Raw genomic sequence first — 94477 nt, forward strand, 5'->3', positions numbered from 1 at the left:
ACTCATAAACAAAAACACAAAATAATAACTGCAGTAGTCTACAACGGCTATGAAGAGCCTTCGGCCATTCAGCAGCAGTCGATCCCGATCATCCTCGCCGGTCACGATATGATTGGCCAGGCGCAAACCGGTACCGGTAAGACCGCTGCCTTTGCCCTGCCTATCCTGCACCGCATCGATCCGTCCAAGCGCGAGCCGCAAGCTCTGATCCTGGCCCCAACCCGCGAGTTGGCGCTGCAAGTTGCAACCGCTTTCGAAACCTACGCCAAGCAAATGCCGGGCGTGACTGTTGTGGCCGTCTACGGCGGTGCGCCGATGGGCCCGCAACTGAAAGCAATCCGGAACGGCGCACAGATCGTTGTCGCCACCCCGGGCCGTCTGTGCGACCACCTGCGTCGCGACGAAAAAGTCCTCGCCACCGTGAACCACCTGGTTCTCGACGAAGCGGACGAAATGCTCAAGCTGGGCTTCATGGACGACCTCGAAGTCATCTTCAAGGCCATGCCTGAATCCCGTCAGACCGTACTGTTCTCGGCCACCTTGCCGCAGTCGATCCGTGCGATCGCCGAGCGTCACCTCAAGGATCCGAAGCACGTCAAGATCCAGAGCAAGACCCAGACCGTCACCGCGATCGAGCAGGCCCACCTGCTGGTTCACGCCGACCAGAAGACTTCCGCCGTTCTCAGCTTGCTGGAAGTGGAAGACTTCGACGCCCTGATCATGTTCGTGCGCACCAAGCAAGCGACCCTGGATCTGGCCAGCGCCCTCGACGCCAAAGGCTACAAGGCCGCGGCGCTGAACGGCGACATCGCCCAGAACCAGCGTGAGCGCGTGATCGACTCGCTCAAGGACGGCCGCCTGGACATCGTCGTCGCCACCGACGTCGCGGCCCGTGGTCTGGACGTGCCGCGCATCACCCACGTGTTCAACGTGGACATGCCGTACGATCCGGAATCCTACGTGCACCGTATCGGCCGTACCGGCCGTGCCGGTCGCGAAGGCCGCGCGCTGCTGCTGGTGACGCCGCGCGAGCGCCGCATGCTGCAGGTGATCGAGCGTGTGACCGGTCAGAAGGTGGCCGAAGTGCGCCTGCCGGACGCCCCGGCGATTCTCGATGCCCGCATCAAGAAGCTGACCAACAGCCTGGCGCCGCTGGTGGCCGATGCCGAAGCGACTCACGGCGATCTGCTGGATCGTCTGACCGCCGACATCGGTTGCAGCCCGCGTGCCCTCGCTGCCGCCCTGCTGCGCAAGGCCACCAACGGTCAGGCGCTGAACCTGGCGGCCATCGAGAAGGAGCGTCCGCTGGTGCCGAACAGCGCACCGCGCGGCGAGCGCCCTGACCGTGGCGAGCGTCCGGACCGCGGTGACCGCGAGCGCCGTGCGCCGATGCCGCTGGGCGAAGGCCGTGCCCGTTGCCGTACCGCGCTGGGCGCGCGTGACGGTATCGCGGCCAAGAACCTGCTGGGCGCCATCCTCAACGAAGGTGGCCTGGCTCGTGACGCCATCGGTCGCATCCAGGTGCGTGACAGCTTCAGCCTCGTCGAGCTGCCGGAAGAAGGCCTGGATCGTCTCCTGGCCAAGCTGAAGGACACTCGCGTGGCGGGCAAGCAGCTGAAACTGCGTCGCTACCGCGAAGATTGATCGGCCTGCCGGCTGATTGATCGAACGAAAAAATCCCCGACCGGTTCGGGGATTTTTTTTGCCTGCGGTTCGGGTCTGCATGCGCCCCGACCCTCTGTGGGAGCGAGCCTGCTCGCGAAGGCCGCGGTGCGCTCCTGCGGTCAGCCGAAGCGGTAGATGTCCATGCCCAGTGCGCCCATGGTGAAGCCCTGATGGGCAACGCCGAACTTGCCGCCGGCGCCGCGGGCGAAGTACAGCGGCAGCAGGTGTTCGTCGCTGGGATGGCTGCGCACGGCGTTCGGCGCTTGCCGGCGGTAATCGTGCAGCGCGGCCTCATCGTCCGCCGCCAGTCGGTCGATCATCCAGTCGCGGAAATCCCTGGCCCAAGGCTCGACGCTTTCCGGGCCGGCATGCCAGTCCAGCTCTCGCAGGTTGTGGGTGATGCTGCCGGAGCCGATCAGCAGGATGCCTTCTGCGCGCAGCCCGGCCAGCGCCTGGCCGACCCGGGTCTGCAGCGCCGGGCCGCCGCGGGTGGGCAACGACACCTGCACGATCGGGATGTCTGCCTGCGGATACATCAGCGACAGCGGCACCCACACGCCATGGTCGAACGGACGTTGCGGGTCGAGGCGGGCGGGCAGGCCGCTGGCGGTCAGCCGTTCGGCGACTTCACCAGCCAGTTGCGGGTGCCCCGGTGCCGGGTACTGCACCTCGAACAGGGCGCGGGGGAAGCCGCCGAAGTCATGCCAGGTCTCTGGCTGCGGGTGGCTGCTGACCAGCAGCTCATGGCTTTCCCAATGGGCGGAGACGATGACGATGGCGTCGGGCCGAGGCAAGTCGGCGGCCAGTCGCGCCAGGGCGGGGCCGCTGGCGCCGGGTTCGAGCGCCAGCATGGGCGAACCGTGCGAGATAAACAGGCTTGGAAACATGAAGGGGTTCCTGAGCGTTAAGATGGGCTCATCTTCATTCAGATCATTGATCTAAATCTAATATAAGTTTTAACGTGTTCTTATCGAATTTTTGGGAGTGATCCATGCGGCCCGAGTTTTGGCACAAGAAATGGGAATCCAATCAGATCGGGTTTCATCTGCCGCAGGTGAACCCGTACCTGCAACGGCACTGGCCGGATTTGCCTGTGCCGCAGCAGGCACGCGTGCTGGTGCCTTTGTGCGGCAAGAGCCTTGATTTGCTGTGGCTGGCCGGGCGTGGCCATCGGGTCTTGGGCGTGGAGTTGTCGCAGAGGGCCGTCGAGGACTTTTTCAGCGAGCAACGGTTGCAGCCCCAGGTCAGCGAGGAGGGCGCCTTCAGGGTTTACCGGGCCGGTGCGATTGAGTTGATGTGCGGCGACTTCTTTGCCTTGACGGCACAGGATGTGGCGGACTGCGCCGCGCTGTATGACCGGGCGGCGCTGATCGCCTTGCCTGAGCCGATGCGTGAACGCTATGCGGCGCATCTGCAGGCCATTCTGCCGGCGGGGCTGCAAGGGTTGCTGATCACGCTGGATTACGACCAGGCGCAGATGCCGGGGCCGCCGTTTGCGGTGGTGGACGCTGAAGTGCAACGCCTTTTGGGTGGCGCATGGCAAGTGCGGATGCTGGAAGAGCAGGATGTGCTGGGGGATAGCTGGAAGTTTGTGCAGGCCGGCGTGACGCGGCTTGATGAGCGGGTGTATCGGGTTTCCGGTCGGTAGGGGAGTGTGGCCTGATCCGACGAAGGGGCACTCCAGCCGCAACGAAGAATCGGATCAAAAAAAGGCCCGCATCGCTGCGGGCCTCTTTGTTGGTGCGTGGAAATCAACCGCGGCGACGCAGGGCGTCGATGCGCTCTTCCAGCGGCGGGTGGCTCATGAACATGCGGGCCAGGCCCTGCTTGATGCCGCCGTTGATGCCGAAGGCGTTCAGGGTGTCGGGCATGTGCACCGGCAGGCCCTGTTCGGCGCGCAGCCGTTGCAGGGCGCCGATCATGGCGCTGGTGCCGGCCAGGCGGGCGCCGGCTTCGTCGGCGCGGTATTCGCGCTTGCGCGAGAACCACATCACGATCGCGCTGGCCAGGATGCCCAGCACCAGTTCGGCGAAGATGGTCGCCACGTAGTAGGCGGTGCCCTGGCCTTCTTCGTTCTTGAAGATGACCTTGTCGACGAAGTTGCCGATGATCCGCGCAAAGAACATCACGAAGGTGTTCACAACGCCCTGGATCAGCGCCAGCGTGACCATGTCGCCGTTGGCGACGTGACCGATCTCGTGGGCCAGCACGGCCTTCACTTCATCGGGCGTAAAGCGCTCCAGCAGGCCCTGGCTGACGGCCACCAGCGCATCGTTCTTGTTCCAGCCGGTGGCGAAGGCGTTGGCCTCGTAGGCCGGGAAGATCCCGACTTCGGGCATCTTGATCCCGGCTTCGCGGGACAGTTGCTCGACGGTTTGCAGCAGCCATTGCTCGTGCCGGGTGCGCGGCTGGCTGATGATCTGGGTGCCGGTGCTCATCTTCGCCATCCACTTGGAGATGAACAGCGAGAACAGGGAGCCGGCGAAACCAAAGACGGCACAGAAGACCAGCAGCTGATTGAGGTTGAGGTCAACCCCGTTGGCCGCCATGAACCCGTTGAAGCCGAAAAGGCTCAGGGTGATGCTGGCTATCAGCACGACCGCCAGGTTAGTGGCCAAGAACAGCAGGATGCGCATCATGGTTGTAGAAATCTCCTCAAGCTAAAGATGTAGCGTACTGCGGGGTATATAAGGCGCGGCACGGGGTGATTCAACCGAGTGACTATTTCAAACTGTGTCCTACAGCGGGATCCGTGGCTCTGCGGACATTTCCTGCAATCCGCTGCGACAGGGACGACAGACAGCGGCCGGCCGTCGCCATGGTGCCGGCCGGTTCAGGGCGGTACGCATCGCTAGTCTAGAAGGTGTGAGGGGGAGGGTGACGCAGAAGTGTTGCTGAATCCGTCAGTGCGCAACGCTCGGGTCGTTGCGCACCGGTTTGCCGGTTACTGGCGGTAGGATTTGAGGAAGTTGCCGATCCGGCCGATCGCCATGTCGAGGTCGTCGACCCGCGGCAGGGTGACGACGCGGAAGTGGTCCGGCCACGGCCAGTTGAACGCCGTGCCTTGCACCACCAGCAGCTTTTCGGACAGCAGCAGGTCGAGGACGAACTTCTCGTCGTTGTGGATCGGGCAGACTTTCGGGTCGATCTTGGGGAATGCGTACAAGGCGCCCATCGGCTTGACGCAGCTCACGCCCGGAATGTCGTTGAGCAACTCCCAGGTGCGGTTGCGCTGCTCCAGCAGGCGGCCTTGCGGCAGCACCAGGTCGTTGATGCTCTGGTAGCCGCCCAGGGCGGTCTGGATGGCATGCTGGCTCGGCACGTTGGCGCACAGGCGCATGTTGGCCAGCATGTCGATGCCTTCGATGTAGCTCTGGGCGTGGTGCTTGGGCCCGGAGATCGCGATCCAGCCGGAGCGGAAACCGGCCACGCGGTACGACTTGGACAGGCCGTTGAAGGTCAGGCACAAAAGGTCCGGCGCCAGCGAGGCGGTGCAGATGTGCACGGCGTCGTCGTAGAGGATCTTGTCGTAGATTTCGTCGGAGAACACCACCAGGTTGTGCTGGCGCGCCAGCTCCAGCATGCCCAGCAGCACTTCCTTGGAATACACCGCGCCGGTCGGGTTGTTCGGGTTGATGATCACCATCGCCTTGGTGTTCGGGGTGATCTTGGCCTTGATGTCGGCCAAGTCCGGGAACCAGTCGGCGCCCTCGTCGCACAGGTAATGCACCGCGTTACCGCCGGCCAGGCTCACGGCGGCGGTCCACAGCGGGTAGTCCGGGGCCGGCACCAGCACTTCGTCGCCGTTGTTGAGCAGCGCCTGCAGCGACATCACGATCAGCTCGGACACGCCGTTGCCCAGGTAGATGTCCTCGATGCCGACACCTTCGACCTGCTTCTGCTGGTAGTACTGCATCACGGCCTTGCGCGCGCTGAACAGGCCTTTGGAGTCGCTGTAGCCCTGGGCGGTCGGCAGGTTGCGGATCACATCCTGGAGGATTTCGTCCGGCGCCTCGAAACCAAAGGGCGCCGGGTTGCCGATGTTCAGCTTGAGGATGCGGTGGCCTTCCTCTTCCAGGCGTTTGGCGTGCTTGAGCACCGGGCCGCGAATGTCGTAGCAGACGTTGGCGAGCTTGTTCGATTTGCTGAACTGCATGGCGATGTGATCCCGAAAATGAACGATCCAGGCGGCGGGTGGACAACCGGGCTGGGATTCCTGCGTCTTCGCACAGGACGGCATCCTGGGCGGCGGTTTCCGGATTTCGTTTGAATGCGCAGGAACCCGCTGCCAGACTGGCGTGTGACGAGGCGCAATCATACGTGCCGCCCGATCCGTGGAAAAGGTACAGATCGGGCTTTTTCAGCCGCTGAGGTGTGATGATGGAAAAGATCGAAAAAACCCTGGAGGAATGGCGTGCGATGCTCGATCCCGAGCAGTTCAACGTGTGCCGGCTGAGCGCCACCGAGCGCCCGTTCTCCGGCAAGTACAACGCCACCAAGACCGATGGCGTCTACCATTGCGTGTGCTGCAACGAGCCGCTGTTCGATTCGCAGACCAAGTTCGACTCCGGTTGCGGCTGGCCGAGTTTCTACGCGCCGATCGGCGAAAGCGCCATGGTCGAGATCCGCGACACGAGCCACGGCATGATCCGCACCGAAGTGAAGTGCGCGCGCTGCGATGCGCACCTGGGCCATGTCTTCCCGGATGGTCCGCCGCCCACCGGACTGCGCTACTGCATCAACTCGGTGTGCCTGAACCTGGTGCCGCGCGGGTAGGTGCCGCTGGCGATCCTCGGGTCGCCGTTCGGATAATTAAATTGCACGCAATTCAATTGCTCGCTATTTTCAATGCCTCACAACTTCTCGAGAGTGCGCACCATGAGCGACAACCTGCTGAACATTCCGTGCACCACCATCAAGGGCGAGCAAAAGACCCTCGCCGATTTCGCCGGCAAGGCGGTGCTGGTGGTGAACACCGCCAGCAAGTGCGGGTTCACCCCGCAGTACAAGGGCCTTGAAGAGCTGTGGCAGACCTACAGGGACCGCGGCCTGGTGGTGCTCGGTTTCCCGTGCAACCAGTTCGGCAAGCAGGAACCGGGCAACGAAGGCGCGATCAGCGAGTTCTGTGAACTGAACTACGGTGTCAGCTTCCCGCTGTTCAAGAAGATCGACGTCAACGGTGCCGCCGCCCACCCGCTGTTCGTGCAACTGAAGAAACGTGCGCCGGGCGTGTTGGGCTCCCAAGGCATCAAATGGAACTTCACCAAGTTCCTGATCGGTGAGGACGGCCGGTTGGTCAAGCGTTTCGCTCCGGCCACCAAGCCGCAGGACCTGAGCCGTGAGATCGAAGCCCTGCTCAAATGAAGACCGTGTCCGTCGATTCGCTCAAGCTCGACAGCCAGCTGTGCTTCAAGCTGTATGCCGCCTCCCGTGCGGTGATCCGCGCCTACAAGCCGATGCTCGACCGGCTCGGCCTGACCTACCCGCAGTATCTGGCGATGCTGGTGCTGTGGGAGTGGCAGGACGCGGCGCCCGAACAGCCGACCGTCAAGGCGCTGGGTGAGCGCCTGGCGCTGGACTCCGGGACGCTGACGCCGTTGCTCAAGCGCCTGGAGCAGTTGCAGTTGGTGCAGCGCCAACGTTCGGCGCGGGACGAGCGCGAGGTGCACCTGAGCCTCACGTCTTGCGGACAGGCGCTGCGCGAACAGGTCGGGCCGCTCAAGGCCCGGCTGCTGTGCGACAGCGGAGTGGATCTGGATCGGCTCGACGAACTGCGCAACGGTCTCGATCATCTGCTGGGGCAGATCAAAGCGCTGACGTGACCGGTATCCACTGATCCAGCAATGCCGCCAGCTCTTCGCGGCGGAAGGGTTTGGCCAGGTAGTCGCTCATGCCCGCCGCCCGGCAGCGTTCGCGTTCCTCGGACATGGCGTTGGCGGTCAGGGCCACGATCGGCAGGTCGGGCCAGCGCCCGCTGTGGCGGATCTGCCGGCTCGCCTCGTAGCCGTCCATCACCGGCATGTTGCAGTCCATCAGCACCAGGTCGAACGCGTCGTTCTCCAGCTGGTCCAACGCTTCGGCGCCATGGGCGGCGACCACGACGTCGCAGCCGAGCTTGCCGAGCATGCCTTTGGCCACCAATTGGTTGACCGGGTTGTCCTCGACCAGCAGGACGCGCCCGCGCCGCTGGGGCGGCAGGGCTTCCAGGCGGGTCTCGTCGATGGTGGCGACGTTCGGTTGCAGGATGCGGCGCAAGGTCTGGTACAGCGCATTGCGGGCCAATGGCCGGCCCTGCTGCTGCAGCGGGGCGAGGGCCGCGGCCTCCTCGGAGGGCATGAAGCTGCCATACGCGGTCACCAGCAGGACCGGGGCGCTGAGGGTCGGACGCAGGCCGAACAGGCACTCGGGGCAATCGGTGATCAGCACGTCGGGCGACAGCCCCAGCAAGGAATCTTCGATCGAGCGCTGTTCGTACTCCAGGCCCCAGGCCGGCAGCAGGTTGTTGAGCAGTTCCGCCAGGCCGCTGCTGGCGGCCGTGATGGCGAGTACCTTGCCGTGCAGCGGCGCCGGCGCCACCGCACGGGTGTGGCAGGGCAGCGGCAGTTCGGCGCAGAACTGGCTGCCGAAGCCGACTTCGGAACTGATCGTCAGGCGGCCCTGCATGGCTTCGCACAGGTTGTGCGTCAGCGCCAGGCCCAGCCCGGTGCCGCCGAACTGACGGGTAATGCCGGCGCCGGCCTGGGTGAACGGCTGGAAGATCTTCACCTGGGCCTCCCGGGCAATGCCGATGCCGGTGTCGCAGACCTCGATGCGCACGCCCTCCTTGCGGGTGGACAGGCGCACGTCGACCCGGCCGAAACGGGTGAACTTCAGTGCGTTGGACAGCAGGTTGCTGACGATCTGCCTGACCCGGGTCGGATCCCCCAGCACCAGAGCGGGGAAGTGCGGGTCGATCAGGCACGTCAGCTCGACGCTCGGCGCCGCGTTCTGCGACAGCAGGTTGGCGGTGTCCTCGATCAGGGCGCCGAGGTCGAACGGGATGTTTTCCAGCTCCAGCTGACCGGCGTCGAATTTCGACAGGTCGAGGATGTCGTTGAGCAGCTCCACCAGCACCTTGCCCGAGTCATGGGCGATCGACAGCTGTTGCTGCTGCTCGGCGTTCAGCGGGCCGTCCAGGGAGAGGGCGATCATGCCCAGCAGGCCGTTGAGCGGTGTGCGGATCTCATGGCTCATGTTGGCGAGGAACGCCGAACGGGCTTCGGCCATGTCCAGCGCCGTGCTGCGGGCCACCTCCAGCTCCTGGTTGGACTGGCTGAGCCGGGCGTTGATCGCCTTGAGTTCGGCGGTGCGGGCCGAGACGATGTCTTCAAGCTGGGCAAGGTAGTCGGTCAGGCGGTTTTCCGCGTTGCGCCGCTGCTGGATCTCCGTGGCGATGTTCTCGAACTGCTGGTTGGCGACCTTGACCAGCACGCCGATCTCGTCGTTGCCGTGCCCGGTCGGGCATTCGAGCGACGTGGGTTCGACGCTGCGCGGGTCGCGGCCGCTGAGTTCGCGGATCACCCGCACCAGCGGTTTGGTCAGCATCACGTAGAACAGCGCCAGCAGGATGCCGGTCAGGATCAGGCTGCGGGCAAAGCCGTTGAGCAGGGTGACTTCGGCCCGGCGCAGGAAGCGGCTGCCGAACGCGTAGGTGTCCACTTCCAGGCTCAGGGTGCCGAGGGACTCGTTGGGCAGGTGATCGAGATAGAGGCGGTCCTCGAACTGGCGCTTGGCGCCGAACAGGAAGTCGCTGACCATCCGGTAGCCGCTCTGGAACTCCGGGCGCTTGACGCTGGCCAGCACGGTCGCGTTGTTGTCGGTCAGCTGCGCGGAAATGATGGCCGGCGAGCGCAGCAGCCCGAGGGTGAGCTCCTGGGCGAGTTCGGCGTCGATGTTGTAGGCGATGCGTGACGCCGGGTTATGGCTGATTTCCAGCAGGGAAAGGATTTCACGGTTGATGGAGGCGTCTTCGCTGGCATAATCGATGCCGATCTGCAGCAGGCTCAGCAGCGTGCCCAGAATGAACCCGACCAGCACGGTGAGCCTGGCTTGCTTGTACGACAGCCGGTGGGTGAATTTGATATCCATGGGGTGTTGAACCACTTCCGTTTCCCTTCGCTGCTCAAGCATAGTCGATCATGTATGGATACCGGGGTTCCCGAATCGCCTTGTAACAAGGCCTGGGGCGGGTGTCGAAGGTTGCTGCGCCGCTCATCGCTGTATCGCCATCATCTCTGTGAACGAGCCTGAGGAAAAGACGTGGATTCCCGATTGAATGCCTTTCTTGAGCGTGCCGAGTCGGTTTTGGCGCGGATCGAGCCATTGTTGCCGGCGCCGCGCCCCGTCATCGACTGGAACGCGTGCCTGGCCGCACGCTGGCAACGCGACGGCCGCAGCGGTTTCCTGTCGCCGCTGCAGGTCAGCCTCGACATGCGCCTGTCCGACCTGATCGGGGTCGACCGGCAACTGGAGCAACTGGGGCGCAACACCCGCCAGTTCCTCGACGGCATGCCCGCCAACCACGCGCTGCTCTGGGGTTCGCGCGGCACCGGCAAGTCGTCCCTGGTGCGGGCGCTGCTGGCCGAGCATGCCGGGGCCGGGCTGCGGCTGATCGAGATCGAGCGCGATCACTTGGCGGACCTGCCGCGGGTGGTGGAGCAGATCGCCAAATTGCCGCAGCGTTTCGTGCTGTTCTGCGATGATTTGTCGTTCGAGTCCGGCGAGGGCGATTACCGGGTGCTCAAGAGCGTGCTGGACGGCTCGCTGGAGCAGGCGCCGGACAACGTGCTGCTGTACGCCACCTCCAACCGCCGCCATCTGGTGCCGGAGAAGGAAAGCGACAACGAAAACTGGAAGCGCGTCGAGGGCGAGCTGCACCCGAGCGAAGCGGTGGAGGACAAGATCGCCCTGTCGGACCGTTTCGGCCTGTGGCTGTCGTTCTATCCGTTCACCCAGGAGCATTTCCTCAACGTCGTCGAGCACTGGATCGGCCAGTTGGCCGCCAAGGCCGGGCTGACGTGGCAGCGCGACGAGGCGCTGGACATTCTCGCCGTGCGCTGGGCCACCGGCCGCGGCAACCGCAACGGACGTTGCGCGTACCAATTCGCCCGTTACTGGGTGGGACTGAAATTGTTGGAGCACAAGGCATGATTGATTTGCAACAGAGCGGCCAGGGCCTCGAAGGCTACGGTTTGCTGGCCGCGCAACTGGAGTCGCTGCTGGCGGACGAACGCGATTTCATCGCCAACGCCGCGCAGTTCTCGGCGTTCCTGTTCACCCAGATCGACGACCTGAACTGGGCCGGCTTCTACCTCAACCGCGACGAAGAGCTGGTGCTCGGGCCGTTCCAGGGGCAGATCGCCTGTGTGCGGATTCCGTTCGGCCGGGGCGTGTGCGGCGCGGCGGCGGCCAGCCGGCAGACGCAACGGGTGGAGGACGTTCACGCGTTCCCCGGCCATATCGCCTGCGACAGCGCGTCCAACAGCGAGCTGGTGATTCCGTTGGTCAAGGACGGGCGCCTGATCGGCGTGCTGGACCTGGACAGCCCGAAGCTTTCGCGCTTCGGCGTCGCGGATCAGGAAGGCATCGAGCGTCTGGCCGCCATCTTCCTGCGCCTGACCGACTGCTGATCAGCCCGCCAGGCCGGCCTTGCGCAGCAGGCCGGCGGGATCCACCGCATCGATCTGCCGGGGATCGAGGAAGCGCCGGGCGTATTGCAGGTAAATGCCTTCGCCGACGAACAGGCCGAACAGTTCGGCGTCGATATGGGCTTCCCGGCACATGGTGGCCATGATGCCCAGCGCCTCGCTGAGGCTTTTGGCTTTCTTGTAGGGCCGGTCGGCGGCGGTCAGCGCCTCGAAGATGTCGGCGATCGCCATCATCCGGGCCGGCAGGCTCATCTCCTCGCGCCTGAGGCGTTTCGGATAGCCGGTGCCGTCCATTTTCTCGTGGTGGCCGCCGGCGATCTCCGCGACGTTGCTAAGGTGTCCGGGGAAGGGCAGATGGCTGAGCATCAGGATGGTCTGCACCATGTGGTGATTGATGACGTAGCGTTCCTCGCGGGTCAGGGTGCCGCGGGCGATGCTCAGGTTGTAGAGTTCGCCGCGGTTGTACTTGTAGCGCGGCACGTCCAGTTTGAACCCCCATGGGTTGTCTTCGGGAATGAGCTCGCTCTGCGCGCGCTCGAGCAGGTGCTCGGGCTTGTCCGCCAGCAGCGGCTCGCTGACCGGCAACGTGGGCGCCGGTGTGCGGGCCTGGCGGCGGTTTTCCTCCCAGGAGACGCCCAGGCGGTCATCCAGCGTGCGCGTCCAGGTCCGTCGGGCGATCCCCGCAAGGCGTTGCAGGTCGTCTTCGGCCATGGCCTCGGCGCCGAGGTTGCAGCGGGCGACAAACGCGAAGTCGTCGTCCAGCCCGGCGAGCGCGGCGTCGCGCAGCCCTGCCAGCTGCGCCTCGTCGCCTCCTTGGGCGAGGGCTTGCCAGTAAGCGATCCAGGCATCGCGCTTGAGCACCTCGAAACGGGTGCGGATCTCGTGGATGCGATCGTTCAGGGTTTCCAGCTTGGTGGCCTTGTCCACCACATATTCAGGTGTGGTCACCTTGCCGCAATCGTGCAGCCAGGCGGCGATGTGCAGCGCTTCCCACTCGTCCTCGGTCGGCCGGTAGTCGCTGAACGCCGGTGCCTGACTGGCCGCGGCGGCGTGGGCGAGCATCAGGGTCAGTTCCGGCACGCGCTGGCAGTGTCCGCCGGTGTAGGGGCTCTTGGCGTCGATCGCACCGGCCAGCAACTGGATGAAGGCGTCGAGCAGTTGCTTCTGCCGCGCCTGCAGGCGCTGGCTCTCGATGCACACGGCGGCCGCGCCGGACACTGCCTGCAGGAAGGCGATGCGGTCGGGCTGCAGCTTTTCCCGGTCGGCCGCGGTGCCGCTGTCGTTCACCAGCAGAACCAGCAGGCCGACCGTCTCGTTGTGCCGGTTGCGCAGGCGGATGCCGATCAGGTGCACCCGCGGCGCATTCATGGCCAGCAGCAGCTTCTGCAGGTCCTCGGCCTGTTCGAAGCCGAGGTTGCTCACCACATTGTCGGCCTTGGCCAGTTGCCCGAACCATTCGGGGTTGCGTGTGCCGTCGAGGCTGCGGTCGCGGATGTCGAACGCTTCCAGCGCCTGGGCGGTTCCGTCGATCACCAGCCCGCAGGGCTCCATCTGGTTGCCGTCGTTCTCGCGCAGGTAAATCAGGCCGGCCTGGGCCTGGGCGATCTGTACCGTCTCGAACAGCACCCGCTGCAGCAGCGGGGCAAAGCGTGTCTCGGCGGTCAGGCTGTCGGTGATGCGAAAGAAGCTGGCCAGCGTGTCTTTCATGCGTGCCATCGACAGGCTCAATTGGTCGACCTCAAGCACCGGAGAGCGGCGGGTCAGCGGAAAACCGAAGTTGAAGCTGCGGATCGCGTCGGCTTCCCTGACCAGCGCATGCAGGGGCTTGACCAGGATCCGTGACGTCAGCCAGCCCAGCGGCAAGCACAGCAGCAAGGTGGCGAGCGTGATCAGCGCGCCTTGCCAACGCAGGCGGTAGGCATCGGCCAGCAGTTCATCCTCCGGCACCAGCAGCGCCATCTGCAGGCCGTTCGGCCCGCCTTCGTCCAACGTGCTGCGGGCGACGATCCATTGGCGCCCGTCGACCTCAAGGCGGTTGCCTCGCTGCCTGCCATCCAGCAGCGCGTGCAGGGCCGGGCTGAGGTCGGCCGCCTTGGCCAGGCGGACGCTGCGGTCGTCGACGATCAGGCGGCCGCTGTCCGGGTAGGCCACGGCATTGCCGGCGCCGTCGAACAGGGCGACCTGGGTGGCGGGCGTCACCACATGCTTGATCAGGGTCGCCGAGAGCGCGGCCAGCGTGAGGTCGGCGGCGATCACCGCGCCGTCACCGCTGCGCCTTGCCAGGGTGGTGCCGACCTGACGGGTGGAGAAGAACGCATAGGGCTCGGTGGTGATCTGCCCGGTCTGTTGCCGGGCGCTGACGTACCAGGCCCGTTCGCGGGGGTCGTAGGGATCGTCGGGATTGTCCAGGCGGCCGACCGGGGTCAGCGCCTGATCGAAGAACAGCGATTGCGAGCGGGCCTTGCCGTCGCTGCCGTGCTCGATGCTCCAGACCTGATAGGCGGCGGTTTCCGGGGCCTTGAGCAAGGCCTTCAGTTCGGCGGTGCGCAGGGGGCGCACCATGAAGAAATCGCCGTTGCCGTAACCCAGGTAAATCGAGGCCAGATCGGGGTTGTCCGTCAGCGACTGGCTGAACGGCCTGAGCAGCCTCATGCGCGATTCGAGGCCGGAGGCCTGGGTGGCCGGGTTTTCCGCCAGCAGGCTGAGCAGATGGCGGATCGGCTCATAGGTGTTCTGCAGGTCCAGGCGCACATCCTGCTCGATCCGGCCAAACAGCTTTTCGCTGCTCGACAGGATGATCTGGGTGGTCTGGCGGTAGTTGAACAGACCGAGCACCACGCCCGTGAGCAACAGCAGAAAAGTGAACATGACACTGATATGCACGTGCAGCGGAAACCGGCGTTGTTCCGGGCGCAGTGGGCTGGGCATTGCGGTCGCTCCGTGATGGAAAACACACTGCTCAGCGCTCAAGCATAGTTAAGGCTCGGCCATTCTGCTGTGCTCGAACCGCTCCAGTTGCTGTTGCAGCGCTTGCTCCAGTTCGAGCAGGGCGAGGTCGGTCTCCTTGCAGCGAAGGCTGATCTGCGGTGACGGCATCGCGTGTGCGCATGCCTGTTCCAACGCCTCGCAGCAGGCGATCAGGCGGGTGGCCTGGACGATGCGCGCGGCCCCTTTGATCTTGTGGGCGAGTACGGCCAACGCTTCAGGGGCGGCGGTTTCGGACACGCTCAGCAGTTCCTTGCGGTCCAGGCGATTGCTGTTCACCAGCTCGGCCAGCAAGCGTCGCGTCTGGGAGGGGCTGCCGCCGGTCAGCGACTTCAGGCCTTGAAGGCTGAAGGCCGGTGCCGGTGTCGCCGCCGGGGAAGGTACGGTGGCCGGCACACCATTCACCCATTGGCTCAGGACGCTCAGGCTCAGGGGCTTGAACAGGCAGTCGTCCATGCCCGCCAGCCGGCAGCGCTGCAGTTCCTCGGGCTGGGCGTTGGCGGTGAACCCCAGGACCGTGCAGGGCGGGCGTTGGGTCTGGCGTTCGTGCTGACGAATGGCCCGGGTCAGTTCGTAGCCGTTCATCACCGGCATGTTGCAGTCGGCGATCACCAGATCGAAGCGGCCCTCTTTCCATTTCTCCAGTGCGCTGCGGCCCTCCTCGGCCACGCTGAAGGTGTGGCCGAGGAACTCCAGTTGCTGGCACATGAGCAAGCGGTTGGCGGGATGGTCGTCCACCACCAGCACGTTCAGGGCGGTGTGCGAAACCCGGATCGGCTCGGCGGCCTTTTGGGTGCCGGTGCAGCCCGCACGCACGTCCAGCGGCAGGGAAATGCTGACTTGCGTGCCGATGCCGGGCTGGCTGCTCAGGTGCAGCTGGCCATCCATCATTTCGCACAGGCTGCGGCTGATCACCAGCCCCAGCCCGGCGCCGCTGCGGCTCTGCTGTCCATGATCGGCCTGGGCGAAAGGCGCGAACAGGCGCTGCTGGTCTTCGGCGCTGATGCCCACGCCGCTGTCCTGAACGGTCAACCGCATGAGCGGGCGCTCGGGGCGTTCGGCGCCGGGCAGTTCGAGGGTGACCTGGATCTGCCCGGCTTCGGTGAACTTGATGGCATTGCTGATCAGGTTGGACAGAATCTGCTTGAAGCGCAGCGGATCCAGATGCACGTCGACCGCCAGTCCGGGCGGATTGACGGTCAGGTTCAGGGAGAGCTTTTTCTGGCGGGCCAGTCCGTCGAAGATTCTCATCACCGAACTGACGGTCTCCACCAGGCCGACCCACTCGGGGCTCAGGCTCAGCCGTCCGGACTCGATCCTGGCGATATCGAGTATGTCGCCGATCAGGCCCAGAAGATCCTTGGCCGAATGGTAGGCGGTCTCGATGGACGGCCGGTCCGGATGGTGGCGGTCCAGGCGTTTGAGCGTCAGTTCGAGCATGCCGATCACTGCGTTCATCGGGGTGCGGATTTCGTGGCTCATGGTCGCCAGAAAGGTGCTTTTGGCCCGGTTGGCGTCATCGGCCTGCTCCTTGGCCGTGCGCAGTTCGTCGAGCAGGCGCCGCCGTTCGCTGATGTCGATCCAGCCGCCGATGATGCCCTGGACATCGCCGCTGGAGTCCCGGTAGGGCAGGATCCAGTGATAGATGGTCAGGCGCAGCCCGCCGATGTGCAGCGGACGGTCCTGCACCAGAGGCTTGCCTTCGGCCAGCACCCGCCGGTAGTCGGCCTGGTAGGTCTGGGCCTCGAAGGTGTTGCCGAGGGCGCCTTGCATGACGGTCTTGCCGATCACGTCTTCGCGTCTGGCGTTGAATGCCTTGAGGTAGCTGTCGTTGCAGCTTTGCAGCAGGCCGTTGCGGTCGCGCACGTAGATCGGATGGGGGGTGCCGTTGACCAGCGAGCGCATGAACTCGAACTGATCGTTGAGGGCCCGTTCGGCGGCCTGGCGCTGTTTGATCTGGCGGCGCATGTAGGCGTTCCAGGCCAGGGACAGCAGCAGGAGCAGGCAAGCCCCGGTCGCGACCTGGTAGAACAGCCGCCGGTAGTCGCGCCACGCACCCTGCGAGGCCTCCGAGTAGCCGCGCCAGCGACCGTTGATGATGCCGAGCTCCTCGGGTGTGATGCTCAGCAAGGCCTTGTCGAGGATCGCCGTCAGCTCCGGGTTGGCATGGGTGGTCGCCAGGGAGAACGCCGCCTGGCGGGTGCCGAGCGTCGTGGTGATCTGCAGCCGGTGTTCGAATATCCGCGATGAAATGAAATAGTTGGCGATCACCAGTGAGGTCACCGCCCCGTCGACCTGTCCCCCGGCAAGCATTGCCACGGCGCTGAAGGTGTCCGGAGTCTCCACCTGGTTGATGCGCGGGAACTCGCGGCGCAGGTAATCGATCATCGGATTGCCCTGGGCGATCGCCAGCGACCGGCCCTTGAGCTGGCCCGGATGGGTGGGGCTGTCGGCGGACTTGCGCGTCAGCAGGACGTGGGAGTTCTCCAGGTAGGGACGGCTGAAGCTCAAGTGCTTCTCGCGTTTTGCGCTGGGCAGCAGCGCGGCGATCAGGTCGGCCTGATCGCTTTCGAGCTGGTCGATCATTTCGCTGTCGCTGCGGCCGCGGCGGATTTCGAAACGCAGGCCGGTGCGCAGGCGGATCAGTTCGAGCAGGTCGGCGGAGATCCCCCGCAGGTTGCCGTCGCTGTCGAAGAAGGTCAGCGGGGCGAAGGCTTCGTTGACGACCACGCGCACCACCGGATGGCGCTTGAGCCAGTCCTCCTCGCGTTCGGTCAGCTGCAGCTTGCGGTCGGTCAGCAGGATGTCGCTGCCGGCGCTCCAGCGTTTGGCGATGCTCGCCCGCTCGCTGCCGGGAACGCCTTTGAGTACCGTATCGACGATGCTCAGCAACTGCGGGTTGTTGCGGTTGACGGCAAAGCTGAAGCCGTGGGCTTCGTGCTTGCCGAAGTTGGCCATGCGGATGTTGTTCAGGTAGCCCTTGTTGATCATGTAGTGGGTGGAGATCGTGTCGCCGAGAAACACGTCGGCCTGATCGAACGCCACGGCGTTCAGGGCGTTCTGGTAGGACGGATAGACGGTGAGGATGGCCTTGGGGTAGAGCGCCTTGACCTCCTCGAGCGGCAGGTAGTGGTAGACCATGCTCAGTCTGAGGCCGGCGAGGCCATCGGTCAGCGACCGGGGTTCGCCTTCGCGGGTGACCAGCACGGGCTGGTCGATGGCATAGGGGGTGGAGAGCACAATCTCGGCGTTGTTGGCTTCGAATCCGTTGGCCGTGCCGAGCAGATCGATGTCGCCGTCGACCAGCGCCTGCACCGCCGCGTCCCGCGAGGAGAAGTGCCGGATCCGGATCGGCAGGCCCGTGGCCTGGCCCAGCAGGCCCGCGTAGTCGGCGGTGAGCCCCTCGTAGTCGCGGCCGCTGACGGTCATGTCGAACGGCGGGTAATCCGGGGTGGAGGTGCCCAGAACCAGTGCCTTGCGGGTCTGCAGCCATTGCCGTTGCATGACGTCCAGCGAGATCGGCGGCGAAATGTCCGCCGCACGGCTGAGCAGGCCGTAGCGCTGCGGCGCGGCGGACACGGCGCATGCTAGCGCGCCCAGGCACAGGGCCGTGCACCAGGTGGTCAGTAGGTAAATGAGTCGGCTGGGCATTCTGGCTCTCACACTAGTGCGTTGCGTTTGGCCATCTCGATAAGTTCCACCAGGGACCGGGCCTTGAGTTTCTGCATCAGGCGTTTCTTATAAGTGCTGACGGTCTTGTTGCTCAGGAACATGCCCTTGGCGATTTCCTTGTTTGTTCGTCCTTGGGCAAACAATTGCAGCACCATCAGTTCCCGGTCGTTGACGGTCTTGAACAGTTCCAGTTCGGCATAACGGACATCGTCGTTGCGAACCGGGTTGAGGGCCTGGCTGGGAAAATAGTTGTAACCGGACAGTACGGCCTTGATGGCGCTGACCAGTTCGCTCAAGTCTTCCTGTTTGCAGACATAGCCCGATGCTCCGGACTGCATGCAGCGAATGCCGAACAGGGTCGGGCATTGGGCCGTCAGCACCAGTGTCTTGAGCGGAGACCCCATGGCGTTGAAGCGTGCGAGAACTTCCAGTCCGTCCAGTTTGGGAATGCTGATGTCGAGAATGATCAGATCGGGCATGCATTCACGGACCATCTGCATGGCATCGACCCCGTTATCGGTTTCACCTACGACCTTGTAGCCTTCATGTTCCAGCAGCATGCGAACGGCAAGACGGATGACCGGGTGATCGTCGACAATAAAAACGGAGTTCATAATCAAGTCCCATACAAGCACTAATAAAGCGCGCACCTTAGCTCAGATAAATAAGCACTCGGAGGGACTGACTTGGCTCTAACGGCAATATAGGACTATTCCTACATTTAAAAAGGAAACTGACTACGATGGGGCTGGGTATGAAGTAGGGAAGAGTGAATGTTCATTTTAATGGTGGGTTGATGTTTCTATTCAGTGCGACTGTTTGTCCTGACGGTCTTGGCTGGGGCATCCAGCCGGTTTCCCGGTCGGGGCGGTTGTTTAAAATGTGCCCCAGCGCCATGCCTCGCCAGTCATGGCGCTGACCCGCCCGAACGATCGGCCGCCCCGACCGTTCAGGCACACGGATCACGGGCTGGAGCGCCCCGTCATTTCCAGCGCCATGTCGCTGGCGTAGCTGTCGGTCATGCCGGCGATGAAGTCGATCATGCGCAGGAACGAAGTGTGCAGCGGGCCCCGCGGATCCGGCGCGTTGTTGCCCAGCAGGTCGAGGATGCGCCGGCTCTTGAAGGAAGGGGTGCGGCCGTTGTGCTGTTCCAGCGCCGCCCCGCAGAACGCATTGAGCAGAATCTCCAGCGTCGTGTAGGCGCCGATCTCGTGCAGGGTCTTGCGCTTGTCCTGGAAGATTTTCTTGCGGGCGATGTCCTTGGCGTTCAGCACGCAGCGTTTGGCCGGGCCGTGCATGTGCTCCACCAGATCCCCGTGCAGGGTGCCGGCGAGCAGGGCGTCCTGCTGTTCGACGAAGGCCCTGGCCGCCGCGTTGGTCAGGTGTTCGATGGCCTTGCCGCGCAGGATCGCGAGCTTGCGCCGGCGCGAATCCTGGGGGCCGAGCAGTCGGTAGGTTTCCGGCAGGTCGTCGCCCACCAGGCCCAGCAGCAGGGACTCGACTTCGGCGTAGTCCAGCAAATCCATCTCCAGGCCGTCTTCCAGATCGATCAGCGCATAGCAGATGTCGTCCGCGGCCTCCATCAGGTAGACCAGCGGGTGGCGGGCCCAGCGCTGTTCCTCCAGCTGCGGCAGGCCGAGCTTGTGGGCGATCTGTTCCAGCAGCGGCAGTTCGCTCTGGTAGCAGCCGAACTTGTGCTTCTTGTAGCCGAGGGAGTCGGCGTGCCGGGCGGTCCACGGGTACTTCAGGTAGGTGCCGAGGGTGGCGTACGTCAGGCGGGTGCCGCCGTCGAACTGGTGGTACTCCAGTTGCGTCAGTACGCGAAAGCCCTGGGCGTTGCCTTCGAAGTTGAGGAAGTCCGCCCGTTCGGCGTCGCTCATCGCGTCGAGCCAGCCGCGGCCGGCGGCCTGCTGGAACCAGTGGCGGATGGCGTCTTCGCCGGAATGGCCGAACGGCGGGTTGCCGATGTCGTGGGCCAGGCAAGCCGATTGCACCACCATGCCCAGGTCGCTCGGTTCGCACCATTCGGGCAGGGCGCCGCGCAGGGTTTCGCCCACGCGCATGCCCAGCGAGCGCCCGACGCAACTGACTTCCAGCGAATGGGTCAGGCGCGTGTGGATATGGTCGTTGCTCGACACCGGGTGCACTTGCGTCTTGCGCCCCAGGCGGCGGAAGGCACCGGAGAAGATGATGCGGTCGTGATCCTTGTGGAACGGGCTGCGGCCCAGTTCCTGGGGGCTGTGCAGCGGTTTGCCGAGGCGTTCGCGGTTGAGCAGGGTCTGCCAATCCAAGGCGGGGCTCTCCATCGGATGAGTGATGGCCTAGCTTCCCGGTTCGGGCAGGCGCGCGCAAGCCTGGCTAGAGCCCGGCCGCGTCGATGTCGATCAGCAGCAGGCGTTCGCCGTTGTCGAAAAACTGTCCGGCGGTCAGGCAGTACTGGTTGCTGGTGGCATCGCGGTAGGTGCTGGACAGGGTCAGGCGCCGTTCCTCCCAGCCCTCCGCCAGCAAATGATAGAAGTACGGCCGCCACGACCAGTTGTGGCCCAGGTAGCGGTCGTCGGCGATCCAGGCGCCATGGCGCCATTCCAGGTTCGGCGTCAGTTGCGTGCCGTGGCGGTCGCATTGGTAGAACCGCAGCAGCCAGGGGAAGGCATCCGGTTTCGGCAAGGCGCTGAGCGGTGCGCGGGCCTGGGCCCAGGCTTGCAGGATTGCCATCAGCTCGGCCAGTTGCTGGCGCATCGTCAACAACCGGCTTCGCTCGTCCAGCTTCTGTCGCACGTAACGCTGGCGCAGCGCCGCGAAACGCTGGACGAAGGCATCCGCCGGGAAGAAACGTTCCTGCGCCCGTGCGAACAGGTAACCCTGCACATAGCGTGAGCCGCACTCCAGCGCGTAGTTGAGCTGGGCCTCGGTCTCCACCCCTTCGGCGATGATCCGGCAACCGGTCTTCTCGGCCATCTGGGCCAGGGCCTTGACCACATCGCTGCTGGGCCCGCCGAGCGCAGCGGCCTGGAACAGGCGCATGTCGAGCTTGAGGATGTCCGGCTGCAGGGCCAGCACCCGGTCGAGCTGCGAGTGGCCGGCGCCGAAATCGTCGATGGCGATGCGTGCCCCGGCGTCGCGATAACGGGCGACGACCTGCGCCAGGCGCTGGCTGTTGCCGCCCAGTTCCGTGATTTCGAAGACGATCCGTTGCGCGTCGACGCCATGCCGGGCCAGTTGCTTGAGGCTGGGCAAGGCTTGGTCCGGACGCAGGCGGCTGATCCAGCGCGGGGACATGTTCAGGCTCAGGAACCAGTCCGCCGGCGCTTCGTGCAGGCGGCCCAGGGCGTCGTCGCGGATCTGCCGGTCGAGGCGCCGCAGGGCGATGGCGGGTGTGCGCGGGTCGGCGAACAGCGGCCCGACCGAGGTCAGCTGGCCGTCGGCCTGACGCAGGCGCCCCAAGGCCTCGACGCCTGCAATGCGTCCGGTGGCGGTATCGATGAAAGGCTGAAAGCAGGCGAGCGGTTGCCCGTCGATCACGGGGCCTCCTTAGTCATTCTTGTTCTGGTTCGGTTGCCCGCCGGGCAGGCGGGCAGGGCCGGAGCTCCTGGCTGCGGAGTCCGGTCCCGGCGCCGTTGCAAGAATGCAGCCAGCCAGACCGCTCAGCGCTTGTTGGCGTTCTGCATGACCAGCCGGATCAGCGGCCCGAGCGCGGTGCCCAGGCGGATCAAGCGGCTCAATCCACCGACGCCGCCGCCCTTGGCGCCTTTGCCGGTGAGAAAGCCGAGCAGCGTGACGGCGGCGATGCCCCAAAGCGGGGCGTGCTTGATGCCGAAACCGTCCTGCAGGTTTTGCGTCATCCCGCGCATGCGCCGCAGCGGCTGCAGCACCTGGCCGGCTTCATGGCGGATCTCCTGGCGATGCATCTCCATGCGCAGGCGGATCAGGGCCTTGCGCATTTCCTGGCGCGAGCTGTTGCGGGGCAGTTCAGGCAAGCTCATGGCAACAGGCGCTCCCGGTCGTTGGCCAGTTCTTCCAGGGTGCCGTGGAAGGGCGAGGATTCATCGAAGACCGCAGCCTTGAGGCGCAAGGCGCAGAAGATCGCCGCCAACGCATAGAACACGCACAGGCCGATGATCGCGGCGAGGCGATAGGTGTCCCAGAGGACGATCAGCACCAGCGCCGACAGCCCAACCAGCAACAGCAGCGCGAACACCAGGGCAAGCCCGGCGAACAGCAGCAGGCTGACGGTGCGTGCCTTCTGCTCCTGCAGTTCGATGCCGAACAGTTCGACGTGGCTGTGCAGCAGGCCGAGGAAGGCGGCGCCCAGACGCCGCGTCGAGGAGCTTGTTCCCGTAGAGGACGGGTCGGATTCACCGATCGACATGATCAGCGCCGGGTGGCCAGCAGGCCAAGCAGGAAGCCTACGCCGGCGGCGATGCCCACCGATTGCCAAGGGTTGGCCGACACGTAGTCTTCGGTGGCGGCGACCGCTGCCTGACCGCGCTCGCGCAGGGTGTCTTCGGTGAGTTTCAGGGTCTCCCGGGCACGCAGCAGGCTTTCATGGATCTGTGCACGCAGCTCGTCGGCCTGGTCGCCGGCCAGGGTCGCGGTGTGTTCGAGCAAGCGTTCGGTGTCGCTGACCAGGGTCTGAAAATCGTCCATCAGGATTTCTTGAGCGGTCTTTGCCTTGGTGCCGGCCATGGGGAATCTCCGTTAGTGGCGTTCTGAAGCGTTCGAGTATGGGCCTTGCGCGAAGGTTCAGCGCAATCGGCTGGTACAACTTTTGCTGTGTCGTGGTGCGTCGTCCGGCTGCTGTGCGCTGTTGCCGGGCGCGCAGCCGGGAAAATCCCGGCCCGGATGATAACGGTTTGTGTCAGGGCATCGGCAAGGTGCGCCAAAGCGGTTCACCGAACCCAGGGTTCGTGGGGCGGCTGGCCGCAACTTGGTGCAAGAAATGCCCGCATGAACCGCTTTGGTGCCATTTTCAGCCTCGGGTCTGCCTCCTCATGGAAAATCTGCAAAGCGCTGTGGACACGTTGGTTCACAGCTCCAATACGTTGTTCATTCTGATCGGCGCGGTCATGGTGCTGGCCATGCACGCGGGGTTTGCGTTTCTGGAGGTCGGCACGGTACGCCAGAAGAACCAGGTCAACGCACTGTCGAAGATCCTCAGCGACTTTGCGGTCTCGACCCTGGCCTATTTCTTTATAGGCTATTGGATTTCCTACGGCGTGACCTTTCTCCAGCCGGCGGCGGTGCTCAGCGCCGACCACGGCTACGGGCTGGTCAAGTTCTTCTTCCTGCTGACGTTCGCGGCGGCCATCCCGGCGATCATTTCCGGCGGCATCGCCGAGCGTGCGCGGTTCGTGCCGCAACTGTGCGCGACGGCGCTGATCACGGCGTTCATCTACCCGTTCTTCGAGGGCATGGTCTGGAACGGCAACTATGGCGTGCAGGCCTGGCTGGCCGCGACGTTCGGCGCAGGTTTCCATGACTTCGCCGGTTCCGTGGTGGTGCATGCCGTGGGCGGCTGGCTGGCGCTGGCCGCGGTGCTGCTGCTCGGGCCGCGCAACGGACGCTACCGCGACGGCCGCCTGGTGGCGTTCGCGCCTTCGAGCATTCCGTTCCTGGCGCTGGGCTCGTGGATCCTGATCGTCGGCTGGTTCGGCTTCAACGTGATGAGCGCGCAGACCCTGCAAGGCGTCAGCGGTCTGGTGGCGGTCAACTCGCTGATGGCGATGGTCGGCGGCACCGTGGCGGCGTTGATCGTCGGGCGCAATGACCCGGGCTTCCTGCACAACGGCCCCCTGGCCGGGCTGGTGGCGGTGTGCGCCGGCTCCGATCTGATGCATCCGGTCGGCGCCTTGGCGACCGGTGCGGTCGCCGGGGCCCTGTTCGTCTGGTGCTTCACCGCCGCACAGGTCAAATGGCGGATCGATGACGTGCTTGGCGTCTGGCCCCTGCACGGGTTGTGCGGCGTATGGGGCGGCGTGGCCTGCGGGATTTTCGGCCAGACTGCGCTGGGCGGGCTCGGCGGCGTCAGCCTCGCCAGCCAACTGATCGGCACGGCGCTGGGCGTGGTCGTTGCGCTGGCCGGCGGTTTCGCCGTCTATGGGGCGATCCGCGGGCTGTACGGCCTGCGCCTGACCCAGGAACAGGAGTACTACGGCGCGGACCTGTCGCTGCACAAGATCGGTGCGGTCAGTCAGGACTAGGTCTCTTCGTCTTCGCTGCCGGGGTAGAACCCGTGCAGCAGGCGATAGCGGTCGATGCGCACCTGATCGATCTGCTCCTGCACCTTGTGTGCGGGCAGCCCCAGCAGGACCAACGCGTGCGAGGCGAGCATCAGGCTCGACTCCAGCAGTTCCGGCACCACTTCGCTGGCGCCGGCGGCTTTCAGTTCCGCCCACTGGCTGTCGTCGCGGGTGCGCACCAGGATCGGCACCTTGGTGTTGAGGCGCCGGGCCTCCTTGAGCACCTGCAGCGCGACATCGCTCTGGTCCACGGCGATCACCAGCAGCCGGGCGCGCAGCAATCCGACGGCGGTCAGCAGATCGCCGCGCGCGGAGTCGCCGTAATGCACGTCCCGTTCGGTGGCGGCGGCCTCCTGAACGCGCACCGGGTCGTTGTCCAGCGCGACGTAGGGTTGCCCGGCATTGCGCATGAAACGGCCGATGGATTGGCCGACTCGCCCGTAGCCGCAAATCACCACATGCCGGTCGAGCCCGGCGTTGAGGGCGCTGATCTCCTCGATCTGCGCCGTCTGGTTGGGTTTGCGGTGCAGGCGGGCCGCAAGGCGCGGCGCGGCACGCAGAAGCAGCGGGGTCAGCAGCATCGAGCAGAAGGTCGCGGCGAGCAGCAGGGCGCCGAGCCCCTCGGGCAGCAGGCTGTGCTGTTGCATCTGGGCCATCAGGGCGAAGCAGAACTCGCCGCCCTGGGCCAGCGCCAGGCCGCTGCGCCAGGCGGTTTCGCTGTCGCTGCCGCGCCATTTCACCAGCGCCGCCACCACCGTGCCTTTGATCAGCAGCAGGCCCAAGGTCAGGCCGACGATCGCCAGGCTGTGGCTGGCGAACAGCTGCAGGTCGATGAGCATGCCGATACTGACGAAAAACAGGCCCAGCAGGATGTCGCGGAACGGCCGGATGTCGGCCTCGATCTGGTGCCGGTAGTGGCTCTCGCCCAGCAGCATGCCGGCCAGGAACGCGCCGAGGGCGGGGGACAGGCCGAGCAGGTGGGTCAGCCATGCCGTCAGCAGCACGATCACCAGGGCCAGCAGCACGAACAGTTCGGCCGAGCGTGAGGCGGCCACCTCGTGGAACAGGCGCGGCAGCAGCCAGCGGCTGGCCAGCAGCAGCCCGAAGAACAGCACCACGGTCTTGACCAGCGTCAGGGGCAGCGCCCAGTACCAGGCCTGCCCGCTGCCGCCGGCGAACGCCGGCACCAGCGTCAGCAGCAGCACCGCCACCACATCCTGAAACAGCAGCACGCCCACGGCGTTCTGGCCGTGGCTGCTGAACACTTCCCCGAGGCTGCCCAGCTCCTTGGTGACGATCGCCGTGGACGACAGCGACAGGCCGGCGCCGAGCAGCAGCGCCGGGGTGGCGTGCATGCCCAGCAGCATCAGCACGCCGCCCAGCAGCGCCGTGCTGAGCAACACCTGCTGGCTGCCGAGGCGAAACACCACATTGCGCAGGGCGATCATCTTCGACAGGGAAAACTCAAGGCCCAGGGAAAACAGGAGGAACACCACGCCGAGTTCGGCCAGGTCCGGCAGGTGCTCGCTTTCGTTGACCCAGTCGAACGCGGTCGGGCCCACCATCAGCCCCACGCACAGATAACCCAGCACCGGGGGCAGGCGCAGGCGGCGGAACAGGGCGATGACCACCAGGGAGGAGGCAAGAATGATCAGCAGGTTGGCAAACACGAAGCACTCCGGGTGGATGGGCGAACCCTTGAAGCGTAGAGGCAAAAAACGGCGAAGCATCGCGCAAAAGGCGTCATGGAGCCCTGACCTGCGTCAAGGCATTGCAGGGCGGGGACGTCAGGCAGGCGCTGCAGTCCGCCCGGCTCGACGGGTTTTCAGGGCGGGCCTAGAATGTCCGTTCAATTTTTGGGAAGAGCGCACATGCTTCCGGAATGTCAGCTGTTCGGCACCTTGGGGTGCCATCTGTGCGAGGTCGCCGAGTCCCTGCTGATGCCGTTCGTCGAGAACGGCCTGCTGGTCGAACTGGTGGACATCGCGGACGATGAATCCTGGTTCGAGGCCTACAGCCTGCGGATTCCTGTCCTGCGGCGGACGGACACCGGGGCCGAACTGGGATGGCCGTTCAGTGCCGATCAGGTGGTGGCGTTCCTGCGCTAGCCTTTGAGCCTGCCGTTTCCCGTCTGTCGCGCTCACTGACGCGTCCCTTGGCAATTTCGGTTTCGTCCGATACTGTATGCGCATACAGTAATTGGGTGAGCCCGCCATGCCATGTTCCTTCTTGGCACCCGGCAGGCGCGCCGGACGTCAGAGGGATGAGCCGTGGTCAATGTCGAACAGTTGAAGAACAGCGTGAACCGGATGTCGGTTGACGTGGTGCGCGAGGCTGTCCTCGAACTGCGCCTGGACGGGCTCGTCACCGAGGGCAAGACCCCGTTCAGCAAACTGCATTTCAATACGTGCTTCGCCGAGATCGAGGCCCTGTTCCAGCGCGCCGGCTACCACAAGCAGTTGGACGTCGTCGGTTATCAGGGATTGCTGTACGCCTTGTATGATCCGGGCCGCTGGGAGGCTGTCGAGGTGTTGCGTTGGCTCAAGGAGTTCACCGAGGCGGCGGCCGCCAAACCGGTGCCGGCCTGAGGCGGATTCCGGAATCGGCGCTAGGTTCGTTTCGTTCCCTGTTGGATAATGCCGGCCTGCATCGAGGGTTCGAATTTCGTATGTCCACATCAACATTTTCTGCGGCCCTGCATCAGGCCAGCACGCTTCACCTGCCGCCCGGCGCCTGGTTGACGGTGCTCGACTGCCTGTGCGAGCGCTTCAGCGCCATCAGCCGCGAGCAATGGCTGAACCGGATCGCCCGTGGTCGGGTACTCGACGGCGAGGGCCGACCGATCCCGGTGGACTTGCCTTACAAGGAAGGGCTGCGCATCCACTACTTCCGCGAGGTGCCGGATGAGAAGCCGATTCCGGTGGAGGAGTCGATTCTTTACGCCGACGACCATCTGGTGGTGGTCGACAAGCCGCATTTCCTGCCGGTGATCCCGTCCGGCGGTTATGTCGAGCAGACCTTGCTGCGCCGCTTGATCCGGCGTCTGGACAATCCGCATCTGGTGCCGCTGCACCGGATCGACCGGCACACGGCGGGGCTGGTGATCTTTTCCGCCGACCCGCAAAGCCGTTCGGCGTATCAGTCGCTGTTCCCGACCCGGCAGATCGAAAAGCGCTATGAAGCGATTGCCCCGGCCTTGCCCCAGCTGAACTTTCCGCTGGTGCACAAGAGCCGGCTGGTCGATGGCGTGCCTTTCTTCCGCACCCAGGAGATCGAAGGCACCTGCAATTCGGAAACCCTTGTGCAGGTGCGGGAAAAGAACGGTGACCTGTGGCGCTACAGCCTGTTCCCGGTGACCGGCAAGAAGCATCAGTTGCGCGTGCATATGACGGTGCTGGGCGCGAGCATCTGCAACGATCCGTTCTATCCGCAGGTGTCGGCCGACGCCGAGGACGACTACGACAAGCCGCTCAAGCTGCTGGCTCAGGGATTGCGCTTCATCGACCCGGTCACAGGGCAGGAGCGCGAGTTCGAAAGCCGCATCACGTTGCAGTGGTGACCGTTGCCGGGTGTTTCCGGCAGGCAAGAAAAAGCCCGCATGATGCGGGCTTTTCTGTATCTGGCGCGTGCTGGAGACTCACAGCTCCTTGACGGTGCGCACCTGATCCTTGTTGATGCGGGTCTGCTTGCCGTCCAGTTGTTCGAACTCGTAGAAGCCCGAATCCTTGTCGTATTTAGGCGAGTCGACGGCCTGGATTTCGCGACCGTCATTCAGGGTGATCACGGTCGGCGAAGCGCAGCCGGCAAGCGTGGCCAGGCCCAGAGCGAGCATGAAAGTGGCGAGGGTCCGTTGAGTCATGTGTTTGTCTCCGAAGGGAAATTCTTTTGGTTACTGAGCTTGAGACGTGTGCACGGCGTGCAAGTTCCTTGCTTGGCGTCAGTCTGACACAGTGTTGTGCGCACTTAACAGTTCGGGCGTGTTGAGATTGGCCAACCGGGGGTCGTTGTCCGGGCATTGCAGGGCAGTGGCGCCCAGTTCGCGCATCACCCGGCCAGGGCTGCGCTCCCCCGCGTCCCAGGCGGCCTCGAAGGCTGGCGAGAGGTTCACGGGGATCACGCACAGCAACGGCTCCCAATGGCCGTCATGGCGCAACATTAAAGGTTTGTCAGAATGCAGGGCGGCGGTTTCCCGCATGCTGTTCAGCAACGCCGCATCGATGCCCGGCACGTCGCAGGGCAGCACCAGCAGGTGCGGGTGGCGAGCGGCCCTCAACCCGGCCAGGATGCCGGCCAGGGGGCCGGGGAAACCGGTTTCGTCATCCGTCACCAATTGGTCGGCGAATGGCGCGTAGCGGTCCCGGTTGCGGTTGCAGGAGATGATCAGGTCGTCCGTGAACGGCCGGACCTTGCGCTGCAGGTGGGCGATCAGCGGTTCGCCCAGCCACTCCACGAGCCCCTTGTCCTGGCCGCCCATGCGCTGGCCGCGCCCTCCCGCGAGCAGCAGGACTGAACAGGGCGGCAACGGGGGATTCGGGGTCATGGCGGCTCTCCGGTGGGGCGGCGGAAAAAGGGGGCGCTGTGATATAACACCGGGCTGTTTCTCCTACAACTGGACGAGCCTATGAAAGCCAAGGCCGATGTACCTTTCGTGCCGCTCAACATCGCGGTGCTGACCGTCAGCGATACCCGCACCCTGGAAACCGACACGTCAGGCCAGGTCTTCGTCGACCGGCTGACGGCTGCCGGCCATCGTCTGGCCGAACGGGTGCTGCTCAAAGATGACCTGTACAAAATCCGCGCGCAAGTTGCCGGGTGGATTGCCGACGATGTCGTGCAGGTGGTGCTGATCACCGGGGGTACGGGCTTCACCGGTCGTGACAGCACGCCGGAGGCCGTCGCCTGTCTGCTCGACAAGCAGGTCGACGGGTTCGGTGAGCTGTTCCGCCAGATTTCGGTGGCCGATATCGGCACCTCCACCGTGCAGTCTCGGGCATTGGCGGGCCTGGCCAACGGCACGTTGGTGTGCTGCCTGCCGGGTTCGACCAACGCGGTGCGCACCGGCTGGGACGGCATTCTGGCCGAACAGCTGGATGCCCGGCATCGTCCGTGCAACTTCGTGCCTCACCTGAAACAGGCGGTGCCTTGTGAATCCCGCGGGTAAGCCGGGCAAGACCGGCACCCTGATGCCCGTGGAAACGGCATTGGCGCGACTGCTGGAAATGGCGGAAGCCGCGCCGATCGCCGAGCGCGAGCATTTGCCGTTGGCGCAGGTGCAGGGGCGGGTGCTGGCCGCCGACCTGATGTCGACGCTGGATCTGCCGCCCTGGCCCAACAGCGCCATGGATGGCTATGCCCTGACCCTGGGTGACTGGGCTGGGGAGCCCATGCCCGTCAGCCAGAAGGTGTTCGCCGGGCAGGCCCCCGCGCCCTTGCAGCCCGGCACCTGCGCGCGGATCTTCACCGGAGCCCCCGTGCCGGCGGGCGCCGATTGTGTGGAGATGCAGGAAAACACCGAGATCCAGGCCGATGGGCGCGTGCGTTTCCTCCAACCCATGGCGGCGGGGCAGAACATCCGTCCCCAAGGCCAGGAAACCACTGCCGGAGAACGGATCCTGACGGCGGGAACCCGTCTGGGGCCGATTGAGCAGGGCCTGGCGGCATCCTTGGGGTGCGCCGGGCTTGATGTGGTGCGCAAGGTCCGCGTCGCCGTGGTGTCGACGGGCGACGAGTTGGTCGAGCCTGGCCAGCCCCTTGGGCCGGGGCAGATCTACAACAGCAACCGGGTTCTGCTGTGCAGTTGGTTGCAACGCATGGGCTGCGAGGTGATTGATGCGGGAATCCTTCCGGACGACCTCGATGCCACCCGTGCGCGTCTGGGGCAATTGCAGGACGTTGACCTGATCCTGTCCACGGGCGGGGTTTCGGTGGGGGAGGCTGATTTCCTCGGCGTCGCCCTGAGGGAGGAAGGCGAACTGGCGCTGTGGAAACTGGCGATCAAGCCCGGCAAGCCGCTGACCTGCGGCCATTTCCGGAACGTGCCGGTGATCGGCTTGCCAGGGAATCCGGCCTCGACGCTTGTGACGTTTGCGTTGCTGGCACGGCCCTACATCTTGCGGCGTCAGGGCGTTCAGGATGTCACGCCCTTGAGGTTCCGGGTGCCGGCACGGTTTGACTGGCCTCAGGCCGGCAACCGTCGCGAGTACCTGCGGGGGCGGCTGGATCAAGGTGGCGCCATCATTTATGGCAATCAGAGCTCAGGTGTCCTGCGTAGTGCGGCGTGGGCCGAGGGGCTGGTGGAGGTCATGGAAGGGCGGACGCTGTCTGAGGGAGATGAAGTGACTTTCATCCCCCTGAGTGAGCTGTTGGGTTGATCTTGCCGGGTGTGTGCGAAGCCGATGATCCGGCCTCGCACTCACCCGGGCATCAACGGGCTCAGCAGTGATACGAGCTGGTCGAATCGGCTGTTGGCCACCCAGCCCAGCATGCCCAGCACCACTGCGGTGGCGCCTGCCGAATAGGCCAGGCGGTACTTGATGGATTTGACGTCATCCCGGATTTCGTCCATGTCACGGCGAATGTACTTGAGATGGGTTTCCAGCTCGACGACCCGTGGTTCCATATCGGCTTCTCCGCTTTTTCTGTCGTTGCTTCTGAACTCGTTCTGCTGACCGGGGCGGCTGTCGCCAAGCGGGGTGACCGGGCTCAGAGGCATTCGGGTTTCATGGCTTTGCATGGCAGTGGCCGCCTCCTGTCCTGAAGTGGCCTATGCAACGGTTGAGGTCGCTCGATCCTTCGAACGCCTTCGGGGTGTTTACACTCATTACCTGCACTTCCTTGTGTTGTGGCCAGACTGATGATTGATACCGCTTGCACAAAGTGTCTCATTGCCTGGAAGGGGTCAATTGAGCCGTTTCCTCATGTTTTGTAAGAAAGATCCTTGCGTCGTGGGACGAAAGGCTCGGCTTCCGCTGCCCGAATCAGGCGTTTGAGATTTTTTCGTTCACGGGTGGTCAAGATGGCCGTGACCGATTCAGTTTCAGGAGGAACAGCCATGGGTGAACGCAAGGCGCTTTTGATCCTGCATGGCAAGCAGGCGCTCAACGAACAGGTCCGCGCCGCCGTAGAGGACAGGCGCAGGGGCGGCTGGGATCTGGCGGTGCGGTTGACGTGGGAGTCCGGGGATGCGCAACGGATCGTGGAGGAGGCGCTGGAGGCTGGCTTTGCGCAAATCATCGCCGGCGGAGGTGACGGGACGTTGCGCGATGTGGCCCAGGCCTTGGCGGGGCATGCGCGCAAGGCCAGCCTGGTTCTGCTCCCGCTGGGCACGGCCAACGATTTCTCCCGCGCAGCGGGCATTCCCTTGGCGGTGGATGAGGCGCTGGCGTTGCTGGAAGCGCCGGCGTTCGACATTGACCTTGGCGAGGTGGGCGGGCAGATATTCCTCAACATGGCCACCGGTGGGCTCGGCAGCCAGGTGACGGCCAACACGTCGGAAGACCTGAAAAAGGTGCTTGGCGGTGCCGCCTACCTGTTCACGGGGCTGTCGCGGTTCAGCGAGCTGCATGCGGCCTACGGCGAGCTGCAGGGGCCGGATTTCTACTGGAGCGGCGAGTTGCTGGCGCTGGGCATCGGCAATGGCCGGCAGGCGGGGGGCGGGCATGTGCTGTGCCCGGAGGCGGTGGTCGACGACGGCCTTTTGGACATCGGGATCCTGCCGGCGCCGCAGGAGGTGGTCGGTACGCTGAAGACGTTGCTCAGTGACGGTTTCGGCCTGGATAACCTGTTCGTTCGCACCCGTTTGCCCTGGGTCGAGATCAAGGTCGCCGAAGGGCTTTGCATCAACCTCGACGGTGAGCCGATGGAGGGCGACAGCTTGCGGTTCGAGGCGCGCCCCGCGGCGCTGCGCGTGCACCTGCCGCAGGATTCGCCGTTGCTGGGCGGTGCCGCGGTCAATCGTCCAGGCTGATGATCTGTTCGCGCACCGCGAACAGCACGAGGCCCGCCACGTCGTAGATCTGCAGGCGTTTCATGATCTGCGAGCGGTGGGTCTCCACGGTCTTGATGCTCAGGCCCAGGCCGTTGGCGATTTCCCGTGTGGACTTGCCGCGCACGATCAGCCGCAGGATTTCCAGCTGGCGGGCCGTCAGGTTGTGGGTGTCGGTCGTTTCCGGCTGGCTCTTCTGGGTGCGGATCAGCGCCTGGTTGATCACCGTGTGGGCGATGGCCGGGCTCAAGTACCGTTCGTTGTTGCGCAGGGCTTCCAGGGCGTGTTCCAGCTCGGTGGCCGTGGTGTCCTTGAGCAGGTAGCCATGGGCGCCGGATTCCAGCGCCTGCATGATCAGCGCAGGGTCGGTGTGCATCGACAGGATCAGCACCTTGCTTTGCGGACGCACCCGCTTGAGCTGCTGCAGGGCCTCCAGGCCGCCGGTTTCTTTCATGGAAATGTCCAGCAGCACGATATCGGGAATCAGCCGCTCGACCAGTTCAAGCAACTGCGAGCCGTCGCTGGCCTCGCCGATTACCGCGTAGCCGGGAATGTCCAGCACCAGAGCGCGCACGCCGGCCCTGATCAGCGAGTGGTCATCCACCAGGAGTAAGTTACAAGTCAACGCAAAACCTTATGGGTGCTGGCCCGCTCAAGCGCGCGGGGCGCCCAGGGGAAAAGTGCTTCGATTTGAGTGCCTTTGCCCGGCTCGCTGGTGACGGTCAGATTGCCGCCCAGCTGTTCGATCCGTTCGGCCATTCCCGCCATTCCCCGCTGGCCTTCGCGCCCCGGATTCTGTGCCGGCGAGAACCCTTGGCCATCATCGCTGATCATCAGCGTCAGGCCCTGCGGCAGGCGCTGGATGCAGATCAGCAGGTTGCTGGCGTTGGCATGGCGCAGGATGTTGGTCACCGCTTCCTGGGTGATGCGGAATGCGGCCACGGCCATTTCTTCGGGAATGCCGTTCAGGCGCTGCCGGCAGTCCAGGCTCCAGTGAATTGAAGTGCTGCCGAGCGTCTTGAGCAAGTGCGCGCGCAAACTGGCTTCCAATCCCAGGCTGGTCAATTGCCGGGGATTGAGAATGGCCGATACATCCCGCACTTTGTTCAGGGTTTCTTCGAGGGTGTCGCAGAGTGCCGAACAGGACGACTGCAGATCTTCCGGCAGGCGTCGCTTGAGCCATTCGCTTTGCAGTTTGGCGGCGGTCAGCAACTGGCCGATGTCGTCGTGCAGTTCACGGCTGAGGCGGTGACGCTCGTTTTCCTGGACTTCCAGCAGGCGGTCGGCCAGTTCCTGGGGCTGGAACTTGATCGATTTGCGCGAAAGCCGGTACTGCACGGCGACGCAAACGGCGGCCGCGACGTTGACCAGCAGCAGGCCCAGGGACAGCGGGGCCGACAGGCCATAGGTCAGCAGGCAGCCCAGGGCCGAGCAAATGCACAGCGTCAGGGTGAAACGGCGTGCGTTTTCCCGGGAGGGCGGCCATGTGGTGATTGACTTGAGGCTGGCGTACATAGCGGATGGAGCCAATGGATGTTCGCTGCGGGCAGACCGGCCATGAGGGGTGGCGGGTCTCTGTCTTAAAATATTGTCGTTCGGTCGATGCTTTCAATGCGGCCCCGAGCGAAAAGTGATCGTTTACTTCGCTCTATGTCGACGATTGGAGTCACTGTGCCATTAATTGAAAGCAACTAACGGGCGGCATAATACCACTTCGGATACCGTTGGTCGCGTTTGCGATATATGTCCAAAAAGTCAGGAAACATGCTTTGTTGGACGCCTGTTCCATAATGGAAAAGTTGATATTCAAGACTCGATAGATATCGGCTTTTCCTGAAGTTTCATGCACAGGTAAACCCCGATGTCGACAGGGAATGTTGTTGTCGGCCGGGTGTCATTGTTTTTGTGGGCTTGTCGCTGGCGGGTATGTGAGTTGTCTGATTGCGACCTGCATCGGTTCACGCAAACAGAAGGCCAATACCGGCCGTCTTCTTCAGCGGCCGATTTGAGCCTGGCGATCCAGGTAGCTGACGAGGGTCAGCGGTTTGGCGCTGAGCGGTTGCAGGCACGGCTGACCGACTTGAAAGGCGAAGGCTTCGATCAGGGATGTCTGCTCGGTCTCGTCCAGGCCCAATTGACCGGTGTGCTGATCGACCAGCTCCAGTTGCCAGGCCATCAGCGTGAAGCAGTCCTGCAGCGCGCCCAGCGCTTCGGCGTGCAGGTTCACCTGTTCCAGCGCCTGGTCGAGCAGCCGGTGAAGCGTCAGCGAAAATTCGGAAATGGCCTTGAGCGCCAGGTCGTTGGCCTTGTTCGCCAGCTTGAGCAGCGTGCCGAGCATGCAGTCGATGGCGTCCCGGTCGTTGCTGATCAGTTGCAGGTGGCTGAGGCATTCTTCGGATTTGGCCAGGAGCGTCTCTGCCTCGACAAGAAATTCGGGGAACCGCTGCGCCCACTCTTTACGGTCGATCGGCATGCTTATCTCCGCAACGTCATGTCTGATGAGCGAATGTCGTGTGTGCCGGCGATCATGGACCGTCGTGAGACCGCGCCCCGGTGTGCCTGGGCAGAGACTGGGGATTTCTGGAGGGTGGGTAACCACTGACCTGCGATCGCACACAAAAGCCTGACTCCGTTCATGCAATGAGAATGGCGTCACATTAATGGCTATTGGATATTGCGAACATCAGGTTGGGCCTGATTGTTACTAGGGGATTCCCTTAGGCACGGGAACCTGCCGCGAAAATCGAGGTCGCGCCGCTGAGACTTTAGCAGATGAAAACACGGGGCCAGTAAACCATGATGTTAATGTGACATCAATGCTTTGGCGTGGCATTTTGCTGTCTTGCGGGTAGGGATCAAGATCCGGCCCGTGCAGCCGATAACCCCTTTTAGTGAATTCATCAGAACAAGCCCAGGAGTCATTGATGGCCGGCATTCTCGACACGGTAGACCAACGCACGCAACTGGTGGGTGAGAATCGCCTGGAAATTCTCATGTTTCGGCTGGCCGGGCGCCAATTGTTCGCGATCAACGTATTCAAGGTCCAGGAAGTCCTGCAACTGCCCAAGCTGACCCTGATGCCTCAGCGCCATCCGTTCGTCTGCGGCGTGGTCAACCTGCGCGGCCAGACCCTGCCGGTGATCGACCTGTCCCAGGCGATCGGCATGCGTCCGCTGGTGCCGGGCCCGAACAGCACGATCATCGTCACCGAATACAACCGTTCGGTGCAGGCGTTCCTGGTGGGCGGCGTGGACCGCATCGTCAACATGAACTGGGAAGCCATCCTGCCGCCGCCGACCAGCGCCGGCCGCCAGCACTACCTGACCGCGATCAGCAAGGTCGACGATCAACTGGTGGAAATCATCGACGTCGAAAAGGTGCTGGCGGAAATCGTGCCGTACAACGCCAAAGTGTCGCGGGACAAGCTCGACGACCCGGTGCTGGAGCGTGCCCGCGGCCGCGAGGTGCTGCTGGTGGACGACTCCAACGTCGCGCTGTCGCAACTGCGCGACACCCTCGGCCAGCTGGGCGTGAAGATGCACATCGCCAGCGACGGCCTGAAGGCCCTGAACCTGCTCAAGTCCTGGGCCGACACCGGAGTGAGCATGACCGACAAGCTGCTGATGGTCTTCACCGACGCGGAAATGCCGGAAATGGACGGCTACCGCCTGACCACCGAGATCCGCAGCGATCCGCGCCTGCGCGGCCTGTATGTGGTGCTGCACACCTCGCTGTCCGGCAGCTTCAACGACTCGATGGTGAAGAAGGTCGGTTGCGACAATTTCCTCTCCAAGTTCCAGCCGGACAAGCTGGTCGATGTGGTGCGCCAGCGCCTGATGCTCGACGAAGTGTCGGCCTGAGCGGAGCGGTCCAGGGGCGTGAGCCTGCGGTGACGGCCGTGTGAGGGGCGGCCTCTTCGCGGGCCGGCGCGTTCCCGCCGTTTTGGGGCTTTGATTCGGCGGCCGGCTCGTATAGGGTGGCGTTCTTTACCCACCAGGGAGTTGGCCATGCTGCGTCTGAGCGCGCTTTACCGTTACCCGTTGAAATCCGGCAAGGCCGAAGTCCTGCAAGGGATCGGCCTGGACAAGCTGGGGCTTGAAGGTGACCGACGCTGGATGCTGGTGGACGAGCCCAGCGGGCGTTTCCTCACTCAGCGCGCCGAAGCGAAGATGAGCCAACTGTCGGCGTTGTGGAACCCCGCAGGCGGGCTGACGCTCAGCGCAGCGGGCCACGGGGCCATCGACATCGCGGTGCCCGGCGACGCGGCCGAATTGCGCGGCGTGACCATCTGGCGCGACACCCTGCGGGTGCCGGACGCCGGCGACGAAGCGGCCCGCTGGGTCAGCGATTTCATCGGCAAGCCGACGCGGCTGGTGCAGGTGCCCCTGGACCGTGCCCGCATCACCCAGGCCGGTTACGGCAAGGATGACGACCAGGTGGCGTTCGCCGACGGGTTCCCGCTGTTGCTGATCGGTGAAGCGTCCTTGCGGCACTTGTCGCAAGCGGTCGGGCGTCCCCTGGAAATGCTGCGCTTTCGGCCCAACCTTGTGATCGAAGGCAGCGAAGCCTACGCCGAGGACGGCTGGAAGCGGATCCGCATCGGCGATGTGGAGTTCCGGGTGGTCAAGTCCTGCTCGCGCTGCATCCTGACGACGATCGACCCCAAGACCGGCGAGCGCAGCGCCGACCGGGAACCGCTGGCGACCCTGCAGAAGACCCGCGCCCAGGCCGATGGCGCGATGTTCGGGCAGAACCTGGTGAACGACGGCAACGGCCGGCTGGAAGTCGGCATGCCGGTGGAAATCCTCGAATGACCGGCCTGTAAACGAAAATGCCCGTGTCCTTGGACACGGGCATTTTCTTTTGCGGCGCGATCTGTGGGATCAGCCGCGGTATTCGCACAGGTAGGCGGTGTCTACGGCCACTTTCAGCTGGAACTTGCTGTTGGCCGGCACGTTGAAATGGCTGCCGGCGGCGAAGGTTTCCCAGTCGCTGCTGTCCGGCAGCTTGACGGTCAGCGCGCCCGAGACCACGTGCATGATTTCGCGCTGTGCGGTGCCGAATTCGTATTCGCCCGGGGCCATGACGCCGATGGTCGCCGGACCTTCGGCGGTGCCGAATGCGATCGATTTGACGGTGCCGTCGAAGTACTCGTTGACTTTGAACATGGGCGATTCCTCGAAAAGGGTCAAAAAGGGCCGGCCAGTATGCACAAGGCACCAGGCGCCGTCATCTGTCTAAAGCGGTAGCACCAGCGGCAGCAAACGGGCGGTGTTGCGGGCGTCTTCCAGGGCCCGGTGCTGCTGGCCGCTGAACTGAAGGCCGGCCAGCTGCAGGGCGCCGTTCAGCCCCAGGGGCCGCTCCAGGCGCCGGGCCTTGGCGAAGCGTTGCTTGAGGTTCATGTGCGGCACCTGGCTCAGGGCGCTGTCGAGCTGCAGGCGCTGCCATTCCTGGAGCAACTGCTTGCGGTCGTAGTCGCCCCAGCTGGCCCAGCCCTCCAGGCGGGCCCGGTGCTGGTCCAGCCAGCGCTCGAACGCGGGCCAGACCTCGCCCAAGGTCTGCGCCGAATCGATGTTGGCCTGGGTGATGTGGGTGAGTTCGCGGCAGAACGGCGTCAGCAAGGGCCGGCGCATCGGTTTGACGAAGCGTTGGAAGTGATCGCGCTCGCGGCCGGCGCGGTCGACCAGGGTGGCGCCGATCTCGATGATCTCCATTTCCGTGACCGGCCAGCCGCCCTCGTCGGTGGTGGCTTCCAGATCAATGACCAGCCAGTGGGGCATCGCAGGGTTCCTGATGTGTACGTTCCGATAGTTCAGAGCGTAGTCAAACCCTGCGGATGCGCCTGGCGACTCACTCGACCTGCAGCAGAACCTGACGATTCTTCACCTGATCGCCGACCTTGACCTGCACCCGCCTGAGCACGCCGTCGATGCCGGCCGTGAGCGGATGCTCCATTTTCATCGCCTCCAGCACCACCAGCAGCTGCCCCTTGCTGACCGGGCTGCCCTCGCTGACGAGCACGTCGACGATGGCGCCGTCCATGGGCGCCTTCAGCGTGCCGGAGCCGACGCTGCTCTGACTGTCGATCACCGCATGAGTTCGATCCTCAAGGTTCAGGCTGGCGGCACCGGAGAACAGCCACAGCCTGTCGGCTTCCAGGCGATAGGCATGGCGCTGGCGCAGGCCATCGATCTGCAGGGTCACGTGCCGCTCATCCTGTTCGATGAGCGTCAGGTCGAGGCTGCGTTCTGCCGCTTGCACCCGGAACACTCCGTCCGGGCCGGCGTGCAGTTGCACGTCCCACGTCTGCTCGCCCAGGCCGAGGCGGTAGTCGACCGGCACGCCGACGTTGTTGCGCCAGCCCGCCAGCACCGGGCGATGGGGCTGCGCGCTGCTGCGGTAGAACAGCACCGTGGCGATGGCCAGTTCCTCGGCGCCCGGTGTGTAGGGGGACAGGCACGGGTGGTCGGAGAAATGCTGCGGGATGAACCCGGTGTCGAACCGGCCGCCGATGAACTGCGGATGCTGCAGCAGCGCCGCCAGCAAGCGCTGGTTGCTTTGCACGCCGAGCAGCACGCTGTCCTGCACCGCGCGCAGCAGCTTGCGCCTGGCCTCTTCGCGGGTGGCGCCGTGGGCGATCAGCTTGCCCAGCATCGGGTCGTAGAACGGACTGACCGCCCGGCCTTCCAGCAGGCCGTGGTCGATCCGGGCGCCGTTTTGCAGCGCCGGCTCCCAGGCCAGAATGCGCCCGGTCTGCGGCAGGAAGTCCTGGGCCGGATCCTCGGCGTACAGCCGCACTTCCATGGCATGGCCGTCGAGCCGCACCTGTTCCTGCGTCAGCGGCAGCGGCCGGCCCTCGGCGACCGCCAGTTGCCAGGCCACCAGGTCCAGCCCGGTGATCAGTTCGGTCACCGGGTGCTCGACCTGCAGCCGGGTGTTCATCTCCAGAAAATAGAAGCGCCCCTGGGCGTCGAGCAGAAACTCCACGGTGCCGGCGCCCACGTAGTTCACGGCGCGCCCGGCCTTGATCGCCGCCGCGCCCATGGCCTCGCGCAATGCCGGGGTCATCACCGGGCAAGGGGCCTCTTCGATGACTTTCTGGTGGCGGCGCTGGATCGAGCAGTCGCGCTCGCCCAAATGAATGAGGTTGCCCAGGCGGTCTCCGAACAGCTGAAACTCCACATGGCGCGGTTCGACCAGGGCCTGCTCCAGGATCAGTTCGTCGCTGCCGAACGCGTTGAGCGCTTCGGAGCGGGCGGTGCGCAGTTGCGCGGGCAGCGCTTGCGCATCGTGCACCAGGCGCATGCCGCGTCCGCCGCCGCCGGCGCTGGCCTTGATCATCAGCGGGTAGCCGATGCGTTCGGCTTCGCGCATCAGCGTGGCGTCGTCCTGTTCCGCGCCTTGGTAGCCGGCGATGCAGGGGACACCGGCGGCGAGCATGGCGATTTTCGAGCGGCGCTTGCTGCCCATCAGCTCGATGGCTTCGGTGCCCGGGCCGATGAAGGTCAGGCCGGCCTGTTCGCAGGCCCGGGCGAAGTCGGCGTTCTCCGAGAGGAAACCGTAGCCGGGATGGATCGCGTCGGCGCCACTGCGCCGGGCCGCGTCGAGGATCACCGGGATGTTCAGGTAGGACTGCTGCACCGGTGCAGGGCCGATGTTCACCGCCTGGTCGGCCATCTGCACATGCAGGGCATCGGCGTCGGCGTCGCTGAACACCGCGACCGTACGGTAGCCGAGGGACTGGGCGGTGCGCTGGATCCGGCAGGCGATCTCGCCGCGGTTGGCGATCAGGATCTTGTGGAGGGCGGGCATGGCGGTTTTCCCTGGAAGGTGGCGTTGGATGGGCGGGCCTCAGCGCGAGCAGGTGCGTTCCGGGCGTGGTTCACGTGGCCCACTTCGGCTTGCGCTTTTGCATGAAGGCCAGCGTGCCTTCGTTGCCTTCGGTACCGGTCACCGCCTCGCTGAACCATTGCGCCGCCTCGTCCAGCAGTTCGCCTGCCGGTTGTGCGGCACTGGCCAGCAGCAGCTTCTTGGTCATGGCGTTCGCCTCCGGGGCGCAGCACAACACATGGTCGAGCACTTCATCCAGGCGCTCGGCCAGGGCCTGCGGATCCTGCTCGACAAAATGCACCAGCCCCATGCGCCGGGCCTGGTGGCCGTCGAAGCGGGCGGCGGTCAGGGCCAGGCGCCGGGCTTCGGTGAGGCCGATGCGCTGCACCACGAACGGCGCGATCTGCGCCGGCAGCAGCCCGAGGCTGGTTTCCGGCAGGCCGAACTGGGCCTGGTGGTCGGCCATGGCGATGTCGCTGACGCAGGCCAGGCCGAATCCGCCGCCCAGCACGGCGCCCTGCAGCACGGTGATCAGCACTTGCGGCGCCTGTTGCGCCTCCTCCAGCAGGGCGCCGAAGGCGCGGTTCAGGTCACGGTAGGCCTGGGTGCCCTGGGCGCGGGCGTTGGCCATGTCCTTGATGTCGCCGCCGGCGCAGAAATGGCCGCCGGCGCCGCTGAGTACGATGGCCCGCACGGTTCTGTCGTCCCGCACCGCCGCCAGCGCGGCGCGCAGTTCGGCGACCATCTGCAGGCTCATGGCATTGCGGCTGTCGGGGCGGTTGAGGGTGATGTGCAGCACACCGTTGTGCGGTTCGAGCAACAGCGTCGCGCAGGCGGGCAGGGTGCTCATGGGCGTTTCCCCGGCAGGATGCCCATCAGCTTGCAGATGATCCCCAGCATGATCTCGTCGGCGCCGCCGCCGATCGACACCAGCCGCACGTCGCGGTAGGCGCGGGCCACCGGGTTGTCCCACATGTAGCCCATGCCGCCCCAGTACTGCAGGCAGCTGTCGCTGACCTCGCGCCCGAGGCGCCCGGCCTTGAGCTTGGCCATCGACGCCAGGCGGGTGACGTCCTGGCCTTTCACGTACTGTTCGGTGGCCTGGTAGACCAAGGCCCGCAGGCATTCGATTTCGGTCTGCAGCTCGGCGAGGCGGAAGTGGATCACCTGGTTGTCGATCAGCGGGTTGCCGAAGGTCTTGCGCTCCTTGCAGTACTCGATGGTGCTGTCGACGCAATACTCCAGCCCCTTGATCATGTTCGCCGCGCCGAACAGGCGTTCTTCCTGGAACTGCAGCATCTGCATCATGAACCCGGCGCCTTCGTGGCCGATGCGGTTGCGCTGCGGCACGCGCACGTCGTCGAAGAACACCTGGGCGGTCTCCGAACTGCGCATGCCGAGCTTGTTCAGGTGCGGGCTGAGGCTGATGCCGGGCGTGTCCATCGGCACCATGATCAGGGATTTGTTGACGTGGGGCTTGTCGTCCGAGGTGTTGGCCAGCAGGCAGATGAAGTCGGCGCTCGGCGAGTTGGTGATCCACATCTTGCTGCCGTTGATCACGTAGTCGTCGCCGTCCTTGCGGGCGGTGGTCTTGAGCCCGGCGACGTCGGAGCCGGCGCCGACCTCCGAGACGCCGATGCAGCCGACCCGTTCGCCGGTGATGGCCGGGCGCAGGAATTCCTCGCGCAGTTCATCGGAGCCGAAGCGGGCCAGGGCCGGGGTGCACATGTCGGTCTGCACGCCGATGGACATCGGGATGCCGCCGCAATGGATGGTGCCGAACTCTTCGGCGGCGACGATCGAGTAGCTGTAGTCCAGGCCCATGCCGCCGAACTTCTCCGGTTTGGAGATGCCCAGCAGACCCAGTTCGCCGGCCTTGCGGAAGATCTCGTGGATCGGAAAGCGGCCGGCCCTTTCCCATTCCTCGACGTGGGGGTTGATCTCGTGTTCGACGAACTGGCGCACGGTGCGGCGCAGGGCTTCGTGTTCCGGGGTGAAGATCATTGTTGTTGTTCTCCTCAGGATCCGTTTGGGTGTCAGAAGCGGCTGACGCCGAAGCTGTTGGGCTGCAACGTGCGGATGTCGGCCTCGTGGCAGATGTCCAGCAGGTAGCCGAGCAGGATGCGGGTGTCGCGGGGGTCGATCAGGCCGTCGTCCCACAGGTTGGCGCTGCCGTAGAGGGCGGTGGACTGGCTGTCGAGCTTCTGCGCGGTGGCCTGTTCGAGCATGTCGAGCATTTTCGGGTCGGGCTCCAGCCCGTCCTTGAGCTGCCGGGCTTCGGTGACGATGCGCAGCACCTTGCCGGCCTGTGCGCCGCCCATCACGGCGGTGCGGCTGTTGGGCCAGGCGAAGATGAAGCGCGGATCGAGGCCGCGCCCGCACATCGCATAGTTGCCGGCGCCGTAGGAGCCGCCGACCACGAGGGTCAGCTTCGGCACCCGCGCGTTGGCCACCGCCTGGATCAGCTTGGAGCCGTGCTTGATCACGCCGCGCTGTTCCGATTCGGTGCCGACCATGAAACCGGTGGTGTTGTGGAAGAACAGCAGCGGCGTGCGGCTCTGGTCGCACAGTTGAATGAACTGCGCCGCCTTGCTCGCGCCGTCGGGGGTGATCGGGCCGTTGTTGCCGATGAAGCCGCAGGCCCGGCCCTGGATTTTCAGGTGGCCGCAGACCGTCTGCCGGTCGAACTCGCCCTTGAACTCCAGGAAGCGCGACTCATCGGCGATCCGCGCAATGATCTCGCGCACGTCATAGGGCTTTTTCGGGTCGTCCGGGATCAGCCCGAGCAGTTCGTCGATGGGGTAGAGCGGCTCCTTGCAGGGCGGTTCGGGCCGCGGGGGCAACTGTTCGTTCCAGTTCAGCAGGCTGACGATCTCGCGCACCTGACGGATGCCGTCGGCATCGTTTTCGGCCAGGTATTCGGCGGTGCCGGCCACCTGCGCGTGCATCTCGGCGCCGCCCAGCTCTTCGTCGGTGGCCACTTCACCGGTCGCCGCCTTCAGCAGCGGAGGGCCGGCGAGGAACAGCTTGGCCTTGCCCCGCACCACCACCACGTAATCCGACAGCCCCGGCTGGTAGGCGCCGCCGGCGGTGGCCGAGCCGTGCACCACGGTGATCTGCGGCAGGCCCATGGCCGACATCCGCGCCTGGTTGGCGAAGCTGCGCGCGCCTTCGACGAAGATTTCCGCCGCGTAGTTGAGGTTGGCGCCGCCGCTTTCGGCGAGGGTGATCACCGGCAGTTTGTTTTCCTGGGCGATCTGTTGCAGGCGCAGGGACTTCTTCAGGCCGGAGGGGGAGATGGTGCCGCCCTTGATCGCGCTGTTGTTCGCCACCACCAGGGCCCGCACGCCGGAGACATAGCCGATCCCGGCGATCAGGCCGCCGCCGGCGGCGCTGCCGTCCTTGTCGTCATGCAGCCGGTAGCCGGCCAGGCTGGCCAGTTCGAGGAACGGCGAGCCGGGATCGAGCAGCAGGTTCAGGCGTTCGCGGGGCAGCAACTGGCCGCGCTTGTCGAACTTCGGCTTGGCTTCGGCGGCCTTGTCCAGCAGGTTCCGTTCGAGCTGCTGCACATGCTCGATGGCCGCCAGCATCGCGGCGCGGTTGCGGGCGAAGGCTTCGCTGTGGGGGTCGAGTTGGGACTGGATCTGCGGCATGGCTTATTCCTTGTCCTTGAGCACGTCGGGCAGGTAGGCGCGGTGGAAACCGTTGAACGGTTCGCTGTGGCTTGCCTTGTGCAGCGGCCAGGCGCGGTTGCCGAGGCTGGCGGCACCGTCGATGCGCACGGTGCTGCCGCTGATGAACGCGGCGGCGGGGCTCAACAGGAACACGATCGCCGCGCTGACCTCGGATTCGGTGCCGATGCGCTTGAGCGGCACATGTTCGCGCAGGGTCGGGATCACCGCCTTGAACGCGCCTTCATAGGTGTCCATGCCGCTGGAGGCGATCCAGCCCGGCGCCACCGCGTTGACCCGCACGCCGGCGCAGCCCCATTCGAAGGCGGCGGTCTTGGTGAAGTTCTCCATGCCCGCGCGCGCGGCGCCGGAGTGGCCCATGCCGGGCATGCCGCCCCACATGTCGGCCAGCATGTTGACGATGCTGCCGCCGTGTTTGCCCATCGACTGGTTGAACACTTCCCGGGCCATCAGGAAGCCGCCGACCAGGTTGGTGCGCAGCACGGTCTCGAAGCCTTTCTGGTTGATCGAGGCCAGCGGCGACGGGTACTGGCCGCCGGCGTTGTTGACCAGGCCGTGGATCGGCCCGTGTTCGCGAACCGTCTCGCCGACCATCGCCTTCACGGCGTCTTCGTCGCGGATGTCGCAGGCTTTCCAGTGCGCGCGGCCGCCGTCTTCGGCGATTTCGCCGGCGACCTTCTGCAGCTTCTCGGGCTTGCGTCCGACCAGCAGCACCGTGGCCCCGAGCGCGGCCAGTTCGTGGGCGGTGCAGCGGCCGATGCCGCTGCCGCCCCCTGTGACGATGACCGTCTGCCCGCTGAACAGGCCGGCATTGAATATCGATCGGTAAGCCATGGCGCCATCCTTCATTCGAATTGTTCGGCGATGCTTCGCGGCACCGGGATCTGGATCTCCAGCAGCTGCTGGGCGAAGGCCTTGCCTTGCGGATCGATCCGCAGGCTGGCCACGCCACCGCCGCCCAGGGCGTTCTCCAGCAGGAAGTTGAGGCTGTGGGTGCCGGGCAGGTACCAGCGTTCGACCCGTCCGCGGATCGGGTCCAGGACATGGCTCATCCAGTCCACCAGCACCGCCGGGGTCAGCGCTTCGGCGATCCACGGCAGGTATTCGGGGCGGCGCGGCATCACGCCGATGTTGCTGTGGTCGCCCTTGTCCCCGGAGCGCGCCACGGCCAGTTTCACCAGCGGCACGCTGGCGTCGGCGCGGCCCTGGGGCTTGGGCGGTTCGTGGGGCACGGGCAGGTCATCGCTGTTGAAGGTGGCCGCCGGAGGCAAGGCGCAGGGATGGCGCTCGCCGGCGATGTCGATCTGCAGGGTGCAGGCGGTCTTGTCGATCAGGAAGGAGAACAGCCGGATCAGCGGGTACACCGTCGGCCGTCCGCCGACGATGCCGGTCAGGCCCGGCGCCATGCCGGTGGCGGCCTGGGCGATCTCCCGGGAGAACAGCACCAGCGCCTGTTTGTTCGGGTGGCGCACGGCGAGTTTGATCACCACTTCGCGGCTGTCGCGGCGCTGGCCATGGGGGCCGTAGGTGGCTTCGCTGCCGAGCAGTTCGACGTTGACTTCGCTGTAGGGGCCCCAACCACGCTCCGCCAGCATCTGCGAGGTCTTGTCGATGATCGCCTGGCTGACCCGCCGTGCCTTGTCCACCGCATCGATGCCGGCGATCAGGCAACTGGCGGTGCAGCGGAAACCGTCCGGATACGTCGCGCTGACCTTGTACTTGCCGCTGGGCGGCAGGCCCTTGGCGCCGTGCACGCGGACGGCGTTCTTGCCCTGCTGCTGGAGTTTCACCTGGGTGAAGTCGCAGATCACATCGGGCAACAGATAGGCCTGCGGGTCGCCGATCTCATACAGCATCTGCTCGCCGACGGTCAGCGGCGTCACCAGCCCGCCCGAGCCCTCCGGTTTGCTGACGGTGAACTGGCCGTCGGCGCTGACTTCGACGATCGGAAAGCCGATGTGCTCGTAGTCCGGCACGTCGCGCCAATCGGTGAAGTTGCCGCCGGTGCACTGGGCGCCGCATTCGATGATGTGCCCGGCGAGGGCGGCATGGGCCAGCCGGTCGTAGTCGTGCCACGACCAGCCGAACTCATGCACCAGCGCGGCGCTGACCACGGCGCTGTCGACCACCCGCCCGGTGATGACGATGTCGGCCCCCAGGCGCAGGGCCTCGGCGATGCCCGGCGCGCCGAGATAGGCATTGGTCGAGACGCACAAGGGCGGGAGCGGGGCGCCGCTGAACATCTCGGTGATGCCCTGGGTGGCGAGTCCTTTGAACTGCGGCTGCAGGTCATCGCCCAGCAGCACGGCGATCTTCAGGTCCACGCCGGCCCGGTCGCAGGCAGCCTGCAGCGCAGCGGCGCACGCGGTGGGGTTGATCCCGCCGGCATTGCTGATGACGCGGATGCGCTGCTGCGCCAGCTGCGGCAAAAGCGGGGTGAGGATGTCGATGAAGTCGCCGGCGAATCCGGCTTGGGGGTCTTTCAGGCGGGCGCCGGCCATGATCGACAGGGTGATTTCGGCCAGGTAATCGAACACCAGGTAGTCCAGGCGTCCGCCCTTGACCAGTTGTTCGGCGGCGGTCGAGGTGTCACCCCAGAATGCGCTGGCGCATCCGATGCGGACGGTGGTGGGCCTTGTGCTGGGCATCGTTGTCTCCGACTCAGGAACCTGCGACAGAAGTGCATCGAGGCTACCAAGCAAGCGCTTGGTTTGTAAACAGCGGAATCATCTTCCTCCCAAGCGCTTGCTTGGGCGCGGCCGGCGGCTTAAATTGCCCGCGCAACCCTGCGTTTCCGGGCGCAGCAGACTGATCGACTGTAGGAGAGAACGGGTGGACGAGCAAAAAGCCCTGGGGGTCATGCGTGAACTGGTCGACGAAGGCCGGTTGACCGATCCGGACAGCGCCCGCGGCAAACTGCTGCAAGTGGCGGCCCACCTGTTTCGCAACAAAGGCTACGAACGCACGACCGTGCGCGACCTGGCGGGCGCCGTGGGCATTCAGTCGGGCAGCATCTTTCACCACTTCAAGAGCAAGGACGAGATCCTGCGGGCGGTGATGGAGGAAACCATCCGCTACAACACTGCCCTGATGCGCGCTTCGCTGGCTGAGGCCTCTGACGTGCGGGAGCGGGTGCTGGCGCTGATCCGCTGCGAACTCCAGTCCATCATGGGCGGCAGCGGAGAGGCCATGGCGGTGCTGGTCTATGAATGGCGCTCGCTGTCGGACGACGGTCAGGCCAAGGTGCTGGCCCTGCGCGACATCTACGAGGACATCTGGCTGCAGGTGTTGGGCGAGGCCAAGGCCGCCGGGCTCATCCGGGGCGATGTGTTCATTACCCGACGTTTTCTCACAGGCGCGTTGTCGTGGACGACCACCTGGTTTCGTGCCGGCGGCAGCCTGAGCCTGGATCAACTGGCCGAAGAGGCGTTGGTGCTGGTGCTCGAAGAGCGCTGAGCGCTTTCTATAAGGCCGGGAAACTGGCTAACTGGGCGAAAACGCCTAATTTGAATGCTGGGATCGTTACTTTTTCGGGGAGTGGGGCAATTTGAAGTCTTCGCCAGTACGCAAGGCCGCCGGGTTTGTGCTCGCGGCGCTAGCGTTTTCGGTGCTGCCGGTTCAGGCGGCGCAATTGGTGCGGGTGGGCGCTGCGCACTTTCCGCCGTACACCATCCGACCGGAGAACGGCGCCGACACCGGTCTGCTGCCGGAACTGGTCGAGGCGTTGAACCGCTCGCAGAGCGACTATCGCTTCGAGCTTGTTCCCACCTCGATTCCCCGTCGGTTCGGCGACTTCAAGGAAGGTCGCACGGACATGGCGATCTTCGAGAACCCGGACTGGGGCTGGAAGGACATTCCCCATTCCACGGTCGACATGGGGCTGGAGGACGCGGAGATTTTCGTCGCGCAGAACGAGCCCGGCCGCCAGCAGAGCTACTTTGCCGATCTCAAGGGCAAACGCCTGGCGCTGTACAGCGGCTATCACTACGAGTTCGCCAACTTCAACGCCGACCCCAAGTACCTCGCCGACACCTACAACGCTTCGCTGACGTATTCCCATGACAGCAATCTGCTGATGGTGCTGCGCGGCCGGGCGGACATCGCGCTGGTCACTCGCTCGTACCTGTTCGATTACCTGCTGCGCAACGACAAGGTGCGTGACGAACTGCTGGTCTCGCAGCGCATCGATCAGGTCTACCACCACTACGCGATCATCAGTCCGAAAGCGCCGATCACCGGCGAGGCGTTCGGCAAGTTGCTGCAGGGATTGCGCGACAACGGCCAGATGCTGAAGATTTTCGAGCCGTACAAGATCGCCGTGGTGCCGGTGCCCCATCAATGACGTGGGGTTTTTGGCGCCCGGCCTAAATTTCCCGCCCCGGCTCACGTCCCATCGTTGAACTGTCGACGATTATCGTGAGCCCGACCCATGTCCAATCTGAATGACCTGGCTGCCCTGGCCCTGCCTTCGGGCAGCCAACTGGTAGCCGATGCCACCGAAAGCCGTCTGAGCCTGAACCTGGACGGACAACCTCTGATCCGCCTGCGCCTCGATGTGGAGCTGCAAGGGCCGATCCAGATCGAAGAGCGCTATGCGCTGCCGCTCGGGCAGGCATTGTGGGCGGCCTGTTACTGGCTGTTCGCCCGCGATCCGGCGCGTCGGCACTTGATCTGGCAACTGGAGCTGCCGCCGACCGAAGCCCTGCTCAGCGGTTTGCTGGTGGCCACCGGGAACGCCGGCGAGTACCGCTGCGAGCGCACGCTGTTCTGGCAATTGCCGCAGCCTTGGCTGGGCACGCCGTTGACCGGCAGCTACCCTCAGCAGATGGTCATCAGCAACGGCAAGCGCCATCCGCTCCGTGCGCCCAAGCCGCGCGGCGAAGTGTACCGGCGTTTCGATGCGCGCCTCGGGGCGTGGATCTCCTTGCGCACCGTGGAGATCGAGCAGGACCTGGCACGCTTCAACCGCTGGCAGAACAGCCCGCGGGTCGCCAGTTTCTGGCAGGAGGAGGGCAGTCTCGAACAGCATCGCGAGTACCTGACCAAGCTCGATGCCGATCCGCACACCCTGACCTTGATCGGCTGCTTCGACGATCAGCCGTTCGCCTACTTCGAAGCCTACTGGGCCAAGGAAGACCGGATCGCTCCGTTCTACGACGCGGACAACTACGACCGCGGCATTCACATGCTGGTGGGCGAGGAGAATCACCGCGGACCGCACAAGGTGGCGAGCTGGCTGTCGGCGCTGGTGCATTACCTGTTCCTGGACGATCCGCGCACCCAGCGGGTGGTCGCCGAGCCGCGCGCCGACAACGCGAAGATGATCGGCCACATGCACAACCAATGCTTCCACTGCGAAAAGGAATTCGATTTCCCGCACAAGCGCGCCGCGCTGATGATTCTGGGGCGTGAGCGGTTCTTTGACCGGTGTTCGTTGGCGTGAGGTCCGGGGCCCGGGATTCCCGGGCCTGGCGTTGCCGCTGCCGCAGGTGACCGAAATCCCTGCGGGAGCAACGGCTGTGCGTGGCGTCCTCGGTGACGCCATCGCCAGCAGGCCGGCTCCCGCAGAGGGGGCGTGCGGTCAGCCGCGGGCGGCCATGGCGGTGCGGCTGCCCGACACCTTGCGACAGTGCACCAAGGCATCGCGGATCATGAAGTTGACCAGGGTCGGCGATACGCCGAGTTCCTTGGCGATGTCCTTTTGCGGCACGCCGTGCAGGCGGTACATCTCGAAGGCATAGCGGGTGCGGCTGGGTAGCTCGGTCAGCGCGTCGGCGATGTTTTCAAGGGTCGAGAAGTTGATGTGCGAGGTTTCCGGCGAAGCGCCCTGGATGACCACATTCAGTCCTTCCTCTTCGGGGCCTGCGTACTTCTGCTCCAGCGCCTGCTTGCGGTAGTGGTCGATGGCCAGGTTGCGCACGATCTGGAACAGATAACTGAGTTGGGCCTTGATCGACGACGTGATCGGCGGCGCCGACTGCAGTCGGAAGAACGCATCCTGCACCACATCTTCGGCACGTGACCGGCAGCCGGTGATCCGGGCTGCAATCTTGACCAGAATCAGTCGGTTGTCGACGAAGGCCTGAAGTAGCGGTGAATCGCACCTGCTTGTGGATACTTGTTCCGTCATGGAAATCACCTTGCTGCCAATAGGTTAGTGGGACGCCTGGGGGACGGGGCCGTCCTACACATCGAGCGACAAATTATGTTGAATGATAATGATTGTCAATTGAGAAAGAGAACTAATGATCCATGACGGTGCAATTCGAGAACTGCGACACACCGCCGCAGCGGTTGCACCTCCAGGCCCCATTGGCGATCCAGCCTGCCGACTAATTATTTCAAGACGTCATCCGTTCTCATTGGTGAATGGTTCCGGGCGCGCAGCCCCGGCCAGACAGCATTCCCATGCCTTGCGCGGTCGGCACAGACCGCGCCCTGCACGCTCCCGCCGGGCGTGACGCAGCAACCCGATTCCACTAGCAAGCCGAATTCAGGCAGGAAACCTCATGACCGACGCGTTCGAACTCCCCAGCACCCTGGTCCAAGCCCTTCAGCGCCGGGCGGCCCTGACGCCGGACCGGCTGGCCTTGCGCTTTCTCGCCGAATCCGAGGAGCAGGCCGTGGTGCTCAGCTATGCCGAACTCGACCGGCGCGCGCGCACCATCGCGGCGGCGCTGCAGGCCGAGGCCGGGTTCGGCGAGCGTGCGGTGCTGCTGTTTCCCAGCGGGCCGGATTATGTCGCGGCGTTCTTCGGTTGCCTGTACGCCGGCGTCATCGCCGTGCCGGCCTATCCGCCGGAGTCGGCCAAGCGTCATCACCAGGAACGCCTGCTGTCGATCATCGCCGACGCCGAGCCGCGCCTGCTGCTGACCAGCGCCGGCCTGCGCGACGCCTTGCAGCAGATCGAAGGCGCGCCGCCGCTGCTGTGCGTCGACACCCTCGACGACGCGCTGGCCGAACGCTGGGTCGAGCCGCAGCTGCCTGGCGACCACATCGCCTTCCTGCAATACACCTCCGGCTCCACCGCGCTGCCCAAGGGCGTGCAGGTCAGCCACGGCAACCTGGTGGCCAACGAACTGCTGATCCGCCACGGCTTCGGCATCGACGTGAACCCGGACGACGTGATCGTCAGCTGGCTGCCGCTGTACCACGACATGGGCCTGATCGGCGGCCTGCTGCAGCCGATCTTCAGCGGCGTGCCGTGCATCCTGATGTCGCCGGCGTACTTCCTCGGCCGTCCGCTGCGCTGGCTCGAAGCGATCAGCCAGTACGGCGGCACCATCAGCGGCGGGCCGGATTTCGCCTATCGGCTGTGCAGCGAGCGGGTCAGCGAATCGGCGCTGGAGCGTCTCGACCTGAGCCGCTGGCGCGTGGCCTACTCCGGTTCCGAGCCGATCCGTCTCGACACCCTGGAGCGGTTCGCCGAGAAATTCACCGCCTGCGGTTTCAGCGAGGACAGCTTCATGGCGTCCTACGGGCTGGCCGAAGCGACCCTGTTCGTCGCCGGCACGCCGCGCGGCCAGGGCATTCCGGCCCTGCGCGTGGACGACGCGGCGCTGGCGCAGAACCGCGCCGAGCCGGGCGAAGGCAGCCCGGTCATGAGCTGCGGCATCAGCCAGCCGCAGCATGCGGTGCGGATCGTCGATCCGGTCACGCTGCAAGAATCGGCCGACAACACTGTCGGCGAAGTCTGGGCGTCGGGCCCGAGCATCGCCCACGGCTACTGGCGCAACCCCGAGGCCACCGCCAAGACCTTCGTCCGGCATGCCGGCCAGACCTGGCTGCGCACCGGCGACCTGGGCTTTTTCCGCGAGGGCGAGCTGTTCATCACCGGCCGTTTGAAAGACATGCTGATCGTGCGTGGCCACAACCTGTACCCGCAGGACATCGAGAAGACCGTCGAGAACGAGGTTGAAGTGGTGCGCAAGGGCCGCGTGGCGGCGTTCGCGGTCAATCAGAACGGCGAGGAGGGCATCGGCATCGCGGCGGAGATCAGCCGCAGCGTGCAGAAGATCCTGCCGCCGGAGGCGCTGATCAAAGCGATCCGCCAGGCGGTGGCCGAGGCCTATCAAGAAGCGCCGAGCGTGGTGGTGCTGCTCAATCCGGGCGCGTTGCCGAAGACCTCCAGCGGCAAGCTGCAACGCTCGGCGTGCCGCAACCGCTTGGCCGACGGCAGCCTCGACAGCTACGCGGTGTTTCCGTCCGCGACCGCCGAAGGTCAGGCACCGGTTGCCTCGGCCTCCGAATTTGAGGCGCGCATCGGCCAGATCTGGGCCGAACACCTGAACGTCAAACAGGTCAACGCCGACGACCATTTCTTCCTGCTCGGCGGCAACTCCATCGCCGCCGCCCAGGTGATCGCCAAGGTGCGCGAAGCACTGGGCCTGGAGCTGAACCTGCGCCTGCTGTTCGAAGCCCCGACCCTGAGCGCGTTTGCCGCCGCCGTGGCGCAGCAGCAACAGGACGGCGGCAGCGCCCAGGGCGAAATCGCCGCGTTGCCGCGTCATGAGGCGTTGCCGCAGTCCCTGGCGCAGAACCGTCTGTGGATCACCTGGCAGCTCGACCCGCACAGCAGCGCCTACAACATTCCCGGCGGCCTGCGCCTTCGCGGCGAACTCGATGAGGACGCCCTGAGCGCCAGCTTCCAGCAACTGATCGAGCGCCACGAATCCCTGCGCACCCGCTTCTTCGAACGCGACGGCGTGGCCCTGCAGCAGGTGTTTCCTGCCGGCGGTTTCGAGCTGCAGCGGATCGACCTCAGCGACCTGCCGGCCGCCGAGCGCGAGGCCCGCGCGCAGCAGATCCGCGAAGACGAGGCGCGCACCCAGTTCGACCTGGAAAAGGGCCCGCTGCTGTGGGTGACCCTGATCCGCCTCGACGACGAGGATCACCAACTGCTGGTGACGATGCACCACATCATCGCCGACGGTTGGTCGCTGAACGTGCTGATCGACGAGTTCTCGCGCCTGTACGCCGCCGCGTCCCAGGGGCAGCGGGCGGAGCTGGCGCCATTGCCGACCCAATACGCCGACTACGGCAGCTGGCAGCGCCAATGGCTGGCCCAGGGCGAGGGCGAGCGGCAGCTGACGTATTGGAAAGCGCAACTGGGCGACGAGCAGCCGACCCTGGAACTGGCCACCGACCATCCGCGCTCGGCCCGCCAGACCCGCAGCGCCGCCCGCCACACCGTGCGGCTGAGCGTCAGCCTCAGCGAGGCGGTGCGCAACGCCGCGCAGGCCCAGTCCGCCACGCCGTTCATGCTGTTGCTGTCGGCCTTCCAGAGCCTGCTGCACCGCTACAGCGGCCAGCGCGACATCCGCATCGGCGTGCCCAACGCCAACCGTCCGCGCCTGGAGACCCAAGGCCTGATCGGCTTCTTCATCAACACCCAGGTGCTGCGCGCCGAGCTGGATCCGCGCCTGCCGTTCAGCGAACTGCTGGCCCGCACCCGTGAGGCGGCGCTCGGCGCCCAGGCCCACCAGGACCTGCCGTTCGAGCAACTGCTCGAAGCCTTCCCAAAGGCTCGCGAGCAAGGCCTGTTCCAGGTCATGTTCAACCACCAGCAACGTGACCTGAGCGCGCTCAAGCGCCTGCCGGGCCTGCTCGCCGAAGAGCTGCCGTGGCACAGCCGCGAAGCCAAGTTCGACCTGCAGCTGCACAGCGAGGAAGACCGCAACGGGCGTCTGACCCTGTCGTTCGACTACGCCGACGAACTGTTCGACCCCGCCACCGTCGAGCGCCTGGCGGAGCATTTCACCCGCCTGTTGGCCGATGCCTGCGAGCGCCCGCAAGCGGCCATCGGCGACCTGCAACTGCTGACGGCCCACGAACAGTCGCGCCAGGATGACTGGAGCGGCGCACCGTGCGCCGCCGCCCTGCAGTGGCTGCCGGAGCTGCTCAACGAGCAGGTGCGGCAAACCCCGGAACGCACCGCGCTGGTGTGGGAGGGCGGCAGCCTCGACCTCGCCGAACTGCACACCCGCGCCAACCGCCTGGCCCATTACCTGCGCGACAAGGGCGTCGGCCCGGACGTCTGCGTGGCCATCGCCGCCGAGCGTTCGCCGCAACTGCTGATCGGCCTGCTGGCGATCATCAAGGCCGGCGGCGCCTATGTGCCGCTGGATCCGGACTACCCCGCCGAACGCCTGGCCTACATGCTGGCCGACAGCGGCGTCGGGCTGCTGCTGACCCAGACCGCGTTGCTCGACCGCCTGCCGGCCAGCGAAGGCGTCAGCGTCATCGCCATGGACGCCCTGCACCTGGACACCTGGCCGAGCCAGGCGCCGGGCCTGCACCTGCACGGCGACAACCTTGCGTATGTGATCTACACCTCCGGCTCCACCGGCCAGCCCAAAGGCGTGGGCAACACCCATGCCGCCTTGGCCGAGCGTCTGCAATGGATGCAGGCCACTTATCAGCTGAACGACAGCGATGTGCTGATGCAGAAGGCGCCGATCAGTTTCGACGTGTCGGTGTGGGAATGCTTCTGGCCGCTGATCACCGGCGCGCGCCTGCTGATCGCCGGCCCCGGCGAGCACCGCGATCCGCACCGCATCGCCGAGCTGGTGCAGCAGTACGGCGTGACCACGCTGCACTTCGTACCGCCGCTGCTGTCGCTGTTCATCGACGAACCCCTGAGCGCCGAATGCACCAGCCTGCGCCGGGTGTTCTCCGGCGGCGAAGCGCTGCCGGCGGAATTGCGCAACCGCGTGCTGGCGCAACTGCCGGCGGTGCAGCTGCACAACCGCTACGGCCCGACCGAAACCGCCATCAACGTCACCCACTGGCAGTGCAGCGAGGCCGACGGCGAGCGTTCGCCGATCGGCCGCCCGCTGGGCAACGTGATCTGCCGGGTGCTCGACAGCGACCTCAATCCGGTGCCGGCGGGTGTGCCGGGCGAGCTGTGCATCAGCGGCATCGGCCTGGCCCGCGGCTACCTCGGGCGGCCGGCGCTGACCGCCGAACGTTTCGTGGTCGACCCGATGGGCGAGCAGGGCGCACGCCTGTACCGCACCGGTGACCGGGCACGCTGGACGAACGACGGCGTGATCGAATACCTCGGCCGTCTCGATCAGCAGGTCAAGCTGCGGGGCTTCCGGGTCGAACCGGAGGAGATCGAAGCGCGTCTGCTGGCGCAGGACGGCGTCGCCCAGGCTGCCGTGCTGGTGCGCGACACCGCCGCCGGCCCGCAACTGATCGGCTACTTCACCGCCGGCGATGCCGATGAGGACGGGGAGGCGCAAATCGCCCGCCTGAAAACCGCCCTCGCCGCCGAACTGCCGGAATACATGGTGCCGGCGCAACTGATGCGCCTGGACGACATGCCGCTGAGCCCCAGCGGCAAGCTCGACCGTCGTGCCTTGCCCGAGCCGCAGTGGCAGGTGCGCGAGCACGTCGAACCGGTCACTGAACTGGAACGCCAGATCGCCGCGATCTGGCGAGAGGTGCTGGGGTTGTCGCAGGTCGGCTTGCGCGATGACTTCTTCGCCCTCGGCGGCCATTCGCTGCTGGCCACCCAGATCATTTCCCGCACCCGCCAGGCCTGCGACGTCGAGCTGCCGCTGCGGGCGCTGTTCGAACACAGCGAGCTCGGCGGTTTCGCCGAACAGATCCGCCTGATCCAGGCCAGCGGCCGCACCAACAAGCAGCCACCGATCGAGAAGGTCGACCGCAGCCGGCCGGTGCCGCTGTCCTATTCGCAGCAGCGCATGTGGTTCCTCTGGCAGATGGAGCCGGACAGCCCGGCGTACAACGTCGGCGGCATGGCGCGCCTGCGCGGGGTGCTGGATGTCGGGCGCTTCGAGGCGGCGCTGCAGGCGCTGATCCTGCGTCACGAAACCCTGCGCACCACGTTCCCGAGCGTCGATGGCGTGGCCCGTCAGCAGGTGCATGCCGAAACCGGCCTGCGCATGGACTGGAAGGACTTCTCCAAGCACCCGGCCGAAGTCCGCGAGCAGAAGGTCCAGCAACTGGCCGATGAAGAGGCGCACCGGCCGTTCGACCTGGAAACCGGTCCGCTGCTGCGCGCCTGCCTGGTCAAGGCCGCCGAGCAGGAGCACTACTTCGTCCTGACCCTGCACCACATCGTCACCGAAGGCTGGGCGATGGACATCTTCGCCCGCGAACTCAGCGCGCTGTACGAAGCGTTCGTCGACGACCGCGACTCGCCGCTGGAACCGCTGCCGGTGCAGTACCTCGACTACAGCGTCTGGCAGCGCCAGTGGCTGGAGTCCGGCGAGCGCCAGCGTCAGCTCGACTACTGGACCGCCCAGTTGGGCCGCGAACACCCGCTGCTGGAGTTGCCGGGCGACCGTCCGCGTCCGCCGGTGCAGAGCCACCGGGGCGAACTGTTCCGCTTCGACCTGAGCGATGACCTGGCCGCCCGCGTGCGCGCCTTCAATGCGCAGAACGGCCTGACCCTGTTCATGACCATGACCGCCGCGCTGGCGACCTTGCTTTACCGCTACAGCGGCCAGACCGACCTGCGCATCGGCGCACCGGTGGCCAACCGCATCCGTCCGGAAAGCGAAGGGCTGATCGGCGCGTTCCTCAACACCCAGGTCCTGCGCTGCCAGCTCGACGGGCGGATGACGGTGGGCGAGCTGTTCGACCATGTGCGCCACACCGTGATCGAAGGCCAGTCCCATCAGGACCTGCCGTTCGACCATCTGGTGGAAGCGTTGCAGCCGCCGCGCAGCGCCGCCTACAACCCGCTGTTCCAGGTGATGTGCAACGTGCAGCGCTGGGAATTCCAGCAGACCCGCACCCTGGCCGGCATGACCGTCGAGTACCTGGTCAACGACGCACGGGCGACCAAGTTCGACCTCAACCTGGAAGTCACCGACCTCGACCACCGTCTGGGCTGCTGCCTGACCTACAGCACCGACCTGTTCGACGAGCCGACCATCGCCCGCATGGCCGGGCATTGGCGCAACCTGCTGGAGGCGCTGATCGCCGATCCGCAGCGGCCCCTGAGCGAACTGCCGCTGCTGGACGCGCCGGAGCGCCAGCGCCTGCTCGACAGCCTCGGCGTCGAGGCCGGCGAGCATCGTCTCGACCAGTGCATCCATCACCTGTTCGCCGAACAGGCGCTGGCGCGCAAGGACGCGCCGGCCCTGACCTTCGCCGGGCAGACCCTGAGCTACGCCGAGCTCGACGCCCGCGCCAACCGCTTGGCCTGGGCGCTGCGCGAACGCGGCGTCGGCCCGCAGGTGCGGGTCGGCCTGGCACTTGAGCGGTCGCTGGAAATGGTCATCGGCCTGCTGGCGATCCTCAAGGCCGGCGGCGCCTATGTGCCGCTGGATCCGGAATACCCGCTCGACCGCCTGCATTACATGATCGAGGACAGCGGCGTCGGCCTGCTGCTCAGCGACCGGGCGATGTTCGCCGCCCTGGGCGAACTGCCGCCGAACGTGGCGCGCTGGTGCCTGGAGGACGACAGCGCCGCGCTGGCCGGCCAGCCGTCCGGCGAGCTGCCGTTCATCAGTCTGCCGCAGCACCAGGCGTACCTGATCTACACCTCGGGCTCCACCGGCAAGCCGAAAGGCGTGGTGGTGTCCCACGGCGAGATCGCCATGCACTGCCAGGCCGTGATCGAACGCTTCGGCATGCGCCCGGACGATTGCGAACTGCACTTCTATTCGATCAACTTCGACGCCGCCACCGAGCGTCTGCTGGTGCCGCTGCTCAGCGGCGCCCACGTGGTGCTGCGTGCCCAAGGGCAATGGGACGCCGAGGAAATCTGCGGCCTGATCCGCACCCACCGCATCAGCATCCTCGGATTCACCCCGAGCTACGGCAGCCAGTTGGCCCAATGGCTGGCGACGCAAAGCGAGACCTTGCCGGTGCGCATGATCATCACCGGCGGCGAAGCGCTGACCGGCGAGCACCTGCAACGGATCCGCGCCGCGTTCAAGCCGAGCGTGTTCTTCAACGCCTACGGCCCGACCGAAACCGTGGTCATGCCGCTGGCGAGCCTCGCGCCCGAGGTGCTGGAGGAGGGCGCCGGCAGCGTGCCGATCGGCAGCGTGATCGGCGACCGCGTCGCCTACATCCTCGACGCCGACCTGGCGTTGGTGCCGCAAGGCGCGACGGGCGAACTGTACGTCGGCGGCGCCGGCCTGGCGGTGGGTTATCACGAGCGGGCGGGCATCACGTCCGAACGCTTCGTGGCGGACCCGTTCGCCGCCGACGGCGGGCGCATGTACCGCACCGGCGACCTGGTGCGCCAGGGCGCCGACGGCCTGGTGGAGTACATGGGCCGGATCGACCATCAGGTGAAGATCCGCGGCTTCCGCATCGAACTGGGGGAAATCGAAACCCGCCTGCTGGACCACGAGGCGATCCGCGAAGCCGTGGTGCTGGCGCTGGACGCGCCGAGCGGCAAGCAACTGGTCGGCTACCTCGTCACCGACGTGGCCGAACAGGGCGAACCGCAACAGGCGCAACTGCGCGAAGCGCTCAAGGCGCACCTCAAGGCGCAACTGCCGGACTACATGGTGCCGACCCACCTGATCCTGCTGGCCAGCATGCCGCTGACCGCCAACGGCAAACTCGACCGCCGCGCTTTGCCGGCGCCGGACCCTGCGCTCAACCGCCAGGACTACGTGGCGCCGAGCAACGAGCTGGAGCAGACCCTGGCGCAGATCTGGTGCGAGGTGCTCAACGTCGCGCAGGTCGGCCTCAACGACAACTTCTTCGAACTGGGCGGCGACTCGATCCTGTCGATCCAGGTGGTCAGCCGTGCGCGGCAGCAGGGCATCCATTTCAGCCCGCGCGACCTGTTCCAGCACCAGACGGTGCAGACCCTGGCCGCCGTGGCGAGCCGCAGCGAAACCGTGACCGCCGAGCAAGGGCTGGTGAGCGGCGAATCGCAGCTGACGCCGATCCAGCACTGGTTCTTCGACACCGAAATCACCGAGCGCCAGCACTGGAACCAGGCGTTGCTGCTGGCGCCTGCCGCCGCGCTGGAACCCCATCGCCTGGAGCAGGCGCTGCTGGCGGTGATCGAACAGCACGACGCCTTGCGCCTGCGCTTCACTGAGGCCAATGGCGAATGGCAGGCGAACCATCAACCGGTCACCGACGCTGCGGTGCTGTGGCAAGTGCGTGTGCCGTCCATGGACAAGTGCGCCGCGCTGTTCGCCGACGCCCAGCGCAGCCTCGACCTGGAGCACGGGCCGCTGCTGCGTGCGGTGCTGGTCGATGGGCCGCAAGGCCAGCAGCGTCTGTTCATCGCCATCCACCACTTGGTGGTCGATGGGGTGTCGTGGCGCGTGCTGCTCGACGACCTGCAGACCGTGTACCGCCAACTCGATGCCGGGCAGTCGGTGAACCTGCCGGCCAAGACCAGCGCCTTCAAGGACTGGGCGGCGCGTTTGCAGGCCTATGCCGGCAGCGAATCCCTGCGTGAGGAACTGGGCTGGTGGCAAGCGCAACTGGCAGGTCCTACGGCCGGGCTGCCGTGCGAGAACCCCGAGGGCGGGCGCCAGAACCGTCACGGGCAAACCGTCAACGTGCAGCTGGATGCCGAGCGCACCAAACAACTGCTGCAACAGGCGCCGAGCGCCTACCGCACCCAGGTCAACGACCTGCTGCTGACCGCGCTGGCCCGCGTGCTGTGCCGCTGGAGCGGCCAGCCGTCGGCGCTCGTCCAGCTGGAAGGGCACGGTCGCGAACCCCTGTTCGACGACATCGACCTGACCCGCACCGTCGGCTGGTTCACCAGCGCCTACCCGCTGCGCCTGACCCCGCACGGCATCGAAGAGGCGGCCGGGCAAGGCGCCTCGATCAAGGCGATCAAGGAACAGTTGCGCGCGGTGCCGCACAAAGGCCTGGGCTACGGCGTGCTGCGCTACCTGGCCGACGGCGCCAGCCGCGACAGCATGGCGGCGCTGCCGAACGCGCCGGTCACCTTCAACTACCTCGGCCAGCTCGACCAGACCCTGGGCAACGACGCGCTGTTCCGTCCGCTGGACGAACCGGTGGGCGCCGCCCACGATCCGCAGGCCCCGCTGCCGAACGAGCTGAGCGTCGACGGCCAGGTGTCCGGCGGCGAGTTGCAGCTGCGTTGGACCTTCAGCGCCGAGCGCTACGACCCGCAGACCATCCAGGACCTGGCCGATGCCTACATCGGCGAGCTGCAGAGCCTGATCGGCCACTGCCTGCAAGACGGCGCGGGCGGCCTGACGCCGTCGGACTTCCCGCTGGCCAAGCTGACCCAGGCCCAGCTCGACGCGTTGCCGGTGCCGGCGGCGCAGATCGAAGACGTGTACCCGCTGACCCCGATGCAGGAGGGCATGCTGCTGCACACCCTGCTCGAACCGGGCACCGGCCTGTACTACATGCAGGACCGCTACCGCATCAACAGCGCGCTCGACCCCGAGCGCTTCGCCCAGGCGTGGCAAGCGGTGGCGGCCCGTCACGAAGCCTTGCGCGCTTCGTTCTGCTGGAACGTCGGCGAAGACATGCTGCAAGTGATCCACACCCCGGGCCGCACGCCGATCGAGTACCTGGACTGGAGCGCGGTCGCCGACGCCGAGCAGGAGCCGAAACTTCAGGCGTTGCTCAAGACCGAGCGCGAGGCCGGGTTCGATCTGCTCAACCAGGCGCCGTTCCACCTGCGCCTGATCAAGGTCGGCGAGGCCCGCTACTGGTTCATGATGAGCAACCACCACATCCTGATCGATGCCTGGTGCCGCTCGCTGCTGATGAACGATTTCTTCGAGATCTACACCGCCCTGGGCGAAGGCCGCGAAGCGCAACTGGCCGTGCCGCCGCGCTACCGCGACTACATCGGCTGGCTGCAGCGCCAGAGCCTGGCCGAGGCGCGCCAGTGGTGGCAGCAGAACCTGCAAGGGTTCGAGCGCACCACGCCGATCCCGAGCGACCGCCCGTTCCTGCGTGAACACGCCGGCGAGAGCGGCGGCATGATCGTCGGCGACCGCTACACCCGCCTCGATGTGCGGGACGGCGCCCGCCTGCGCGAACTGGCCCAGGCCCATCAGCTGACCGTCAACACCTTCGCCCAGGCGGCGTGGGCGCTGGTGCTGCGCCGCCTGAGCGGCGACCGCGACGTGCTGTTCGGCGTCACCGTGGCCGGCCGTCCGGTGGAGATGCCGCAGATGCAGCGCACCGTGGGGCTGTTCATCAACAGCATCGCGCTGCGGGTGCAGATCCCGGCGGACGACCAGCGCTGCGGCGTGCGCCAGTGGCTCAGCGGCCTGCTCGACAGCAACATGCAGCTGCGCGAGTACGAGTACCTGCCGCTGGTGAACATCCAGGAACAGAGCGAACTGCCCAAGGGCCAGCCGCTGTTCGACAGCCTGTTCGTGTTCGAGAACGCCCCGGTGGAGGTCTCGGTGCTGGACCGGGCGCAGAGCCTCAACGCCACGTCGGACTCGGGCCGCACCCACACCAACTTCCCGCTGACGGCGGTGTGCTACCCGGGCGACGACCTCGGCCTGCACCTGTCCTACGACCAGCGCTACTTCGACGAGTCGACGGTCGAGCGCATGCTCGGCGAGTTCAAGCGCCTGCTGCTGGCGCTGGTGGACGGCTTCCATGGCGACATGGCCGACCTGCCGCTGCTGGGCGCCGAGGAGCAGGACTTCCTGCTGCACGGCTGCAACCGGAGCGCCCACGACTATCCGCTGGAGAAGAGCTACGTCGAACTGTTCGAAGCGCAGGTGGCGGCGCACCCGCAACGCATCGCCGCCAGTTGCCTCGACCGGCGCCAGAGCTACGCCGAGCTGAACCTGCGCGCCAACCGCCTCGGCCACGCGCTGGTCGCGGCCGGGGTGCGGATGGACCAACCGGTGGCGCTGCTGGCCGAGCGCAACCTCGACCTGCTGGGCATGATCATCGGCAGCTTCAAGGCCGGCGCCGGCTACCTGCCGCTGGATCCGGGCCTGCCGAGCCAGCGCCTGAGCCGCATCATCGAACTGAGCCGCACGCCGGTGCTGGTGTGCAGCGAGGCGTGCCGCGAACAGGCCCAAGCCTTGCTCGACGAGTTCGGCTGCGCCAACCGTCCGCGTCTGCTGGTGTGGGAAGAGATTCAGGCCGGCGCGCAAGCGTCGTCCGACCCTGGTATCTACAGCGGCCCGGACAACCTGGCCTACGTGATCTACACCTCGGGCTCCACCGGCCTGCCCAAAGGCGTGATGGTCGAGCAGCGCGGCATGCTCAACAACCAGTTGAGCAAGGTGCCGTACCTGAACCTGAGCGACGCCGATGTGATCGCCCAGACCGCCTCGCAGAGCTTCGACATTTCGGTCTGGCAGTTCCTCGCCGCGCCGCTGTTCGGTGCACGGGTGGACATCGTGCCGAACGCCATCGCGCACGATCCGCAGGGCTTGCTGGTGCACGTTCAGCAGCAGGGCATCACCGTGCTGGAAAGCGTGCCGTCGCTGATCCAGGGCATGCTCGCCTCGGACCGCCTGAGCCTGGACGGCCTGCGCTGGATGCTGCCGACCGGCGAGGCGATGCCGCCGGAGCTGGCGCACCAATGGTTGCTGCGCTACCCGGACATCGGTCTGGTCAACGCCTACGGTCCTGCGGAGTGTTCGGACGACGTGGCGTTCTTCCGGGTCGACCTGGCTTCGACCCGCGGCAGCTACCTGCCGATCGGCACGCCGACCGACAATAACCTGTTGTACCTGCTCGACGGCGCGCTGGACCTGGTGCCGCTGGGTGCCGTGGGCGAGCTGTGCGTGGCGGGCACCGGGGTCGGTCGCGGTTACGTCAGCGATCCGCTGCGCACCGCGCCGGTGTTCGTGCCGAACCCGTTCGGCGCGCCGGGCGAGCGGCTCTACCGCACCGGTGACTTGGCCCGCCGTCGCAGCGACGGTGTGCTGGAGTACGTCGGCCGGGTCGACCATCAGGTGAAGATCCGCGGCTACCGGATCGAACTGGGCGAGATCGAGGCGCGTCTGCACGAGCAGCCGGAAGTCCGCGACGGGGCGGTCGGCGTGCAGGAAGGCGCCAACGGCAAGCACCTGGTCGGCTATCTGGTGGCGGCCGATTCGGCCCTGAGCCCGGCCGAACGGCTGGAGCGGATCAAGCAGCGCCTGCGCGCCGAACTGCCGGAGTACATGGTGCCCCTGCACTGGCTGTGGCTGGACCGCCTGCCGCTCAACGCCAACGGCAAGCTCGACCGCAAGGCCTTGCCGGCGCTGGAGATCGGCCAGTTGCAGAGCCAGGACTATCTGGCGCCGCGCAGCGAACTGGAGCAGACCCTGGCCGACATCTGGGCCGAGGTGCTGAAGGTGGAGAAGGTGGGCGTGCGCGACAACTTCTTCGAGCTCGGCGGCCATTCGCTGCTGGCCACGCAGATCGCCTCGCGGGTGCAGAAGGCCCTGCAACGGGATGTGCCGCTGCGGGCGATGTTCGAGTGCAGCACGGTGGCGGAGCTGGCCGAGTACATCGAAGGACTGGTGGCCAACGACATCACCGCGGACAAGGCGGACCGGCTCAATGACCTGATGGCGGAACTGGAAGGGTTTTAATCGCCGGGGCCGCGCCGGCCCCATCGCCAGCAGGCTGGCTCCCACAGGGATCTTGGGTGAATGCAGACATTGCGGACACCGCAAAAACCTGTGGGAGCCAGCCTGCTGGCGATGGCGTCAGCAAGGCCACCGCAAAACCGTCTTGTACATTGGCGTACATTTCCAAGGTTGACGACAACGAACCGGCAGCTCAGTCTGCCGGTTCTCTTTTTCTCGCGGAGGTGATGGATGCCCTTTTTCACGGTGGACGGACAAGCGCTGCACTACACGGATCAAGGCTCGGGCCCGGCGGTGCTGCTGGCCGGCAGCTACCTGTGGGACGAGGCCATGTGGGCACCGCAGATCGCCGCGCTGTCGCCGCACTACCGGGTGATCGCATTGGACCTGTGGGGCCACGGCGGGTCCGGGCGCTTGCCCGAAGGCACCGCGTCGCTGGATGACATCGCCCGCCAGGCCCTGGCGCTGCTCGATCACCTGGACATCGACCGGGCCACCCTCGTCGGCCTGTCGGTGGGCGGCATGTGGGGCGTGCGCCTGGCGCTGTCGGCGCCGCATCGGCTCAACGGGCTGGTGCTGATGGACACCTACGTCGGCGTCGAGCCGGAACCGACCCGTCAGTACTACTTCTCCCTGTTCAAGCAGATCGAAGAGAGCGGCGCGATTTCCGAGCAACTGCTGGACATCGTCGTGCCGATCTTCTTCCGGCCGGGCATCGACCGGCAGTCGGTGCTGTACCGGGATTTTCGCGCGAAACTGGCGGGCTACTCGCCGGATCGCCTGCGCGAAAGCATCGTGCCGATGGGGCGCATCACCTTCGGGCGCAATGATTTGCTGCCGCGTCTCGGGGAGCTGGATGCAACGACCACGCTGGTGGTGTGCGGCGACCAGGACAAACCGCGTCCGCCGTCGGAGGCGCAGGAAATGGCGGAGCTGATTGGCTGTCCGTGCGTGCTGGTGCCGGAGGCGGGGCACATCTCCAACCTGGAGAACCCGGCGTTCGTGACCGAGGTGCTGTCGACGTTCCTCAGCGAGCGCAACCGCTAGGCCCGCGATGGGGCCGGCACATCCGGCATCAGCGTCGCCTGACCCACCGTCATCGCCAGCAGGCTGGCTCCCACAGGGGATCTCGGGTGAATGCAAAATCCGCAGTCGCCACCAAAACCTGTGGGAGCTTGCCTGCAAGCGATGAGGCCGGCACATCCGGCATCACGGTTGCCTGACCCACCGTCATCGCCAGCAGGCTGGCTCCCACATAGATCTTGGGTGAATGCAGAGCCTGTGTTCAGCGCAGAACGATGTGGGGGCGGCAGTGCCCGCAAGGATCCCGGCGTTACTTGGATCCCAGGATCTTCGCCAGCTTGTCCGGCGTCGGCGCCCCTTGCTGTTGCTGCAGGTCGCCCTTGTCGTCCATGTAGAAGATCGCTGGGGTGGCCTGCAATTCCAGCTCGTCCATCAACTGCATGTTCGCTTCCAGTTTGGCCTGCACCGCCGCCGGGACGTCCTTCAGTGCCTTGAGCGAGCTGCCCTTGCCGGCCTTTTCGTGGTCTTCCAGGGCCTTGGCCGGATCCTTGGCCGCCAGCAGCGCGGCGGACTTGCCCGGGCTGTCCTCACGGATGATGCCGACCATGATGTGGCGCAGCTGCACCTTGCCGGCCTTGACCCAGGGTCGGGCCTGCTCCCAGAACATGTTGCAGTACGGGCAGTTCGGATCGCTGAACAGGTACACGGTGCGCGGGGCGTCCTTGTTGCCGTCCTGGATCCAGTTGCTCGCCTCGAACTTGCCCCAGACTTCCTTGGCCATCGGCGCATAGACCAGTTTCTGCAGCGGCGCGCTGCTCAGGTCGTTGCCCTCGGCGTCGTACAGGTTGCCCAGCAGCACGTGCTTGCCGTCGGGCGTCAGGTACAGCGCCATGCCGCGGTTCTGGTACTGCGCCGCATAGCCGCGCAGGCCGTCCGGGGCGTCGAAGCGGCCGACGATCTTCGCGCCCTTGGCTTCGATCTTCTTGATCGCGTCGGGCAGTTCTTCAGCGGCCTGCACGGACGGCAGATGCAGCAGGGCAGCGCCCAGGGTCAGCGTCAGCAGGTGGCGGAGGCGGGGCATGGCAGTTTCCTTGCAGAGGTGGCCGGTGCGGCGTTCGGGTTCGAATCGGGGGTGTCGAAGTTTTCCAGGGCGCGGGCCAGGCTGGCGTTCGACAGCTCGCCCAGGTGGCTGCCCAGCAGGCGCCCGTCCGGGCTGTAGAACAAGGTGGTCGGCAGGGCCATGGAGCCCACGGCCTGGCCCAGGCGTCCGCTGCGGTCGAACAGGACGTTGTTCAGGCTCAGGCCCTGGGTCTCGAGAAAGGTGGCCACGCTCTGCATGCTCTCGGCCTGGTTGACGAACAGGAACGTCAGATCCGGGCGCTGCTGCTGGGCGTTCTCCAGCACCGGCATTTCCCGCCGGCACGGCGGGCACCAGGTGGCCCACAGGTTGATCACCAGCGGCCCGCCCCGGTAGTCGGTCAGTTCCACGGTTTCTCCGGCGGCGTTGCGCAGGGAGATCTGCGGCAGGCGCGTGCCTTGTTCATAGATGCCCAGCGACAGGGTCGCCAGCAGCCAGAAGCCCACGCCGCTGACCACGCCGAAGCCCAGCGGGCGGCGCAGGCCCGGCCGGCGCCAGCCGCGGTACAGCGCGGCGAGCAGCAGCGCAATCACGCCCGGCCAGGCGAGGAAGCCGCCGTCGCGCAGGTCGATGATCTGCCAGGGATCGCTGCGGTAATGGCCCCAGTACACGGCCACGAACGCGATGCGCGCCGCAAGCATGCCGAGCAGGAACAGGCTGAACAGCGCCGACTCGGGATTGTCGCCGCCACGCTTGGCCACCCGCCAGCCGACGAAGGTCGCCAGCGCCAATGCACTGATCAGCAGCAGATGGTTGAGCGCGATGGCAAAGGTGCCGAGGGTGAAGGTCAGCATTAACGGGCGTCTCGGGTGATGGTCCAGTGTTGCAGGAAGGCGTCGGCATCCACCTCGCCGGTGATGCGCCGGCCGCGCCGCTCTTCGCCGTCGGCGCCGATCCACACGAAACTCGGTGGCCCCGGCACTTTGTAGCGGCCGAGCAGTTCGCGGCTGGCGGCATTGTCGGCGGTGACGTCGATCCGGAGCAAGCGCACATCGCTCAGCGCCTGCATCACCCGCGCCTGGCCGAACACCTGCTTTTCCATGATCTTGCACGACACGCACCAGTCGGCGTAGTAGTCGAGCATCACCCACTGGCCCCGGGCCTTCGCCGCATCGAGTTCGCGGGAAAGGGCGGCGGGATCCTTGACCGTGGTGAACGCGTCATGGCTGTCGGGTGCCGCTGCGCCGGCGCGTCCGGCGCTGTAGACCTGCAAGGGCCGATACGGATCGTCGCTGCCGCCGGCCGCGCCCACCACCAGCAGGCTGCCCCACAGGCCCAGCAGCAGCGAACCTGCGCCGAACACATGGGCGACGCGGCCGAACCCCTCGGACTGTTTCCAGGCGCTGTACGCGGCGATCAGCAGCAGGGCGCCGCACAGGCCCAGCCACAGCACGGGATCCAGCACCGGGCGCAGCATCAGCAGCGCGGTGGCGAGGAACAGGAAACCGAACACGCCTTTGAGCAGGTTCATCCAGGCGCCGGGCTTGGGCAGGAAACGGTTGCCCACCGTCACCAGCACCAGCAGCGGCACGCCGATGCCGATGCCGAGGGCGAACAGGATCAGCCCGCCGTGCACGGCGTTGCCGCTCTGGGCGATGTAGAGCAGGGCGCCGGCCAGCGGTGCGGTCATGCACGGGCCGACCAGCAGGCCGGACAACGCCCCCAGCACCCCGGCGCCGACCAGGCTGCCGCCGGTGCGGCTGCGCGAGGCATGCTCCAGCCGGTCGCGCAACGCCACCGGCAACTGCAGCTCGAAGAACCCGAACATCGGCAGCGCCAGCACCACGAAAATCGCCGCGAAGGTCCCCAGCAGCCAGGGGTTCTGCAGCCACGCCTGCAAGTTCGCGCCCAGCGAGGCCGCGACCACGCCCATCGCCGCGTAGACCAGCGCCATGCAGATCACATAACTGCCGGCCAGGGCAAAGCCGCGTCGCGGGGTGGCGCCGCTGCCGACGATCATGCCCGCCAGGATCGGCAGCATCGGCAGCGAGCACGGGGTGAACGCCAGCAGCAGCCCGAGGCCGAAGAACACCAGCAGGCTCCAACCCAGCGCCCGTTGCTGCAGGCCGCTGGCCAGGGCTTGGTCCGGCGCCTCAGTGTCCGTGGTAGGCGTCGCCTGGCCGCCGAGGTCGATGACCCGGGTCTGCGGCGGATAGCACAGGCCGGCGTCGGCGCAGCCCTGGTAACTGACCTTGACCTGGCCGCTGGCGCCGGCCGGGATCTTCAGCTCCAGGCCCTGGCGGTAGACCGGTTGCTCACCGAAAAACTCGTCGCTGTGGGACTCGCCCTCCGGCAGGGCCGGCTGCCGGTCGGCGCTCAGGCCATCGAATTTCAGACGTTTCTGATACAGGTAATAGCCGTCGGTGATCTGCCAGAACAGCTGGGTTTCGCCGGACTCCAGGCGTTCGGAGGTGAGCACGAAGGCCTTGTCGACGGGCAGGAACTCGGGCTTGGCGTCGAACGGATTGTTGCCGGCCTGGGCCAGCGTGGAGATCAGCAACGCAAAAAAAAGAAAGAAGTGACGCATGGAGAAGCCTTGTCCCTGTGCAATTGACGAGCACAGTGGCGCGCTGCGATTAACCGATGATTAACCGCCACGCCCTTGTCGCTGCGGCGTTCGGGGCATAATGTCGGCTTAATCGGCCGGCGGCCTAATCTGCCTTTTTCCACGGGATCCACCATGCACGTACTGGTTTGCGAAGACGACGAGTTGATCGCCAGCGGCATCGTCGCGGGGCTGACGGCCCAAGGCCTGACCGTCGAACACGTCAACACCGCCTCCAAGGCGCGGGCGATGCTCAAGGTCGCGGAATTCGACGTGATGGTGCTCGACCTCGGCCTGCCCGACGAAGACGGCCTCAAGCTGCTGCAGCAGTTGCGCCAGCAAGGCCTGGAGATTCCGGTGCTGATCCTCACCGCGCGGGATTCGGTCACCGACCGGGTCGACGGCCTGCAGGCCGGCGCCGACGATTACCTGCTCAAGCCTTTCGACCTGCGCGAACTGTTCGCCCGCCTGCAGACCCTGTTGCGGCGGGTGGCGGGGCGCAGCGTCAACCTGATCGAGCACGGCGCGCTGACCTACGACCCGAGCAGCCGCGAGACGACCCTCGCCGGGCGGCCGGTGGACCTTTCGCGGCGCGAGCAATCGCTGCTGCAGGCCCTGCTGCACAACCGTGGCCGGGTGCTCTCCACCGAACAGCTGAAGGACAGCGTCTACGGGTTCAACGACGAGCTCGAAAGCAACGCGCTCAACGTGCACATCCACCACCTGCGCAGCAAGCTGGGCAAGGGCATCGTAGAGACCGTGCGCGGCCTGGGCTATCGCCTGGGCCCGGCCGATGGCGGAGAACCCGACAAGTGATGAGCCTGCGCCTGCGCCTGAGCCTGACCCTCGGCGCCGCCTTCGCGCTGATCTGGGCCCTGGCCGCCGCCTGGATGCTCAGCGACCTGCGCAACCAGATGATGTTTTCCCTCGACCAGCGCCTGGTGGCGTCGGCGCGGATGGTCGCCGGACTGCTGGAGCAGTTGCCGACGTTGCCGAGCAAGGGCGAGGGCACCCATTTCAGCGCCGAGCAACTGAACATTCCCGGCGGCATGGCCTGCCAGGTCAGCTCGTTGCGCGGCGAGATCCTCGCCCGCAGCCACAACAACCCCGAGCAGGCGCTGGAAGCGGAGAAAATGGGCTTCCACGACCAGATGATCGACGGCGCGCCGTGGCGCACCTTCACCCTGGCCCGGGGCGATGTGCGGATCACCACGGCGGATCGGGTGATCGAGCGCGAAGCCCTGAACATGTCGATCCTGCTGGCGGCTTCGGTGCCGGTGGGTGTGGCGTTGCTGGGCTGCCTGTGCCTGCTGTGGCTGGGGATCGGGCAGGGGCTGACGCCGCTCAACCGCCTGCGCGAAGCCTTGATGCGGCGCAACGCCGACTCGCTGGAGCCGTTGCAGATCCAGGCCTTCCCCAGTGAGCTGAAACCGCTGCTCGAAACCCAGAACCAGTTGTTCCTGCGCATCGGCAAGACCATCGAGCGCGAACGCCGCCTGACCGGCGACGCCGCCCATGAGCTGCGCAGCCCGCTGACGGCGATCAAGACCCACCTGCAAGTGGCGCGCATGACCGACGGCAGCGCCCGCGACCAGTCCTTGGCCAAGGCCGAGGAGGGGGCCGACCGGCTGCACCGCACCCTTGAGCAACTGCTGTTGCTGGCCCGTGTCGAGGGCAGCCTGTCGTTCGACGACGGCGTGCAGTGCAGCGCCGAGCAAGTGGCGAAACTGGCGATCCAGGACTCGGCCAGCGACGAGCGCCGGCGGATCAGGCTGCACCTGCCGGAGCGGTTGTCCGGTGCGCCGCTGCAGATGCCGGCGGTGCTGTCGATCGCGGCCCTGCGCAACCTGCTCGACAACGCCTTGCGTCATACGCCGGCGGACGGCCCGGTGGAACTGAGCCTGGAGACCAGCGGCAACCGCGTGCGCTTCGTGGTGCGCGACCACGGCCCCGGCATCGCCCCAGACGACCTGCAGCACCTGACCCAGCGCTTCTGGCGCAACGGCCAGAGCACCGGCTGCGGCCTGGGCCTGGCGATCGTCCAGGCGATTGTCCAGCGCTGCGCCTGCACCCTGCATTTCGACAGCCGCCCCGACGGGTTGCGCGTCGAGCTGACCATGCCGCTGCAACCGGCGTGAACCTGACAGGCACCTTTGTGGTGCCTGTACTGGCGCCATCGCCGGCGGGCGGGCTCCTGCAAGGCGTTGAGTCAGGCACATCAAATGTAACGCCTGCACGTTGGCGATCCGCCCGCCGCACCGCTATCGTCCTGCTCAGCCTGACTCAACGGACTGAGGGAACAGCGACATGGACGCCTGCATCTACATCTGCCCGGCCAACCCCCACGATGCGGGCCTGATCAGCCGTATCGTCGAACGCTCGATCCGCGTCGGCTGCGCGCTCGATCACCGCAACGACGCGCAACTGGTCGGCGACTGGGTCCGCCGGCAATCGACGGAGCGCGTCAGCGCCTGGCTCGCCGATCCGGAGCTCTACCTGAACATCGCACTGCTGCGGGACAAGCCGGTCGGGGTCGGCATGGCGGCGGCCAGCGGCGATGTCACCCTCTGCCATGTGCAGCCGGAGTGGTTTCGTCGCGGGGCGGGGCGGGCGCTGATGGGGGATCTCGAAGGCTGGCTGCGGATTCGCGGCACGCCCCGCGCCACGCTCAGGAGCACACGAGCCGGCGAAGCGTTCTACCGGCGCCTGGGCTACCGCGAATCGGCGCCGCGCCAGCTCCACCACGGCGTGCAGGCGCTGCCCATGCACAAAGCGCTGCCGTTGTCGGGCTGATCTGCGATCAAGGGTGTAAATCCTCGACGCGCTTAAGCGTTTCCAGAACAGGAAAACCTGCATGTGCGCTCCGCGACCGGAACGCGCACCTGCGTGGTGTGCAGTTTTGGTCACTATCCATAGCGCATTGAGGGGTCGAGAGATGCCAGTCGCCACCAGCCAAATCGAAACATCGTCGGCCGCATCCGGCCACGAGCCGGCGGAAACGCTGTATGAGTTCAACGAGTCGCCGTTGCTGGCCCGCCAGAGCCGCCAGGAATCCAACGCCCGCAGCTATCCGCGGCGCATTCCGCTGGCGCTCAAGCGCGCCAAGGGCCTGTATGTCGAAGACGTCGAGGGCCGTCGGTTCATCGACTGCCTGGCCGGTGCCGGCACCCTGGCGCTGGGGCACAACCATCCGGTGGTGATCGAAGCGATCCAGCAGGTGCTGGCCGATGAGTTGCCGCTGCACACCCTCGACCTGACCACCCCGGTCAAGGACCGGTTCGTCCAGGACCTGTTCGGCCTGCTGCCGCAGGCGTTGGCCGCAGAAGCGAAAATCCAGTTCTGCGGCCCGACCGGCACCGACGCCGTGGAAGCCGCGCTGAAACTGGTGCGCACCGCCACCGGGCGCAGCACCGTGCTGTCGTTCGCCGGCGGCTACCACGGCATGAGCCAGGGCGCGTTGAGCCTGATGGGCAGCCTGGGGCCGAAACGGCCGTTGGGCGCGTTGCTCAGCAACGGCGTGCAGTTCATGCCGTTCCCCTACGACTACCGCTGCCCGTTCGGCCTCGGCGGCGCCGCCGGCGTGAAAGCCAACCTCAGCTACCTGGAAAACCTGCTCAACGACCCCGAGGCCGGCGTGCAGTTGCCGGCGGCGGTGATCGTCGAGGCGGTGCAGGGCGAGGGCGGGGTGATCCCGGCGGACATCGAGTGGCTGCGCGGCTTGCGCCGCATCACCGAGAAGGCCGGCGTGGCGCTGATCGTCGACGAGATCCAGAGCGGTTTCGCCCGCACCGGCAAGATGTTCGCCTTCGAGCATGCTGGCATCGTGCCGGACGTGGTGGTGCTGTCCAAAGCCATCGGCGGCAGCCTGCCGCTGGCGGTGGTGGTCTACCGCGAGTGGCTCGACCAGTGGCAGCCGGGTGCGCACGCGGGCACTTTCCGCGGCAACCAGATGGCGATGGCCGCCGGTTCCGCAGTGATGCGTTACCTGGTCGAGCACAAGGTCTGCGAGCATGCCGCCGCCATGGGCGAGCGCCTGAGCGAACACCTGCGCATCCTGCAGCGCGACTTCCCGCAACTGGGCGACATCCGCGGTCGCGGCCTGATGCTCGGGGTCGAGCTGGTCGATCCGGACGGTGCGCCGGACGCCCTGGGCCACCCGCCGGCCTTCGCCCGTCTGGCGCCGCTGGTGCAGCGCGAATGCCTCAAGCGCGGCCTGATCCTGGAGCTGGGCGGACGTCACGGCGCGGTGGTGCGGTTCCTGCCGCCGCTGGTGATCACCGCCGCGGAAATCGACCGCGTCGCCGGGATCTTCGGCCGCGCCTTGGCCGCCGCGACCGCGGCCCTGTAAATTTTTCGCCGCGCCGAACGTTCCTTCTACATACCCGGCTGCACCTGGCGTGCAGCCCACCCTTACAGCGATGGAGACACAGCATGACGTCAGTATTCGACCGCGAGGACATCCTCTTTCAGGTCGTGGTCAACCACGAAGAGCAGTACTCGATCTGGCCGGACTACAAGGCCGTGCCGCAAGGCTGGCGCACCGTGGGCAAAAGCGGCATGAAGAAAGAGTGCCTGGCCTACATCGAAGAGGTCTGGACCGACATGCGTCCGCTGAGCCTGCGCCAGAAGATGGAAGCGCAAGCGGCCGCCCAGTAAGACGCCGGCCAAAGAAAAACCCGCTGGACCGGTGACGGTCGGCGGGTTTTTTCTTGCCTGCGGTTTTTGTGGGGGCCGGTAGGGCCTCATCGCCAGCAGGCTGGCTCCCAACAAGGGTAAGGGGCATGCAGAACCCTGTGGGAGCCAGCCTGCTGGCGATGAACGATGACGCGGTTCCCGATGAGACTAGGCGCCGCTCAAGCCCTTGAGCAGCAGATCCACATTGCCTTCCAGCTCGGCCACCGGATCCGCCCCCTCGGTGCCCAGCACCACCAACCGGCTGCCGCCTTCGGCAATCGCCGCTTTCAGCGCCTCGGAAGGCTCGCGGTGATGCAGCACCACGGCCACGCCGTTGTCCTTCAGGGTCGCGCTGAGGCGTTTCAGGTCCTCGGGTGTCCAGTCGGCATCCGGTCTCGCATCCTGCCCGACCAGTTCCAGGTTGAGGCTGCCGATCAGGTACCCGAAATGGTCGCTCAGGCTCATCACGCTCAGGTTGTCGGTGTCGGCCAGCCGTGCCTCGGTGTCGGCGTTGAGCTTCAGCAGGCGCTGCTTCAGCGTGGCCAGGTTGGCTTCGATCTTCGGCTTGTCCTGCGGCGCCAGGCGCACCAGGTCCGCCGCCATCACATCGGCCATGCGCCCCATGTTGTTGCCCGCCAGCCACGGCTGGCTGTTCAGGCCGTCGACCTTGATGTCCGGCTGCACGGCGATGCCGGGCAGGGCGCCGTCCACGGGCCGGGCGGCGTCGACCTCGACGATGCGGATGTTGCTGCGCCGGGCCATCGGGTACAGCGGATCATCGGCCCACAGCGAGCGCACGCCGATCACCGCATCGGCGCCGGTCGCCAGCTTGCCCAGCGCCGGGGCGCCGCGACCGCTGAAGTAGGCGGTCTGGCGGCTGCCCGGCAGGTTCGCCGGCGCCGCGCGCTCCAGGCTGACAGCGGTGCCTTTGAGCAGCGCTTCGCCCAAGCCGTAGGTGATCGGCAGCGACGCCAGCACCCGCAGCGGCTTGGTGCTTTCGGCGGCGAGAACGCCAGTGGAGGCCGCACCGCACAACGCGAGGGCCAAGGTCAGTCGTCGTAGTGAAAAAGGCATTTATCCGAGGTTCCCTTTCAGGCTGGGGACGACGCCGCGGGCGATGGCGGCGAGGGCGAAGGCGAGGCCGGCGACCAGAATGATCGCAGCGCCGGACGGGATCGGCAGGTCGAACACGATGGGGGCCAGGATCCCGCACAGGGTGCTGACGGTGGCGATCAGCACCGAGCACCAGAAAAAGCCCTTGAGCGATTGGCTGAGCAGGCGTGCGGCCGCTGCCGGAATCACCAGCAGGGCGCCGACCAGGATCGCGCCGATGACCTTCACCGCCGCGACGGTGATCAGCGTCACCAGGATCACGAACAGGTAGTCCAGCGCCTTGACCGCGACCCCGCGCACCGCCGCCAGTTGCGGGTTGAAGCTGGCGAGCATGATCCGGTTGTACAGCGGCAGGGCCAGGGCCATCACCAGCGAACCGACGATGGCCAGCACCAGCAGGTCGTTGCCGTTGACCGTCAGCACCGAGCCGAACAGGACGTTTTCCAGGATGTGCACGTTGATCTTGCCGGCCAGGATCAGCAGCAGGCTGGCGCCGAGGGCCAGGGACACCGACAGGAACACGCCGATCAGGGTGTCGGGGGCCAGGCCGGTGCGGTTGCGCAGGTAATTGAGCAGGATGCCGAACAGCAGGCAGTAGCCGAACAGGCTGCCGTAGGGCCCGGTGTAGGGCTCGCCGAGCAGGATGCCGATGGCCACGCCGGTCAGCGCCGCGTGGCCGACCGCTTCGGAGAAGAACGCAAAGCGCTTGACCACCACCAGCGTGCCGAGGCCGCCCAGCACCGGGCCGATCAGTAGGCCGGCGAGCAGCGCATTGACCACAAATCCATAGGCCAGCGCCTCGGGCAGGTAACCGGATGAAGCCCAGCCCTGAACCATCAGCCGAAAGGCTTCGTAACTCATCAGACAGCGCTCCGTGGGTGGGTCGAGAACAGGGTCAGCAGGCGTTCCGGGGTCAGGGCCTGTTGCGGCGCGGCGTCGAAGAGCACCCGGCGGTTGAGGCCGGTGACGTGGTTGGCCAGGCGGCCGACGGCTTCCAGGTCGTGCTCGATCCACAGCACGGTGATGCCCGCCGCGCGCCAGTCGCCGAGCAGGCGTTCGAACACCTGGATCCCGGCTTCGTCCAGCGCCGACATCGGCTCGTCGAGCACCAGCAGCTGCGGCGCCGGGATCAGCCCCTGGGCCAGCAGCACCCGTTGGCGCTCGCCGCCGGACAGCGCGCCCATCCGGCGCTTGCGCTTGTCCTGCATGCCGACCCGCTCCAGCGCATCGCCGATGGCCCCGGCGTAGTGCCGGCTCAAGCCGAGGAACGCCGGGCGGCGCTGGCACATGGCGGCCATGAAATCATCGACGGTCATCGGCAGGCCCCGGTCGAACTCCAGGGCCTGCGGCACGTAGCCGATGGTGCCGGGCTCGCCCGGCCACTGCAGGGTGAGCCGGCCCTGGTGGGGCATCTGGCCGAGCAGGGTCTTGATCAGCGAACTCTTGCCGCCGCCGTTGGGGCCGACCAACGCATGCACGCTGCCGGGGCGAACCTGGAACGTGACCTTGTCCAGGATCGTCGTGCGTCCCAGCGTCAGGCTGACCTCGCTGAAGTCCAGGGTCGGCCCCAGCCCCTGCGGAAGCGAGCCTGCCCGCGGCAGCGGTGTTTCGTTCGCCGGTGATACCGGTTGGGCGGGCGCCTTCGCGGGCAGGCCCGTGTCCACCGGGGACTCGATGTCTGTCGAGCTCATGCGCCGGACTCCTGGATCGCCCGCACCACGGTGTTGAGGTTGCCGGCCATTTCCTTCTCGTACTTGTCGGCGGTGTATTCGCCGTAGGAGATGTGCGACAGCGGATAGAGCTTCACGCCGGATTCGCGCTGGATGGTGTCGACGTAGGTGGACGGGAAGTCCATCTCGGAGAAGATCACCTTCACGTCCAGTTCGCGCAGCTGGTCGATGGTCTTCTTCAGTTGGCTCGGGCTCGGCTCGATGCCGTGGGCCGGTTCGACCACGGCGGTGACTTCAAGGCCGAATTCGCGCAGCAGGTAGTCGTAGGCCGCATGAACCGTGGCCACCCGCAGCTCGGCGTTGGGTGCCTGGGTCAGCTTGGCCAGGGCGTCGGCGCGCATCTGCCGCAGGCGCTTGCCGTAGGCGCGGGCGTTCTGGGTGTAGGCCTTGGCGTTGTCCGGGTCGAGCTTGCCCAGTTCCCGGGCAATGTTGTTGACCTGGGCGATGGAGGCGCTGACCGACAGGAACGTGTGCGGGTTCACCACTTTGCCGGCGCCGCGGGCGGCGACGCCGGTGGCGGCCAGCAGCGGCACGTTTTCGTTGGCTTCGATGGTCTTGATGTCCGGGGTTTCGCTGGCGGCGATCATGCGGTCGGCGAAATCGTCATGGCCCACGCCGTTGAGCACGATCACGTCCAGCCCGCTGATGCGCTTGATGTCTTCGGCGCGGGGCTCGTAGGCATGCGGGTTGAAGCCGGCGGGAATCAGCGGCACCACGTCGGCCTTGTCGCCGACGATGTTGGCCACATAGCTGTAGTACGGGTGCAGGGTGATGCCGATGCGCAGGCGCTTGGCCGGGTCGGCGCTGGCCAGGGGGCTCAGCAGGCAGGCGCACAGGCCGGCCAGCAGCAGGCGCAGGAAGGGACGGCGGGCAGAGGAAATGGACATGGGCAAGCGGTCTTCTCTCGAATGAAGGCGAGGGTTCAATGGCGATGCTCGCGGGTCACCCCGGCATCGTATTGCGCGACGATCTGCTTCCAGCCGGCGGCCGACAATGCGGCGTCGGACAGGTCCGTCGGCGCCTCGGCGGCGTTGCGGTTGAGCCAGATGTCCGGCGCACCCTGTTCGCCGGCGTCCGGGCGCATCAGGAACGAACCGGCCACGGCAGGCGCCTGGCTCTGGCCGTAGTAGGCCGAGTCGGCCAGCAGTTTCCATGCGTGACCGCCACGGCTGACGGAACTGGCGTCCTGGGCGAACGGCGCGAAGCCTTCGTCGGCCAGGGCCTGCGGCGTCGGCAGGGCTTGCTGTTCTTCGCGCAGCAGGCGGATCTCGTCGAGGGTGACGCGCAGGTCGGCATAGATGCCTTGCTCGGCGGCGCCGAGGTCGCGGCGGGCGTCCAGCTGATGGCCGGAAACCGGCTCCGGCTCATGGGAGACGCCGCGCCAGGCCACCACGGAGCCGGCGACCGCCAGGATCAGCAGGCACAACAGCAGCACGTTGAGGGTTTCATGGCCGGCGCCGGCCGGGCGGACGGTTTGGGTGGTGGGTGTGGTCATGGGGCTTCGATGTCCGCCTGGTCGATTTCGACGACGTGGCCGGGGCCGGCGTCGAACAGCACATAGAATTCGGCGCCGGGCTTCTTGAAGGTCAGGGTCGAATCGGCGCCGAGCTTGCCCGGCAGCAGGATGGTTTCGTCATAGCCGATCACGTCGAGGGTCACCCCCGGCGCTCCGCTGCCGTCGGAGAAGCCGCCGGTGCATTTGATCTGCTCGGCGTCGATGGCCTTGCACTCGCACATCGGGTTGTGGGCCAGGGCGCCGGCGCTGAAGCAGGCACCCAGCGCCAGCAGCGCGGCGTTCATGCACCGGAGCGGGCGGAAAGGACGTGGGGCGCGGCTCATGATTTGGCTCCTTGTTTGTTCAGCCAGGCGATCGTGGCGGGGGAGGCCTGGCTCAGCGGAATCGAGGCCTGGTGCATGCTGCCGTCCCAGCCCTCCATGGTGATCCACAGTTCGGCGTCGGCGCGGGTCTTTTCCGGGATCGGCAACTGGGTGCCCATGCGGTACGGGGTGCCGAAGAAGATCGAGCCGGCGGCGCGCAGGCTGCGGGGCTTGCCGATGCGCAGGTAAGTGGCCTTGACCTGATCGACGCAGGCGCTGCACAGGGCGGCGTTGAAGCCTTTGAGGTAGCCGGCCGGGCCGTCGGAACGCGGGGCCTCGTCGCGCAGCTCGGCCAGGAGCAGGCTCCAGGGGCCGACCTGGACCTGGCCGATTTCCCGCTCGCCCAGGCCGCTGTCGCCGCGGAACAGCGCGGCGTCGGCGAAGTACTTGGGCATGAAGCCCAGCGGAATCAGGAGCAGCAGGACATTGATGTGGAAACGCCACTTGTGCCAGAACAGGCTCAGCCGTGAAGGCTGCGGTGCGGGGGTGGATCGGCTCACAGGCTGGCCTCCGACGGTTCGCGGCGCGGGGCCGGTTGTGCCTTGGCGCGCTGCTGCTTGTGCTCGCGCTTGAGCGCATTGGCGGTGGCCAGGGCCGTGCGTTTGGTCCAGATCAGCAGCCCGCTCAGCACCATCATGCTCAGCAGCAGGCCGAAGAAGAACCAGATCAGCTTGATCCACAGCCCGCCGAAGTCGCCGGTGTGCAGCGGACGCATGGATTCGGTGACGAACTCAAGCGAAGTGCGGTCGGACAGCAGGCGCGTGGCCGCCACGTCGCCGCTGTAGGGGTTGAGCGTGGCGCTCTGGAACATCAGCGGATACCAGCCGCGTCCGCCGATGTCGAGGTGGGCGTAGGCGTTGCCCGGCAGGCTGACGAAGCTGGCCTCCAGGCCGGGGATTTTCTCCCGGGCGATTTCGACGGCGCGGTCCAGGCTGATCCGTGGCGGCGGCGTGCCGTCGCCGGACATCGGCACGGCTTCGCGGGCCATGGCCGGGATGATCGGTTCGCTGGAGATGGAAATCTGGTTGTCCGACAGCAGCGCCTGGATCAGGAACCAGGTGCCGGTGATGGAGATCACCGCGATGAACCAGATCGACCAGATGCCGCTCAGGCGATGGAAATCGCCCCAGAAGATCCGTGCGCCGTGGTTCAGGCGCAGGGTCGGGCGCAGGAAGCCTTTCCAGAAGCGTTTGTACACCACGAGTCCGGTCACCAGCGAGGCCAGCATCGGCAGGCCGAGGAACGACACCAGGTACCAGCCCCAGCTGAAGCCGTTGGTGAACGGCACCAGCCACCAGCCGTGCAGCGCCCGGGTGAAGGCCTTGAAGTTGAAGTCCGGCGCCGTGCCCTGGATGGCGCCGGTGTACGGGTTGACGTACACCGTCTGCACCCGCCCGTCGGGGTAGCTGACGTCGACGTCGAGGGCAAAGTGCGATTCGTCCGGACGGTTGATGCTTTGCACCACGGTCTGCGGTTCGGCTTTCTTGATGGCGGCGAGGATCTGGTCGTAGCTGAGCCGCGGCGCGTCGTCGGACGGCTGGCTGGCGCGCATCTGCGGGTTGGCCAGCCAGACGATTTCCTGGCTGACCACCGCCAGGGTGCCGGTGACGCAGACGATCAGGACAAAGAACCAGATCGGCAAGGCCAGCCAGCTATGCACCAGGAACCACAGTTTCGAGCGGGATTTCTTCGACATGATTGAACGTCTTGATTCAGTGGGAGGAGCGGCTGCTACGGGCTTCGCAGCAGGGGCGTCCCTGGAGGGCGCGGTCGGGGCGTTAGCCCGGGCGACCGGCCCGCATCTCTATAAGACGGATGAGCGAGGAAATTCCCGATGGGTGATATGAAAGTAAATGTTTCGCACTTCGTCGAAGCGGTATCCGCACTGTGGGAGCGAGCCTGCCCGCGATTGCGTCAAGTCAGTCGACAGCTTCATTGACGGACACACCGCAATCGCGAGCGGGCTCGCTCCCACAAGGCCTCGGCAAGGCGATCGTTCAGCCTTGCTTGTACAGCTCCAGCGCCCGCTGGCGGATCTGCTCCTCGGTCAGGTCTTCCTTGCGCGAGGCCAGGAACCACAGGTGGCCATAGGGATCCCTCAGCGTGCCGCTGCGGTCGCCGTAGAACTGATCCTTGACGTCGGACACCGTGGTGGCACCGGCATCGATCGCCCGCCGGAACGACTTGTCGACGTCGGTCACGTACAGATGCAGGCCGACCGACACGAACTGGTCCGGACTGCTGAAGGGCCCCTCTTCGCAAGGGGTGCCGAGCATGATCGCGCTGTCGCCGATGCGCAGTTCGGCATGGCCGATGCTGCCGTCGGGCATGGCCAGGCGCATGACTTCGGTGGCGCCGAAGGCCTTCTTGTAGAAGTCGATGGCCTCGGCGGCCTTCTGGATGCCGAGATAGGGGGTAATGCTGTGATACCCCTCGGGAATGGGTTTGACGCTCATGACGTTCTCCCTGTCTTTTCTTGTGGACGGTCAGTCTTCACCGGATGTCCGGTCGGTCAACTATAGGTCCGTGCCGGCGCGGCGACCGATCTGCCGACAAAGGGTCTGCGGTCATTCGGCGTCTGCCGCCGATTGAAGGAAGTGCGGCCCCGGCCCCTGTTCCCCGAGCACATCCCCGTAGTTGCGCAGCGGACAGGCTTCCATCGACAGGCACCCGCAACCGATGCAGCCGGTGAGCCGGTCGCGCAACAGCATCAGTTGACCGATCCGTTCGTCCAGTTCACGCCGCCATCGCTCCGACAGCGCTTTCCAGTCCGCCGCCGTCGGCGCCCGGTTGTCCGGCAGGTTGTTCAGCGCTTCGCCGATTTCCGCCAGCGGGATGCCCAGCCGTTGCGCCACCTTGATCAGCGCCACGCGCCGCAGCACTTCCCTGGGGTAGCGGCGCTGGTTGCCGGCGTTGCGCTGGCTCTTGATCAATCCCTTGGACTCGTAAAAGTGCAGGGCGGTGACCGCTACGCCGCTGCGGGCCGCGACTTCACCCACGGTCAGTTGCTTGTGCAGGTTTTCGGCTGTGACCATTTGCGATTTGCCCCTTGACCTCTACTTAACTAGAGGTTTTAACCTGCACGCCTTCGAATCGCAAGATTCGCCTGACAGACGAGTGGGGACGTTATGCACGCGCCGAAAAACCGCAGCTTTACCCAACTGATCGAATTCGAGATCGACCCCGGACAACAACCTGCGCTGGTGACGGCGCTGGCCTTGCAGACCGAACGCCTGGCCGAGCGTTACGCCGGGTTCGTCAGCGCCAGCGTCCAGGCCAGCGACGACGGCCGGCGGGTGCTGGGCTTCCTGCAATGGCAATCGCGCGAGGCGGGGGAGGCGGCGTTTCGCAGTTTCGAGAACGGCGAACAGGATTTCTGGCAACTGATCCGCGCCCATCGGGCACGCACCGTGACCTTCGGTTCGTTCCAGGTGCTGAGCAGCATCGCCCGCAGCCATGACGACGGGCTGCACTGCCAACTGGTCGGCTAGATCGACAGCTGGATCAGGCGCTCGCCTGGCGGGGTTTGCGCCGGCCTGCGTTTGTTGACCGCCAGTTCGCCGATCTTGATCAGCCGCGTGCGGGTGACGTTGCGGCTCAGGCCGAGCAGTGCGGCGGTGTGCACCTGGTTGCAGTGGCAGAAACGGTAGGCGGCGCGCAGCAAGGCGTCCTCGACGGTTTCGTGCAGCGCACCGGCCTGCTGCTCGAAGAGCTTCTGAAAGGCCCGACCCAGCAGCGCTTGCGCCGAGTCGTCGCTGCCGTGCTGCGGTTCGTTTGGCCGTTCGATGCGTAGGCTGGACAGGCGCAGGTCGTCGTGTTCGATCACGCCGTTGCGGCAGATCAGCAGGGTGTGATGGATGACGTTTTCCAGTTCGCGGATGTTGCCCGGCCAACTGTAGGTGCGCAGTTTGTGTTCGGCTGCGGGGCTGATGGCGACCCGCCCGTAGCCCAGGCGCTGGCTGTAGGACTCGATGAAGTGCCGGGTCAGCGGCAGGATGTCGCCGGGGCGTTCGCGCAGCGGGCTCAGCTCCAGGTTGACCACGTTCAGGCGGTAATACAGATCCTCGCGAAAGTGCCCGGCGTTGATGGCTTTCTCCAGGCGCACGTTGGTCGCCGCCAGCACCCGCACATCGATGGGGATGCTCTTGCGTGAGCCGAGCCGCACCACTTCGCGTTCCTGCAGCACCCGCAGCAGCTTGACCTGGATCGCCATCGGCAGGTCGCCGATCTCGTCGAGGAACAGCGTGCCGCCGTCCGCTTCCTCGAACCAGCCGGCCTTGGCGCTCAGGGCGCCGGTGAATGCGCCTTTTTCGTGGCCGAACAGTTCGGCTTCCACCAGGGATTCGGAGAACGCGCCGCAGTTGACCGCAATGAACGGCCGGTTGCGCCGATGGCTCAAATTGTGGACGTGCCGCGCCACCAGCTCCTTGCCGGTGCCCGTCTCGCCGATGATCAGCACGCTGGCCTCGCTGGGCGCCACCTGCTGCAGGTGGGCGAGCAGGGCCTGGGACCTGGGGTCCTCGAACACCTGGGCGGTGGCGCGGATCGAGGTGGCCAGGGCGGGGGACGGCGGTAGGGTCAGCAGTTGCATGGGGCTCGCTCCACGAAAGGAAGGTCAGGAATAGAACGTCGGCACCGGCAGGGACTGGTTCAGCGCCCAGTCGCCCAGCTCATGGAGTTTGTAGTCCAGCGGATCGTGCAGGGTCTGCGTGCGCAGGTTGCGCCAGTGCCGGTCCAGGCGCAGCGACGCGTGGGTGGCGCGGGCGCCGGTGACCTCGAACAGCCGGCTGCAGAGATCCAGGCCCTGGCGGCTGGCCGCGACCTTGGCCGTGGCGATCGCCGTGGCCAGGTGTCCGCGTTGTTCGGCGCTCAGGTCGGGGCCCTTGGCCCAGGCGTCGTCGAGCAACGCGGCGGCCCGCTCCACCAGCAGGCGGATGCCTTCGAGCGCGACCCAGAACTCGCCGTAGTGGCCGAGCACGTAGGGGTCTTCGCGCACATCGCGGGCCGGGGAGCGGTGCCACACGCGGGTTTCGTTCAGCGTGTACTGCCGGGCCTCCTCAAACGCGCCTTCGGCGATGCCGAGGAACATGTGGGTGAAGGTCAGCTGCGCGATCAGCGGCCGCAGGCAAGCGAACGGCGTGCTCAGGGGGCCGGGGTCGAGCAGCAGCTCCGACTCTTCGACCCGCACCCGTTCGAACGTGGCGCTGCCGCTGTCGGTCTGGCGCTGGCCGATGTTGTTCCAGTCGTTGTGCAGGGTGATGCCGCTGCGTGCGCTGGGGATGGCGGCGATCAGCAGCTTGCCGCCCTGGCTCTCGTCCACCGCCGAGGCGATCAGCATCTGCGAATCGCTGGCGCCGGAGCAAAAGCTCTTCTTGCCGGAGAACTCGCGCCAGCCGCCCAGGTCCTTGACCACGGTGCGGGTGTCCAGCGGATTGAGCGCATTGCCCCAGAACCAGTTCTGCCGGGCGGTCTGCTCGAACCAGGGTTGCCATTGTTCGGGGCGGGAGAACAGGCGCACCGTGGCCAGCATCAAGTGGTGGAAACCGAAGACATGGGCGATCGAACTGTCGACCCGGGCGAACTCGCGCACGATGTGCAGGGTTTCGCTCCAGCTCGCGCCGAGGCCGCCGTAGCGCACGGGAATGCTCAAGGCCAACAGGCCGCTGTTGCGCAGGGCGTCGCGTTCGGCCTTCGGCGTGCCGCCGCGTTCGTCGCGCTCGACGGCGGTCAGGGCGAACTCGGCGGCCAGCCGCCGGGCGGTCTGCAACGGGGAAGGCAAGGGGGTTTGCGGTTTGGCGGTCACGCGGTGTTCCTCATTTCTGCGGGAGCGGGCTGGCTTCGGTGTCGTCCGGCAGTGCCTCAGGCGATCTTCAGCAGCGGCTTGAACGGCGTGCCGAACAGCGGCGCGGCGCGTTCGGCGGCCAGGCGGATACGCGCCTTGAGCGGCTCGCTGGTGATCTGGTAGTCGGTGAAGTCGGCTTCGCTGGCGTACACGCCGATGGGCAAGGTCACGGCCTGGAAGAAGCTGAACAGCGGCCGCAGCTGGTGGTCGAGCACCAGCGCATGGCGTTCGCTGCCGCCGGTGGCGGCCAGCAGCACCGGCGTGTCGATCAGCGCATTGAGGTCGATCAGGTCGAACAGGTGCTTGAGCAGGCCCGGATAGGCGCCGCGGTACACCGGTGTGGCGACGACCAGCAGGTCAGCCTGTTCGATGGCTTGCAGCTGGGCCTCGACCTCGGCCGGCAATTCCTGGCGCGACAGCGCGGCGCCGAGCGGACGGGCGATGTCGCCGAGCTCGATCAGGTGGCCGTCGACGGGCAGGTGCCCGGCCAGTTCGGCCAGCAGGGCCTGGGTCAGCACGAGGGTGCGGGACGGACGCCAGGTTCCGCCGGACAGGGCAACGACTTTCAGTGGGCGCGACATGATGGTTTCCTTTTCAACAGTGGCTCGGCGAGCAGTGAGGGTTCACCGGTGCGGAGCAAGCGCTGTACCAATTCCTCAAGAGCCCGCGCTGCGGGGCTTCGGCGGTTCGGCGTGGGCCTCTTTGTGTGGTTTTCGGGCCGGTTTGCTGAACCGCTGTTGCCTGGCGAACAGTTGCTGGAGCAACAGTGCCGAATGCGATGGATGTGTTTATAGAGGCTGCTTGTTATTCCGTAAAAGACTGTTAATTGATATTGATAGGTCTTTTGTGAATATGAGGGTTTCACTGGCGAAAACCTGATAGCCACTATTGAGAGCGTTGATTTTTGCGCAAGCGTGCCCGGGCGTAGCCTTTGTCCATCGACAAACACCTTTCGCCAGGACGCCCCCGATGAACCGCTTACTGACTGTTTCCCTGATGCTCGCCGTCTCCGTGCTCGCCGGTTGCGCCAGCCACGTGTCGCCCGAGCTGCGCCCCTACACGGCGGAAGAGACCCGCGAACTGGCCCTCGAAGCGCTGAACCGCCGCGGTCTGTCCTTCGACGAATACCACGCGAAGAAAGCCGAACTGCTCGGCCAGCCGCAGAAGACCGTCGGCTTCGACAGCCATGGCGAGATGAGCGCCGAGCGGGCCGTACAGCTGCATGGGCGTCCAAGCTGATTCGCAACTGTACTGCTCGAAGTTTCACCCAACTGTCCATGGGTTTGCGCGGTGCCGTGCGATAGGGTCAACACCTGAATGACCCCGACGGACTCCCTGCCATGACCCTCTCGCTCGATCTGCTGCTGGGCTTTGCCCTGTTTGCCCTTGTCACCTCGATCACACCGGGGCCGAACAACACCATGCTGTTGGCGTCGGGGGTGAACTTCGGCTTCAACCGCACCATCCCTCACATGCTCGGCATCACCTGCGGCTTCTTCGTGCTCGTCGTGGCGGTGGGGTTTGGCCTGGGCGCGGTATTTCAGCGCTATCCGTTGCTGTACACGATCCTGCGGTACGTCGGCGCGGCGTACCTGCTGTACCTGGCGTGGAAAATCGCCCGTTCCGGCCCGGTCGGCGACAGCGGCGACGGCGAAGGCAAGCCGATCAGCTACCTGGGGGCGGCGGCGTTCCAGTGGGTCAACCCCAAGGCCTGGATCATGGCCATCGGCGCCATCAGCACCTACACGCCGATGCAGGGCTACTTCACCAATGTGCTGGTGATCGCAGCCGTGTTCGCCATCATCAACCTGCCGAGCGTCGGCGTGTGGGCGGCCTGCGGCACGTTGTTGCGCAACGTGCTCAAGGACCGTCGCTGGTTGCGGGCGTTCAACTGGGGCATGGCGGCGCTGCTGGTGATTTCGCTGTACCCGCTGCTGCTGGAAAGCTTTGCCTGACGCATCGCTTCAACCGCCGGCCCGATGCCTGTTAAGCTCGGCTTCAGGAGCGTTCCTACGCACTCTTAAATGAAGTTGTTCTTCTTTAACGGCATCCGATCAGGTAATGATGACGCTCTCGAACCGCGGCGCAGCCCACAAGGCTGCGCCTTGCCGTTTCCAGACACGAGCCTCCTGACCCCGGAACACGCTCTGCGAGTCTTCTTATGAACCAACGTCCGCTGTATTTCGATTACGCCGCCACCACCCCGGTGGACGAGCGGGTCATCCAGGTGATGATCGAGTGTCTGGGTTTCGACGGCAATTTCGGCAACCCGGCCTCCAGCTCCCATGCCTTTGGCCAGCAGGCCCGGCACACGGTCGAACAGGCGCGCCGGCAGGTCGCCGAACTGGTCGGGGCCGAGGCCGGGCAGATCGTCTGGACCTCCGGCGCCACCGAATCCAATAACTTGGCCCTCAAGGGCGTCGCCCAGGCCCGTGGCGTGCCCGGCGGGCACATCATCACCAGCCAGATCGAACACAAGGCCATCCTCGACACCGCCCGGCAATTGCAGGACACCGGCATCGCCGTGACCTACCTGGTGCCGGACGCCGACGGCCTGATCACGCCGCAGGCGGTCAGCGAGGCGATGCGCGACGACACCTTCCTGGTGTCGCTGATGCTGGTCAACAACGAGTTGGGCACCGTCAACGATATCCCGGCCATCGGCGAGACCGTGCGCGGCCGCGGGGCGCTGTTCCACGTCGATGCGGCGCAGGGCGCTGGCAAGGTCGCGATCGACCTCGCGCAATGGCCGGTGGACTTGATGTCCTTCTCGGCGCACAAGCTTTACGGTCCCAAGGGGATCGGCGCACTGTACGTCGGTCCGCGCGCGCAGCAGCGCCTGCTGGCCCAGATCCACGGTGGCGGGCACGAAGGCGGCCTGCGCTCCGGAACCCTGGCGACCCATCAGATCGCGGCCATGGGCGCAGCCTTTGCCCTGGCGGCGCAGGCGTTCGATGAGGAGAAAAAGACCATCGTTGCGCTACGCGAACGCCTGCTCGAACAGTTGCTGAGCCTGCCTGGCGTGCGCCTCAACGGCAGCGCGGACCAGCGCATTGCGCACACCTTGAGCCTGACCTTCAGCGAAGGCGAGTTCAACGCCGCCGCCCTGAGCCAGTCGCTCGCGTTTTCCGCGACCTCGGCCTGCAACTCGGCGAGCAACACACCGTCCCACGTGCTGTTGGCATTGGGGCATGACGCACACCTGGCGGGCCGCACCATCCGCCTGAGCCTCGGCCGCTTCACCACGGCCGACGACATCGACAGGGCCGTGCAACTGATCAAGACCGCCTGCGCCAGCGCTCCGGCATTCTGGGCGACAGGACTTTCATAAAGGCGCCGGGCATGACCGGCACCGGACAATAACGACGAAGTGGTTAGCAGGAGACATGATGAGTACCCAGACTTTGACCGAAGGATCGGTTCCCCAGCGCTTGGCGCACACCCGTGAACTGATGCGCCGCGAAGGCATCCATGCGTTGCTGGTGCCTTCCGCCGACCCGCACCTGTCGGAATACCTGCCGGGCTACTGGCAGGGCCGGCAGTGGCTGTCGGGCTTTCATGGCTCGGTCGGCACGCTGATCGTCACCACGGACTTCGCGGGGGTCTGGGCCGACAGCCGTTACTGGGAACAGGCGACCAAGGAGCTCAACGGCAGCGGCATCGAGCTGGTCAAGCTGCAGCCGGGTCAGCCCGGGCCTTTGGACTGGCTGGCCGAGCAGACGCCGGAAGGCGGCGTGGTGGCGGTCGATGGCGCGGTGATGGCGGTGGCGTCGGCACGTACCCTGGGCAGCAAGCTTGAGGCCCGCGGCGCCCGTCTGCGCACCGACATCGATTTGCTGGACGAAGCCTGGAGCGACCGTCCGCAACTGCCGAACGCACCGGTCTATCAGCACCTGTCGCCGCAAGCCACCGTCAGCCGCGGCGAGAAACTTGCCCAACTGCGCGAAACCCTCAAGGAGCGCGGGGCCGACTGGCATTTCATCGCCACCCTCGACGACATCGCCTGGCTGTTCAACCTGCGCGGCGGCGACGTTTCGTTCAACCCGGTGTTCGTCTCCTTTGCCTTGATCGGCCAGCAGCAGGCCACGCTGTTCGTGGCCCTGGGCAAAGTCGATGCCGGCCTGCGCGCCGTGCTGGAACAGGACGGCGTGACCCTGCGCGATTACAGCGAAGTCGCCGATGCGCTGCGCGCGGTGCCGGGCGGGGCGAGCCTGCTGGTGGATCCGGCGCGGGTCACCAGCGGCCTGCTCGACAACCTCGACAGCGGCGTGACCCTGGTCGAAGGCCTCAATCCGACCACCCTGGCCAAGTCGCAGAAGAGCCCGGCCGATGCCGAGCACATCCGCCGCGCCATGGAGCAGGACGGCGCGGCGCTGTGCGAGTTCTTCGCCTGGCTGGAGTCGGCCTGGGGCCGCGAGCGCATCACCGAGCTGACCATCGACGAGAAACTGACCGCGGCGCGGGAGCGTCGTCCGGACTATGTCTCGCTGAGCTTCAACACCATCGCCGCGTTCAACGCCAACGGCGCCATGCCGCACTACCATGCCACCGAGGAAGCGCACGCGGTGATCGAGGGCGACGGCCTGCTGCTGATCGACTCGGGCGGCCAGTACCTGGGCGGCACCACCGACATCACCCGGATGGTGCCGGTCGGTACGCCGACCGCCGAGCAGAAGCGCGATTGCACCCGTGTGCTCAAGGGCGTGATCGCCTTGTCGCGGGCGCATTTCCCCAAAGGCATCCTGTCGCCGCTGCTCGACGCCATCGCCCGGGCGCCGATCTGGGCCGACAACGTGGATTACGGTCATGGCACCGGTCATGGCGTCGGTTACTTCCTCAACGTTCATGAGGGGCCGCAGGTGATCGCCTACCAGGCGGCGCCGGCGCCGCAGACCGCCATGCAACCGGGGATGATCACCTCCATCGAACCGGGCACCTACCGTCCGGGCCGCTGGGGCGTGCGCATCGAGAACCTGGCGATGAACGTCGAGGCAGGCGGCAGCGAGTTCGGTGAGTTCCTCAAGTTCGAAACCCTGACCCTGTGCCCGATCGACACCCGTTGCCTGGAGCCGTCCCTGCTGACCGAGGACGAAAAGCAGTGGTTCAACGCCTACCACGCCCAGGTGCGCGAGCGCCTGAGCCCGTTGCTCGACGGCGCGGCGTTGGCCTGGCTCAACACCCGCACCGCGGCTATTTGAGCGGCATCAGCTCAGGCGCCGTCGACAGCGCCTGAGCCATGTAGTCGACAAAGGCCTGGATCCTGGCGGACTGGCGACGGTTCGCCGGGAACACGGCGTGCATCGGCAGCGGTTGTGTGCGGTAGTCCTGCAGCAGGGCGACCGCACGGCCCGCCTTCAGGTCTTCGCTGAACAGCCAGACCGGCGACAGTGAGATCCCCAACCCACCCAGCACCATTTCGCGGATCGCCTCGGAGTTGTTGCTCTGGGCGTTTCCCTGTATGCGCACCTCGTGGCGCTGTCCGTCCCTTTCGTAAGTCCACAGGTTCTGGCTGCTGAGCAGATTGAACTGCAGGCAGTTGTGTTCGCGCAGGTCCTGCGGCGCAAGCGGCGCGCCGTTCCGGTTCAGGTAGGCCGGCGCGGCGACCGTGACGCGGTGGGTCGTGCCGATGGGGCGGGCGATCATGCCGCTGTCGCTCAGATCGCCGATTCGCAGGCTGACGTCCAGGCCTTCGCTGACAAGATCCTGATTCTGGTCGCTGAGCTGCAGATCGATCTGCACCTGCGGGTGGCGTTCGAGAAACGCCGCCAGCCGCGGCGCAATCTGCATGCGCCCGAAGCTGACGGAGGAACCGACCCGCAAGGGGCCGGCAACGGTTTCCCGGCCGGACTGGAAGCTGTGCTCGGCGGCATCCACGGCGGCGAGGATGGTTCGGCATTCGTTGTAGTAGCGCTGGCCCTCATCGGTCAGCGACAGCTTGCGCGTGCTGCGGGCGATCAGCTTGCCGCCGAGTTGCCGCTCGAGCGCACGCAGGGTTTTGCTGATGGTCGGCTGGGTGGTCTGCAGCTCGCGGGCCACCGCGGAAAAACTGCCGCGCTCGATCACCCGGACGAAAATCGACATGGCGCTGAGTTTGTCCATGGGCGGGTCTCATTGATGCTGATATGGAATGGTCACTATAGCGATACGGCGTCTTATCGGCATGAGTCGGTTGCGGGAGGATGGCTTCACTCTCTCTCTGACAGGAAATGCCGAAATGACTGACTCATTGCACATGCGCGCGCTGATGGTCGAAACCGCCAACGGGCCGCTACGCTTGGTCTCGCTTCAACGCCCTGCGCCAGGCGCGGGCGAAGTGCTGGTGCGGATCAAGGCCAGCGGCGTGAATCCGCTGGACCTGAAAATCCGTGCCGGCCAGGGCGCTCACGCCCGGCAGGCGCTGCCGGCGGTGTTGGGCATCGATCTGGCCGGTGTGGTCGAGGCGGTGGGCGAAGGCGTTCACGGCTGGGTGCCGGGCGACGAGGTCTATGCGATGGCGACCGGGATCGGTGGCGCGCAGGGCTCGTTGGCCGAATACGCGGTGGTGGACGCACGGCTGCTGGCGCGCAAGCCATCGAACCTGTCCATGCGTGAGGCGGCCGGTCTGCCGCTGGTGGTCATCACGGCCTGGGAAGGGCTGGTGGATCGGGCCCGCGTGCGGGCCGGGCAGAAAGTGCTGATCCATGGCGGCGCGGGTGGGGTCGGTCATGTGGCCGTTCAACTGGCGCGGGCATACGGGGCTGAGGTCTTTGCCACAGGCTCCGCCGGGCAGCGGGCAATCATCGAAGGGTTCGGCGCGACCTTCATCGACCATCGGCAAACCCCGGTGGAGGAGTACGTGAACGAACACACGGCGGGGGAGGGGTTTGACATCGTGTACGACACGGTCGGCGGCGAAACGCTGGATGCGTCCTTCAAGGCTGTGCGGGTGTACCACGGGCATGTGCTGAGTTGCCTGGGGTGGGGCCAGCACAGCCTGGCGCCTCTGTCGTTCCGTGGCGCGACGTACTCCGGCGTGTTCACCCTGCTGCCGCTGCTGACCGGCACCGGACGCGAACACCACGGGGACATCCTGCGGCAAGCTGCGCAACTGATCGAAGCGGGTCGCGTGAGTCCGCTGCTCGACCCGCGTCGCTTCACCCTGGAAACCGCCGAAGACGCCCACGGGCTGCTTACGTCTAAAGGGGCTCGTGGGCGTCTGGTGATCGAGATCTAACGCAGGGCTTGCGCGACAAAGTCGAGCCGGTCCTGGCCGAAGAACAGCTGGCTGCCGATGAACATGCTCGGGGCACCGAATACACCACGTTTGACGGCGGTCTCGGTGTTGTCCTTGAGGGCGGCCTTCACGGTTTCGTCGTTGGTCAATGCCAGCACGTCCTCGGGATTGAAGCCGTGTTCGGTCAGCACGGCGGCGACCGTTGCGGGCTCGTCGAGGCAGCGGCCCTCAACCCAGAGCGCGTTGAACAGGCAATCGATGAACGCCTGGAACCGCTCCGGATGGCGCAGTTGCATACCGGTGACGGCGCGCATCAGGGTCAGGGTGTTGATCGGAAAGTGCGCATTGAACTTCAGTGGCACGCCGTAACGTCGGGCATAGCGATCCAGATCCTGGAACATGTAGCGGCCCTTGGCCGGGATCGTCGCGGGTGAGGCGTTGCCGGTGGCTTTGAACACGCCGCCCAACAGCATCGGGATGTAAACCAGTTGGCTGCCGGTTTCAGCGCAGATCCTGGGCAGTTGCGTGTAGGCCAGATAGGTGGCGGGGCTACCGAGGTCGAAGTAGAACTCAACGGTTTTGCTCATGGGCACGGCACTCCTGTTTGTTGTTATGGATGAAGTGAAGTCACCAGCGTTCGTTCCAGGGACGCAGATCCAGCTCGAACGTCCACGCGTCCCGGGGCTGGCTGTGCAGATACCAATAGTTGTCGGCGATGTGCTCGGGATTGAGGATACCGTCCTGCTCTTTGGTTGCGTACTTCTCGGGGAAGTTGTCGCGGATGAAATCGGTGTCGATGGCGCCGTCCACCACGACATGGGCGACATGGATGTTAAGAGGCCCCAGTTCCCGGGCCATGCTTTGCGCCAGGGCCCGAATGCCATGCTTGGCGCCCGCGAACGCGGCAAACCCGGCAGCGCCGCGCAGGCCGGCGGTGGCCCCGGTGAACAGGATAGTGCCCCGGCGGCGGGTGACCATGCGTTTGGCCACCTCGCGGGCATTGAGGAAACCTGAGAAACAGGCCATCTCCCAGATCTTGAAATACTTGCGTGCGGTTTCATCGAGAATGCTGCAGGGCACGTTGGCGCCGATGTTGAAGACGAATGCCTCGATCGGGCCCAGGCGGGTCTCGATGTCTTCGATCAGCGCGATCACGTCTTCTTCCTTGCGCGCATCGCAGGCAAACCCGTGGGCTTCGCCGCCGTCAGCCTGTATGGCGTCCACTAACGGCTGAAGCTTTTCGGCGCTGCGGCGGGTGACGCAGGCCACGAATCCTTCCTTGGCGAAACGCCTGGCGATAGCGCCGCCAGTGGCATCGCCAGCACCGACAACCAATACGACCTTCTTGTTGTTCATGGGTGTCCCCTTTAGTAAACGATCGTTAAGTGAACGAACGTTATGCTAGGATCCGGTCAGCGTCAAGGCAGTCAATTGCGGGGTATAGAGATGCGTTATTCAGCCGGTCACAAGCTCGAAACCAGGGAAAGGCTGCTGCAAAGCAGTGCGTTGTCGGCGAAGAGGTCGGGGTTTTCCACGGTGGGCGTTGATGGCCTGATGAAGGCAATCGGCCTTAGCGGCGCGGCGTTCTATAGTCACTTCTCATCCAAGGATGCGTTGTTCGCGGCCATCGTCGAGCGTGAGCTGGGGCAAAGTCTTGAACGGTTGGGCGGGCAGGGCTGTCAGGATCGTGAACGGCTGGAGCGTTGCCTGAAGCAGTATTTGAGCATGGCCCATGTCGAGCAGCCTGAGTCAGGGTGTGCGATTCCGGCACTGGGCGCGGAAATCGCGCGCGCCGAAGGCGACGTGCGTGAGCAGGCCGAGCTTTGGATCTGCAGGCTTCAGCAAAGCTGGGCGCATACGCTGGGAAGCGACAGCCTGGCGTGGTCGATTCTGTCGCAATGCGTGGGCGCACTGGTGGTTGCACGAATGCTGGCCAGCGCAGACGTGCAGAGAGAGGTGCTGGGCGCCAGCCACGAGGAGATCAGTCGCCGGATTGCAACCCGATTTGCGGAGTGAGCGCCCGCTTACTTGCAGATGACGATCATGCTGCGACTGGTATAGCCGGCGGGGTTGAGGCCGAAGGGGTAGTCGCCGGGCTCCTCCACGGCGTCCCCTGATTTTGCGATCACCTTGTAGCCCTTCGGTGCGCAGGCATTGGCAGCGCTGGCGTAACATTTGTCCCAGGATGAGGAGAGTCCGGAACAGTTTATGTGCAGGCCTTTCTTGCCATGTTTGACCTGGGTTTTCGTGGTGGCTGCACAACCTGCAACTGCCAGTACGGCGATCAGTATCAAAATCTGTTTCATTACTGTCCTTAATCGCGGCCCCGAGTCTGATGCCCGGGTCTGCCTGCTTTCGCTTGCGCTTGAAGCGTTGTGCTGTCCCTGTCTGAAAAATCCATGCCTGGCATTGGGTTACGCGGCTAAACATGGCCTAAATGAGCGCCAAATGCCAGACCTTCGTCAAATCCTCTCTCAATCTGCCGCTACGGCGGGCTTGGCGGTGCTGCCCATGGTCATGGTTGCGCCGACGGAGGCCAGAATAATGCACAGGATTGCCATCCATTGTGACAGAGACAGGTATTCGTGCAGGAAGAGCAGGCCGGACAGCGCTCCGAACGCAGGCTCGATGCTCATCAAGGTTCCGAACGTGCGTGCCGGCATGCGGGTGAGGGCAACCATCTCCAGGGTATAGGGGAGGGCTGTGGACAGGATGGCGACGCCGATGGCCACCGGTATCAGGGCGGGCGTCAGCAAAGCTGTCCCGGCGTGGACGATTCCTATGGGGGCAACAAACAGGGCGGCGATCATGACGCCCAGCGCGGCGGTCGTCACGCCGTTGTCGGCACCGGCCTTTTGGCCGAACAGGATGTACAGCGCCCAGCAGACGCCGGCACCCAGGGCGTAGCCGGCGCCGACCAGATCGATGCCCGCCGATGTCGCCCCTGTCGGAATCAGCAACAGGAGCCCGACGGCCGCCAAGGCGATCCAGAGAAAGTCGATGGCCCGGCGGGATGCGTAGATGGCGACGGCCAGCGGGCCGGTGAACTCCAGGGCTACGGCGATTCCAAGCGGCACGGTGCGCAGCGACATATAGAAGAGGAAGTTCATTCCACCCAGCGCCATGCCGTAGACGATCACCGTGCGCAGGGACTTGGCTGTCAGCTTCACTCGCCAGGGGCGCAACAGCAATAACATGATGATGCTGGCGAAGATCAGGCGCAGGGTTGTGGTGCCCTGTGCGCCGACTACCGGAAACATACTCTTGGCCAGAGAGGCTCCGGACTGAATGGAGGCCATGGCTATCAACAGCAGGCCAACCGGGAAAAGAATGGAGGCAAGGCTGCGGGGTTGGTCGTTCATCGCTTGGCAGTGTCCGAGTGGGAGAGCGGCTGGAAATGGGTGGTGCGCAATATAGTGCGCATTCGCTGTGGGGGCGTCTATATCCACAAGGGCTTTTTGAGTATGTTCATAGAAAAATGAAATTAGCGGTTGACGGCAGATTTTAGTTCTCTATAATTCGCCCCACTTCCGGCACAGTCGAAACGGAAAACTTCTTGAGATTCAATGAGTTAAGAAGTTTTCGGCAGTGGATCGCTTCAGTTCACCGAAGCCTGGAGGGAGTCGAAGAGGGTGGCGTTGTTTGGCCCTTTCGGCGTTTCGATCCTCCCGGTCGAAAGCGGAAAAAGAGGTGTTGACAGCAGCGTGCAACGCTGTAGAATTCGCCTCCCGCTGACGAGAGATCGAAAGCGCAAGTGGTTGAAGTTGAAAAAGAAATTTTGAAAACTTCTGAAAATAACCGCTTGACAGCAAATGAGGCTGCTGTAGAATGCGCGCCTCGGTTGAGACGAAAGACTCAGCCAACCGCTCTTTAACAACTGAATCAAGCAATTCGTGTGGGTGCTTGTGGAATAAGACTGACAGTCAAAAAGATTATCAGCATCACAAGTTACTCCGCGAGAAATCAAAGATGTAACCAACGATTGCTGAGCCAAGTTTAGGGTTTTCACAAAACCCAAAGATGTTTGAACTGAAGAGTTTGATCATGGCTCAGATTGAACGCT

82 protein-coding genes are annotated in these 94477 nt (G+C 65.6%); 33 read left to right on the forward strand and 49 right to left on the reverse strand.

Annotated elements, in window-relative coordinates:
• Positions 1-21 precede the first annotated feature (21 nt).
• Positions 22-1644: a DEAD/DEAH box helicase gene (locus ACIP0B_RS05300; protein ID WP_400830420.1), complete on the forward strand. Its 1623-nt coding sequence runs from the start codon at positions 22-24 to the stop codon at positions 1642-1644.
• A gap of 140 nt (positions 1645-1784) precedes the next feature.
• Here ACIP0B_RS05300 and ACIP0B_RS05305 read toward each other — a convergent pair whose 3' ends face one another.
• Positions 1785-2552 (reverse strand): DODA-type extradiol aromatic ring-opening family dioxygenase, encoded by a 768-nt coding sequence (locus tag ACIP0B_RS05305; protein WP_400830316.1) that lies wholly within the window; start codon positions 2550-2552, stop codon positions 1785-1787.
• 104 nt (positions 2553-2656) lie between these two features.
• Between ACIP0B_RS05305 and ACIP0B_RS05310 the strand changes: the two genes are divergently transcribed.
• Positions 2657-3313 (forward strand): thiopurine S-methyltransferase, encoded by a 657-nt coding sequence (locus ACIP0B_RS05310; protein WP_400830318.1) that lies wholly within the window; start codon positions 2657-2659, stop codon positions 3311-3313.
• Between the two features lie 103 nt (positions 3314-3416).
• On the opposite strand, the gene htpX is transcribed toward ACIP0B_RS05310, so the two are convergent.
• Positions 3417-4304, reverse strand: a complete 888-nt coding sequence (gene htpX, locus ACIP0B_RS05315; protein ID WP_400830320.1) for a protease HtpX — start codon at positions 4302-4304, stop codon at positions 3417-3419.
• A gap of 305 nt (positions 4305-4609) precedes the next feature.
• Positions 4610-5821 carry a pyridoxal phosphate-dependent aminotransferase gene (locus ACIP0B_RS05320; RefSeq protein ID WP_400830321.1) on the reverse strand — a complete coding sequence of 404 codons (1212 nt, stop codon included), beginning with the start codon at positions 5819-5821 and terminating at the stop codon, positions 4610-4612.
• A gap of 224 nt (positions 5822-6045) precedes the next feature.
• Between ACIP0B_RS05320 and msrB the strand changes: the two genes are divergently transcribed.
• From msrB to ACIP0B_RS05335, 3 genes are all read left to right on the forward strand, one after another.
• Positions 6046-6441 carry a peptide-methionine (R)-S-oxide reductase MsrB gene (msrB, locus tag ACIP0B_RS05325; protein WP_400830322.1) on the forward strand — a complete coding sequence of 132 codons (396 nt, stop codon included), beginning with the start codon at positions 6046-6048 and terminating at the stop codon, positions 6439-6441.
• A gap of 102 nt (positions 6442-6543) precedes the next feature.
• On the forward strand, positions 6544-7029 hold the full coding sequence (locus ACIP0B_RS05330) for a glutathione peroxidase (RefSeq protein ID WP_400830323.1): 486 nt from the start codon (positions 6544-6546) through the stop codon (positions 7027-7029).
• Positions 7026-7487 (forward strand): MarR family winged helix-turn-helix transcriptional regulator, encoded by a 462-nt coding sequence (locus tag ACIP0B_RS05335; protein WP_400830324.1) that lies wholly within the window; start codon positions 7026-7028, stop codon positions 7485-7487. Before ACIP0B_RS05330 ends, ACIP0B_RS05335 begins: the two co-directional genes overlap by 4 nt.
• Here the strand turns inward: ACIP0B_RS05335 and ACIP0B_RS05340 are convergent.
• Complete coding sequence (locus ACIP0B_RS05340) at positions 7471-9792, reverse strand: response regulator (RefSeq protein ID WP_400830325.1); 2322 nt, start codon at positions 9790-9792, stop codon at positions 7471-7473. The two genes, ACIP0B_RS05335 and ACIP0B_RS05340, sit on opposite strands and share 17 nt — an antisense overlap.
• 171 nt (positions 9793-9963) lie before the next feature.
• On the opposite strand from ACIP0B_RS05340, the gene ACIP0B_RS05345 reads away from it, so the two are divergent.
• Both ACIP0B_RS05345 and ACIP0B_RS05350 read left to right on the forward strand, forming a co-directional pair.
• Positions 9964-10854 carry an ATP-binding protein gene (locus ACIP0B_RS05345; protein ID WP_400830326.1) on the forward strand — a complete coding sequence of 297 codons (891 nt, stop codon included), beginning with the start codon at positions 9964-9966 and terminating at the stop codon, positions 10852-10854.
• Entirely contained in the window at positions 10851-11333 is a 483-nt protein-coding gene (locus ACIP0B_RS05350; RefSeq protein ID WP_400830327.1) for a GAF domain-containing protein, read from the forward strand. Before ACIP0B_RS05345 ends, ACIP0B_RS05350 begins: the two co-directional genes overlap by 4 nt.
• Here the strand turns inward: ACIP0B_RS05350 and ACIP0B_RS05355 are convergent, their stop codons facing one another.
• The 8 genes from ACIP0B_RS05355 to ACIP0B_RS05390 form a co-directional block, all read right to left on the reverse strand.
• Positions 11334-14279, reverse strand: coding sequence for an HD domain-containing phosphohydrolase (locus ACIP0B_RS05355; protein WP_400830328.1), 2946 nt, complete (start codon positions 14277-14279; stop codon positions 11334-11336). It abuts the gene before it with no gap.
• A 48-nt stretch (positions 14280-14327) separates the two neighbouring features.
• On the reverse strand, positions 14328-17987 hold the full coding sequence (locus ACIP0B_RS05360) for a transporter substrate-binding domain-containing protein (RefSeq protein WP_400830329.1): 3660 nt from the start codon (positions 17985-17987) through the stop codon (positions 14328-14330).
• 8 nt (positions 17988-17995) lie between these two features.
• Positions 17996-18622 (reverse strand): response regulator, encoded by a 627-nt coding sequence (locus ACIP0B_RS05365; RefSeq protein WP_400830331.1) that lies wholly within the window; start codon positions 18620-18622, stop codon positions 17996-17998.
• A gap of 348 nt (positions 18623-18970) precedes the next feature.
• The gene (locus ACIP0B_RS05370; protein ID WP_400830332.1) at positions 18971-20299 is read right to left on the reverse strand and encodes a deoxyguanosinetriphosphate triphosphohydrolase; all 1329 of its coding nucleotides are present in this window, start codon (positions 20297-20299) and stop codon (positions 18971-18973) included.
• A gap of 67 nt (positions 20300-20366) precedes the next feature.
• Positions 20367-21530, reverse strand: a complete 1164-nt coding sequence (locus ACIP0B_RS05375) for an EAL domain-containing protein (protein WP_400830333.1) — start codon at positions 21528-21530, stop codon at positions 20367-20369.
• A gap of 122 nt (positions 21531-21652) precedes the next feature.
• Entirely contained in the window at positions 21653-21991 is a 339-nt protein-coding gene (locus tag ACIP0B_RS05380; protein ID WP_400830335.1) for a hypothetical protein, read from the reverse strand.
• Positions 21988-22377 (reverse strand): phage holin family protein, encoded by a 390-nt coding sequence (locus ACIP0B_RS05385; protein ID WP_400830337.1) that lies wholly within the window; start codon positions 22375-22377, stop codon positions 21988-21990. Before ACIP0B_RS05385 ends, ACIP0B_RS05380 begins: the two co-directional genes overlap by 4 nt.
• 2 nt (positions 22378-22379) lie before the next feature.
• A complete protein-coding gene (locus tag ACIP0B_RS05390; protein ID WP_400830338.1) occupies positions 22380-22694 on the reverse strand; it encodes a YqjD family protein in 315 nt (104 codons plus the stop codon).
• Between the two features lie 305 nt (positions 22695-22999).
• Between ACIP0B_RS05390 and ACIP0B_RS05395 the strand changes: the two genes are divergently transcribed.
• Positions 23000-24208: an ammonium transporter gene (locus tag ACIP0B_RS05395; protein ID WP_400830340.1), complete on the forward strand. Its 1209-nt coding sequence runs from the start codon at positions 23000-23002 to the stop codon at positions 24206-24208.
• Here ACIP0B_RS05395 and ACIP0B_RS05400 read toward each other — a convergent pair.
• Entirely contained in the window at positions 24205-25917 is a 1713-nt protein-coding gene (locus tag ACIP0B_RS05400) for a cation:proton antiporter (RefSeq protein WP_400830342.1), read from the reverse strand. The genes ACIP0B_RS05395 and ACIP0B_RS05400 overlap by 4 nt on opposite strands.
• Before the next feature lie 201 nt (positions 25918-26118).
• On the opposite strand from ACIP0B_RS05400, the gene ACIP0B_RS05405 reads away from it, so the two are divergent.
• From ACIP0B_RS05405 to ACIP0B_RS05415, 3 genes are all read left to right on the forward strand, one after another.
• Positions 26119-26355 (forward strand): glutaredoxin family protein, encoded by a 237-nt coding sequence (locus ACIP0B_RS05405; RefSeq protein WP_085577950.1) that lies wholly within the window; start codon positions 26119-26121, stop codon positions 26353-26355.
• Positions 26356-26517: 162 nt separating this feature from the next.
• Complete coding sequence (locus ACIP0B_RS05410) at positions 26518-26835, forward strand: transcriptional regulator (protein WP_400830343.1); 318 nt, start codon at positions 26518-26520, stop codon at positions 26833-26835.
• An 80-nt stretch (positions 26836-26915) separates the two neighbouring features.
• On the forward strand, positions 26916-27806 hold the full coding sequence (locus tag ACIP0B_RS05415) for a pseudouridine synthase (RefSeq protein WP_400830345.1): 891 nt from the start codon (positions 26916-26918) through the stop codon (positions 27804-27806).
• Positions 27807-27884: 78 nt separating this feature from the next.
• On the opposite strand, the gene ACIP0B_RS05420 is transcribed toward ACIP0B_RS05415, so the two are convergent.
• Together ACIP0B_RS05420 and mobA are read right to left on the reverse strand one after the other, a co-directional pair.
• Positions 27885-28106: a YgdI/YgdR family lipoprotein gene (locus ACIP0B_RS05420; RefSeq protein ID WP_085710733.1), complete on the reverse strand. Its 222-nt coding sequence runs from the start codon at positions 28104-28106 to the stop codon at positions 27885-27887.
• Positions 28107-28184: 78 nt separating this feature from the next.
• Positions 28185-28787, reverse strand: coding sequence for a molybdenum cofactor guanylyltransferase MobA (gene mobA, locus ACIP0B_RS05425; RefSeq protein ID WP_400830346.1), 603 nt, complete (start codon positions 28785-28787; stop codon positions 28185-28187).
• Between the two features lie 81 nt (positions 28788-28868).
• Between mobA and moaB the strand changes: the two genes are divergently transcribed.
• Both moaB and glp read left to right on the forward strand, forming a co-directional pair.
• A complete protein-coding gene (moaB, locus tag ACIP0B_RS05430; protein ID WP_400830348.1) occupies positions 28869-29408 on the forward strand; it encodes a molybdenum cofactor biosynthesis protein B in 540 nt (179 codons plus the stop codon).
• Positions 29392-30618 carry a gephyrin-like molybdotransferase Glp gene (gene glp / locus ACIP0B_RS05435; RefSeq protein ID WP_400830350.1) on the forward strand — a complete coding sequence of 409 codons (1227 nt, stop codon included), beginning with the start codon at positions 29392-29394 and terminating at the stop codon, positions 30616-30618. Before moaB ends, glp begins: the two co-directional genes overlap by 17 nt.
• A gap of 41 nt (positions 30619-30659) precedes the next feature.
• Here glp and ACIP0B_RS05440 read toward each other — a convergent pair whose 3' ends face one another.
• Entirely contained in the window at positions 30660-30980 is a 321-nt protein-coding gene (locus ACIP0B_RS05440) for a hypothetical protein (protein WP_400830351.1), read from the reverse strand.
• A 318-nt stretch (positions 30981-31298) separates the two neighbouring features.
• On the opposite strand from ACIP0B_RS05440, the gene yegS reads away from it, so the two are divergent.
• A complete protein-coding gene (gene yegS, locus ACIP0B_RS05445; protein WP_400830421.1) occupies positions 31299-32213 on the forward strand; it encodes a lipid kinase YegS in 915 nt (304 codons plus the stop codon).
• Here yegS and ACIP0B_RS05450 read toward each other — a convergent pair.
• The 3 genes from ACIP0B_RS05450 to ACIP0B_RS05460 form a co-directional block, all read right to left on the reverse strand.
• Entirely contained in the window at positions 32197-32856 is a 660-nt protein-coding gene (locus ACIP0B_RS05450) for a response regulator transcription factor (RefSeq protein ID WP_085577942.1), read from the reverse strand. The two genes, yegS and ACIP0B_RS05450, sit on opposite strands and share 17 nt — an antisense overlap.
• Positions 32853-33746: a sensor histidine kinase gene (locus ACIP0B_RS05455; RefSeq protein WP_400830423.1), complete on the reverse strand. Its 894-nt coding sequence runs from the start codon at positions 33744-33746 to the stop codon at positions 32853-32855. Before ACIP0B_RS05455 ends, ACIP0B_RS05450 begins: the two co-directional genes overlap by 4 nt.
• A gap of 478 nt (positions 33747-34224) precedes the next feature.
• On the reverse strand, positions 34225-34704 hold the full coding sequence (locus ACIP0B_RS05460; RefSeq protein WP_400830353.1) for a hypothetical protein: 480 nt from the start codon (positions 34702-34704) through the stop codon (positions 34225-34227).
• A gap of 451 nt (positions 34705-35155) precedes the next feature.
• Here ACIP0B_RS05460 and ACIP0B_RS05465 point away from each other — a divergent pair, with 451 nt between their 5' ends.
• Together ACIP0B_RS05465 and ACIP0B_RS05470 are read left to right on the forward strand one after the other, a co-directional pair.
• Positions 35156-36091, forward strand: coding sequence for a chemotaxis protein CheV (locus ACIP0B_RS05465; RefSeq protein WP_400830354.1), 936 nt, complete (start codon positions 35156-35158; stop codon positions 36089-36091).
• A gap of 147 nt (positions 36092-36238) precedes the next feature.
• Entirely contained in the window at positions 36239-37045 is an 807-nt protein-coding gene (locus ACIP0B_RS05470) for an MOSC domain-containing protein (protein ID WP_400830356.1), read from the forward strand.
• A 69-nt stretch (positions 37046-37114) separates the two neighbouring features.
• Here ACIP0B_RS05470 and ACIP0B_RS05475 read toward each other — a convergent pair whose 3' ends face one another.
• The 8 genes from ACIP0B_RS05475 to ACIP0B_RS05510 all read right to left on the reverse strand — a co-directional run bounded on the left by ACIP0B_RS05475 (position 37115) and on the right by ACIP0B_RS05510 (position 46401).
• Positions 37115-37399 (reverse strand): pyrimidine/purine nucleoside phosphorylase, encoded by a 285-nt coding sequence (locus tag ACIP0B_RS05475; RefSeq protein ID WP_400830357.1) that lies wholly within the window; start codon positions 37397-37399, stop codon positions 37115-37117.
• A gap of 69 nt (positions 37400-37468) precedes the next feature.
• On the reverse strand, positions 37469-38011 hold the full coding sequence (locus ACIP0B_RS05480; RefSeq protein WP_400830359.1) for an exonuclease domain-containing protein: 543 nt from the start codon (positions 38009-38011) through the stop codon (positions 37469-37471).
• Between the two features lie 70 nt (positions 38012-38081).
• Positions 38082-40043 carry an acetyl/propionyl/methylcrotonyl-CoA carboxylase subunit alpha gene (locus tag ACIP0B_RS05485; protein ID WP_400830361.1) on the reverse strand — a complete coding sequence of 654 codons (1962 nt, stop codon included), beginning with the start codon at positions 40041-40043 and terminating at the stop codon, positions 38082-38084.
• Positions 40044-40113: 70 nt separating this feature from the next.
• Positions 40114-40911: an enoyl-CoA hydratase/isomerase family protein gene (locus ACIP0B_RS05490; RefSeq protein ID WP_400830362.1), complete on the reverse strand. Its 798-nt coding sequence runs from the start codon at positions 40909-40911 to the stop codon at positions 40114-40116.
• Positions 40908-42065 (reverse strand): citronellyl-CoA dehydrogenase, encoded by a 1158-nt coding sequence (atuD, locus tag ACIP0B_RS05495; protein ID WP_400830363.1) that lies wholly within the window; start codon positions 42063-42065, stop codon positions 40908-40910. Before atuD ends, ACIP0B_RS05490 begins: the two co-directional genes overlap by 4 nt.
• 32 nt (positions 42066-42097) lie before the next feature.
• A complete protein-coding gene (gene atuC / locus ACIP0B_RS05500; RefSeq protein WP_400830364.1) occupies positions 42098-43714 on the reverse strand; it encodes a geranyl-CoA carboxylase subunit beta in 1617 nt (538 codons plus the stop codon).
• 3 nt (positions 43715-43717) lie between these two features.
• On the reverse strand, positions 43718-44587 hold the full coding sequence (locus ACIP0B_RS05505) for an SDR family oxidoreductase (protein WP_400830365.1): 870 nt from the start codon (positions 44585-44587) through the stop codon (positions 43718-43720).
• Positions 44588-44598: 11 nt separating this feature from the next.
• Positions 44599-46401 (reverse strand): acyclic terpene utilization AtuA family protein, encoded by a 1803-nt coding sequence (locus ACIP0B_RS05510; protein ID WP_400830366.1) that lies wholly within the window; start codon positions 46399-46401, stop codon positions 44599-44601.
• A gap of 184 nt (positions 46402-46585) precedes the next feature.
• Between ACIP0B_RS05510 and ACIP0B_RS05515 the strand changes: the two genes are divergently transcribed.
• The 3 genes from ACIP0B_RS05515 to ACIP0B_RS05525 all read left to right on the forward strand — a co-directional run bounded on the left by ACIP0B_RS05515 (position 46586) and on the right by ACIP0B_RS05525 (position 49196).
• Complete coding sequence (locus tag ACIP0B_RS05515) at positions 46586-47209, forward strand: TetR/AcrR family transcriptional regulator (RefSeq protein ID WP_400830368.1); 624 nt, start codon at positions 46586-46588, stop codon at positions 47207-47209.
• Between the two features lie 91 nt (positions 47210-47300).
• Positions 47301-48095: a substrate-binding periplasmic protein gene (locus ACIP0B_RS05520; RefSeq protein WP_400830369.1), complete on the forward strand. Its 795-nt coding sequence runs from the start codon at positions 47301-47303 to the stop codon at positions 48093-48095.
• Positions 48096-48182: 87 nt separating this feature from the next.
• Positions 48183-49196 (forward strand): GNAT family N-acetyltransferase, encoded by a 1014-nt coding sequence (locus ACIP0B_RS05525; RefSeq protein ID WP_400830371.1) that lies wholly within the window; start codon positions 48183-48185, stop codon positions 49194-49196.
• A gap of 138 nt (positions 49197-49334) precedes the next feature.
• Here ACIP0B_RS05525 and ACIP0B_RS05530 read toward each other — a convergent pair whose 3' ends face one another.
• The gene (locus tag ACIP0B_RS05530) at positions 49335-49883 is read right to left on the reverse strand and encodes an RNA polymerase factor sigma-70 (RefSeq protein WP_217891192.1); all 549 of its coding nucleotides are present in this window, start codon (positions 49881-49883) and stop codon (positions 49335-49337) included.
• A gap of 379 nt (positions 49884-50262) precedes the next feature.
• On the opposite strand from ACIP0B_RS05530, the gene ACIP0B_RS05535 reads away from it, so the two are divergent.
• A complete protein-coding gene (locus ACIP0B_RS05535; protein ID WP_400830373.1) occupies positions 50263-63261 on the forward strand; it encodes a non-ribosomal peptide synthetase in 12999 nt (4332 codons plus the stop codon).
• A 228-nt stretch (positions 63262-63489) separates the two neighbouring features.
• The gene (locus ACIP0B_RS05540; RefSeq protein ID WP_400830374.1) at positions 63490-64305 is read left to right on the forward strand and encodes an alpha/beta fold hydrolase; all 816 of its coding nucleotides are present in this window, start codon (positions 63490-63492) and stop codon (positions 64303-64305) included.
• A 286-nt stretch (positions 64306-64591) separates the two neighbouring features.
• On the opposite strand, the gene dsbG is transcribed toward ACIP0B_RS05540, so the two are convergent.
• From dsbG to dsbD, 3 genes are read right to left on the reverse strand one after another with little or no spacing between them, the layout of a single operon-like run.
• Entirely contained in the window at positions 64592-65362 is a 771-nt protein-coding gene (dsbG, locus tag ACIP0B_RS05545; protein WP_400830375.1) for a thiol:disulfide interchange protein DsbG, read from the reverse strand.
• Entirely contained in the window at positions 65338-66213 is an 876-nt protein-coding gene (locus tag ACIP0B_RS05550; RefSeq protein WP_400830377.1) for a prolipoprotein diacylglyceryl transferase family protein, read from the reverse strand. The genes dsbG and ACIP0B_RS05550 overlap by 25 nt, the downstream gene beginning before the upstream one ends.
• Positions 66213-67946: a protein-disulfide reductase DsbD gene (dsbD, locus tag ACIP0B_RS05555; protein ID WP_400830379.1), complete on the reverse strand. Its 1734-nt coding sequence runs from the start codon at positions 67944-67946 to the stop codon at positions 66213-66215. Before dsbD ends, ACIP0B_RS05550 begins: the two co-directional genes overlap by 1 nt.
• A gap of 153 nt (positions 67947-68099) precedes the next feature.
• Between dsbD and ACIP0B_RS05560 the strand changes: the two genes are divergently transcribed.
• The 5 genes from ACIP0B_RS05560 to ACIP0B_RS05580 all read left to right on the forward strand — a co-directional run bounded on the left by ACIP0B_RS05560 (position 68100) and on the right by ACIP0B_RS05580 (position 72620).
• On the forward strand, positions 68100-68780 hold the full coding sequence (locus ACIP0B_RS05560) for a response regulator (protein WP_400830380.1): 681 nt from the start codon (positions 68100-68102) through the stop codon (positions 68778-68780).
• Positions 68780-70102 (forward strand): ATP-binding protein, encoded by a 1323-nt coding sequence (locus tag ACIP0B_RS05565; protein ID WP_400830382.1) that lies wholly within the window; start codon positions 68780-68782, stop codon positions 70100-70102. The genes ACIP0B_RS05560 and ACIP0B_RS05565 overlap by 1 nt, the downstream gene beginning before the upstream one ends.
• 169 nt (positions 70103-70271) lie before the next feature.
• Positions 70272-70757, forward strand: coding sequence for a GNAT family N-acetyltransferase (locus ACIP0B_RS05570; RefSeq protein WP_400830384.1), 486 nt, complete (start codon positions 70272-70274; stop codon positions 70755-70757).
• Positions 70758-70899: 142 nt separating this feature from the next.
• Positions 70900-72312, forward strand: coding sequence for an aspartate aminotransferase family protein (locus tag ACIP0B_RS05575; RefSeq protein WP_400830386.1), 1413 nt, complete (start codon positions 70900-70902; stop codon positions 72310-72312).
• Between the two features lie 83 nt (positions 72313-72395).
• On the forward strand, positions 72396-72620 hold the full coding sequence (locus tag ACIP0B_RS05580) for an MbtH family protein (protein WP_085577917.1): 225 nt from the start codon (positions 72396-72398) through the stop codon (positions 72618-72620).
• Positions 72621-72806: 186 nt separating this feature from the next.
• Here ACIP0B_RS05580 and ACIP0B_RS05585 read toward each other — a convergent pair whose 3' ends face one another.
• The 10 genes from ACIP0B_RS05585 to soxR all read right to left on the reverse strand — a co-directional run bounded on the left by ACIP0B_RS05585 (position 72807) and on the right by soxR (position 80394).
• Positions 72807-73712 carry a metal ABC transporter substrate-binding protein gene (locus ACIP0B_RS05585; protein WP_400830387.1) on the reverse strand — a complete coding sequence of 302 codons (906 nt, stop codon included), beginning with the start codon at positions 73710-73712 and terminating at the stop codon, positions 72807-72809.
• Positions 73713-74612, reverse strand: coding sequence for a metal ABC transporter permease (locus ACIP0B_RS05590; RefSeq protein ID WP_400830389.1), 900 nt, complete (start codon positions 74610-74612; stop codon positions 73713-73715). It abuts the gene before it with no gap.
• The gene (locus ACIP0B_RS05595) at positions 74612-75442 is read right to left on the reverse strand and encodes a metal ABC transporter ATP-binding protein (RefSeq protein ID WP_400830391.1); all 831 of its coding nucleotides are present in this window, start codon (positions 75440-75442) and stop codon (positions 74612-74614) included. The genes ACIP0B_RS05590 and ACIP0B_RS05595 overlap by 1 nt, the downstream gene beginning before the upstream one ends.
• Entirely contained in the window at positions 75439-76368 is a 930-nt protein-coding gene (locus tag ACIP0B_RS05600; protein WP_085577913.1) for a metal ABC transporter substrate-binding protein, read from the reverse strand. The genes ACIP0B_RS05595 and ACIP0B_RS05600 overlap by 4 nt, the downstream gene beginning before the upstream one ends.
• Before the next feature lie 35 nt (positions 76369-76403).
• A complete protein-coding gene (locus ACIP0B_RS05605) occupies positions 76404-76976 on the reverse strand; it encodes a DUF6162 family protein (RefSeq protein WP_400830392.1) in 573 nt (190 codons plus the stop codon).
• Positions 76973-77320: a hypothetical protein gene (locus ACIP0B_RS05610; protein ID WP_400830394.1), complete on the reverse strand. Its 348-nt coding sequence runs from the start codon at positions 77318-77320 to the stop codon at positions 76973-76975. The genes ACIP0B_RS05605 and ACIP0B_RS05610 overlap by 4 nt, the downstream gene beginning before the upstream one ends.
• The gene (locus tag ACIP0B_RS05615) at positions 77317-77859 is read right to left on the reverse strand and encodes a thiamine pyrophosphate-binding protein (protein WP_400830395.1); all 543 of its coding nucleotides are present in this window, start codon (positions 77857-77859) and stop codon (positions 77317-77319) included. Before ACIP0B_RS05615 ends, ACIP0B_RS05610 begins: the two co-directional genes overlap by 4 nt.
• On the reverse strand, positions 77856-79055 hold the full coding sequence (locus ACIP0B_RS05620; RefSeq protein WP_400830396.1) for a PepSY-associated TM helix domain-containing protein: 1200 nt from the start codon (positions 79053-79055) through the stop codon (positions 77856-77858). Before ACIP0B_RS05620 ends, ACIP0B_RS05615 begins: the two co-directional genes overlap by 4 nt.
• A gap of 301 nt (positions 79056-79356) precedes the next feature.
• Positions 79357-79815, reverse strand: coding sequence for a VOC family protein (locus ACIP0B_RS05625; RefSeq protein WP_400830398.1), 459 nt, complete (start codon positions 79813-79815; stop codon positions 79357-79359).
• A 111-nt stretch (positions 79816-79926) separates the two neighbouring features.
• Positions 79927-80394 (reverse strand): redox-sensitive transcriptional activator SoxR, encoded by a 468-nt coding sequence (soxR, locus tag ACIP0B_RS05630; protein WP_400830399.1) that lies wholly within the window; start codon positions 80392-80394, stop codon positions 79927-79929.
• A 93-nt stretch (positions 80395-80487) separates the two neighbouring features.
• On the opposite strand from soxR, the gene ACIP0B_RS05635 reads away from it, so the two are divergent.
• Positions 80488-80850: an antibiotic biosynthesis monooxygenase gene (locus tag ACIP0B_RS05635; RefSeq protein ID WP_400830401.1), complete on the forward strand. Its 363-nt coding sequence runs from the start codon at positions 80488-80490 to the stop codon at positions 80848-80850.
• On the opposite strand, the gene ACIP0B_RS05640 is transcribed toward ACIP0B_RS05635, so the two are convergent.
• The 3 genes from ACIP0B_RS05640 to msuE are packed head-to-tail and all read right to left on the reverse strand — an operon-like array spanning position 80847 to position 83782.
• Positions 80847-81950 carry a sigma-54 interaction domain-containing protein gene (locus ACIP0B_RS05640; RefSeq protein WP_400830402.1) on the reverse strand — a complete coding sequence of 368 codons (1104 nt, stop codon included), beginning with the start codon at positions 81948-81950 and terminating at the stop codon, positions 80847-80849. The genes ACIP0B_RS05635 and ACIP0B_RS05640 overlap by 4 nt on opposite strands.
• 24 nt (positions 81951-81974) lie before the next feature.
• A complete protein-coding gene (locus tag ACIP0B_RS05645; RefSeq protein WP_400830403.1) occupies positions 81975-83162 on the reverse strand; it encodes an acyl-CoA dehydrogenase family protein in 1188 nt (395 codons plus the stop codon).
• A gap of 56 nt (positions 83163-83218) precedes the next feature.
• Positions 83219-83782, reverse strand: a complete 564-nt coding sequence (gene msuE, locus ACIP0B_RS05650) for an FMN reductase (protein ID WP_400830404.1) — start codon at positions 83780-83782, stop codon at positions 83219-83221.
• Positions 83783-84170: 388 nt separating this feature from the next.
• Here msuE and ACIP0B_RS05655 point away from each other — a divergent pair, with 388 nt between their 5' ends.
• From ACIP0B_RS05655 to ACIP0B_RS05670, 4 genes are all read left to right on the forward strand, one after another.
• Positions 84171-84440 (forward strand): hypothetical protein, encoded by a 270-nt coding sequence (locus ACIP0B_RS05655; protein ID WP_400830405.1) that lies wholly within the window; start codon positions 84171-84173, stop codon positions 84438-84440.
• Positions 84441-84541: 101 nt separating this feature from the next.
• The gene (locus ACIP0B_RS05660) at positions 84542-85156 is read left to right on the forward strand and encodes a LysE family translocator (RefSeq protein WP_085577904.1); all 615 of its coding nucleotides are present in this window, start codon (positions 84542-84544) and stop codon (positions 85154-85156) included.
• A gap of 206 nt (positions 85157-85362) precedes the next feature.
• Complete coding sequence (locus ACIP0B_RS05665; protein ID WP_400830407.1) at positions 85363-86532, forward strand: aminotransferase class V-fold PLP-dependent enzyme; 1170 nt, start codon at positions 85363-85365, stop codon at positions 86530-86532.
• Positions 86533-86590: 58 nt separating this feature from the next.
• Positions 86591-88399, forward strand: a complete 1809-nt coding sequence (locus ACIP0B_RS05670) for an aminopeptidase P family protein (RefSeq protein ID WP_400830409.1) — start codon at positions 86591-86593, stop codon at positions 88397-88399.
• On the opposite strand, the gene ACIP0B_RS05675 is transcribed toward ACIP0B_RS05670, so the two are convergent.
• Positions 88392-89300 (reverse strand): LysR family transcriptional regulator, encoded by a 909-nt coding sequence (locus ACIP0B_RS05675; protein WP_400830411.1) that lies wholly within the window; start codon positions 89298-89300, stop codon positions 88392-88394. The genes ACIP0B_RS05670 and ACIP0B_RS05675 overlap by 8 nt on opposite strands.
• A 115-nt stretch (positions 89301-89415) precedes the next feature.
• On the opposite strand from ACIP0B_RS05675, the gene ACIP0B_RS05680 reads away from it, so the two are divergent.
• Complete coding sequence (locus ACIP0B_RS05680) at positions 89416-90414, forward strand: zinc-dependent alcohol dehydrogenase family protein (protein WP_400830412.1); 999 nt, start codon at positions 89416-89418, stop codon at positions 90412-90414.
• Here ACIP0B_RS05680 and ACIP0B_RS05685 read toward each other — a convergent pair.
• Entirely contained in the window at positions 90411-91001 is a 591-nt protein-coding gene (locus tag ACIP0B_RS05685; RefSeq protein WP_400830413.1) for a 2-hydroxychromene-2-carboxylate isomerase, read from the reverse strand. The two genes, ACIP0B_RS05680 and ACIP0B_RS05685, sit on opposite strands and share 4 nt — an antisense overlap.
• A gap of 40 nt (positions 91002-91041) precedes the next feature.
• Complete coding sequence (locus ACIP0B_RS05690; RefSeq protein WP_400830414.1) at positions 91042-91770, reverse strand: SDR family oxidoreductase; 729 nt, start codon at positions 91768-91770, stop codon at positions 91042-91044.
• 90 nt (positions 91771-91860) lie between these two features.
• Here ACIP0B_RS05690 and ACIP0B_RS05695 point away from each other — a divergent pair, with 90 nt between their 5' ends.
• Positions 91861-92430: a TetR/AcrR family transcriptional regulator gene (locus tag ACIP0B_RS05695; protein ID WP_400830416.1), complete on the forward strand. Its 570-nt coding sequence runs from the start codon at positions 91861-91863 to the stop codon at positions 92428-92430.
• An 8-nt stretch (positions 92431-92438) separates the two neighbouring features.
• Here ACIP0B_RS05695 and ACIP0B_RS05700 read toward each other — a convergent pair whose 3' ends face one another.
• Together ACIP0B_RS05700 and rhtA are read right to left on the reverse strand one after the other, a co-directional pair.
• Entirely contained in the window at positions 92439-92720 is a 282-nt protein-coding gene (locus tag ACIP0B_RS05700) for a hypothetical protein (protein WP_400830417.1), read from the reverse strand.
• A 168-nt stretch (positions 92721-92888) separates the two neighbouring features.
• A complete protein-coding gene (gene rhtA / locus ACIP0B_RS05705; RefSeq protein WP_400830419.1) occupies positions 92889-93776 on the reverse strand; it encodes a threonine/homoserine exporter RhtA in 888 nt (295 codons plus the stop codon).
• Between the last annotated feature and the right edge of the window lie 701 nt (positions 93777-94477).

The organism is Pseudomonas sp. NPDC089534 (genome assembly GCF_044749305.1).
GTDB classification, from domain to species: domain Bacteria; phylum Pseudomonadota; class Gammaproteobacteria; order Pseudomonadales; family Pseudomonadaceae; genus Aquipseudomonas; species Aquipseudomonas ekonensis.

What these genes read in the sequence shown, in the direction of transcription:
- ACIP0B_RS05355 (WP_400830328.1), bottom strand. Translation starts at nt 14,279, where the DNA reads ATGCCCAGCCCACTGCGCCCGGAACAACGCCGGTTTCCGCTGCACGTG.
- atuD (WP_400830363.1), bottom strand. Translation starts at nt 42,065, where the DNA reads ATGATCTTCACCCCGGAACACGAAGCCCTGCGCCGCACCGTGCGCCAG.
- ACIP0B_RS05305 (WP_400830316.1), bottom strand. Translation starts at nt 2,552, where the DNA reads ATGTTTCCAAGCCTGTTTATCTCGCACGGTTCGCCCATGCTGGCGCTC.
- ACIP0B_RS05690 (WP_400830414.1), bottom strand. Translation starts at nt 91,770, where the DNA reads ATGAACAACAAGAAGGTCGTATTGGTTGTCGGTGCTGGCGATGCCACT.
- ACIP0B_RS05530 (WP_217891192.1), bottom strand. Translation starts at nt 49,883, where the DNA reads ATGACGGAACAAGTATCCACAAGCAGGTGCGATTCACCGCTACTTCAG.
- ACIP0B_RS05350 (WP_400830327.1), top strand. Translation starts at nt 10,851, where the DNA reads ATGATTGATTTGCAACAGAGCGGCCAGGGCCTCGAAGGCTACGGTTTG.
- ACIP0B_RS05470 (WP_400830356.1), top strand. Translation starts at nt 36,239, where the DNA reads ATGCTGCGTCTGAGCGCGCTTTACCGTTACCCGTTGAAATCCGGCAAG.
- ACIP0B_RS05590 (WP_400830389.1), bottom strand. Translation starts at nt 74,612, where the DNA reads ATGAGTTACGAAGCCTTTCGGCTGATGGTTCAGGGCTGGGCTTCATCC.
- ACIP0B_RS05335 (WP_400830324.1), top strand. Translation starts at nt 7,026, where the DNA reads ATGAAGACCGTGTCCGTCGATTCGCTCAAGCTCGACAGCCAGCTGTGC.
- ACIP0B_RS05535 (WP_400830373.1), top strand. Translation starts at nt 50,263, where the DNA reads ATGACCGACGCGTTCGAACTCCCCAGCACCCTGGTCCAAGCCCTTCAG.
- ACIP0B_RS05675 (WP_400830411.1), bottom strand. Translation starts at nt 89,300, where the DNA reads ATGGACAAACTCAGCGCCATGTCGATTTTCGTCCGGGTGATCGAGCGC.
- ACIP0B_RS05620 (WP_400830396.1), bottom strand. Translation starts at nt 79,055, where the DNA reads ATGTCGAAGAAATCCCGCTCGAAACTGTGGTTCCTGGTGCATAGCTGG.
- ACIP0B_RS05405 (WP_085577950.1), top strand. Translation starts at nt 26,119, where the DNA reads ATGCTTCCGGAATGTCAGCTGTTCGGCACCTTGGGGTGCCATCTGTGC.
- ACIP0B_RS05685 (WP_400830413.1), bottom strand. Translation starts at nt 91,001, where the DNA reads ATGAGCAAAACCGTTGAGTTCTACTTCGACCTCGGTAGCCCCGCCACC.
- ACIP0B_RS05330 (WP_400830323.1), top strand. Translation starts at nt 6,544, where the DNA reads ATGAGCGACAACCTGCTGAACATTCCGTGCACCACCATCAAGGGCGAG.
- ACIP0B_RS05610 (WP_400830394.1), bottom strand. Translation starts at nt 77,320, where the DNA reads ATGAGCCGCGCCCCACGTCCTTTCCGCCCGCTCCGGTGCATGAACGCC.
- yegS (WP_400830421.1), top strand. Translation starts at nt 31,299, where the DNA reads ATGGGTGAACGCAAGGCGCTTTTGATCCTGCATGGCAAGCAGGCGCTC.
- ACIP0B_RS05580 (WP_085577917.1), top strand. Translation starts at nt 72,396, where the DNA reads ATGACGTCAGTATTCGACCGCGAGGACATCCTCTTTCAGGTCGTGGTC.
- htpX (WP_400830320.1), bottom strand. Translation starts at nt 4,304, where the DNA reads ATGATGCGCATCCTGCTGTTCTTGGCCACTAACCTGGCGGTCGTGCTG.
- ACIP0B_RS05595 (WP_400830391.1), bottom strand. Translation starts at nt 75,442, where the DNA reads ATGAGCTCGACAGACATCGAGTCCCCGGTGGACACGGGCCTGCCCGCG.
- ACIP0B_RS05655 (WP_400830405.1), top strand. Translation starts at nt 84,171, where the DNA reads ATGAACCGCTTACTGACTGTTTCCCTGATGCTCGCCGTCTCCGTGCTC.
- ACIP0B_RS05485 (WP_400830361.1), bottom strand. Translation starts at nt 40,043, where the DNA reads ATGCCCGCCCTCCACAAGATCCTGATCGCCAACCGCGGCGAGATCGCC.
- ACIP0B_RS05660 (WP_085577904.1), top strand. Translation starts at nt 84,542, where the DNA reads ATGACCCTCTCGCTCGATCTGCTGCTGGGCTTTGCCCTGTTTGCCCTT.
- ACIP0B_RS05670 (WP_400830409.1), top strand. Translation starts at nt 86,591, where the DNA reads ATGAGTACCCAGACTTTGACCGAAGGATCGGTTCCCCAGCGCTTGGCG.
- msuE (WP_400830404.1), bottom strand. Translation starts at nt 83,782, where the DNA reads ATGTCGCGCCCACTGAAAGTCGTTGCCCTGTCCGGCGGAACCTGGCGT.
- ACIP0B_RS05700 (WP_400830417.1), bottom strand. Translation starts at nt 92,720, where the DNA reads ATGAAACAGATTTTGATACTGATCGCCGTACTGGCAGTTGCAGGTTGT.
- ACIP0B_RS05550 (WP_400830377.1), bottom strand. Translation starts at nt 66,213, where the DNA reads ATGCTGACCTTCACCCTCGGCACCTTTGCCATCGCGCTCAACCATCTG.
- ACIP0B_RS05585 (WP_400830387.1), bottom strand. Translation starts at nt 73,712, where the DNA reads ATGCCTTTTTCACTACGACGACTGACCTTGGCCCTCGCGTTGTGCGGT.
- ACIP0B_RS05490 (WP_400830362.1), bottom strand. Translation starts at nt 40,911, where the DNA reads ATGAGCACCCTGCCCGCCTGCGCGACGCTGTTGCTCGAACCGCACAAC.
- mobA (WP_400830346.1), bottom strand. Translation starts at nt 28,787, where the DNA reads ATGACCCCGAATCCCCCGTTGCCGCCCTGTTCAGTCCTGCTGCTCGCG.
- ACIP0B_RS05385 (WP_400830337.1), bottom strand. Translation starts at nt 22,377, where the DNA reads ATGTCGATCGGTGAATCCGACCCGTCCTCTACGGGAACAAGCTCCTCG.
- ACIP0B_RS05380 (WP_400830335.1), bottom strand. Translation starts at nt 21,991, where the DNA reads ATGAGCTTGCCTGAACTGCCCCGCAACAGCTCGCGCCAGGAAATGCGC.
- dsbG (WP_400830375.1), bottom strand. Translation starts at nt 65,362, where the DNA reads ATGCCCCGCCTCCGCCACCTGCTGACGCTGACCCTGGGCGCTGCCCTG.
- ACIP0B_RS05510 (WP_400830366.1), bottom strand. Translation starts at nt 46,401, where the DNA reads ATGCCCAGCACAAGGCCCACCACCGTCCGCATCGGATGCGCCAGCGCA.
- ACIP0B_RS05680 (WP_400830412.1), top strand. Translation starts at nt 89,416, where the DNA reads ATGACTGACTCATTGCACATGCGCGCGCTGATGGTCGAAACCGCCAAC.
- ACIP0B_RS05605 (WP_400830392.1), bottom strand. Translation starts at nt 76,976, where the DNA reads ATGACCACACCCACCACCCAAACCGTCCGCCCGGCCGGCGCCGGCCAT.
- ACIP0B_RS05390 (WP_400830338.1), bottom strand. Translation starts at nt 22,694, where the DNA reads ATGGCCGGCACCAAGGCAAAGACCGCTCAAGAAATCCTGATGGACGAT.
- soxR (WP_400830399.1), bottom strand. Translation starts at nt 80,394, where the DNA reads ATGGTCACAGCCGAAAACCTGCACAAGCAACTGACCGTGGGTGAAGTC.
- ACIP0B_RS05540 (WP_400830374.1), top strand. Translation starts at nt 63,490, where the DNA reads ATGCCCTTTTTCACGGTGGACGGACAAGCGCTGCACTACACGGATCAA.
- ACIP0B_RS05465 (WP_400830354.1), top strand. Translation starts at nt 35,156, where the DNA reads ATGGCCGGCATTCTCGACACGGTAGACCAACGCACGCAACTGGTGGGT.
- ACIP0B_RS05340 (WP_400830325.1), bottom strand. Translation starts at nt 9,792, where the DNA reads ATGGATATCAAATTCACCCACCGGCTGTCGTACAAGCAAGCCAGGCTC.
- ACIP0B_RS05565 (WP_400830382.1), top strand. Translation starts at nt 68,780, where the DNA reads ATGAGCCTGCGCCTGCGCCTGAGCCTGACCCTCGGCGCCGCCTTCGCG.
- ACIP0B_RS05640 (WP_400830402.1), bottom strand. Translation starts at nt 81,950, where the DNA reads ATGCAACTGCTGACCCTACCGCCGTCCCCCGCCCTGGCCACCTCGATC.
- ACIP0B_RS05560 (WP_400830380.1), top strand. Translation starts at nt 68,100, where the DNA reads ATGCACGTACTGGTTTGCGAAGACGACGAGTTGATCGCCAGCGGCATC.
- ACIP0B_RS05635 (WP_400830401.1), top strand. Translation starts at nt 80,488, where the DNA reads ATGCACGCGCCGAAAAACCGCAGCTTTACCCAACTGATCGAATTCGAG.
- ACIP0B_RS05420 (WP_085710733.1), bottom strand. Translation starts at nt 28,106, where the DNA reads ATGACTCAACGGACCCTCGCCACTTTCATGCTCGCTCTGGGCCTGGCC.
- ACIP0B_RS05460 (WP_400830353.1), bottom strand. Translation starts at nt 34,704, where the DNA reads ATGCCGATCGACCGTAAAGAGTGGGCGCAGCGGTTCCCCGAATTTCTT.
- ACIP0B_RS05320 (WP_400830321.1), bottom strand. Translation starts at nt 5,821, where the DNA reads ATGCAGTTCAGCAAATCGAACAAGCTCGCCAACGTCTGCTACGACATT.
- ACIP0B_RS05575 (WP_400830386.1), top strand. Translation starts at nt 70,900, where the DNA reads ATGCCAGTCGCCACCAGCCAAATCGAAACATCGTCGGCCGCATCCGGC.
- ACIP0B_RS05440 (WP_400830351.1), bottom strand. Translation starts at nt 30,980, where the DNA reads ATGCAAAGCCATGAAACCCGAATGCCTCTGAGCCCGGTCACCCCGCTT.
- ACIP0B_RS05475 (WP_400830357.1), bottom strand. Translation starts at nt 37,399, where the DNA reads ATGTTCAAAGTCAACGAGTACTTCGACGGCACCGTCAAATCGATCGCA.
- ACIP0B_RS05360 (WP_400830329.1), bottom strand. Translation starts at nt 17,987, where the DNA reads ATGCCCAGCCGACTCATTTACCTACTGACCACCTGGTGCACGGCCCTG.
- ACIP0B_RS05505 (WP_400830365.1), bottom strand. Translation starts at nt 44,587, where the DNA reads ATGGCTTACCGATCGATATTCAATGCCGGCCTGTTCAGCGGGCAGACG.
- ACIP0B_RS05480 (WP_400830359.1), bottom strand. Translation starts at nt 38,011, where the DNA reads ATGCCCCACTGGCTGGTCATTGATCTGGAAGCCACCACCGACGAGGGC.
- ACIP0B_RS05365 (WP_400830331.1), bottom strand. Translation starts at nt 18,622, where the DNA reads ATGAACTCCGTTTTTATTGTCGACGATCACCCGGTCATCCGTCTTGCC.
- ACIP0B_RS05415 (WP_400830345.1), top strand. Translation starts at nt 26,916, where the DNA reads ATGTCCACATCAACATTTTCTGCGGCCCTGCATCAGGCCAGCACGCTT.
- ACIP0B_RS05625 (WP_400830398.1), bottom strand. Translation starts at nt 79,815, where the DNA reads ATGAGCGTCAAACCCATTCCCGAGGGGTATCACAGCATTACCCCCTAT.
- ACIP0B_RS05310 (WP_400830318.1), top strand. Translation starts at nt 2,657, where the DNA reads ATGCGGCCCGAGTTTTGGCACAAGAAATGGGAATCCAATCAGATCGGG.
- ACIP0B_RS05695 (WP_400830416.1), top strand. Translation starts at nt 91,861, where the DNA reads ATGCGTTATTCAGCCGGTCACAAGCTCGAAACCAGGGAAAGGCTGCTG.
- ACIP0B_RS05455 (WP_400830423.1), bottom strand. Translation starts at nt 33,746, where the DNA reads ATGTACGCCAGCCTCAAGTCAATCACCACATGGCCGCCCTCCCGGGAA.
- ACIP0B_RS05665 (WP_400830407.1), top strand. Translation starts at nt 85,363, where the DNA reads ATGAACCAACGTCCGCTGTATTTCGATTACGCCGCCACCACCCCGGTG.
- ACIP0B_RS05525 (WP_400830371.1), top strand. Translation starts at nt 48,183, where the DNA reads ATGTCCAATCTGAATGACCTGGCTGCCCTGGCCCTGCCTTCGGGCAGC.
- msrB (WP_400830322.1), top strand. Translation starts at nt 6,046, where the DNA reads ATGGAAAAGATCGAAAAAACCCTGGAGGAATGGCGTGCGATGCTCGAT.
- rhtA (WP_400830419.1), bottom strand. Translation starts at nt 93,776, where the DNA reads ATGAACGACCAACCCCGCAGCCTTGCCTCCATTCTTTTCCCGGTTGGC.
- ACIP0B_RS05600 (WP_085577913.1), bottom strand. Translation starts at nt 76,368, where the DNA reads ATGTCCATTTCCTCTGCCCGCCGTCCCTTCCTGCGCCTGCTGCTGGCC.
- moaB (WP_400830348.1), top strand. Translation starts at nt 28,869, where the DNA reads ATGAAAGCCAAGGCCGATGTACCTTTCGTGCCGCTCAACATCGCGGTG.
- ACIP0B_RS05395 (WP_400830340.1), top strand. Translation starts at nt 23,000, where the DNA reads ATGGAAAATCTGCAAAGCGCTGTGGACACGTTGGTTCACAGCTCCAAT.
- ACIP0B_RS05570 (WP_400830384.1), top strand. Translation starts at nt 70,272, where the DNA reads ATGGACGCCTGCATCTACATCTGCCCGGCCAACCCCCACGATGCGGGC.
- atuC (WP_400830364.1), bottom strand. Translation starts at nt 43,714, where the DNA reads ATGCCGCAGATCCAGTCCCAACTCGACCCCCACAGCGAAGCCTTCGCC.
- dsbD (WP_400830379.1), bottom strand. Translation starts at nt 67,946, where the DNA reads ATGCGTCACTTCTTTCTTTTTTTTGCGTTGCTGATCTCCACGCTGGCC.